Source organism: Xanthomonas sp. WHRI 1810A, from assembly GCF_040202885.1.
Lineage (GTDB): Bacteria > Pseudomonadota > Gammaproteobacteria > Pseudomonadales > Pseudomonadaceae > Aquipseudomonas.
In genome coordinates, this window is sequence record NZ_JBEGED010000013.1 from 1 (window position 1) to 115,343 (window position 115,343).

The 115,343-nt window shown below is 57.7% G+C and carries 95 protein-coding genes, 1 pseudogene and 1 riboswitch (1 of these 97 running past the window's edge); of the genes and pseudogenes, 53 read left to right on the forward strand and 43 right to left on the reverse strand.

What is annotated here, in order from left to right; all coding sequences use genetic code 11:
* Nucleotides 1-1,008 precede the first annotated feature (1,008 nt).
* Both ABQX22_RS18680 and ABQX22_RS18685 read left to right on the forward strand, forming a co-directional pair.
* Complete coding sequence (locus tag ABQX22_RS18680; RefSeq protein ID WP_349801354.1) at nt 1,009-2,100, forward strand: serine hydrolase domain-containing protein; 1,092 nt, start codon at nt 1,009-1,011, stop codon at nt 2,098-2,100.
* The gene (locus ABQX22_RS18685) at nt 2,097-2,435 is read left to right on the forward strand and encodes a hypothetical protein (protein ID WP_349801355.1); all 339 of its coding nucleotides are present in this window, start codon (nt 2,097-2,099) and stop codon (nt 2,433-2,435) included. The genes ABQX22_RS18680 and ABQX22_RS18685 overlap by 4 nt, the downstream gene beginning before the upstream one ends.
* A 43-nt stretch (nt 2,436-2,478) precedes the next feature.
* Here the strand turns inward: ABQX22_RS18685 and ABQX22_RS18690 are convergent, their stop codons facing one another.
* The gene (locus tag ABQX22_RS18690) at nt 2,479-5,226 is read right to left on the reverse strand and encodes an RHS repeat-associated core domain-containing protein (protein WP_349801356.1); all 2,748 of its coding nucleotides are present in this window, start codon (nt 5,224-5,226) and stop codon (nt 2,479-2,481) included.
* 295 nt (nt 5,227-5,521) lie between these two features.
* Between ABQX22_RS18690 and ABQX22_RS18695 the strand changes: the two genes are divergently transcribed.
* Nucleotides 5,522-6,679 (forward strand): phospholipase D-like domain-containing protein, encoded by a 1,158-nt coding sequence (locus ABQX22_RS18695; protein WP_349801357.1) that lies wholly within the window; start codon nt 5,522-5,524, stop codon nt 6,677-6,679.
* Between the two features lie 22 nt (nt 6,680-6,701).
* On the opposite strand, the gene ABQX22_RS18700 is transcribed toward ABQX22_RS18695, so the two are convergent.
* Together ABQX22_RS18700 and ABQX22_RS18705 are read right to left on the reverse strand one after the other, a co-directional pair.
* Nucleotides 6,702-9,641 (reverse strand): RHS repeat domain-containing protein, encoded by a 2,940-nt coding sequence (locus tag ABQX22_RS18700; protein ID WP_349801358.1) that lies wholly within the window; start codon nt 9,639-9,641, stop codon nt 6,702-6,704.
* Between the two features lie 105 nt (nt 9,642-9,746).
* Nucleotides 9,747-14,162 (reverse strand): SpvB/TcaC N-terminal domain-containing protein, encoded by a 4,416-nt coding sequence (locus tag ABQX22_RS18705; protein ID WP_349801359.1) that lies wholly within the window; start codon nt 14,160-14,162, stop codon nt 9,747-9,749.
* 777 nt (nt 14,163-14,939) lie between these two features.
* Between ABQX22_RS18705 and ABQX22_RS18710 the strand changes: the two genes are divergently transcribed.
* On the forward strand, nt 14,940-17,819 hold the full coding sequence (locus ABQX22_RS18710) for an RHS repeat domain-containing protein (protein WP_349801360.1): 2,880 nt from the start codon (nt 14,940-14,942) through the stop codon (nt 17,817-17,819).
* 71 nt (nt 17,820-17,890) lie between these two features.
* Here ABQX22_RS18710 and ABQX22_RS18715 read toward each other — a convergent pair whose 3' ends face one another.
* A complete protein-coding gene (locus tag ABQX22_RS18715) occupies nt 17,891-19,414 on the reverse strand; it encodes a fumarate hydratase (RefSeq protein WP_349801361.1) in 1,524 nt (507 codons plus the stop codon).
* A 409-nt stretch (nt 19,415-19,823) separates the two neighbouring features.
* Here ABQX22_RS18715 and ABQX22_RS18720 point away from each other — a divergent pair, with 409 nt between their 5' ends.
* Together ABQX22_RS18720 and ABQX22_RS18725 are read left to right on the forward strand one after the other, a co-directional pair.
* The gene (locus ABQX22_RS18720) at nt 19,824-20,945 is read left to right on the forward strand and encodes a GGDEF domain-containing protein (protein ID WP_349801362.1); all 1,122 of its coding nucleotides are present in this window, start codon (nt 19,824-19,826) and stop codon (nt 20,943-20,945) included.
* Nucleotides 20,938-21,876, forward strand: a complete 939-nt coding sequence (locus ABQX22_RS18725) for an iron-sulfur-binding ferredoxin reductase (protein ID WP_349801363.1) — start codon at nt 20,938-20,940, stop codon at nt 21,874-21,876. Before ABQX22_RS18720 ends, ABQX22_RS18725 begins: the two co-directional genes overlap by 8 nt.
* A 169-nt stretch (nt 21,877-22,045) precedes the next feature.
* Here the strand turns inward: ABQX22_RS18725 and pyk are convergent, their stop codons facing one another.
* Complete coding sequence (gene pyk / locus ABQX22_RS18730; protein WP_349801364.1) at nt 22,046-23,497, reverse strand: pyruvate kinase; 1,452 nt, start codon at nt 23,495-23,497, stop codon at nt 22,046-22,048.
* A 177-nt stretch (nt 23,498-23,674) separates the two neighbouring features.
* Here pyk and ABQX22_RS18735 point away from each other — a divergent pair, with 177 nt between their 5' ends.
* Both ABQX22_RS18735 and ABQX22_RS18740 read left to right on the forward strand, forming a co-directional pair.
* Nucleotides 23,675-24,049 (forward strand): tetratricopeptide repeat protein, encoded by a 375-nt coding sequence (locus tag ABQX22_RS18735; RefSeq protein WP_349801365.1) that lies wholly within the window; start codon nt 23,675-23,677, stop codon nt 24,047-24,049.
* Nucleotides 24,050-24,344: 295 nt separating this feature from the next.
* On the forward strand, nt 24,345-24,704 hold the full coding sequence (locus ABQX22_RS18740) for a PilZ domain-containing protein (protein ID WP_349801366.1): 360 nt from the start codon (nt 24,345-24,347) through the stop codon (nt 24,702-24,704).
* Nucleotides 24,705-24,716: 12 nt separating this feature from the next.
* On the opposite strand, the gene ABQX22_RS18745 is transcribed toward ABQX22_RS18740, so the two are convergent.
* The 5 genes from ABQX22_RS18745 to ABQX22_RS18765 all read right to left on the reverse strand — a co-directional run bounded on the left by ABQX22_RS18745 (nt 24,717) and on the right by ABQX22_RS18765 (nt 31,494).
* Entirely contained in the window at nt 24,717-26,072 is a 1,356-nt protein-coding gene (locus ABQX22_RS18745) for a DUF58 domain-containing protein (RefSeq protein WP_349801367.1), read from the reverse strand.
* Nucleotides 26,069-27,133 carry an AAA family ATPase gene (locus ABQX22_RS18750; protein ID WP_349801368.1) on the reverse strand — a complete coding sequence of 355 codons (1,065 nt, stop codon included), beginning with the start codon at nt 27,131-27,133 and terminating at the stop codon, nt 26,069-26,071. Before ABQX22_RS18750 ends, ABQX22_RS18745 begins: the two co-directional genes overlap by 4 nt.
* Nucleotides 27,134-27,382: 249 nt before the next feature.
* A complete protein-coding gene (locus ABQX22_RS18755) occupies nt 27,383-29,089 on the reverse strand; it encodes an ATP-binding protein (protein WP_349801369.1) in 1,707 nt (568 codons plus the stop codon).
* A gap of 2 nt (nt 29,090-29,091) precedes the next feature.
* A complete protein-coding gene (locus tag ABQX22_RS18760) occupies nt 29,092-30,246 on the reverse strand; it encodes an SIR2 family protein (protein WP_349801370.1) in 1,155 nt (384 codons plus the stop codon).
* A 753-nt stretch (nt 30,247-30,999) separates the two neighbouring features.
* Entirely contained in the window at nt 31,000-31,494 is a 495-nt protein-coding gene (locus tag ABQX22_RS18765) for a transcriptional regulator (RefSeq protein WP_349801371.1), read from the reverse strand.
* 205 nt (nt 31,495-31,699) lie between these two features.
* On the opposite strand from ABQX22_RS18765, the gene ABQX22_RS18770 reads away from it, so the two are divergent.
* The 4 genes from ABQX22_RS18770 to ABQX22_RS18785 all read left to right on the forward strand — a co-directional run bounded on the left by ABQX22_RS18770 (nt 31,700) and on the right by ABQX22_RS18785 (nt 34,131).
* On the forward strand, nt 31,700-32,431 hold the full coding sequence (locus tag ABQX22_RS18770) for a metallophosphoesterase (protein WP_349801372.1): 732 nt from the start codon (nt 31,700-31,702) through the stop codon (nt 32,429-32,431).
* Between the two features lie 14 nt (nt 32,432-32,445).
* The gene (locus ABQX22_RS18775; RefSeq protein WP_085741211.1) at nt 32,446-32,730 is read left to right on the forward strand and encodes a hypothetical protein; all 285 of its coding nucleotides are present in this window, start codon (nt 32,446-32,448) and stop codon (nt 32,728-32,730) included.
* Nucleotides 32,731-33,021: 291 nt separating this feature from the next.
* A complete protein-coding gene (locus ABQX22_RS18780) occupies nt 33,022-33,465 on the forward strand; it encodes a DUF6957 family protein (protein ID WP_349801373.1) in 444 nt (147 codons plus the stop codon).
* A gap of 33 nt (nt 33,466-33,498) precedes the next feature.
* Nucleotides 33,499-34,131: an HAD family hydrolase gene (locus tag ABQX22_RS18785; RefSeq protein ID WP_349801374.1), complete on the forward strand. Its 633-nt coding sequence runs from the start codon at nt 33,499-33,501 to the stop codon at nt 34,129-34,131.
* Nucleotides 34,132-34,626: 495 nt separating this feature from the next.
* Here ABQX22_RS18785 and ABQX22_RS18790 read toward each other — a convergent pair whose 3' ends face one another.
* Nucleotides 34,627-34,992, reverse strand: coding sequence for an aldo/keto reductase (locus ABQX22_RS18790; protein WP_349801375.1), 366 nt, complete (start codon nt 34,990-34,992; stop codon nt 34,627-34,629).
* A gap of 88 nt (nt 34,993-35,080) precedes the next feature.
* Between ABQX22_RS18790 and ABQX22_RS18795 the strand changes: the two genes are divergently transcribed.
* The 8 genes from ABQX22_RS18795 (at nt 35,081) to ppa (ending at nt 40,545) form a co-directional block, all read left to right on the forward strand.
* Nucleotides 35,081-35,404, forward strand: coding sequence for a DUF190 domain-containing protein (locus ABQX22_RS18795; RefSeq protein ID WP_012723172.1), 324 nt, complete (start codon nt 35,081-35,083; stop codon nt 35,402-35,404).
* A gap of 95 nt (nt 35,405-35,499) precedes the next feature.
* Nucleotides 35,500-35,572: riboswitch (Fluoride riboswitch) on the forward strand.
* Nucleotides 35,573-35,652: 80 nt separating this feature from the next.
* Entirely contained in the window at nt 35,653-36,999 is a 1,347-nt protein-coding gene (locus tag ABQX22_RS18800; protein ID WP_012723171.1) for a voltage-gated chloride channel family protein, read from the forward strand.
* Nucleotides 36,996-37,361 carry a hypothetical protein gene (locus tag ABQX22_RS18805; protein ID WP_012723170.1) on the forward strand — a complete coding sequence of 122 codons (366 nt, stop codon included), beginning with the start codon at nt 36,996-36,998 and terminating at the stop codon, nt 37,359-37,361. Before ABQX22_RS18800 ends, ABQX22_RS18805 begins: the two co-directional genes overlap by 4 nt.
* A gap of 83 nt (nt 37,362-37,444) precedes the next feature.
* The gene (locus tag ABQX22_RS18810) at nt 37,445-37,768 is read left to right on the forward strand and encodes a DUF190 domain-containing protein (RefSeq protein WP_012723169.1); all 324 of its coding nucleotides are present in this window, start codon (nt 37,445-37,447) and stop codon (nt 37,766-37,768) included.
* A gap of 42 nt (nt 37,769-37,810) precedes the next feature.
* Entirely contained in the window at nt 37,811-38,077 is a 267-nt protein-coding gene (locus ABQX22_RS18815) for a hypothetical protein (RefSeq protein ID WP_012723168.1), read from the forward strand.
* Between the two features lie 103 nt (nt 38,078-38,180).
* A complete protein-coding gene (locus tag ABQX22_RS18820) occupies nt 38,181-38,522 on the forward strand; it encodes a hypothetical protein (RefSeq protein WP_032657050.1) in 342 nt (113 codons plus the stop codon).
* 73 nt (nt 38,523-38,595) lie between these two features.
* Nucleotides 38,596-39,879, forward strand: coding sequence for a phosphopyruvate hydratase (eno, locus tag ABQX22_RS18825; protein ID WP_012723166.1), 1,284 nt, complete (start codon nt 38,596-38,598; stop codon nt 39,877-39,879).
* 114 nt (nt 39,880-39,993) lie between these two features.
* Nucleotides 39,994-40,545, forward strand: a complete 552-nt coding sequence (ppa, locus tag ABQX22_RS18830; protein WP_012723165.1) for an inorganic diphosphatase — start codon at nt 39,994-39,996, stop codon at nt 40,543-40,545.
* Nucleotides 40,546-40,676: 131 nt separating this feature from the next.
* On the opposite strand, the gene cydB is transcribed toward ppa, so the two are convergent.
* Together cydB and ABQX22_RS18840 are read right to left on the reverse strand one after the other, a co-directional pair.
* Entirely contained in the window at nt 40,677-41,684 is a 1,008-nt protein-coding gene (gene cydB, locus ABQX22_RS18835; RefSeq protein ID WP_012723164.1) for a cytochrome d ubiquinol oxidase subunit II, read from the reverse strand.
* 3 nt (nt 41,685-41,687) lie between these two features.
* Nucleotides 41,688-43,115, reverse strand: a complete 1,428-nt coding sequence (locus ABQX22_RS18840) for a cytochrome ubiquinol oxidase subunit I (RefSeq protein WP_012723163.1) — start codon at nt 43,113-43,115, stop codon at nt 41,688-41,690.
* A 51-nt stretch (nt 43,116-43,166) separates the two neighbouring features.
* Between ABQX22_RS18840 and ABQX22_RS18845 the strand changes: the two genes are divergently transcribed.
* Nucleotides 43,167-43,769 carry a uracil-DNA glycosylase gene (locus ABQX22_RS18845; protein WP_032657055.1) on the forward strand — a complete coding sequence of 201 codons (603 nt, stop codon included), beginning with the start codon at nt 43,167-43,169 and terminating at the stop codon, nt 43,767-43,769.
* Between the two features lie 8 nt (nt 43,770-43,777).
* Here the strand turns inward: ABQX22_RS18845 and ABQX22_RS18850 are convergent, their stop codons facing one another.
* On the reverse strand, nt 43,778-44,947 hold the full coding sequence (locus ABQX22_RS18850) for a TDT family transporter (protein WP_012723161.1): 1,170 nt from the start codon (nt 44,945-44,947) through the stop codon (nt 43,778-43,780).
* A gap of 115 nt (nt 44,948-45,062) precedes the next feature.
* Between ABQX22_RS18850 and ABQX22_RS18855 the strand changes: the two genes are divergently transcribed.
* The 10 genes from ABQX22_RS18855 (at nt 45,063) to ABQX22_RS26980 (ending at nt 52,974) form a co-directional block, all read left to right on the forward strand.
* Nucleotides 45,063-45,959, forward strand: a complete 897-nt coding sequence (locus ABQX22_RS18855) for a LysR family transcriptional regulator (RefSeq protein WP_012723160.1) — start codon at nt 45,063-45,065, stop codon at nt 45,957-45,959.
* A 158-nt stretch (nt 45,960-46,117) separates the two neighbouring features.
* On the forward strand, nt 46,118-47,110 hold the full coding sequence (locus ABQX22_RS18860; protein WP_012723159.1) for a YVTN family beta-propeller repeat protein: 993 nt from the start codon (nt 46,118-46,120) through the stop codon (nt 47,108-47,110).
* A gap of 59 nt (nt 47,111-47,169) precedes the next feature.
* Nucleotides 47,170-48,405, forward strand: a complete 1,236-nt coding sequence (locus tag ABQX22_RS18865) for a molybdopterin-dependent oxidoreductase (protein ID WP_103388956.1) — start codon at nt 47,170-47,172, stop codon at nt 48,403-48,405.
* Nucleotide 48,406: 1 nt separating this feature from the next.
* Nucleotides 48,407-48,769, forward strand: coding sequence for a hypothetical protein (locus ABQX22_RS18870; RefSeq protein ID WP_224265906.1), 363 nt, complete (start codon nt 48,407-48,409; stop codon nt 48,767-48,769).
* The gene (locus tag ABQX22_RS18875) at nt 48,766-49,272 is read left to right on the forward strand and encodes a c-type cytochrome (protein ID WP_012723156.1); all 507 of its coding nucleotides are present in this window, start codon (nt 48,766-48,768) and stop codon (nt 49,270-49,272) included. The genes ABQX22_RS18870 and ABQX22_RS18875 overlap by 4 nt, the downstream gene beginning before the upstream one ends.
* Nucleotides 49,265-50,722, forward strand: a complete 1,458-nt coding sequence (locus ABQX22_RS18880) for a cbb3-type cytochrome c oxidase subunit I (RefSeq protein ID WP_046722265.1) — start codon at nt 49,265-49,267, stop codon at nt 50,720-50,722. Before ABQX22_RS18875 ends, ABQX22_RS18880 begins: the two co-directional genes overlap by 8 nt.
* A 3-nt stretch (nt 50,723-50,725) precedes the next feature.
* Nucleotides 50,726-52,015, forward strand: coding sequence for a cbb3-type cytochrome c oxidase subunit II (locus ABQX22_RS18885; protein ID WP_012723154.1), 1,290 nt, complete (start codon nt 50,726-50,728; stop codon nt 52,013-52,015).
* Nucleotides 52,016-52,018: 3 nt separating this feature from the next.
* Nucleotides 52,019-52,213, forward strand: a complete 195-nt coding sequence (locus ABQX22_RS18890) for a hypothetical protein (protein ID WP_032657047.1) — start codon at nt 52,019-52,021, stop codon at nt 52,211-52,213.
* A gap of 121 nt (nt 52,214-52,334) precedes the next feature.
* Entirely contained in the window at nt 52,335-52,715 is a 381-nt protein-coding gene (locus ABQX22_RS18895; RefSeq protein WP_012723153.1) for a COG4315 family predicted lipoprotein, read from the forward strand.
* A gap of 169 nt (nt 52,716-52,884) precedes the next feature.
* Entirely contained in the window at nt 52,885-52,974 is a 90-nt protein-coding gene (locus tag ABQX22_RS26980) for a DUF4113 domain-containing protein (protein WP_311138688.1), read from the forward strand.
* A 204-nt stretch (nt 52,975-53,178) separates the two neighbouring features.
* Here the strand turns inward: ABQX22_RS26980 and istB are convergent, their stop codons facing one another.
* The 3 genes from istB to ABQX22_RS18910 form a co-directional block, all read right to left on the reverse strand.
* Nucleotides 53,179-53,928 (reverse strand): IS21-like element helper ATPase IstB, encoded by a 750-nt coding sequence (gene istB / locus ABQX22_RS18900; protein ID WP_012723152.1) that lies wholly within the window; start codon nt 53,926-53,928, stop codon nt 53,179-53,181.
* Nucleotides 53,925-55,475, reverse strand: coding sequence for an IS21 family transposase (gene istA / locus ABQX22_RS18905; protein WP_032657045.1), 1,551 nt, complete (start codon nt 55,473-55,475; stop codon nt 53,925-53,927). The genes istB and istA overlap by 4 nt, the downstream gene beginning before the upstream one ends.
* A gap of 239 nt (nt 55,476-55,714) precedes the next feature.
* Nucleotides 55,715-55,978: a hypothetical protein gene (locus tag ABQX22_RS18910; protein WP_012723150.1), complete on the reverse strand. Its 264-nt coding sequence runs from the start codon at nt 55,976-55,978 to the stop codon at nt 55,715-55,717.
* 112 nt (nt 55,979-56,090) lie between these two features.
* Here ABQX22_RS18910 and ABQX22_RS18915 point away from each other — a divergent pair, with 112 nt between their 5' ends.
* The gene (locus ABQX22_RS18915; RefSeq protein ID WP_012723149.1) at nt 56,091-57,131 is read left to right on the forward strand and encodes a hypothetical protein; all 1,041 of its coding nucleotides are present in this window, start codon (nt 56,091-56,093) and stop codon (nt 57,129-57,131) included.
* Between the two features lie 127 nt (nt 57,132-57,258).
* On the opposite strand, the pseudogene ABQX22_RS18920 reads toward ABQX22_RS18915, so the two are convergent.
* A pseudogene (locus ABQX22_RS18920) lies at nt 57,259-57,948 on the reverse strand (aldo/keto reductase); the annotation flags it as partial.
* A 136-nt stretch (nt 57,949-58,084) separates the two neighbouring features.
* On the opposite strand from ABQX22_RS18920, the gene ABQX22_RS18925 reads away from it, so the two are divergent.
* From ABQX22_RS18925 to ABQX22_RS18955, 7 genes are all read left to right on the forward strand, one after another.
* Nucleotides 58,085-58,990 carry a LysR family transcriptional regulator gene (locus tag ABQX22_RS18925; protein WP_349801376.1) on the forward strand — a complete coding sequence of 302 codons (906 nt, stop codon included), beginning with the start codon at nt 58,085-58,087 and terminating at the stop codon, nt 58,988-58,990.
* Nucleotides 58,991-59,146: 156 nt separating this feature from the next.
* Nucleotides 59,147-60,034, forward strand: a complete 888-nt coding sequence (locus ABQX22_RS18930; RefSeq protein ID WP_349801495.1) for a SphA family protein — start codon at nt 59,147-59,149, stop codon at nt 60,032-60,034.
* 162 nt (nt 60,035-60,196) lie between these two features.
* A complete protein-coding gene (locus ABQX22_RS18935) occupies nt 60,197-61,591 on the forward strand; it encodes a DUF1254 domain-containing protein (protein ID WP_349801377.1) in 1,395 nt (464 codons plus the stop codon).
* A gap of 45 nt (nt 61,592-61,636) precedes the next feature.
* On the forward strand, nt 61,637-62,680 hold the full coding sequence (locus ABQX22_RS18940) for a DUF1254 domain-containing protein (RefSeq protein ID WP_349801378.1): 1,044 nt from the start codon (nt 61,637-61,639) through the stop codon (nt 62,678-62,680).
* 108 nt (nt 62,681-62,788) lie between these two features.
* The gene (locus ABQX22_RS18945; protein WP_349801379.1) at nt 62,789-63,580 is read left to right on the forward strand and encodes a hypothetical protein; all 792 of its coding nucleotides are present in this window, start codon (nt 62,789-62,791) and stop codon (nt 63,578-63,580) included.
* Nucleotides 63,581-63,695: 115 nt separating this feature from the next.
* A complete protein-coding gene (locus ABQX22_RS18950) occupies nt 63,696-64,373 on the forward strand; it encodes a DUF3313 domain-containing protein (RefSeq protein WP_349801380.1) in 678 nt (225 codons plus the stop codon).
* Nucleotides 64,374-64,432: 59 nt separating this feature from the next.
* Complete coding sequence (locus tag ABQX22_RS18955; protein ID WP_349801381.1) at nt 64,433-65,218, forward strand: DUF2092 domain-containing protein; 786 nt, start codon at nt 64,433-64,435, stop codon at nt 65,216-65,218.
* Nucleotides 65,219-66,048: 830 nt separating this feature from the next.
* Here ABQX22_RS18955 and ABQX22_RS18960 read toward each other — a convergent pair.
* The 7 genes from ABQX22_RS18960 to ABQX22_RS18990 form a co-directional block, all read right to left on the reverse strand.
* Entirely contained in the window at nt 66,049-66,477 is a 429-nt protein-coding gene (locus ABQX22_RS18960; protein ID WP_349801382.1) for a hypothetical protein, read from the reverse strand.
* A complete protein-coding gene (locus tag ABQX22_RS18965; RefSeq protein WP_349801383.1) occupies nt 66,474-68,354 on the reverse strand; it encodes a hypothetical protein in 1,881 nt (626 codons plus the stop codon). The genes ABQX22_RS18960 and ABQX22_RS18965 overlap by 4 nt, the downstream gene beginning before the upstream one ends.
* Nucleotides 68,351-70,030, reverse strand: a complete 1,680-nt coding sequence (locus ABQX22_RS18970) for a hypothetical protein (protein ID WP_349801384.1) — start codon at nt 70,028-70,030, stop codon at nt 68,351-68,353. Before ABQX22_RS18970 ends, ABQX22_RS18965 begins: the two co-directional genes overlap by 4 nt.
* Nucleotides 70,030-71,175: a tyrosine-type recombinase/integrase gene (locus ABQX22_RS18975; RefSeq protein WP_349801385.1), complete on the reverse strand. Its 1,146-nt coding sequence runs from the start codon at nt 71,173-71,175 to the stop codon at nt 70,030-70,032. The genes ABQX22_RS18970 and ABQX22_RS18975 overlap by 1 nt, the downstream gene beginning before the upstream one ends.
* Nucleotides 71,176-71,315: 140 nt before the next feature.
* Nucleotides 71,316-72,533 carry a DUF4350 domain-containing protein gene (locus ABQX22_RS18980; protein ID WP_349801386.1) on the reverse strand — a complete coding sequence of 406 codons (1,218 nt, stop codon included), beginning with the start codon at nt 72,531-72,533 and terminating at the stop codon, nt 71,316-71,318.
* Nucleotides 72,530-74,128 (reverse strand): DUF4129 domain-containing protein, encoded by a 1,599-nt coding sequence (locus ABQX22_RS18985; RefSeq protein WP_349801387.1) that lies wholly within the window; start codon nt 74,126-74,128, stop codon nt 72,530-72,532. Before ABQX22_RS18985 ends, ABQX22_RS18980 begins: the two co-directional genes overlap by 4 nt.
* Nucleotides 74,115-75,812: a stage II sporulation protein M gene (locus tag ABQX22_RS18990; protein ID WP_349801388.1), complete on the reverse strand. Its 1,698-nt coding sequence runs from the start codon at nt 75,810-75,812 to the stop codon at nt 74,115-74,117. The genes ABQX22_RS18985 and ABQX22_RS18990 overlap by 14 nt, the downstream gene beginning before the upstream one ends.
* A 257-nt stretch (nt 75,813-76,069) precedes the next feature.
* Here ABQX22_RS18990 and sbcB point away from each other — a divergent pair, with 257 nt between their 5' ends.
* On the forward strand, nt 76,070-77,500 hold the full coding sequence (gene sbcB / locus ABQX22_RS18995; RefSeq protein ID WP_349801389.1) for an exodeoxyribonuclease I: 1,431 nt from the start codon (nt 76,070-76,072) through the stop codon (nt 77,498-77,500).
* 99 nt (nt 77,501-77,599) lie between these two features.
* Here the strand turns inward: sbcB and mvaT are convergent, their stop codons facing one another.
* Nucleotides 77,600-77,980 carry a histone-like nucleoid-structuring protein MvaT gene (mvaT, locus tag ABQX22_RS19000; protein WP_349801390.1) on the reverse strand — a complete coding sequence of 127 codons (381 nt, stop codon included), beginning with the start codon at nt 77,978-77,980 and terminating at the stop codon, nt 77,600-77,602.
* A 345-nt stretch (nt 77,981-78,325) separates the two neighbouring features.
* On the opposite strand from mvaT, the gene purU reads away from it, so the two are divergent.
* Both purU and ABQX22_RS19010 read left to right on the forward strand, forming a co-directional pair.
* The gene (purU, locus tag ABQX22_RS19005) at nt 78,326-79,177 is read left to right on the forward strand and encodes a formyltetrahydrofolate deformylase (RefSeq protein WP_349801391.1); all 852 of its coding nucleotides are present in this window, start codon (nt 78,326-78,328) and stop codon (nt 79,175-79,177) included.
* Nucleotides 79,178-79,208: 31 nt separating this feature from the next.
* Nucleotides 79,209-79,403 carry a hypothetical protein gene (locus tag ABQX22_RS19010; protein WP_349801392.1) on the forward strand — a complete coding sequence of 65 codons (195 nt, stop codon included), beginning with the start codon at nt 79,209-79,211 and terminating at the stop codon, nt 79,401-79,403.
* On the opposite strand, the gene ABQX22_RS19015 is transcribed toward ABQX22_RS19010, so the two are convergent.
* From ABQX22_RS19015 to ABQX22_RS19025, 3 genes are read right to left on the reverse strand one after another with little or no spacing between them, the layout of a single operon-like run.
* Nucleotides 79,404-80,399, reverse strand: a complete 996-nt coding sequence (locus tag ABQX22_RS19015; protein ID WP_349801393.1) for a lysylphosphatidylglycerol synthase transmembrane domain-containing protein — start codon at nt 80,397-80,399, stop codon at nt 79,404-79,406.
* On the reverse strand, nt 80,396-81,193 hold the full coding sequence (locus ABQX22_RS19020) for a polysaccharide deacetylase family protein (protein WP_349801394.1): 798 nt from the start codon (nt 81,191-81,193) through the stop codon (nt 80,396-80,398). The genes ABQX22_RS19015 and ABQX22_RS19020 overlap by 4 nt, the downstream gene beginning before the upstream one ends.
* Entirely contained in the window at nt 81,186-82,298 is a 1,113-nt protein-coding gene (locus ABQX22_RS19025; protein ID WP_349801395.1) for a glycosyltransferase family 4 protein, read from the reverse strand. The genes ABQX22_RS19020 and ABQX22_RS19025 overlap by 8 nt, the downstream gene beginning before the upstream one ends.
* 221 nt (nt 82,299-82,519) lie before the next feature.
* Here ABQX22_RS19025 and ABQX22_RS19030 point away from each other — a divergent pair, with 221 nt between their 5' ends.
* The gene (locus ABQX22_RS19030) at nt 82,520-84,004 is read left to right on the forward strand and encodes a helicase HerA-like domain-containing protein (protein ID WP_349801396.1); all 1,485 of its coding nucleotides are present in this window, start codon (nt 82,520-82,522) and stop codon (nt 84,002-84,004) included.
* A 116-nt stretch (nt 84,005-84,120) separates the two neighbouring features.
* Here ABQX22_RS19030 and ABQX22_RS19035 read toward each other — a convergent pair whose 3' ends face one another.
* Both ABQX22_RS19035 and ABQX22_RS19040 read right to left on the reverse strand, forming a co-directional pair.
* A complete protein-coding gene (locus ABQX22_RS19035) occupies nt 84,121-85,596 on the reverse strand; it encodes an inorganic phosphate transporter (protein WP_349801397.1) in 1,476 nt (491 codons plus the stop codon).
* Between the two features lie 249 nt (nt 85,597-85,845).
* Nucleotides 85,846-86,043, reverse strand: coding sequence for a hypothetical protein (locus ABQX22_RS19040; protein ID WP_349801398.1), 198 nt, complete (start codon nt 86,041-86,043; stop codon nt 85,846-85,848).
* Nucleotides 86,044-86,896: 853 nt separating this feature from the next.
* Here ABQX22_RS19040 and pcaR point away from each other — a divergent pair.
* From pcaR to pcaD, 6 genes are all read left to right on the forward strand, one after another.
* The gene (pcaR, locus tag ABQX22_RS19045) at nt 86,897-87,727 is read left to right on the forward strand and encodes a pca regulon transcriptional regulator PcaR (RefSeq protein ID WP_349801399.1); all 831 of its coding nucleotides are present in this window, start codon (nt 86,897-86,899) and stop codon (nt 87,725-87,727) included.
* Between the two features lie 252 nt (nt 87,728-87,979).
* Nucleotides 87,980-88,840, forward strand: a complete 861-nt coding sequence (locus ABQX22_RS19050) for a CoA transferase subunit A (RefSeq protein WP_349801400.1) — start codon at nt 87,980-87,982, stop codon at nt 88,838-88,840.
* Nucleotides 88,837-89,616 carry a CoA-transferase subunit beta gene (locus ABQX22_RS19055; RefSeq protein WP_349801401.1) on the forward strand — a complete coding sequence of 260 codons (780 nt, stop codon included), beginning with the start codon at nt 88,837-88,839 and terminating at the stop codon, nt 89,614-89,616. The genes ABQX22_RS19050 and ABQX22_RS19055 overlap by 4 nt, the downstream gene beginning before the upstream one ends.
* The gene (gene pcaF, locus ABQX22_RS19060) at nt 89,616-90,815 is read left to right on the forward strand and encodes a 3-oxoadipyl-CoA thiolase (protein ID WP_349801402.1); all 1,200 of its coding nucleotides are present in this window, start codon (nt 89,616-89,618) and stop codon (nt 90,813-90,815) included. The genes ABQX22_RS19055 and pcaF overlap by 1 nt, the downstream gene beginning before the upstream one ends.
* A 186-nt stretch (nt 90,816-91,001) precedes the next feature.
* On the forward strand, nt 91,002-92,291 hold the full coding sequence (locus ABQX22_RS19065; protein WP_349801403.1) for an MFS family transporter: 1,290 nt from the start codon (nt 91,002-91,004) through the stop codon (nt 92,289-92,291).
* Nucleotides 92,292-92,392: 101 nt separating this feature from the next.
* Entirely contained in the window at nt 92,393-93,181 is a 789-nt protein-coding gene (gene pcaD / locus ABQX22_RS19070) for a 3-oxoadipate enol-lactonase (protein WP_349801404.1), read from the forward strand.
* Nucleotides 93,182-93,386: 205 nt separating this feature from the next.
* Here the strand turns inward: pcaD and ABQX22_RS19075 are convergent, their stop codons facing one another.
* Genes ABQX22_RS19075 through ABQX22_RS19085 form a run of 3 tightly spaced genes read right to left on the reverse strand, consistent with a single transcriptional unit; the run spans nt 93,387 to nt 99,172 of the window.
* Nucleotides 93,387-94,853, reverse strand: coding sequence for an AdeC/AdeK/OprM family multidrug efflux complex outer membrane factor (locus ABQX22_RS19075; RefSeq protein WP_349801405.1), 1,467 nt, complete (start codon nt 94,851-94,853; stop codon nt 93,387-93,389).
* Nucleotides 94,850-98,002 (reverse strand): efflux RND transporter permease subunit, encoded by a 3,153-nt coding sequence (locus ABQX22_RS19080; protein ID WP_349801406.1) that lies wholly within the window; start codon nt 98,000-98,002, stop codon nt 94,850-94,852. Before ABQX22_RS19080 ends, ABQX22_RS19075 begins: the two co-directional genes overlap by 4 nt.
* A gap of 3 nt (nt 98,003-98,005) precedes the next feature.
* Nucleotides 98,006-99,172, reverse strand: coding sequence for an efflux RND transporter periplasmic adaptor subunit (locus ABQX22_RS19085; RefSeq protein WP_349801407.1), 1,167 nt, complete (start codon nt 99,170-99,172; stop codon nt 98,006-98,008).
* Between the two features lie 253 nt (nt 99,173-99,425).
* On the opposite strand from ABQX22_RS19085, the gene ABQX22_RS19090 reads away from it, so the two are divergent.
* Nucleotides 99,426-100,058: a TetR family transcriptional regulator gene (locus ABQX22_RS19090; RefSeq protein ID WP_349801408.1), complete on the forward strand. Its 633-nt coding sequence runs from the start codon at nt 99,426-99,428 to the stop codon at nt 100,056-100,058.
* Between the two features lie 257 nt (nt 100,059-100,315).
* Here the strand turns inward: ABQX22_RS19090 and ABQX22_RS19095 are convergent, their stop codons facing one another.
* Nucleotides 100,316-101,824, reverse strand: a complete 1,509-nt coding sequence (locus ABQX22_RS19095; RefSeq protein ID WP_349801409.1) for an MDR family MFS transporter — start codon at nt 101,822-101,824, stop codon at nt 100,316-100,318.
* Between the two features lie 494 nt (nt 101,825-102,318).
* Here ABQX22_RS19095 and ABQX22_RS19100 point away from each other — a divergent pair, with 494 nt between their 5' ends.
* Entirely contained in the window at nt 102,319-103,956 is a 1,638-nt protein-coding gene (locus ABQX22_RS19100) for a 5-guanidino-2-oxopentanoate decarboxylase (RefSeq protein WP_349801410.1), read from the forward strand.
* Between the two features lie 676 nt (nt 103,957-104,632).
* On the opposite strand, the gene ABQX22_RS19105 is transcribed toward ABQX22_RS19100, so the two are convergent.
* Nucleotides 104,633-105,586 carry an AraC family transcriptional regulator gene (locus ABQX22_RS19105; RefSeq protein ID WP_349801411.1) on the reverse strand — a complete coding sequence of 318 codons (954 nt, stop codon included), beginning with the start codon at nt 105,584-105,586 and terminating at the stop codon, nt 104,633-104,635.
* A gap of 329 nt (nt 105,587-105,915) precedes the next feature.
* Here ABQX22_RS19105 and ABQX22_RS26985 point away from each other — a divergent pair, with 329 nt between their 5' ends.
* Together ABQX22_RS26985 and ABQX22_RS19110 are read left to right on the forward strand one after the other, a co-directional pair.
* Nucleotides 105,916-106,266 carry an antibiotic biosynthesis monooxygenase family protein gene (locus ABQX22_RS26985; protein WP_441005311.1) on the forward strand — a complete coding sequence of 117 codons (351 nt, stop codon included), beginning with the start codon at nt 105,916-105,918 and terminating at the stop codon, nt 106,264-106,266.
* 32 nt (nt 106,267-106,298) lie between these two features.
* A complete protein-coding gene (locus ABQX22_RS19110) occupies nt 106,299-106,538 on the forward strand; it encodes a hypothetical protein (RefSeq protein ID WP_349801412.1) in 240 nt (79 codons plus the stop codon).
* Here ABQX22_RS19110 and ABQX22_RS19115 read toward each other — a convergent pair whose 3' ends face one another.
* The 7 genes from ABQX22_RS19115 to bglX form a co-directional block, all read right to left on the reverse strand.
* The gene (locus tag ABQX22_RS19115) at nt 106,539-107,162 is read right to left on the reverse strand and encodes a flavin reductase family protein (protein WP_349801413.1); all 624 of its coding nucleotides are present in this window, start codon (nt 107,160-107,162) and stop codon (nt 106,539-106,541) included. It lies immediately after the preceding gene.
* A 178-nt stretch (nt 107,163-107,340) separates the two neighbouring features.
* Nucleotides 107,341-107,742, reverse strand: coding sequence for a hypothetical protein (locus ABQX22_RS19120; protein WP_349801414.1), 402 nt, complete (start codon nt 107,740-107,742; stop codon nt 107,341-107,343).
* Between the two features lie 409 nt (nt 107,743-108,151).
* The gene (locus ABQX22_RS19125; protein ID WP_349801415.1) at nt 108,152-108,655 is read right to left on the reverse strand and encodes a hypothetical protein; all 504 of its coding nucleotides are present in this window, start codon (nt 108,653-108,655) and stop codon (nt 108,152-108,154) included.
* Nucleotides 108,656-108,879: 224 nt separating this feature from the next.
* Nucleotides 108,880-110,202, reverse strand: coding sequence for an MFS transporter (locus ABQX22_RS19130; RefSeq protein WP_349801416.1), 1,323 nt, complete (start codon nt 110,200-110,202; stop codon nt 108,880-108,882).
* 284 nt (nt 110,203-110,486) lie between these two features.
* On the reverse strand, nt 110,487-111,815 hold the full coding sequence (locus ABQX22_RS19135) for a sigma-54-dependent transcriptional regulator (RefSeq protein WP_349801417.1): 1,329 nt from the start codon (nt 111,813-111,815) through the stop codon (nt 110,487-110,489).
* Nucleotides 111,800-113,566: an ATP-binding protein gene (locus tag ABQX22_RS19140; RefSeq protein ID WP_349801418.1), complete on the reverse strand. Its 1,767-nt coding sequence runs from the start codon at nt 113,564-113,566 to the stop codon at nt 111,800-111,802. Before ABQX22_RS19140 ends, ABQX22_RS19135 begins: the two co-directional genes overlap by 16 nt.
* A 128-nt stretch (nt 113,567-113,694) precedes the next feature.
* Nucleotides 113,695-115,343: the 3' portion of a beta-glucosidase BglX gene (bglX, locus tag ABQX22_RS19145; protein ID WP_349801419.1), read on the reverse strand. 643 nt of this gene lie beyond the right edge of the window; the window shows 1,649 of its 2,292 coding nt (coding positions 644-2,292); its start codon lies beyond the right edge, outside the window — the gene reads right to left on this strand; its stop codon occupies nt 113,695-113,697.

Sequence of the window (115,343 nt, forward strand, 5' to 3'; positions counted from 1 at the left end):
GCGCCGCCGTACCGCTTCTGCCCGGAGGGCGTGGGAGTTGACTTGTCGACGATGGGTTGCGCAGCAGCCCCAAAGCCAAACGCCTCGGTGTGTCAGATGTACCGCATTCGCAGGATTGACTACCGCTGCGCGGCAGATCGTCGGCAAGCCAACTCCCACGGCCTTCGGCCAGAATCAAAAGCGCGATTCAGGACAACCCCGCCACCTGCCCCGAGCTCCAAACCTGCTGATGGCCGCAGGCAGTGTAGGAGCGCGCTTGCCCGTGAAAGCAGGTGTTCAGCCGACGGAAATGGCCTGAATGTACTGGCCTCTTCGCGGGCAAGCGCGCTCCTACAGATCGGGGGGCTCCGCCGTACCGCTTCTGCCCGGAGGGCGTGGGAGTTGACTTGTCGACGATGGGTTGCGCAGCAGCCCCAACACCAGGCGCCTCGGTGTGTCAGATATACCGCATCCGCAGGATTGACTACCGCTGCGCGGCAGATCGCAGGCAAGCCAACTCCCACGGCCTTCGGCCAGAATCAAAAGCGTGATTTCAGGACAACCCGCCGCCTGCGCCAGGCACACAACGTGCGGATGGCCGCAGGCAGTGTAGGAGCGCGCTTGCCCGCGAAAGCACAAGTTCAGCCAATCAAAACGGCCTGAATGTACTGGCCTCTTCGCGGGCAAGCGCGCTCCTACAGATCGGGGGGCGCCGCCGTACCGCTTCTGCCCGGAGGGCGTGGGAGTTGACTTGTCGACGATGGGTTGCGCAGCAGCCCCAAAGCCAAACGCCTCGGTGTGTCAGATGTACCGCATTCGCAGGATTGACTACCGCTGCGCGGCAGATCGCAGGCAAGCCAACTCCCACGGCCTTCGGCCAGAATCAAAAGCGCGATTCAGGACAACCCCGCCACCTGCCCCGAGCTCCAAACCTGCTGATGGCCGCAGGCAGTGACGGGGATGTCCTACAGAACAGATCCGTCATAAACCCCTGTTACGGTGCTCGCAGCCTTCGTTTGAGACACCTTCATGAGCTGCCGTCTGTTTTTGTTGCTTGCGCTTTTGTTGATCACCCGCGCCGCCAGCGCGGAACCCTGGCCGGGCGAGCAATGGGCCGTTGACCCTGCCGTGCAAACCCCTGCGCTGACGGACCTTGAACGCTACGCCTTCCCGGCGCGAGACGAGGCCACCCGCGCAGGCATCCGCACCGATGCGCTGCTGGTCATTCGCGACGGTGAAATCATCTACGAGCGCTACGCCAGCCCGACCACGGCAGACACGCCGCACCTCACCTGGTCGATCAGCAAAAGCGTGCTGGCGGCCGTGTTGGGCGTTGCGTACGGGGAAGGGCGGTTCGCACTGGAGGACCCGGTGGCGAAGTTTTATCCGCCGTTCAGCGCCCACCCCGCCATCACGATGCAGAACCTGCTGCACTGGGCGTCCGGGCTGGATTGGCAGGAAGAATACGAATTCGCGCCGCTCAACTCGTCGGTGGTGGCGATGCTGTACACCCGAGGCCGCAGCGACATGGCGCGGTTCACGGCTGAGCATGGCGTCGCCAGCGCCCCCGGCACGGTCTATCGTTATTCCAGCGGCGACAGCACGGTACTGGCGGCGGCGCTGCGAGGCATAGTGGGTGATCAGGCGTACGCCGATTATCCATGGACCGCGCTGTTCGACCCGCTGGGGATCAAAAGCGCGACGTGGGAAACCGACAGCACTGGCACCTTCGTAGGCTCGTCCTACGCCTACATGACGGCCCGCGATCTGGCGCGCCTCGGCCTGCTGATGCAGCGCGGCGGTTTATGGCGGGATCGTCAGTTGCTCCCTACCGATTGGGTCGATTTCAACCTCACGCCATTCAAGTCACAGACGCCAACCGATGAAGCGTCAGGTGGCCATTGGTGGCTGAACACGCGTACGGACGGGAAAGCGGGTCCTTGGCCGGATGCACCGCCAAATACGTTCGCTGCGCTGGGCCATTGGGGGCAGGCGTTGTACGTTCTTCCCGCCCAGAAGTTAGTGATTGTGCGCTACGCCGATGATCGCGATGGGACCTACGATCACAATCAGTTACTCAAGCTGGCGTTGGCCGCGTTCAGAAAAGAGGGCAAGCCATGAATGGGCGTTCAGGCTTTTTCCGGCGTCGGCCTTTCGGCAGCGTGCTGATCTTCATCGCTTTGGCATTCGCCGCGCTGTTCTGGCAATACCGCGTCCAGCTTCAGGCCTTCCCTGACATCATCAGCGCCTACACCGCCAAGGAGTATTGTTCGTGCCACTACGTAGCGAACAACCCGGCCAATTACTGCCGCGCCTATGTGAAACAGTGGCTGCCGAGCGAGATACAGGACGATGAGAGCAACAAAGCGGTGAGCGCCAGTGGGTTGGGCCGCAGCAATACAGCGGTCTGGATCGGGGCGAGGCAAGGCTGTCGGTTGATGTCGCCGGGGCCGTGAGAACCGATTGCCCCCTGCTCAACAGGTTTCCTCACGGCGTTGTTCATGGCAGCCGGGGCGGCACGGTCGTTAGCCGGGACAGCGGACCCTTTGACCTTTCGTTGATTACCGATGCGATCAGGGCCAGCGAGTCCGCGTTGTTCAACGTACGTTTGGCGCGGTTTATTGAGGTGTCCGGGACCTGAGAGGGTTGAAGTTCCGAAGCATCGGGCCCGTCCCAGATATGGTTGGCATACCGCCTGTCATCCTGTTGCAAATCAATGAAAGCTTCGACCCGACCTGCGTATGAAGCAAGGCCTGTCTCGCCGGGCGCAGTAGCGCTCGGTGTGTTGATGTACCAATAGTCCTTGGTGCCGTTGGCGGCATGAGATAGCTCATGAATGATATTCCAGGCAAGCCGGTGAGGACTTTCGTTTGTGATCGAGTCCCGTAGATAAAGATGATGTCGGGGATCGCCCGTTTCGATCCAGGCCGCAGTCTTGCTGTTGCGGTCCCCTCCCACGGCAACCAGCCTGTCTGAGTCGTAGTGGTTGGCGAAATCGGTCAGCGTCCCAAAGCTGTGAGAGAGCATTTTCAGAATTTCGGGATCTGCGGTCGTGGATGCTTGCGAAGACGGTCGCAGCAGGCGGAGCATGTCAGCGCGCTGTTGAGGGCTTGCGAACGGAGATTTCGCCAGGTTGATTTCTTTACGGGTGAAGTTCAGGCCTTGTTTGGCATAGTCGAACGCCAAAGCGATGGCGGCTCCGAAGACCGGGTTTTTTGCGGTTATTTGCTCAAGACCGCGACCTATTTCAGGGGCCTGGCTGGCATCGTCGTTTGCTGTGGGCGCTCGCCCATCCGGGTCGGTGAACACCAGGGGCGAGTTGCGATTGAAACGGTAGAGATTGAGGCCATCCGCTTTTCCTGATGGGTCAGCGCTTATCCATCGGCCGTACCACGGCGCGTAATAGCGCGAGCCGTAGTAATAAAGACCTGAGGCATCGCGCTCTTTGCCTGAGTAACGCACTGTCTTGTATCCGGCTTCGATTGATGAGCGCGCCGCCCACCAGGCCGTGCCACCGAACGGGTAATAACCTTCCTGACTGATCAGACGGCTTTGCTGGTCCAGTTCGAGCGTACTTGATCCAAGATGGTCAGTAAGACTGAACCGTATCTGATCGTTATCGATACCTGACGGCTTGTGCTCCTGCCAGTGCAAAATCCGGACGTCGCAACGTCCGACGCTGATCAACGCAACCTGCAGCCGCTCTCCGTTGGGCCGGATATGAAGTTCGAGGCCCGGCAGGTAGCGGGTTTCGCGGGTGAGCATTCGCTTGGCCGCGTGCGCGTAGCCGATCTTGCGGCATCGCTGCCCGTGACTGTCGTACACATAGCGTTCATGGTCATCGTTATCCTCCTCGCGCTTCACGGCAGTGACCCCTTGCAGCTGGTTACGAACGTCCCAGTGCAAGGTAGATCCGCGCCCCAGTTGCAGCAGATTGCCGTTGGCATCGAAGGCCTTTTCGATATCCGGGCCGGCTTCGTCCTGAGGCAGGCTGCGATTGCTGTTCCGTGCGATGCACATGTTGCGGGTAAACGACTGCGCCCCGATGTGTTGAATCTGTTGCAGGTTGCCGCCTGGGTCATAGGCGTAGTTTTGGATGTAGTTGGCCAACCGTTTCGGGTCGACCGGCGAATGCTGCATGTCCGGCAGGGCTGGCCCATGGCTGGCTCCGACCGAGACTTCCCGGCCACGCGCTTCAATCAGTTGATAGAGGCTGTCGTAGCGAAAGCGGGTGACAGGCTGGGTGATCCGATTGTCGTCATAACGATCAGGCTGCGTGGCGTCCTGTATGTCCAGGACGTTACCCACCGCATCGTATTGGTAGATCAGATCCTGAAGCGCTCGTCCATCGGCGCCGGTCGACAAAATCCGCGTCAGACGACCGGTTCGTAGCTCGTAGGTGTTTTCGATAAGTACATCATTGCCCAGGCGCTGACGTTCCACTTGGCCCTGGGCGCTGTAGCGCGTGTTGCTGACGGCGGTGCGGGTCTCTTGTCCGTCTGCCAGTGAAAAGCGAGTCTCTTTAAGGGTCCCGCCGAGGGTGTAGCCGTGCAGCGTCACATTGCCCGATGCGTCAATCCGCCTGGCAACTGCCCCAACTGCATCGAATCGAGTAGCGGTTGCATAGCCATCACCGGATTCCAGTAGTCTGTCACGTTGAGCGATGTCTTGCGGCCACTCGACCGCTTCGACACTGGTGAGAAAGCGCCGGTTTTCGGCCATCGTTTCGCCGTAGAGGGAATAGCCGACGATTGCCCGGGTGCCAGCGGGGTCGTCATGACGGATCAGTCGACCGCATCTGTTGTGCGGCGTGAGGTCATTACTGGCGTCGCCGTACAAGAACCGCTCGACGACGCTCATGGCAGATGGATTCATGCCTTCGGCGATCTGAGCAGGGCGCAGGAAAAAGTCGTAGTCGGTTCGGCTGCAACTGCCTCGGCCATCCCAGCGGGTCATCGACTGGTGGTCAGCGCCAGTCAGGCTCAATCGCCAGCCTGCGTCCGTTCCGCTTTCCAGCAAGGGTTTGCCGGAAAGTGAGTAAAGGGTTGTGGTGTTGGTCTCAAGACCGTTGGCCCACAGTCGAGGATCGCAATCGGCTACATCATGACCTGCCGCGTCCCACGCGTGACGGGTAATGCGCTCTTGCGCGGTCTGCTCTTCATTCGTTCGGCAGTACGCGATGTCGCGAACGAGTAAACCGCGCGGATCGAGGCCGCGCAGAAGCGGCGTGTGGTGGTGAACAGACATGATTCAACGTCCTTGTCGGGTCTTGTCTTTTGAGCATAGAAGGGCACGAGCGGCCTGAAGGACGCGTTATTACCGTGTAGACAGAGGGCGCTGACTGTTCAGTGCTTCGCACCTGTGTCACGAGCAGGGACGTTACTTAGAACGTCGGGGTTTACCTGCGGTCAGACAGCCGGATAAGGTTGCCCCAATCGCTCATCTGGAGTTTGCATGCCCACGTTCACCTGCCCACAGCCGCGATGCACGTTGTTTGCCGATTTCTATCCCGACTTTTTGACCACAGCAGCGGCGCGCTGACATGGGAGGTGCAGTTTTCCCTTGGCGTGAAGAGAATAAATTCGAGCTGCTGATTGATGGCCCGGCGTTTTTTCCGCGAATGATTTCGGCTATCGAACACGCTCAGCAACAGGTCGAGCTGGAGCTGTATCTGGTGGAGGCGGGGCAGTGCGCCGAGGCGGTGGTGCAGGCGCTGGCAGATGCCGCCAGACGCGGCGTGATCGTGCGTTGCCTGTTCGATGATTTCGGCTCGCTGGCATTTACTGCTGAACTGCGCAATCGCCTGACCGAAGCCGGGGTCATCCTGCGGTTCTACAACCAGGTCAATTGGCGGCGCGGCATTCGTAACTTCTACCGCGACCATCGCAAGCTCCTGCTGGTGGACAAGCAACTGGCGGTGGTCGGCGGCACGGGTGTGACGGACGAATTCTGGCGACCCAACCATGACACCAGCGAATGGCATGAAGTCATGGTCGAGATACGCGGACCGTTGGTGATCGACTGGCAGGCACTGTTTGATCGGCAGTTCCATGCCAACCAGCGGCGCACCGCCTGGCGCCCTGCGCAGAATTTTGGTTTGCCGCGTCTTCCCCCCGCGCCTGTGACCGGAGAGGGGCTAGGTCGCGTCGCCTATGCCGACTCCCGCCAGCACCGCGATATCCTGCAATCGCTGGTGCGGGCACTCAACAGCGGCAAAAAACGCATCTGGCTGGCGACGCCGTATTTCCTCCCGACCTGGAAAGTGCGTCGTGCTCTCAGGCGCGCGGCAAACCGGGGTGTCGACGTGCGCCTGCTGCTCACCGGTCCGCGCACCGATCACCCGTCCGTCCGTTACGCCGGCCACCGGTACTACCCGCGCCTGTTGCGCGCGGGGGTGAAAATCTTCGAATACCAGCCGTGTTTCCTGCACCTGAAGATGGTGCTGATCGACGACTGGGTGAGCCTCGGCTCCTGCAACTTCGATCACTGGAACCTACGCTTCAATCTGGAGGCCAACCTTGAAGCCCTGGACCCCGCGCTCACCTTGGCTGTCGCCAGCAGCTTTGAACAAGACTTCGCCGTCAGCAACCTGGTCAGCCTCGACGACTGGAAAGCCCGGCCGCTGTGGCGCCGCGTGCAACAGCGAGTTTGGGGCTGGGTAGATCGACTGGTCGTCAACGCGCTGGATCGGCGGGGCTAGAAAAATCCAGCCGCGCTTTCTGTTACCGATGGAATGTCAGGAAGTTTCCTATCGGTCTGGCGGATTTGACGCCGCTTCTGCCGTATTTCAGCGTGTGGACCTGCAACAGGTGCTTGCCGGCAGGGTCCAGCACGCCAAGCGTTGACGAATCGCCACCGTCGAGATTCCAGGATGAGGCGGCGGGTAGGCCTTCTTCATTTTTAGGGTTCAGGTTGTCCAGTCGAGCCATGACGGTCGCCCATTCAAGCATCGTGAAACCAGGCTCATCGGTTTTTCTACTAAAGGTGCCTCGGCCCTGGTTAAGCGCGATAGCCAGACGAGTTCGGGTGGTGTCGTTTTCTGCGAGGCTGATCGCTGAGCGCGCATTGGGGTCGCTGGCATGACCTAAAGCGCCCACGTGGCCCGTTTCTTCGCCATAGATGTGTTTTTCTTTAAGGCTGTCTCTGCGTGAAAACTGCATGACGCCTCTCGTTGTCAGTTTGGGGGCCACATGAATGAATGAACCGTCTCCTAGCTGCAGTTTTGAATAAGCTGAACTGTAGTCGTCAGGCGGGTCGATAAAAGGCTTTTGAAGGCTGTCGATAACGTTCTTTCCCACTGACGCGTATTCCAGGTTTGAAAGTTGGGGGGATGGCAATGGTAAAGGTCCTGACATGGGTTGCCTGGCTCCCATATTGAAATATCCACCGTTTACGTAGGCCGCTGGCATCGAACCGCTGGCGTCGGCGATTTGAGCACCTGCGGCTCTACTGAGCGGTATTGCCGCATCGCCGCCTGATACTTTTCCCCTAAGACTGCTACTCAGAGACAGGTAGGTGAATTCGCGTGGCGCTGCCGCTTCGCGATCAAGCTCAATGCCGACTTTTGCGAATACAGCGTTATTACCTTTTATCGATACGCTGATAACGCCTTCAGTAAGTGTTTTAACGCTAATGGGCGATATAAATCTCTTGATATGACTCTGCAACACGGTTGCGGCCCGATTCGCGTCCATACCCTCCAGCCCATCGGTATCGAACTTGCTCACAGGCGAGTTGCTGACGAAGCAGTAAACATTCAACCCATCGGCACTGCCTTGCGGATCGGGGTTTATCCATCGCTGTAACCACGGTGCGTAATAACGCATGCCGTAGTAATAGAGCCCTGTGGCATCGCGCTCTTTGCCGCTGTAGCGAACGGTTCGGTATTTGGCGTCAATGGCGCTACGCGCGGTCCACCAGGCGGTGCCGCCGAACGGGTAATAACCTTCCCGGGTAATGACGCCACCCTGGTCATCCAGCTCCAGCGTGCTGGAGCCCAGATGATCACTCAACTCATAACGCACCTGATTGTCATCGATCCCATCGGGCTTATTGGCCTTCCAGTGCAAAATTCGTACGCTGCTGCTTCCTGCCTGAACAGTTGCCACTTCCAGAATCTCTCCATCCGGCTGGTTGCGGATTTCAAGCCCATCGAGGTAGCGCACCTCGGACACCAGCGTTCGGCCACTCGCTTGCGCCTTCGTGATCTTGCGCGAGCGTTGGCCCCCGCTGTCATAAATATAGTGTTCGTCGTCGTTTGCTCCGTCCTCGCGGCGCACGGTCGTGACCAACCGTAGCTGGTTGCGCACGTCCCATTCCAGAGTCTGCCCGCGAACCAGTTCCTGCAGATTGCCATTTGTGTCGAATCCGGATGCAAAGTCCGCGTCGGTTTCATCGTGGGGCAGGCTGCGGTTGCTGTCGGGCGCCACGTCCATTTTGCGCGTGAAGGCTTGCCCACCGGCATGATGCATTTCCAGCAGGTTGCCCCCTGCGTCGTAGCGGTAAGTCTGGGAGTAATTGGCCAGGTTATTGGGGTCTGGAATCGGGATGATCGCGTCGGGCAATGCGGGGCCGTGACTGGCACCGGTCGAGACCTCACGCCCACTGGCTTCTATCAGTTGATAAAGAGTGTTGTAGCGGTAGTGACTGACGGGCTCAATCTTCTGGTTGTCAGCAAAACGGGTCTGCTGGCTGGCGTCATCAGCGTCAACGACATTGCCCGCTGGATCGTATTGATAGTTCAAGTCCGACAGCAGCGTGCCATTGGCTTTTTTAGCGGTCATTCGAGCGGTACGTCCACTTGCTGGCTCGTAGGTGATTTCGCGGATGACCCCGTTACCGAAAGTTTGCGCCAAGACCTGGCCGCTGGCGTTGTAAGCGATTGCGCTGACCAGGCGCTTAGGAGCCGGTGCCCCCGCCAGTTCTATCCCGGATTCCTGAAGCTGGCCGCTGACGCCATAGGATGATGTGCGCCGATTGCCCGCCGGGTCGGTCTGTTGGATGGCCTGCGCCAGTGCATTGACAACGGCCGAGCTGAAATACCCTTCGCCTGGTTCGAGCAGCAGATCGCGTTCAATGACGCTTTCTGGCCAGTCCGGTGATTGCAGGCTGAGCAGTAGTCGCCGATTTGTCAGCAGTAAGCTGCCCGTCAACCCGAATTCACACCCCAGCAGTGTGCCTGCCGGATCGTCATGACGTACCAGTTGACCGCATTGATTGTGGTGCGCCGATTCCGTCGAACTGTCGCCATAGGTGAAGCGCTCGACAATGGCAGGCTCGCCATCTGCCGGTTTTTCAGTGAATGACACGGGACGAAACACCGGGTCGTAATCGACGTGACCACTGCTGCCTCTGGCGTCCCAGCTGTCCAGTAACTGGCCGGCAGCTCCGCTCAGTGTCAGCTTCCAGCCCGCGTCGACGCTCTGCTGCACAAGTGCTACGCCCGATAGCGAGTGAATGGTCGTGGTATTGAACGGCGACCCCGTGCCCGCGAAGCGCGGATCCTGATCGGCAACGTGCCGACCCGCTGCATCCCAGATATGTCGCGTGATGCGTGGCTCGGCGACCTCGCCTTCGAAGGCTCGGCAATAGGCGATATGCCGCACCAACAAGCCACGCGGGTCGGCGACATGTAATTGTGGGGTATTACTGTGCAGGTTCACGGAGGCGACTTCCCTGTCGGTTACTTCTTTAAATAGAGTTGGCGCGGTGCGCAAGGCGGCGCCAAGGACTGCGCACATGACCAATGGTGGGTCCTTCCAGGCCTGCTAATACAGATCCGAAAATCCGATTTTGCTGACGTTTCGGGCTGCACGGATGGCGAGCATTTCCTCTTCTGTATCGTTCTCGTCCTCGCTGATGCTGTACCAGGTCAGATAAGTCTGGCGTCGCATGAAATCAGCCGCTGTGTAGGTCACGGTCGGGCGCCCAAGCGGGTCGTAATGTTGCTTGTCACAGTAGCCGTAGTCTCGGATGGACTGGTCGTTTACGTAGCGGTGCGTGTTGGCGAAGTAGGGTCTGTAAATCCGGATCGGCAGGCCCTTGTTGTTGTATTCCACCCGTTCGCTGACCCGCCAGCGAGGTGAGGCCGGCACGACAACGGGCCCAACTTTCCCCTCTTCCTCCTTTCCTGTAACGGGATCAACTGTGGGTCTGCTTTTCGCGACTTCCAGATTTCCAGTGCTGGGATCGACTTTATAAGCGTCACCGTCCTCTACCAGTTGGCGTGTCTGCAGAACGCGACCGAAGCCGTCGTAGGACACCAGAGATATACGAATCTGCCGTTCCGGGTCGTCCGGATATCGGTCAGCTACCAGTGTGGCGCTGTGCACAGGTTGATGCTGTAAAGACTGGTCCATCCAGCTGAAAGCGTCGTAGCAGTGATAAGTGGCGCGTCGGCCCAGGGTTAGAGGCGCCGAAGCGATAGCTTCGCCAGGTGTTACGAGATAAGACAGGGTTCCGATGGGGTCAAACCCCACCTCGACGCCCAGCTCGGTGCCATAAAAACTGGTGGCACGCACCTGACCAAAGGCGTCGTAGGCCGCCTCCTGAGTGTTTTGGTTCGGGTCAACGATGCGCACGGGCTGCAAGGTCCGATACTCATAGGTGGCTGTGGTTTTACAACCTGTCGGGTCCGTCATGCTCGTAACGAGCATCCAGTAGGCGTCGTACTCCACAGTGTTCCAGCCATGACTGCTCGTCGGCTTGAACTCTGTGACGTGGTAAAAAGCCGACGCTGGGGCGTAAGTATTGAAGCCGCGTCTGACCGACCACAGGTTCAGCCCGTCATCCGGTAGAAAACTCGGCATCTGTTCGTATTTGAGCGCAACCAGGCGCTCGATCAGTTCCTTGGGCGTCATCACGCGGTCGTAGGCGCTCAGTGCGTGATCATCCAGTTCGGCCAGCTCGACGGCATCGGGAAGGGCTACGAACGTCGCCTCTTTTCCCGCGCAGTCTACGTAGCGCTGCAAGGAGAGTGCAGTCAGCGTGCGCGGCAACCCGTTGAATTTGCCTGAGGGATCGATGAAGGTCTCGTAACTGATGTCCTCCACCGAGAACGCCGTGGCGGCGGCGAGCATGGCGTTGCTGCGCTGCCGGTAAGGCAGGCCCAGCCGCCAGCTTTGTGCTGCCTCAAGATGAATGGGCTCAACACGCTGCTCCTGAAAATAGAAGGTCTGTTGTGCATCATCATGGGAGGCCTGCCACCAGGTCTGCTGGTATTCGTCGTCGAAGGGAGGCTGGTCGCCGAATGTCTTGCGCCGGGCGCAGTTCACCGATGCGCCGTGTATCAGTGTGCCGAACTTGTCCCAAGCCAGGCTCACTGTTCGATCGCACTGCGGATCGTCCGCCTGGCGTTCGTAACGATAACTGATCGACTCAAGCGCCAGCGGCAGCATGCGCGCATACGGCTGGAACGAACCGAGCGGTGCCAGTTGCCTGACCAGATAGCGCGAGCTTTGAACGGAATACGGGACGGAGTGCGCGACGTTGCCTTCCAGCCCAAACACCTCGGCATGCAGTACGCTGCCGGCAAGCGCGCGCGCCATCTCGCGGGCTGTCGCTTCATCTGGCTCGGTGATGATCGAATCATTGGATCCGTCATATTGCGTCAGCAAGTGAGCACCGAGCACCTGGGCGTCTGGATCGCTTGTGTTGTAGTCGTCAGTTTCACGTTGCGGGTAGCGACCGGTATGGAACCAGGTTCTGGTCTGCACGGGCGCAGTAAAGCCTTCGGAGTTTTCGTTGTCTTCATCAGGCACTTCGGTGTCCGTCTGGATCAGCAGGCCAAAGCCGCGAAATTCCCGCTCGTGACCGTCGTAAAAACCTTGCCGGTACTGATAGCGCTGGGTTAGAAGATTTTCGGTGATTTCGTCCAGCTGGGTTTGCTTGACCACCACTTGGACGGGAAATGGCAGCTCGGGCACCGGTACTTTGCCGCGGGCGAGCAGCTCGTTCTTTTCGTCCAGCCACTCCTGCGCCGAACTGCGATAAAACACCTCGCCCACGGCACCCATGTTGTTAGTGCTGCTTTGCAGCAAATAGGGCTTGAGATAAGGCTTCAACGGCGCGTTGCGTTCCGAATAGTCGAAGCGCCAGTGGCGCGGCGTCATGTGCGGCGTTGTCAGTACCAGGCTAGAGCAGCCCAGACCCTGAAGATCCGTCATGCTGACCTGACAAAACCGGTCGTAGCGCACGCCGTCCGGCCAGTTTTGCACGTAGGCTTCATTCAGCCCGTTGCCCCCGCGGTTCATGAAAATGCTGAAATGATCGGGCTCCAGATACAACAGGTCGGCGGCGCCGGAGCCGTCCATGTCGGCCAGTCTGATTCTCCCCGAATCAAACCCTTCGTAGCTGAAAGGCAGAGCGGCGAATAGCTTGCCGCTGCCGAAACGCCCGGCGCCCAGATTGGGCCAGAACCAGATGCTGTCGTGCCTGATACGAACCAGATGCTGTTGCCCGGTGCCCAGAATGTCGGAGAACGCCACCAGCTCGTTAGGACTGTTGCTCAGCAGTGGGAGGCTGTCGTCATCGTGCGGGACATCGATTCCGGGGGCGAAACCGCCAGCCCGCTTGTTGGCGTACAGGCGTACGCTGCGTGGCCCGATCAATGCCAGATCGCTCAGGCCGCCGCCGATCAGGTCGGCCAGTTGGCCTTGTGGGTTGAAGAACTCCGGCGGGAAGGCACCGAATGTGGCGAATTCGGACCAGCTGCGATCATGGTTCAGGGTGAAGAACCCGGCCATGCCGGGCTGCGCGACGATCCAGTCCAGCTTGCCATCCCCGGTGAGATCCGACAGCGACTGGAGGACCGGGGTTCTGGAGTCGGCATTCGGAATGCTCGGCAACAAATGCCACGGCCCGTATTTGATAGCGTCAGGTTTGCCCGCTATTTCGTCTCGCAGCGGCTCGCGGTAATACCAGCCCTTGTCCTGCTGATACAGCACGCCCGGAAGGCCGTCGCCATACAAATCCACTAGCTGATAGCGCTGCCCGTCATTGAGGCCTGGCATTTCATCGAACTCATGGAAACCGCCCGTGTTCACGGCGAATTCGCCCGATTCGAATGCGACAGGCGGGCGAGGCTGCATCACGCTCATGGCAGGATTCAGAGGATCGGCGGCGAACGCCTGCAAGTGAGCCTCTTGCAGCACGGTGTAGCCAAGCCCCAGCGTCTGATATTTCAGCAGCAGGCGGGTGATCAGCCGTGGTTCCTCGCCGAGCCCCTCGTTGGGGAAGTGGTGAAACATCAATGCCTGCTGGCACAGACGCAGGTTGCCCAGCTCGAAACCGTACGCAAAGCTTGAGTGTGGGTCGGAGCGTGCTGGCCAGGCATGCTCATCGGCATATGTCGGGATTCCTGTCTCGTCAGTGTTGCGCTCGCCGTAGTCAAACAGCAAATGGCAGTGCCATTTCAGGTCGGCCAGTTGCTCCGGATGCCACAGATACAAATCCGGGCATTGCCTTTCATTGGCATAAAGCACGCGCCGCAGGTAGCGCCGGGCGCGGTAGTTGCGCGGTGAATCTGCGGGCAGACCTACATGGTCTTCGGGCTTGTACTCGTAAAGAATGTGCTCGCCCAGCGCATTCATCGTTTCTTCCAGCAACCACTCGGCAACGTGGTCGGGATTAGCCGGGTCGGTACTGCGCGATCCGGGGTTCTTGCCGTAAAAATCCAGGCTGCCATCGGCGCCGTGAATCAGCCAGAAACCTGGGTCGCCAAGATCAATGCGCCAGTGTTCGATACGATCGAACGCGCCTTCGACCCGGGCGAAATAGCGGATGACCTGATACGTCTCGTCCAGCTCCAGTTCGAGATACTTGCTGACTGTCTCGAACACCAGCGTGCCATCGTCGCTACGCTCAGGCAGCCAGACTTCGCCGCTCGGGCCAAGGATTACATCGTCATCGGTGTAAGTCGGGACGCCTTTGCTGGCGCGCCGGGCCACGCAGCCAACGTTAAGTCCCCAGCCCATGCCAAACAGACCATTGCCCGCGGTGCTCTGGTAACCCAAGGCTAATGCAGGCGCATAACCCCGGCCAGCTGTGATGGGCAATGCGATACCGAATGACGCCGAACCACTCACGCCCACCGCTCCCCAGCCCTTGCCGATGCTCTGAATCGCGCCGCCGCCCTTGGGCAAGGATGGCGCTGAAATGCCGGGTTGTTGTGCCTGGTTTTCCATGACAGTGATCTCCCTGATGACTGTGCTCGGTCAGATCGAAGGTAAGCGTGGCGCCGATCTGAACCGCGTTGTAGGTTTGCGTCAGGACCGCGCGGATGTCCTGATAAGGCCCGACGCCCACCGGCAGCGATTCGCAAAGCTCGGGCCGTTGTCAACCAGTGAACGCACGCCCGTACGAGCGGTGAGGGCGGGTTTACGACCGGTTAAGATCAGTTGGTTGCGATACAGCCGAACGATCTGCTTGGCATAACATCTGGCGTTGTCGTAGGCGAGTTCAGCATTGGTATCGGTCAGAGTTGCGTACGAAGCTTTTTTTCGACCCGCGCAAGATGTTGAAAGTGGAGCGGTAACCCAGTGTTTGCATCGCCGACACACAGTCAATGTTGTCGCGTGTGCGTTGTTGATCGAGTGCTGGCGTTTTCGCCAGAGCTATTAACGAAAAGAGTAGGTCGTCCATGACAATATATCTCCGTTAGACCAGCTTTCAGCTTTTCACTAACGCGGGATATTGTCCAATGTCCGGAGCGTCAAGAATGACGCAAGTTTGCATTTTTTTCAGGCGGGACAATACGTTGGATTGTTATCAGGGCTTCATACCGATTCGAAATAACTATTATTGCGGACAGAACTAATGACCAAACGCCAGCCTGGCGTTTTGAGGCTGCACTGAGCTAAAACTGGATTAAAAAAAGCATTTATCCTGTCGCGTAATAAAGTGTCGTCTACGCTTGCCGAAAGGGCTTTACTCCATCGAGTTGGTCATATGTTGGATAATTCATGCACGCCAATACACCGATTGTTCTAGCGCACGATCCAAGAATGTTGGGGGTCCGTACAACGGCCTATCTGCGTTCCGAAGAAGACGCGACCCCTGAGGCTTGCATTACTCAGCAGGTGTTCGATGTTGCCGCCCGGCCAATCCAGTGCCGGGATCCACGTTTGTTTGCTGCCGCGCAAACTGACGTCGCGACCCCTTTTAATCTCAGCCAGGTGCTTAGCTTATCGGGCGTGCCACTGTTATCGGAAAGTGTTGATGCGGGCTGGCAAGCGGCGTTACACGCAGAGGCCGGGCAGACCCTGGAGCAATGGGATGGACGTGATACCCATACGGCATTTGAGTACGACACTTTGCTGCGACTGGACTCTGTACGCGAGCAAATGGCCGGCGAGCTGGCTCACGTCACTGAGCGTTTTAGCTATGCAACCTGCGATGAAGACGCTGCGTTGCACAACAGGTCGGGACAAGTCCTGCGTCACGATGACCCGGCGGGTACGCGTTGGTATCACGAATTCAGTATCGCCGGGGGGGTGCGAATGGTTGAGCAGCGCTTCCTGCAATCCACCGATCCAGTGAATTGGCCGGAAGATGAAGCGTTGAGGGATTCTTTGCTGGAGTCAGCGCCCGGGGCCATCTCGACGGCGGTATTCGACGCTATGGGCGCGCCGTGCAGGCAGGATGATGCTCAGGGCAATGCTCGGGTTCAGACGCGTGGCGTCGATGGAGCCTTGAAGTCTGCCTCTCTGCAACTCGTTGACCAGCCCCGGCAAGTGCTGATCAGCGAAATCAGGTTCAACGCGTTTGGGCAAGTCGAGAGCGAACGCTTGGGCAATGGTGTGGTGATCACCAACCAATATCTGGACGAGACAGGTTGGCTTGGCCAGCGAATGGCCGTTGATGCCCAAGGCGGGGTCATTCAGGATTTGAATTATCAGCACGATCCTATGGGGCACGTTTTACGATTCACCGACGCGGCGCAGGCTGTTCGTTACTATGGTAATCAGCGCATCGAGCCAACCAGTACTTACGTTTACGACAGCCTTTATCAGCTCATCGCGGCTACCGGTCGAGAGTCTATAACAACCACGGATTCGCCTGACCTGCCGGAATTTGAATCACCCATCGACCCCAAAGCCCTGGCCACTTACAGCCAGACCTACCAATACGACAGTGCAGGCAATCTTCTGAAAATGGTGCACGTCGGGGCGCAAAATTATACCCGCGCCATGGAAGTCGCTCCCTTGAGCAATCGAAGCCTGCCGGTGAGCAAGAAAGCGCTCGATACACGATCTGTCGATGAGGGATTCGACGCCAATGGCAACTTGCTGCAACTGCACCGCGGTCAGCAGCTTCATTGGAATGCGCGTAATCAATTGCGCCGCGTGACCCTTATTCAACGTGAAGCCGGCGAAGAGGACTACGAGTTGTACAGGTACGACGCCAGCGGGATGCGTCAGCGCAAAGTGCGTGTTACCCAGGCGGCTGCGGTGACCCATCGTGCAGAAGTACGCTACTTGCCGGGTCTGGAAGTTCGAACCGATACGGCAACAGGCGAAACATTGCATATCCTTAGCCTTGAGGCCGGCAGTAGCACTGTCCGGGTTCTGCATTGGGTGGCCGGTCGTCCCGGTGACATCGCTAATGATCAAGTGCGCTATACCTTGTGCGACCTATTGGGCTCCGGAACACAGGAACTCGACTCTCAGGCAAACTTGATCAGTCAGGAAAGTTATTACCCGTTTGGCGGCACCTCATGGTGGGCCGGGCGCAATGCGCTCGAGGCGAAGTACAAGACCATTCGCTACTCAGGCAAGGAGCGTGATGCTTGCGGGCTGTATTACTACGGCCTTCGCTATTACGCGCCCTGGTTGTGCAGATGGATTAATCCGGACCCGGCGGGCGTTGCCTACGGTCTGAACGGTTATGCGATGGTGGGTAATCAGCCGATCAGCAGAGCAGATACATTGGGGCTGGCGCCAGTAGAGCTCAATGACACACTGAAACACTTGGCGAAGAAAACGGCTCTGAAGCTTTATTCAACCGAAGACTCTGTGAGTCCGTTTTGGCGACATGAGGTAGCCCTCTCCACTCAGAGCTGGATGCGAGATCAAATTCGCGCCATCAAGAGTGAGTCGACCGGGAAACCCCTGAGTGCGACAAAATATGGCGCTGCAGTGTGGGGATATGCGCAGGAACACTTTTTCCCGCTACAGAAGTCACTCGCTGAAGACCGAGCCGGAATGACGCCTTCCGAGAAAGAAGGTTTTCATCTTTTCTGGGCAACCAATGCCGGGGCTCGTTATATCAACGGAGTAGCACGTAGCGTTTTTGCCGATGACGCCGCTCCTTCTATGCCGCTTAAAACTGCTGTCAAAGACGCACTTGGAGAGTTGAGCAGTAACAATGGTGAGTACACGCTAAAACTTTCTCATCAAAGGCGTACTGGAAAATTTGATCCCGCGATGAATATGCTCAAGAAATACGAAAAGCATCCTGAGGAAATGCTCCGATTGTTTACTGCATCGCTGGGCGATTCCATGCAAGGGATGTTATACCGCGGTGCGCGAGTCAAAAGCGCTTATGACTTCAAGGTAGGCGACGTGGTACGCACCAGTGGATTCACCTCTTTTTCTCCTCACGAATCAACTGCGAGGAGATTCATGACCAACTTCCATGATGATGACTTCAGAGCAAGCACTGATCCTGTTCTTTTCAGTGTAGGAGGGGGAGCACGAAAAATAACGGCCCTCACGGAAGTGGAAGGTTTGGTTGCTCCTAACACAAACTTTTCCATTGTGAGTACCAAGTTAACGCGCGCTGGTCATTACGAAATGGCGTTAAGACGCGTCACTAACCAGCCAGCGCAACATTGGATATGACCCGCGTCATGCGGTGTAGGGCGAGAAATCCTCAGAACAACACTATGGATTTCCCGCCCGGATAACGCGATTTACTGCACTTCCACCGCCAGACTTTCACTGATCTTCTTCTGCCAGATGGCAGGACCGGTGATGTGGACCGACTCGCCTTTGCTGTCCACCGCGACGGTGACCGGCATGTCCCTGACCTCGAACTCGTAGATCGCTTCCATCCCCATTTCAGGGAAGGCCAGCACTTGCGACTTCTTGATCGCCTGGGCAACGAGGTAGGCAGCGCCGCCCACGGCCATCAGGTACACGGCTTTGTGGTCCTTGATCGCTTCGATGGCGGTCGGGCCGCGCTCGGATTTGCCGATCATGCCCAGCAGGCCGGTTTGCTCAAGGATCTGGCGGGTGAATTTGTCCATCCGCGTGGCCGTCGTGGGACCGGCCGGGCCCACCACTTCGTCGCCGACCGGATCGACCGGACCGACGTAGTAGATGAAGCGACCTTTCAGATCAACCGGCAGGGTCTCGCCACGGTTGAGCATCTCGACCATGCGCTTGTGCGCCGCGTCGCGGCCGGTGAGCATCTTGCCGTTGAGCAACACGGTTTCGCCCGGTTTCCAGCTTTGCACGTCTTCCGGGGTCAGGGTGTCGAGGTTGACGCGGCGAGCGGACGGGCCGGCTTCCCAGACGATTTCCGGGTAGGCATCCAGCGGCGGCGCTTCCAGCGAAGCCGGACCGGTGCCGTCGAGCACAAAGTGCGCGTGACGAGTCGCGGCGCAGTTGGGGATCATGCACACCGGCAGGGACGCGGCGTGGGTCGGGTAATCCATGATCTTGACGTCGAGCACGGTGGTCAGGCCGCCCAGGCCCTGCGCGCCGATGCCCAATTGGTTGACCTTCTCGAACAGCTCGATGCGCATTTCTTCGATGCGGCTGGTCGGGCCGCGCTTGATCAGCTCATGGATGTCGATGGATTCCATCAGCACTTGCTTGGCCATGACCGCGGCTTTTTCAGCCGTGCCACCAATGCCGATGCCGAGCATGCCCGGCGGGCACCAGCCAGCGCCCATGGTGGGCACGGTCTTCAGCACCCAGTCGACAATCGAATCGGACGGGTTGAGCATCGCCATCTTCGATTTGTTTTCCGAGCCGCCGCCTTTGGCCGCCACGTCCACTTCCACGGTATTGCCCGGGACGATGGAGTAGTGGATGACCGCCGGGGTGTTGTCCCTGGTATTTTTCCGAGCGCCTGCCGGATCGGCGAGGATCGAGGCACGCAGAACGTTTTCCGGCAGATTGTAGGCGCGACGCACGCCCTCGTTGATCATGTCGTCCAGGCCCATGGTGGCGCCATCCCAGCGTACGTCCATGCCAACACGCACAAAAACGGTGACGATCCCGGTGTCCTGGCAGATCGGACGATGACCGGTCGCACACATGCGCGAATTGATCAGGATCTGGGCCATGGAGTCCCGGGCAGCTGGGGATTCCTCGCGCAGATAGGCCTCGTGCATGGCCTGAATGAAGTCAACGGGATGGTAGTAGGAAATGAACTGCAGGGCGTCTGCGACGCTCTGGATCAGGTCATCTTGCTTGATCACGGTCATGGGGGGCGCGCTCCTCTGATTCGGCGGGAACATTCTATTTGCTGTTTTCGACAGTACCGCTAAGGTCTGACGAAAGCATCTTCAACCAGCGTTGGTCAGGCATGCCGGGTGTCGCGGCCTGGCGGTGAAGGCATAAAAAAGGCGCGGCAGTATAACCCGTGGTCGGGTCCGGCACATCGGCCTGCGGTTAATCGTTGGTCGAAGATCGCACACATAGTTTGTGCGCTATGCCGTCGTGAGCGGTCTGCAAGGTTGTGCCCGACACTGGAAATTGATTAGTGAATTCCCGGCGTTGGCACTACAGTGGCAGGCTGCCCGCATCGCCGATCCTTACCATGGAAATGGCCTCATCGCGCTTCCCGGCGATGTTGCGGGGCATCTTGCCAATATGGGATGGATCCTTTTACGCATGATGAGTCATCAAGTGACGGACAAAACCATACAACAACTGCTGCTCAGTCGATTTGCCCTCGCCGCCGGCACCTATCTGCTGTTCCTGGCGCTTGCCTGGGTGGCGATATTGACCGGGTGCTATCAGACGACGATGGGGGTCGCGTGGGCCGCCACCTCGCTGCTGCTGTTCATGCTGGTGGCGTTTGCCTGCGTTTTCATCTCCGGATTCAACCGCCGTTTCAAGGACCCCAGCCTGACGGAGTTTCAGGTGCTGCTGGGGCTCTGCTGGCAAACCTACCTGATCAGTCAGCTCGACGGTGCCCGGGGGACGTTCCTGCTGGTCTATGTGCTGATCATGCTGTTCGGCGTGTTCCATCTCCCGCCGAAAACCTTTGCCCGCGCAGCGTTGCTGGCGTTCCTGGGCTTTTGTGCCCTGAATATCTGGGAGGGCATGAATCATCGGCTGTACGACCCCGGCCTGGCGGCGCTGCAAACCTGCGTTCTGTTCTTTGCGTTGTCGTGGCTGTGTCTGTACGCGGTGCTGGTGCAGCGCTCGCGATTGCGCATGCACCAGCGGCGGGTGACCTTGCAGGCCCATCAGGACACGCTGCGCGGCATGATGTTTCAGCTCGAAGAGCTGGCGGCCACCGATGAACTGACTAATCTCTACAACCGCCGTCATTTCCTGCGCATCGCCATGCGCGAACTGGAAACCATGGACGGCAATTACACCCAGGGGCTGGCGTTGATCGACCTTGATCACTTCAAGCGCGTCAACGACATTCACGGTCATGCCGTGGGCGACCGGGTGCTGCAGGCCTTTGCCGGCAGCGCCATCAAATGCCTGCGTGAAGACGACATCCTGGCGCGCTACGGCGGTGAAGAATTTGTGTTGCTCATTCCACGCTGCACCCGTGCCCAATTGTTCGATTGCTGCGAACGGATCCGTCAGGCGTTCGAACACGTGGAAGTGGACGGCCTGACACCGCTGAGCCTGAGTCTGTCGGTGGGCATGACCCTGCTGGAAACCGGCGATGACATGGACAGGGCCCTGCAGCGGGCCGATCAGGCGCTCTATTGCGCCAAGCACAACGGCCGCAATCAATGCAGCGGCGCATGGGAACGTGCCGATGCCTGAATTGCGTGTGGGTGATCGGCAGTGGTCAGTCCCGGCGTCCAGCAACCTGCTCGATGCCCTGAACAGCGCAGGCCTGTCGGTGCCTTATAGCTGCCGCGCCGGCAGTTGCCATGCCTGTCTGGTGCGATGCGTATCCGGCGAGCCTCTGGATGCCTTGCCTGAGGCGCTGCACGCCGACAAACGTCAGCAGGGTTGGCGCCTGGCCTGCCAGTGCCGGGTGACCGAAGATTTGAGCGTGGAGATCTTCGATCCGCTGCGTCACGGCCTGCCCGCCACAGTGGCCGCTGTCGAGTGGCTCAGTCCCCATGTCCTGTGCCTGCGTCTTGAGCCGGAACGTCCTCTCAGATACCGGGCCGGTCAGCATCTGGTGCTGTGGACAGCGTCCGGCGTGGCGCGCCCATATTCGCTGGCGAGCCTGCCTGGCGAAGACGCGCACCTGGAGTTTCATCTCGATTGCCGTCGCTCAGGCGCCTTTGCCGATGCTGCCCGCCAGTTCAAGGTCGGTGATCCGGTCAGGCTGGGGGAATTGCGCGGCGGCGCGTTGCACTACGATGCCGATTGGCAAGCGCGCCCGCTGCTGTTACTGGCCGCCGGCACCGGGCTCGGTCCGCTGTGGGGGCTGTTGCGCGAGGCGCTGCGTCAGGAACATCATGGCTCGATCCGTTTGATCCACGTGGCAGTGGACGGCAGCGAACACTACCTGGCTGCTGCGCTGGGCGAGCTTGCGCGTGAGCATCCGCACGTGCAGGTCGAGCTGATCGAGGCGGCCGGTTTTGATGCGGCGCTGGCGGCCCTGCGAATCACCTCTCGCCAGACCGTCGCGTTGGTCTGCGGCTCGCCCGCCAGTGTGGAGCGTTACCGCAAGCGGCTGTACATCGCTGGCTTGCCGAGAGGGCAGGTGCTGGCGGATAGCTTTCTCGAGCGCGAGTAATTTCCCTGTAGGAGCTGCCGAGCCTATGGGAGGCTGCGATGCGGTGGTTCAGGTACACCGCATCGCAGCCTCGCGCGGGCTCGGCAGCTCCTACAAAAGCTGATAGCTCCACAAACAAAAAGCCCCGAACTCTCGCGAGCCGGGGCTTTTTAGTGTCGCTGCTGTCGCCTTAGACCATCGGGTCGCCGACGTGCAGGATCTTCATGCCGTTGGTGCCACCGATGGTGTGGTAGCTGTCGCCCTTGGTGAGGATGACCCAATCGCCTTGCTGCACCAGACCGCGCTTGAGCAGTTCGTCCACCGCTGCCTGACTGACTTGACCTGGCGGCAGGGCAGCCGGGTCGAATGGCACGGTGTACACGCCACGGAACATGGCCGCGCGCGCCTGGGTGCCGCGATGCGGAGAAAACGCATAGATTGGCACGGAGGAGCGGATGCGCGACATGATCAGCGGGGTGTAACCGCTTTCGGTCAGTGCGATGATCGCTTTGACGCCGGGGAAGTGGTTGGCCGTGTACATGGCCGCCAGCGCGATGCTTTCGTCACAGCGCGTGAACGAGTGACCGACGCGGTGGCTGGAGGTCTTGCCGGTTGGATGACGCTCGGCGCCGACGCAAATCCGCGCCATGGCTTCGACCGCTTCAACGGGATACGAACCGGCCGCACTTTCGGCCGAGAGCATGACGGCGTCGGTGTAGTCCAGCACGGCGTTGGCCACGTCGGAGACTTCGGCGCGGGTCGGCATCGGGCTGGAGATCATCGATTCCATCATCTGCGTGGCCACGATCACCGCTTTGTTGTGGCGACGTGCGTGCAGGATGATTTTCTTCTGGACGCCCACCAGTTCAGCGTCGCCGATTTCAACGCCCAGGTCGCCACGGGCAACCATCACCGCGTCGCTTGCCTGAATCAGCGCATTGAGGGTTTCGTCGTTGGCAACGGCTTCAGCGCGTTCGATCTTCGCCACCAGCCAGGCAGTGCCGCCGGATTCGTCGCGCAGCTTGCGGGCGTATTCCATGTCGGCGGCGTCGCGCGGGAAGGAAACGGCCAGGTAATCCAGGTCCATTTCTGCGGCGAGCTTGATGTCTTGCTTGTCTTTTTCGGTCAGCGCCGGGGCTGTCAGGCCACCGCCACGACGGTTGATGCCTTTGTGGTCAGACAGCGGGCCGCCGATGAGCACGGTGCAGTGCAGCGAATCAGCGGTTTGCGTGTCGACGCGCATGACCACGCGTCCGTCGTCCAGCAGCAGCTCGTCGCCTACGCCGCAATCCTTGACCAGATCGGGATAGTCGATGCCGACGATTTCCTGGGTGCCGTCGGTCAAGGGATGGCTGGTGGAAAAGGTGAATGTGTCACCGACCTTCAGCTCTATCTTCTTGTTGACGAATTTCGCGATGCGAATCTTCGGACCTTGCAGGTCACCCAGCAACGCAACGAAGCGGCCATTCTTGGCGGCGATGTCACGAATCAGCTTTGCCCGGGCTTTGTGCTCGTCGGGGGTGCCGTGGGAGAAGTTCAAACGGGCTACGTCCAGCCCCGCGAGAATCAGCTTTTCGATAATTTCTGGCGAATTACTGGCAGGGCCCAGTGTGGCTACGATTTTGGTGCGACGAACGGACATGCACAAACTCCTTAATTGAAGCGCTGCCAGAGGCTACTACTCTCCAGCGCTGTAGTCATTGTTCCTTTGCACTACCTTGCGGCCGGATCACTGGGCAAGCGGCAGATGACCGGCACACATCGACCCTTGAAGAATTGCCGCGACGGGCCGATACACTCCAGAGCAAAGGAGAGTCTCATGCGAATCGTGATGATTATAATCGTGCTGGCCGCACTCAGCGGTTGCACACGTTGGTCAATGAACAGCCATCTCAATAATGCCAACCGCGCCTACGCCCAGGGCGACTGCGATGCGGTGATGTACAACCTGTCGAAGGTCGACCGGGAAAGCCGTTCGCGCCGTTACGTCCAGCCAGAAGTCTCGATGCTGCGCGGTCAGTGTCTCGAGCGGCAAAAACTGTACCCCGACGCGGTCCAGACCTATCAGTTCATCATTACCAACTACCCGAACAGTGAGTATGCGTTCAGGGCCCAGGCGCGCATGGACACCTTGCAGCAGCTGGGGCATGTCCGTGGTGGACCGGTGGCCGTCAGCCGACCTGCTTCAAACTGATTACACTTGAACGGATAGACGGTACCCTTTTGGATGTCTTGCTAACGTTCTTCAGCTAGGCTGCGGATAAGCAAGGATGTAGAACACTGGTCCACGGAGCGGCGAAGGGCACCCTGGTCACGCGCGAAAGTGCGTGCCGGTATCTGTGACTTCGAGCTGTGCTGATGTGTCAGATGACATTCCTGTTGTATCGAACAGGTGGATTCTATCGTGACGTCGTCAAGTCTGCGGTTTACGATGAATCTCAATGCACTAGCGCGACCATGCTCAATGGTCATTCCAGGGCTAATGTCCAATGCCGAATGAAAGACGTATCGAGCGTCATCAGTTGCCGTATTACCTGCAGGTTTTCAATCGGTACACCGATAAACCAATGGGGTGTCTTGGTAACGTATCCGAACAGGGCCTGATGCTGATCAGCGACCTGCCGGTGCTTGTAGGGGCTGATTACCAGCTGCGGCTCAAAGTCCCTGACGCGAAAAACCAGCCTAATATGATCGATATCAATGCCAGCTGCCTGTGGTGTCAGGAAGACGAAACCCCCGGCGTCTGGGATTCCGGCTTCCGATTGCAGGCCGCGCCGATTGAATACCATCAGTTGATTGAGGCCTTGCAGCGCTATTTCAGCTTTTACCCGCTCGAAGCTTCAGCCTGACTGCGGCGCCTTTTATAAGGCGCCCGCTTTCTTCCAGCTCAAATAACGACTGACCAGCTCCGGCCCCAGATTGCCAGGCCGAACATCCAGTACCGGGACGCCGTGGGCGATCAAACGCTCATGCAGCGTCCCGCGTGCGTTGAGAAAATCCACGGCGCCGCAGTAGTCCAGCGCCTCCTGCCAGGTCTGGACCGGCGTATCGCGCAGTCCGTCGAGCACTTCCTCACGCAGGCTGGCGACCAGGACGCGGTGGTGCCGGCTCAGTTGCTTGACGGCGGTCAGCAGCGCGTCGTCGTCCTCGTCCCGCAGATTGGTCATCAACACCACCAGCGCCCGGCGTTTCTGACGCACCAGCAGCGTACGGACCGCCGCGCTGTAATCCGCCGGGCGTTGGGTGCTGTCCAGGTCGTACACCGTGTTGAGCAACAGGCTCAGTTGCGCCGCGCCTTTGACCGGTGGCAGGTAGCGATTGTGCTCGGCGGCAAAAGTCGACAACCCGACAGCGTCTCCCTGACGCAACGCCACATGACTGAGCAGCAGACAGGCATTGAGGGCGTGGTCGAAGTGGGTCAGGACGCCATCCTGGCTGCGCATCCGCCGACCACAGTCGAGCATGAAGATAATCTGCTGGTCGCGTTCGTCCTGATACTCCCGGGCAATCGGCGTGCGCTGACGCGCGGTGGCTTTCCAGTCGATCTGACGCAGGCTGTCCCCTTCGCGAAACTCCCGCAGCTGGTTGAATTCCAGCCCCATGCCCCGGCGCTGACGCTGGCGGACCCCGAGCTGGCTCAGCCAGTTGTCCACCGCCAGCAATTGACCGCCGTGCAGGCGCGCGAAATCAGGGTAGACCCGGGCTGAACCGGCGACTGCCACGTAGCGCCGGGAGGACCATAGCCTGAGGGGGCTGGGAAGGCTGATTTCGATCCGTTCGAAGGTGAACTGGCCACGGCTGGTAGGCCGCAACCGGTAGCCCAGTTGAGCGTCGCGGTTAGGGCGCAGCACGATGCGCTGCGGCAGGTTTTCCACCTCGAAGCGGTTGTCTTGCCCGGCAGGGCCGTGGTCGAACACATCCACAGGCAGGGTGCGGGGGTAATCGTGTTCGATATCGATCCGCACCTCGCTCCAGCGCCCTAGCGCCAGGCTGCCGGACAGCTGACGTTGCAGGCGCGGCGAAGGCAGCCGCACGATCCACAGGGCATCCAGCGCGCTGACCACGGCCAGCATGCACAGCACAGCCCAGAACACGCTCGCCAGTTTTGCCGTGGGGCCTAGATCCAGTGATCCCAGAATCCCGAGCAGCACGGCGACACCCAGCAACAGGGCCAGGCTACGCAGCAAGCGCGAGGACGGCTTGAGCAGTTGTTTCATTGACGGGGCGCCGGGACCTGATCAAGCAGTTGTCTGAGCACCTGATCCACTGAAAGCCCCTCGATGTCGAGCTCGGGTGACAACCGGACCCGATGTCTCAAGACGGCGAGCGCACAGCCTTTGATGTCGTCGGGTATCACGAAGTCGCCGCCCCGCAACAGCGCGCGTGCGCGGGCGCCTCGCACCAACGCGATCGACGCGCGGGGCCCGGCGCCCAGCGTCAAACCGGGCCATGTGCGAGTGGCCCGTGCCAGGCGCACGGCGTAATCCAGCACATGCTCATCCACCGGCAGGTCACCGGCGATGCGTTGCAATGCCAGCACATCCTTGGCTTGCAGCAGCGTGCGCAGCGGCTGCACGTCCAGCATGTCGGAGCGGGTAGATTTGCTCACCTGACGCACCATCTCCAGTTCCTGCGCAGCGTCCGGGTAATCCATCCGCACCTTGAGCATGAACCGGTCCAGTTCGGCTTCCGGCAGCGGGTAGGTGCCTTCCTGTTCGATGGGGTTCTGAGTCGCCAACACCATGAACGGTTGCGGCACCGGCAGGGCCCGTCCTTCCAGGGTGACCTGTCGTTCCTGCATCGCCTCCAGCAGTGCGGCCTGGGTTTTGGCTGGCGCGCGGTTGATCTCGTCAGCCAGCAGCATGTGAGTGAACAGCGGCCCCTTGCGCAGTTTGAATTGCTCGGTGTGCAGGTCATACACCGCGTGCCCCGTGACATCGCTGGGCATCAGGTCCGGCGTGAACTGGATGCGCGCGAACTCTCCGCCAAAGCACCGGGCGAACGCCCTGACCAGCAAGGTCTTGCCCAGCCCCGGCACACCTTCCAGCAGCACATGGCCGCCGCCGATCAGCGCCGTGAGCACATCGTCGATCACGGCATCCTGCCCGATCACGGCCTTTTGCAATTCATGCCGAATGGCCTGAGCCAGGTGGATGGCGCGTTGACGCTGTTGCGCGGGATTGGAGGCCGGGGCAGACGCTTCGGTTACCGTGGGCTGGGCTGCTGCATCCGGGACAGCGTCTTGGTTGTCCGCCGGGTTGGTGGGGAGATCGCTCATTCTTTCCGGAGCCTCGCTAACTGTTAAAACTGATTTTTCTTCCATAAATCAACCATTTACTCTATGTAACCTTTTTTAAGGTTTTTTGAGGGCATGAATTGCGCTACCAGTAGGGTTTTCTGCCACGGATGACCTCGCATGTTCATTGGCGATGCCATGGCCAAAACTTGGATGAGGCGACGCCGGGTCATGTCTAAATCCTTGAGCACCTGATAAACCCTCAGACGCGATGCGACAGGGATCACGATTTCACCATAGCTCTTGGAAGCTCGGCCCGTCCGACTTCGGAGGTTGGGTGGGACGTCCGATCTGAATGGTCACAGGGATTGGGAAATCTACACCTACCAATGCCACCTCACCTTGCTTCAGATTGGGCAAGAAAGCGGCAGCTGAACGATCCAGCTCTCCACAGGCACGTTCGACCACATCTCGGTCACGGTCATTGGTCAGCCGATGCACCAGCAGTGTCCCCATCTGACTCAGCACTCCTTCTGTGATGTCTCGCGGTCGCTGGGTCACTAAGCAAATGTTGAGACCGTACTTTCGTCCTTCTTTCGCGATGAGTTCGAACGCGTCCAGGTTCTGAACGTCATCTTCAGCCCCTAAGGTTTTTCCTAGAAAATTGTGAGCCTCGTCCAAGATGACGATCAACGGGCGCTGCCTGAAAGACTCATTACGTGCTCGGAGCAATAACAGTCTGCCTATGGCGTTGGCGATTACTTCTCTCGCGTTGAACTCATAGCCGACTGAACTGAGGCATATTCGGAATAACCGCTTTTCACCCGCAATAAACTCATCGAGATGTTCAACTAAACTCGGTAGGCCTTGAGCTGGGCGAAATACGCTGCTCAACGAAGGAGAGTCCATTACGCTCATGATTCGTGTCATGAGAGAGGAGCAGTACGACAGCTCGTTGCTCGCAGCACCCCACCTAGTCATGTCGTTGTTATATCCCGTCGGCATGCAGCATTCCTCGACAATTTGCCGAACCAACATACCCATATCGAAGGGGAGGTTCGGATCACCTACCCGGTTAGCGTTGTCATCCTTATTCATCGCTCGACGGAAATCAGCTTTGAGTTGACCTACTTTCGGGACGTACCCTTCTGTGAAGATATCTGGGGCTAAGGCCGCAAGCCTCAGGCTCCTTATGGCTTCTCTGAGTTTCGGGCCCTGGGTTTTACCTGATGGCTGGAAGAGTGCGATGAAATCAGTCTCATTGAAGCATTTTGGTGGAATACCTACCTCAATTGAGCCAGACGTTCGATGTAAAGGGTTTCCAAGATGCTGATGTGTTGAGTCCTCTCCCTCAAGCGACCGATATTCCCCGGTAGCGTCCACAAGCACGATTTTGCAGGCATATCGACGACACTCTTCAATAAGCTTTGCAGTCGTCCAGCTTTTGCCACCGCCTGTTGAGCCCAAGATCGCGCAATGCCGACCAAAGAGTTTTTCTGGCGTTACAGCAATCGCGAAGCCGCCGTCCCCAGAGACGTGTCCGAGATTAAGCGTTACGCGGGGGGACTCTCCATTTATTCCGCTCGAAATCAATGTTGGAATTTTGGAGATAAACGAGCCCGGTGCTGAGTAAACCCGGTCTCCTAATCGTGGATAGGAGCTAACGCCTGCGGTGACTTTTAAGGTGTGAGGGTGAACTGACCCCAGCAGGCGGATAAGGCCGATCGCGTCAATAGCATGCGTGCCTGCAAAGTCTTGGGAAATCTCGGTACGCTCGCGATCAGGTAGGTTCACCTCGGTGATGCGTCCCAAGAGCACCGCCTGCTGACCCTCGATCAGCACCAGTTCCCCCACCTCACCCTTGCCGTAGCGATTTTGACCTAGATATCGACCGCTGTTCTCTCCAGCATGTGCCAAGTTGATTTTGATCAATTGCGCAGCCACGCTGGTGACCACTCCGATTTTCAGCGTGCTGAGGAGTATTCCTTCTGGGGACATGATTACCTACCGATCCGTTTGACTGCGTTCGCCAAATTCTCAGCTGGCGAAGCGGTGCGCAGGTGTGGGATATGAGCCGCCAAATCGCCAAATGAGCCGCTGACAAAATGGACGTCGAAACCGCGCTGAGCGAGATCGCGGAATTTTCCCCAGTAGGAACTAGACCCGTTGAAACCCCGGTTGTGGACATGGTTGATGCACTGAAAGTCGCAAAGAATCAGCTTCAGGCTGGGGTTGGATTGCAAGGCAGAATAGATCGGCTCTGAAAGATGGTCATCATTAAACCCGAAACCGGACACAACCAGGCAGCTGTTGGGTTGACGCAAAAACTCCAGAAATCTTGAAAGCAGCTCCAGATGGGGTTGAAGAAACGCTTGCTGGTATTTTCCTTTTGCGGGATATATCAGGCAGGCATTTTCCGGCGTCGGTCGGCTGTCTTCATAGACTTCATGACCCTCTCTGCTCCAGCTGACTGATCCATGTAGCTTCAGCAATTGGAAAATGCCTTCGGCAAACTCGTGGCTGTCTGCCTCTCGGCGTACGATGTCGTATGTGAAATGTTTGCCATCAAATCGGCGTCTGCGGGTGTATGAAAATCCGTCAATAATGACCATGCCCAGTTCCGACACTGCCGTTTCAAAGCACATGTCATAGTTTGTCGTAAACACTTTCAGTCGCGGATCACGTACTCGCCTTCTGGCCAGCTTCTGAAGGAGCTCACGATAGGCAGATATGTCCGACGTGGGCAGGTTGATGAACGTTGAGCAAGCATGCAGGATCTGCTCTTTAACGCGTGCGACGAACTCTTCAACCTCTGGGTCGTCAGTGAAAGCTATATACGCATCACACTGTGACAAAAAATGCTCAATGTTTGGGTTCTCGCGCTCGGCGTAACGGACACGCTCAGTAACTTTCTGACTAGCATCTGTCAGCGCATGGGTTTGCGGGTCGCACATCGAGTCTTGCCATAGCTTCCACATACTAGGCCCACCTGGGTTACCTAGGGATGTGCCGCTCCCCGCAAAAAAACTTAGGTTAGGCACCTGAAGAGCGGACGAGAACATCTCGCTGAGCGTGTTTCTATTGGAATTAATCACATGCACATCATCAGGCTCGGCGCCTTTCAGCACTCGATATGCGTCAGCTGTCAGTGGCATCCACTCATCTGCACCTGGGGGTAGATATGCCTGCTGACCTTGATGTTGAGGCGACAGAGGGATTACAGGCAGGGGTGGTAGGGGAACAAGTGGCGGGGCATCGACTGGCATAGAACACGATCCTGTGTTGTGAAATGAAAGCGATACAGCCCTGGTCTTATCAGATGTTCAAGCTGCGATTGTGGTGACCTGCTTGGGATCATATCGCAAGCGGACACATACCAGCTCTGCCGTCATATATAGGCTTGATCAATGACCATAACTACGGGCAAGGCTTTGCTTTCCACCTTTCTTAATCGAGCTGGTCTGTGTGCGGAGAGGTGAGTGTGCCAGACGGTTATGTGAGTTCCCGTAGAAGTAAAGAGGACATCAGAGGGTGGAAACGCATGAAACGGCCTGAGAAAATGACCGCTGTGCAAAGGGCTAATCTGCAATTGAAAGGGCTCAGGAAAGCGCATAGATAGTTACTTGCGCTCGATGGCCGCTGTGGGTCGTTTTCCGCCGATCATGTCCACCAATCTTGATCGTAAAATCCAGGCAAATGTTCGGGTCGTATGCAAGCGGATGGGCAGATCTACCTGGCACCACCGAGCCACCAGTATTCCACGTCGTGCCTTTTTCCAAGCTTGTGGCCTATCTCCGGATATATTCCCATGTGGGTGGGCCGATTTTTGGCTTACGTACCTGCCTCCATTTCCCATCTTCAGCAGTAACCAGAGATGCCGTACAGATCCTCAACCCAAGTAGATTGTCTCACCTCTTTGGGAGATGAGCGTGTGGCTCAGAGTGCCAATAACGTTGGACGGTAGAGTGGGACAAGCCCAGTTCACGCGTGGCCTCGGCTTGGGTTTTACCTTGAGCCTTTAGAGCCTGAACGGCCTGCAGGTTTTGAATCCGCAATGGCTGGCCAGGAGATCTCTTGGTCAGGTTTTTACCGTCCATTTGCTGATGGAGTAATTCAACGCCGCCTGTTGCAGCGAATCGCTGAAGCTCATCTTGGGCTGACGCAAGTGTATTTTCGAAACTCTCGCCGCGTTGCAAGGCCACGCACAGGGTTATGAACGCAACCGGGTCAAATTTCAGGCCTTCAGCAAGCTCTGTTAGCTTGGCGATGCTCACTCCGGATTTGCCCCTTTCCAGCAAGCTGAGCGTAGTACGAAAGGCCGCATCGCCCAAATTGTCGTAGCTGAGCTCGCGCTGCTGCCGAATAGCCCTCAGCGTCGCAGCTATCTCTGTTTTCAGGGGCATAAGCGTCCAAAAAACAAGGATAGAGCCACAGGGCGGCCGGCCCGATAAACAGCATATATTGTGTGTAGTGGGTGGTTGTGAGTATCATGCCACGCCAGAGCCGCTGTCTTGGTTACGAGCTGATCACACTGTTGATGCATGGCTCGGATCTCACCGTGACTGGGTGAGTTATCAATTTACGCCTAAACCGACTAAGGAGGCGTCTGTGAAGGTTTACGTCCTGTCCGACCTGCACGCCGAGTTTGAGCCATTTGTGCCGCCGTCGTTGGAGGTCGACCTGATAGTGCTCGCTGGAGACATCAACAAGAAAACGCGGGGGATCGAGTGGGCTAGCGACACCTTTAGCTGTGAGGTTGTATATGTCTTGGGAAATCATGAGTACTACACGGGCCATTTTGACCGAACGCTCGACAAGGCACGCAAGGCCGCCGCTAGTCATGTGCATGTGTTAGAGAACGAGACGTTCGTCTGGAGGAATACCCGCTTCCTGGGTTGCACGGCGTGGACGGATTTCTCCAGCACCGGTGATGTAAGCGCCGCGATGTCAGTGGCGCGAGAGACGATGACGGACTTCCGGGCGATCAGAGCGGATACCAACTTTCGACGTTTGCGGCCTGATGATGTTGCTGCGCGCAATCGCCAAGCCAAAGCATGGCTGACGGCAGAGCTGCACAGACCATTTGATGGTCGGTCGATCGTAGTCACCCATCATGCGCCCGTTCCAGAGGTCGCAGGCGATGAGCATGGAGGACATCTGAGCGCCGCTTACTGCAACGCATGGCACTCTTTGCTCCTGCAAGCGGACGGGTGGATTTTCGGTCACACGCATCGCGCTGTAGATACCGTTCTGGGAGGTTGCCGCACCGTGAGCAACCCCAGAGGTTATCCAGGCGAAGAAACCGGCTTCAACCCCAGCAAGGTCATAGAATTTCATTAACTGTGGAGACATTCGTGAGCTTTGGTAACGCTTCAGAAATCCCCGATGGGGTTGAGAAAGCCAAGGGAATCGACTGGGGAGTGCCCATCGATGCATACCTCATGAACGCTGCGCAGGTCGGCAATCGATTCGCTGCCTCCGTGTATTGCGACCTGTCGGGAGCATCTGCCGACGGGATGACCATCTTGACGCCGCCTGTTCGGCAGTTAGCAGCGGTAGGAAAGTTTGAGATGCTTCAAAGCTTGAACGGCAATGACCATTACGTCGTTGTGACGCGATTCAGTAGCGAGGAAACATGAGTGCTCGCGAGCCATTACCAGGAGCTGTCCTTGAGGCTGGGACGATTAGCTTCGAGCTAGGAATTACCGCGTACCTTTTTGAGCCACAGCTTGTTGGTTTCTGCTTGGAGGGAACCATCTATCTGGATCGAAAAGATAGATTCCAGTCCGGTCGACTTATACGTACTTCAGCGGTAATGGAGTTTGAAACGTGCGGCGGCTACGTGGTTGCTGTGACATGGAGTGGGAGCCGCTATGTCCTTGTGGCAGCGGATGGGCCTTGGGTGCTGACGTTGCCGGACAGGAGATTGGATGAGCCTGCCCCGTATAGCTGAGATGCTTTGCCTAGAGGGCGAGCGGGTGAGCGGTGCGTCGATGGCCAGTAAAGCGACTATCGAACAGAAGCGCAGCCTAATGAGCAAACCCCATTGTGTTGTGTCCGCATGGATACTCATTGATGTCGCAGGTGTTGACCCTGTAATCACTCACGGCGCCCATCTGATGCCTACCGTCCTGTACGTATATCACGTGCTCTCACACAGTAGCGGTCAGTTGTCTGGAGGTGATTCGGTGATGACTGGATATGCGGTTTATATGGATCCGGCAGGTATTTTTGAAACAGTCGATACGGTCTACCTCCTGTTGTCGCACGGCTTTCGCAAGTCAGCGGATATCGAAACCGTGCGCGCTGCTCAAGCCCAAGCCAACAGGATGGCAAGCGTGTCGTTTTCACCTAACGGCCCTCTTAATAAGTAGGCTCCAGACCCGACGTCCTTGCCAGGGAATCTGATGAAAATCACGGCAGTAATCTTCGATGCGTTCGGCACCCTTGCCCGGATAACACGGCCAACACACCCCTATGGTCAGCTGCTGCGCGAAGGAAAGCGGCAAGGCCGCAGTTTTAGGCCAGACGACATGCAGACCCTGATGACCCACAGACTGTGCATTTCAGAGGCGGCTGCACGTTTTGGTATTCATCTGTCGCCTGACCGGCTCGGTCTCCTGGAGCAAGCTCTCAAAGCCGAGCTTGCGAGCATTGAGCCGTTCCCAGATGCCTTAGAAGCCATAGCGATGCTACGGGCTGCGGGCATGCCAACAGCCATATGCTCCAATCTGGCCATGCCATATGGCCCAGCGATTCAACAGATCTTTCCGAACCTAGGTGGCTACGGTTTCAGCTACCACGTTGGCGCCATGAAGCCTTCCCCGATCATCTATCGAAATACCTGTGACTTACTGGGTGTCAGGCCTGGTGATGACTTCGGCAGTCATGGACGAGTCGTGATGATTGGCGACTCGGCGCGATGCGACAGGGACGGGCCTCGCCAATGTGGTATCAGCGGCTTTCGCTTACGCAGGGGGGAGGCAGAGGGATTTTCGAGCCTCACTGACTTCGCAAAGGTTGTGCTCACCGACGCGTAGTAGTGCAAGTTGAGTCGGGCTGATGCTTACAAACCACTACATTTTGCGCCAAATCAACGCAGGGATTATTCGGATGTAAATAAGCTCGCTGACCAACTCAATCAACGTTTGGGTGATGACTGCTGCCGCAGCGAGCCCTCTGATGTCCTCGGGTCAAGCCAGTGCCAATGGTAGAACTACCAACGAGTTACGTGTGGAGCTACTAAAGGCTACTGATCTCGCCGTGCTGGCCGGCAATTTGAATGCCCGAGCCACGAGTGCACCTGCCAGGGGCGCCAAGAGTATAAAACCGATATAGACAGGGATGACAGGCAGCAACTTGTCCATGTCTCTGACCACTGCAGCAATTGCGAGCCGATGACCACGACCAATACAGCCGCCATAGCCGGTAGCTTCTTCTGACTCCATAGTGATCGGTCGCTCGTGCAGATGGATAGTGGGAAACGAGGGTGTGACGGTGCCCCCGAAGAAACACCGTCAGGCGCTGAAGACCGATTAACGGTTGATGGTTTTCATCATCTGCGCGGTGTAGCGCTCACCTTGTACAGGCACCTTGGCCAGAACCTCACCAAGTTCGCGAAGGTCTTCTACGGTCAATTCCACGGTTGCTCCGCCTACGTTTTCTTCAAGGCGATGCAGCTTGGTTGTACCTGGGATAGGCGCGATCCACGGCTTTTGTGCCAGCAGCCAGGCCAGTGCAATCTGGGCGGGGGTGGCTTGCTTGCGTTGGGCGATTTCATCGATCAGTGTGACGAGATGGTGGTTGGCCTCGCGGGCACCGTCTGGGCAATTGCATGAACTTGACCAGCCATTTGCATTCGACTTGACCAGTCGTTTGCATCCGACTTGACCAGTGCGCATGATGCCAGTGTGAATCCTGCCCGGGTGGCAATGACGGCTGCCGGGCTTCTGTCCTATCAAATAATCAGCACGCGCTTAGGAGAGGAACATGAAAGGTTTTCTGGTCACTTTCTTTACTCAACAGAATCGTCGCTATCAGGGAAAGATGCTCGGCGACTGGATCGTTGATTTGGCGAAAGAAATGGGACTGCGGGGTGCGACTCTGTCCACAGGTATCGAAGGCTTTGGGCATACCGGCCGGCTGCATTCCTCGCATTTTTTTGAACTAGCGGATCAGCCTACCGAAATTCGTATGGCCATTACCGAGGACGAATCTGTGCAGTTATTCAAGCGATTGGAGCTTGAAGATATCTCGTTATTTTACATAAAAACCCCAGTTGAGATGGGCTTCGCCGGAACAGAAGTCACCTAGTCTGGCCTGCTTTCATAAGCGGTGACTCGAAGACGCCTACGCTTGCCTCGTGCTCCGAAACACGATTTTACATTTTGGACAGAGCTCGCTAAGATCGGCTCATTGGAGATGGCATTCCTCCATTAACCAACCGCTGTGCCCGTAGCAGCTGATGATGCCTACAGAAACCTGATCAACCAGGTCTGTAGGCGTTCGCGCCCAGAATCCCCTTTTTGGTCAGGCCCACTTACATTTTTGTGGCTGGCCAAATGTCTAAATTTCGACGACCTGAACAACTCGACTTACTGCCCTATATTGCGAAATGGCTTGCGCTTGCTGGTCTTGTAGCTCTTTTGGCAGGCTCTGCCTCTGCGTTATTCCTCCTTTCTTTGGATCATGCCACCCAGTGGCGAGAAGCCCATCCCTGGGTGCTCTGGCTCCTGCCAGTTGCTGGCTTTGCCGTGGGACTTGCGTATCACCTGATAGGCAAACCAGTTGATGCCGGAAACAACCTGATCATCGATGAGATCCACGATCCTAAAAAGACTATTCCCTTGCGCATGGTGCCGATGGTGCTAATCGGAACCGTGGTTTCCCACCTCTTCGGTGCATCTGTGGGACGTGAGGGAACGGCGGTGCAGATGGGCGGCGCTCTTGCGGATCAATTGACGCATGTCTTTCGGCTACGCCGCGAAGATCGCCGGGTGATTCTCATGGCCGGTATCAGTGCTGGCTTTGCGTCCGTCTTCGGCACCCCTCTTGCCGGGGCTTTGTTCGGACTTGAAGTGTTGGCCATCGGACGCATGCGTTACGACGCGCTTTTCCCTTGCGTGGTTGCGGCAATCGTTGCTGACCAGGTGGGGAAAGCCTGGGGAGTGGTTCATACGCATTACGTCATTGGCGAAGTGGTTCCCGTGCAGCTCTGGAGCGTCATGGCTGTGGTCGCCGCTGGGATTATCTTCGGCCTCACTGGCCTGCTATTCGCGACGACCACCCATAAGCTAGGGGCTTTCGTTAAACGACTTATCTCCTATTCGCCATTACGACCATTCGCCGGCGGCCTTCTGATCGCAGTGGCAGTGTGGGCGCTTGGTAGCAACCATTACACCGATGTCGATAAGTACATCGGACTGGGGATTCCGAGCATCGTCCAATCCTTTCAAATGCCAATGGCTCCTTGGGACTGGCTTGGAAAGATGTTGTTCACCGTTGTCTCCCTGGGGACTGGATTCAAGGGCGGCGAAGTCACTCCGCTGTTTTACATTGGAGCCACCTTGGGGAACGCGCTAGCGCCCCTCTTACATCTTCCCTTCGGCATGCTGGCTGGTATCGGTTTTGTCGCTGTCTTCGCTGGTGCAGCTAATACGCCACTGGCAACCATTGTCATGGCCATGGAGCTCTTCGGGCCTGAAATTGCTCCGCTTGCAGCCATTGCCTGTATCGCAAGTTACCTCGTATCCGGGCATACCGGGATCTATCACGCCCAGCGCGTCGGTCACAGCAAGCATCACCGTCCTCTGCCGAAGGAAATCCGGCTCTCCGATATCAAGCAATTTCATGCTCAAAGTGAATCCGCCAGCGAGCGCAAAGTGACTTTTATTGGGGAAGAGAAATGACCGAACATCGCCAAGATCGCCTGACAGCTTTGCAGCTCTATTTCCCTGGCGCTAGTCGGGCTCGAGTTACAAATTTCTGGCATCACCTGAGTGCGCCCGCACTTGCCCAACACCTTCTTAAAGTCGCGCAGAAAGCCAAGATTGATCAGGTCATGCTCAAACCGATTTCTGCGGGCTATTTGACGGGCCATCGCATTTCCCATCATCACCCGGAGCTTGGTGATATGCGTCATCCGCAGTGTCTGGAATTGCTGGATACAGAGGTCAAGCTGCGCACCTTCCTGCGCGACCACGCTGACGAGTTGCGCAAGGTGCGAGCAGTTCTTCTCTTATGCGAGTTACCGCTCAGTGAAGCCTTGTAATTCAGTTCGAAGAAACAGTTCGCAAATGAAGAGGCATAGCCGACTAACCGTTGGTCGCTCTCGCCACATTAGAGGATGTTGCCATGAATGGCTTTCAACTGACGTTTTTCACTGAACAGAGTACCAACTACCAGCATCTTCCACTCGGGGAGTGGCTGGTTGAGTTCGCCAAACGAGAGGGCATGTTGGGAGCGACGCTGGTGAGCGGTACGGAAGGCCTGGATCATTTAGGACATTTGCATACCGCGCATTTCCTCAGCGGTGCTGATCATCCGGTCACAGTGACGATATCCACTGATGAGCCCGGGTGCGAGAAGTTGCTGGAAGCATTGGCCAAGGAGGCGTTTTCGCTGAGCTTTATCAAATTGCCCATCGAGTACGGTCGAGTGGGCCAGGCGAAAAGCTGAAAACCACGGTTTGTTGGACAACCAGTAAAAAGGATAAACGCCATGTACCGAATTTATAACCTGCGTCCACAGCCAGCCCCCGTCAACTGGGCTCGTGACAACAGGCCGCTCCTCGTAGGACTGGTTTTTTGGGCGCTTTTTTTGGCGGGCATTGCAGGCAGCCAAAAGGTATCGAGCGAGGGTTGGTACATCGTCACCTCGCTCGAAGGCGCCTTGGTCACGATGCGCATGCCCAGTGAGAAATCCTGCAAGGCAGACGTGACCATCACCTGCGTACCTGGCTACGAGCTGAGAGCACAGCAACGTTGAACGTTACGAGCGCGATGGTGGTGGGCAATCCAAAGATGAGATTGCGAAATGGAACTCACCGACGTCGGCTCATCAAAACCACTTTAGAGAAATGGGATACCACATGAGCGCAGTGATGCTGAGCATCGTATTCGGGCTTGTGATGGGCAGGCTTTTTACAGGATCCGTCTATGAATTCGTCGCGCTTTTCATCGTAAGCATTGGAGTGTCGTTGCTGACGTTTCATCTGCTAGATCAAAGGCGGGCCATGCTACAAGCCCAGACTGCGTACTGCTGTTCTGTGATGGTTGCGTCAAACCAAATGCTGGAGCTTTTCCAGATGGCAAAGGGAGGGCAATTCATGCCCTTGGTGGGAGAGATTCCTGAGCTAATTATTGGAGGCTTCTTGGTTCCCGCAATTGCGGTGTCGGCAGTGCAGCTGTTCAGAATACTCATGGAGAGCTGACTTCCGAAATCGAGGCCTCTCGACTTATTCACATGGTTAATGACGTTCCCGAATCGTCCCTTGGAGAAAATCAATGAAAACGCAAATCCAGGCTATTCATGCACGTGAAATTCTCGATTCACGCGGTAACCCTACCGTTGAAGTCGACGTCACCTTGGAGTGCGGAACACTGGGCCGGGCTTCAGTCCCGTCCGGTGCCTCTACAGGCGCTCACGAAGCTGTTGAGTTGCGTGACCATGATCCAAAGAGGTATTCCGGCAGAGGAGTGTTAAAGGCCGTTAGCAATGTGAATACCGAAATACTTGAGTCTCTGAGAGGCCAGGATGCAGTTGACCAGGAACAGATTGATCATCTGATGATTAAGCTGGATGGAACACCTGATAAGTCTAGGCTTGGAGGAAACGCCATCTTGGGCGTCAGCCTCGCCGTAGCCAGAGCGTCGGCTTCTGCGATGAAAGTGCCCTTGTTCCAATATCTGGGCGGCGAGCAAGCAGCAAGAATGCCCGTCCCAATGTTCAATATTCTCAATGGCGGTGTTCACGCAAACTGGCAAGGCCCTGACTTCCAAGAATTTATGATTGCACCTACAGGGGCTGGCAGTTTCAAGGAAGCCTTGCGTTGGGGCGCTGAGGTGTACCACGAGCTGAAAGCGGTGCTTAAGGACGCCGGCTACTCAACAGCGGTCGGAGATGAAGGCGGCTTTGCGCCGACGCTCAAGAAAAACTCAGATGCCATTGAGCTGATCATTAAGGCAATTGAAAGGGCCGGTTATACCCCTGGATCTCAGATCGAGATCGCTATCGACCCAGCATCCAGCGGTTTCTATGAGAACGGTCTTTACCATCTGCGCTCTGAAGGTCGTAAGGTCGATGCTCAAGAGCTGATTAGTCTCTATTCCTCCTGGGTCGACAAGTACCCGATTGCGGTACTGGAAGATGGCCTCGCGGAAGACGATTGGTCGGGCTGGAAGCAATTGAATGCTGCGCTGGGTAACCGGATCGAGTTGGTTGGAGATGACCTGTTTGTCACCAACGTCGAACGGATTCAACGAGGCATCAAAGAAAACGTCGCCAATGCTGTACTGATTAAACCCAATCAAATCGGAACCCTGACTGAGACCAAAGCCGCCATCGTAATGGCTTACGGGGCAAATTGGGGAGCTATGGTTTCTCATCGTAGCGGGGAGACTGTAGACAGCTTCATCGCAGATCTGACTGTTGCCATGGGTACTGGCCATCTCAAGACGGGCGCTCCATGTCGAGGGGAGCGGGTCGAGAAATACAATCAGTTTCTGAGAATAGAAGAGCATCTTGGCAGCCATGCGTTTTATGCAGGACATGATGCATTCGTGCGCTGACGGCCTATAGCCGGTAAACCTGTTGTACTGGTTACCGTAAAAAACGAACCACATATCGCTGTTGGCAAAAACGTCAGTGGCATTGGCCTTTCCTAGACGCTTGGAGATATGAGCATGAGCTACACGGATATTCCAGCTGGTAACGCGATCCCCGATGACTTCTTCACCGTTATCGAGATTCCTGCAAACCACTCGCCGATCAAGTACGAGGTGGACAAGCCGAGTGGACAAATTTTCGTAGACCGCTTCCTCAGCACGCCCATGTTCTATCCGGCCAACTACGGGTTCATTCCAAATACGTTGAGCGATGACGGAGACCCGTTGGACGTCTTGGTGATTTGCCCTTACCCGGTATCGCCTGGCGTTGTCATTCGTAGTCGCCCGGTTGGCGTGATGTACATGACGGACGAAGCTGGAGCGGATGCCAAGGTGATCGCGGTGCCTCATGAAAAACTAAGCTCTGTGTACAGCAACATAAAGGAATTCTCTGACCTCCCTGCATTACTCCTCGCACAGATCCAGCACTTCTTCGAAAGCTACAAGGCATTGGAGCCGGGTAAGTGGGTAAAGATGGGCCGTTGGGGGAGCGCAGATGAGGCCCGAGAAGAGATTCGCAAATCGGTAGCTACGTATAAACCAAAAAAGGGGGACCACTCGCCACATTAAAGGATGTGGCCACCTGTGTACCGAGCTACGCTCCAAGCACTGCAATAATGTCACTGATGGCGAAGTAACCCAAGGACTGCATTCCTGAACGGACTAGAGATTCCCGAGGCATTTAAAGGGTGTCAGTTCACTCAATGATAGCCTGCCTGATCGTTAACCTTTCCTCGGAACACGGAGTAGCTCCAAATGGTGTAGCCCAGAATGATCGGGATAATGAGCAGAGCACCTACAAGCATAAAACCTTGGCTTTGCGGGGGGGCTGCGGCATCCCAGATCGACGTCAACGGTGGGACGATGTTCGGCCACAGGCTGATGCCGAGGCCGCTGTAACCCAGAAAGATCAATACCAGGGTCAAGATAAAAGGCGCGTAGTGAGCACTGCTCGCCACGGCCCTGAACAACCCCCACATAGTCACCAACACTAGGACTGGCACCGGCAGGAACCAGAACAGGTTCGGTAGGCAGAACCAGCGTGCAGCGATATCGCCATGGGCGAGCGGCGTCCATAAGCTGACCACGGCGATCACAGCCAGCAGTGCCAACGTCAAAGGACGGGCCAGGTTATGCATGGCTTTTTGCAGCACGCCTTCAGTTTTCATGATCAGCCAGGTGCAGCCAAGCAAGGCATACGCAACTATCAGCGCAGCGCCGCAGAACAGACTGAACGGCGTCAGCCAGTCTAGGCCGCCCCCGGCGTACTGGCGATCGACCACCGGGAGGCCGTCGATGTAGGCGCCCAACGCCACGCCCTGGAAGAAGGTCGCCACCAGGGAGCCGCCGATAAAGGCCTTGTCCCAGATGTGGCGCTTCTCGTCAGTGGCCTTGAAACGGAACTCGAAGGCCACGCCGCGGAAAATCAGCCCGAACAGCATGAAAATCAGCGGCAGGTACAGGGCCGACAGGACCACCGAATAGGCCAGCGGGAAGGCGCCGAACAACGCCGCGCCGCCAAGCACGAGCCAGGTTTCGTTGCCGTCCCAGACAGGCGCGACCGTGTTCATCATTACGTCGCGATCGCCCGAGCCCTTCATGAAAGGAAAAAGAATGCCAATCCCTAGGTCAAAGCCGTCCATAATTACGTACATCATGATGCCGAAGATGATGATCACGGCCCAAATCAGCGGAAGATCAATGCCCATGAGTCAATGCCCCTTGTGATGGCTATCAGCATCGCCACCGTGGGCGGCAGATAGAGGACGGGCAGGTGTTCGCAGATGGCCAGGCCCACCGTGGCTAAGCGCGTCGCCTTCGTGATTTTGGGGTCCTTTACGTACCAGGCGCATCATGTAGCCCAAGCCGGTTCCGAAAAGCGCGAAATAAACCAGGACAAACAGCACTAAGGTAATGCTCATCTGCGCCACGCTATGGTTCGACGAAGCATCGGCAGTGCGCAGCAGTCCATACACTACCCAAGGCTGACGACCGATTTCAGTGGTAAACCAGCCGGCCAATAGGGCGATCAGCCCTGACGGCCCCATAAGCATCAGGAAGTATAAGAACGAGCGGCACCGGTAGAGCGTGCCGCGCTTTCGCAACCATAGACTCCACAGTCCAGTGAAAATCATCAGCATTCCCAAGCCAACCATGATACGGAACGACCAGAACACGATAGTCGAGTTGGGGCGATCCTCCGGCGCAAAGGATGCCAAGGCAGGAATCTGACGATCCAGGCTGTGGGTAAGGATCAAACTGCCCAAGTAGGGAATCTCGACGGAAAACCGGGTCTTCTCAGCCTTCATATCGGGCCAGCCAAACAGGATCAACGGCGTCGGCTCATTGCCCACGTTTTCCCAGTGGCCCTCTATTGCCGCAATTTTTGCCGGCTGATGCTCCAAAGTGTTCAACCCGTGAGCATCGCCCACCACGGCTTGTATCGGCGCCACAATCAACGCCATCCACATCGCCATTGATAACATTCGACGGACGGCCGGGTTATCGCGACCTCCCAACAGGTGCCAGGCTGCTGAAGCGCCGACAAAGAACGCCGTTGCCACGAAGGCAGCAATCGACATGTGCACCAGGCGGTAAGGAAAAGACGGATTGAAGATAATCTTCAGCCAGTCCATCGGAATCACTTGACCATGATCAATTTTGAAGCCCTGTGGGGTTTGCATCCAGCTATTAGAGGCGAGAATCCAGAACGAGGAAACCAAGGTGCCAACGGCCACCATCACGGTAGAAAAGAAATGTAGGCCACGGCCGACTCTACTCCAACCAAAAAGCATCACACCCAAGAATCCAGCTTCAAGAAAGAAAGCCGTCAGTACCTCGTAGGTCAGTAGGGTCCCCGTTATAGGGCCGGCGAAATACGAAAATCTGCTCCAATTGGTACCGAACTCATACGCCATGACCAATCCTGACACCACACCCATACCGAAGTTGACTGCGAAGATTTTGATCCAAAAGTGGTATAAGGTCCGATAGGTATTGTCATGCGTCCTCAACCAAAGACCTTCCAACACTGCTAGATAAGCAGCCAGCCCGACGGTAACTGCCGGGAACAGGATGTGGAATGAAACGGTGAAAGCGAACTGCATTCGCGCGAGGTCAAGAGCTTGAAGATCGAACATATCGTGGCCTCCTAATGGCAATTTCGTATCAATAGAGGAAGCGTCTTGTCAGTGTCGACTCACCAAGGCACCGCCCCCCTCGGGATTTCGCTTGAAGCGCGAGAAATTTTTCTGCTGATGCCGAACGTTGCGCAACTGACGCGCTGGGTGATTTCCCAGTCCACGGGCGACAAAACCTTGCCGTATTTCGATCCGTTGGATGGCGGCGTCTACGCCAAAATATTGATATTGCTAGAGTCACCCGCGCGAACGGTCAGTCGTGCACGGTATGTCTCACGAGACAATCCGGGGCCTGCACAACGCAACCTCAAAAGTTTCATGGAACAGGTTGGGTTGGAACGCCGAGAGACCGTTATCTGGAATCTATATCCTTGGCTGCCCGATCTTGAAAAGCCCAAGGCGTCGCTCCGCAGGGCGCAAATTGAGGAGGGAATTGAGAAGCTAATCACGCTGCTTCCGCATTTTCCTGATCTCGCGACTGTCGTATTTGCCGGACGTGTCGCTCAGCAGGCGATGCTGCGGGTTCGACACGCCTTTCCCGATATCTCATTGCTCGAGATGCCACACCCCAGCCCGCTTTCTGTTTGCACTCACCCGAGTGTTCGGCAACGCATCCTATCCACGCTGCGTGACGCCAAACAGTCGATTGAGTAGCCAAAGGTTCAGGGTTTGCTCATCTTGTTCAGCGAGGCGATGCAGGGCGAGATGAACAAGTTGCCGCGATACGCGCCTACCAAAGTTTTGGCCGCGACGATGATCCACATGATCGCAAGCAGCAATACCAGTACCACGCCCACAAAATTGAAGAACGCGAGGTGCAACATGGAGCCCAATTTAAGGGTAGTCACCGCATACACGCCTAGCGGAAAGGTGAAACCCCACCAGCCGAGGTTGAAAGGAATACCCTCCCTGAAGTAGCGACCGGTAATCAGCAGCGCCAAAACCATCCACCACAATCCAAGCCCCCAAAACAGCACACCACCGATCAAGCCAATGCCCTCGGCAACGCCTCCGATGCCGGCCATTCCATGAGCGGCGAAGATCGCCGGAGCGTCGCTGCCGAGTACCAGCATCCCCAACGCACCAGTACCAATGGGCCCTAATGAAAGCCAGCTCGATGCCGCCATGCTCTCATGAGGCAATTTATGCAATGCCATGCGCAGCAGCAGAATCACCAGAATACTCAAGGCAACGGGCACTGAGTATGCCCATAGCACGTAGCTGGTGATCAACAGGGTGAACTGTGCACTCGCATCAGCAAGGTGCGGCGCCAGTAGCCCACCACTGGCGGCGGCTACCTCGGCCGCAACCACAGGTAGCAGCCATACTGCTGTCATCTGGTCGATACTGTGCTGCTGGCGGGTAAACATCATGAACGGGATCAGAACCCCGCACGCCAACGCCATGGCGACATCGATCCACCACAGGACTTCAGCTAAAGCGACAACCCCATCCCCCCAGCGTGGCAAGCCATAAAGGAGAAATCCGTTGATGATTGTCGCCAGCCCCATGGGGATGGTTCCAAAAAACATCGACACGGTGGAGTGACCGAAGATCTGTTTGGCTTCATTAAAGAACAGGGCCCAGCGGCTTGCGTACAACACCGTAAAGAGGCAAAACAACGCGATATTGAAAAACCACAAGGCTTCACCTAACACTTTGGGCCACTGCGCGGCAAATGGCAGTTGGCCCAAAGCCAGAGCCAGAATCCCGGTGCCCATCGTGGCGGCGAACCAGTTAGGTGTGAACTGCCGGATCGCTTCTCGTGGATTGGACAATGCTGCCAGTGGATGGCTGCCGCCCATAATCGCTGCGAGTCGTGTATCACTCATTTTCGCGCTCCCGCTTCAGTGTTCATTCAATGTGACTTGCCTGAAGTATAGCTTGATGAGGTTAGCGGCTAAACGGATAGTATAGGTTTACGTTACCTGTTAAAGAGGTAGAAAATTGAAGTTAAGCCTACGTCAATTGCAAATCTTCTGCGCCATTGCGCAACAGGGCAGCACCACCAGCGCGGCCATCGCTGTGTCACTTTCGCAATCGGCCACCAGCGCCGCACTCAACGAGTTGGAAAGCGCCTTGGATACCCGGCTTTTCGATCGCGTAGGCAAACGCTTGGTGTTAAACAATAACGGCCAAGCATTACTGCCCCAGGCCAGAAGCATGCTTGAGAACGCGTTGCAGATAGAAAACAGCTTCCTTCCAGGGCATGCAGAGCTGAAGACTCGCTTGCGGGTAGGCTGTAGTACCACTATAGGCAACTATGTTTTGCCATTGATACTTGGCGAGTTACGCCAATCGGCTCCGCACCTGCGGGTCGATGTTGATATGGCCAACAGCATGGCTATCGCCCGGAAGGTCGCAGATTTCGAGATTGATATGGGACTGATTGAGGGACCGTGCCACTTGCCCGAACTGAGTGCCGAACCTTGGCTTGTAGATGAACTGCTCATTGTAGCGGGCCAACGTCACCCTTTAGCACTCAAGTCGCAGGTCACCCTTGATGACCTGCGTACTGCTGAGTGGCTTCTCCGCGAACCTGGCTCGGGCACTCGGGAGGAAGTCGAACAGTTGCTGTTGCGTCACCTGCACGACCTCGCTGAAACCCGCCAGATCGGCAGCTCAGAAGCCATCAAACACGTCCTTGCACAAGGCATCGGCATCAGTTGCCTGTCGAGCAGGGTCGTTCGGGATCTGCTGACTTCTCAAGACCTGATTGAACTGCCGCATGCGTTGCCTGGGCTGAGCCGGCGCTTTTTTCTGATCCGCCACCGGGAAAAATTCATCTCGTCCGGACTTGAACGGTTCTGGCAAAGTTGCACTCAGTTTGCGAGCCAAAGCTAACGAAATCTATTTGAAAAGTAGGTAACTACTACCACAACAACTTGTTTTCGGAATTTATCCCAAGCGCTTAAGGTCAACTCATTGTCTAGCAGCAATCAGCGAGCTGCATTTGCCAAGGCGCAATCTCACGCCTGGCTGCCCCTTGTGAGGAACCTCTGATGAATGTGATCAAGAAAACAGTGACTGCACTGGCGTTGGGTATCGCGCTCGCCGCATCAATGAGTGCGTCGGCAGCGGAAGATCGCTGGACCTTCGATGGTGATATTCATAACAACTCACTGGCTGTCAGCCCTGACGAATCGACAGCCGTAGTCTCCTACAGTCAGCGTCCTGACGTGGTGGTCTACGACTTGAAAACCGGCAAGGTTCGTCAGGTTCTCACCGGCTATATCACGCCACGCAACATTGTCTTTTCTCCAAACGGCGATGTGTTCTACCTTTCCGACAGCAGCTTAGGGGTCGTTCGTAAGATCGACACCAAAACATTAAAAGTCATCGCAGATCTTCCGTTAGGTGCAGGTGCTTTTGGTACCACGCTCAGCAAGGATGGGAGCCTGCTCTACGTCAACAACGAGGCCGCCAGCACCTTGTCGGTTATTGACCTTGATCACCAACGACCAGTAGCTGTGGTACCTGGCTTCTCCCAACCGCGCCAAGGCATCCGAGTAAGCCCTGACGGCAAAACCGTCTATGTCACCAACTTTCTTGGCGACAAAATCACCCTGGTCGACAGCAAGACCAATAAGATCGAAGGTGAGATCACTGGCTTCAACAAGTTGCGCGCCATCTCCATATCGGCCGACGGCAATACGCTGTACGCGGCTAACAGCGGCAGTAACAGCATCGCAGTTGTCGACACTCAAAAACGCGCTATCACAACCACCGTTATGGTGGGCAAAGACCCCTACGGTGCAGCCCTGACTCCAGACGGACTGCACGTCTACTCGGGTAACCTGGGTGACAACACCCTGTCAGTGATAGACACCAAAACGCTGAAAGTGACGACCACTGTGACCGGTTTGAAGGCACCCCGCCAGGCCATTGTCTTCACCAAAGACAAGTCGAAGGCTTATGTCCTCAACGAGGACCTGAGCATCTCCACCGTCGATCTCGCCAGCAACAAGGTGGTATCGACGCTCAAGGCTGACTGATCGAAACAACGCAGGCCTTCTCGAGGGCCTGCTGATACTCCACGACCTGGTGAATAATAATGAATGGAAGTGATGAGTTCTGGATGATGAATCGCCGTCGTTTACTCGGGTTGGCCACTAGCGCTGGTCTCGCTAGCCTGCTTCCGCGCCAAGCCCTTTCTGGAACGGACTTGGCGCAACTAGATAGGATCGAATCCGCAGAGTCCGAACGACGCCTTGTACGTTTTCCAGAGAAAACGGGACTGATTCTGATTACTGATCGTCCGCCGCAGTTGGAAACGCCGCTGCATTATTTTCGCCAGGACCTGACGCCTAACGAAGCCTATTTTGTTCGGTGGCATCTGTCGGGGTATCCAACTCAGGTCGATACGCGAACCTTTCGACTGCGTCTCGATGGCCAGGTTGCCAATCCTCAGTCTTTTTCTCTTGATGCCTTGGTCAACGAGTTCGAGCCCGTGACACTGGTGGCCATGAACCAATGTTCAGGCAATGCCAGAAGCTTGTTTGGTCCTAAACCTCCTGGTGGGCAATGGCAATTTGGCGCGATGGGAAATGCACAGTGGACAGGCGTTCGCCTCAAGGACCTCCTTGATCGTGCAGGTGTTAAAGCAGGAGCAGTCGAGGTGGCAATTTCTGGGCTGGATGAGTCGCCAATGCCAGGCTTGCCAAAGATCGTGAAGTCATTGAAGTTTGACCATGCCAATGATGGTGATGTGATGGTTGCATACGCAATGAATGGCGCACCACTGCCGATGCTCAATGGCTTTCCATTGCGCTTAGTGGTACCCGGTTGGTACGCGACTTACTGGATTAAATCATTGGCTCACATTGAGGTGCTAGATAAACCTTTAAGCAATATTTGGATGAACCAAGCCTACCGAATTCCTGATAATCCAGAGATCAACGAGGAGCCAGGAAACCTCTCCAAGAAAACGGTACCCATCAACCGCTTTGTCACTCACTCCGTATTCGTACGTCCAGAACCCGAAGAACTATTGCTTGTAAATCATCCATACATGCTAGAGGGCTTAGCCAATGATGGCGGCGATGGTATCGCTCGGGTTGAGGTTTCAGTTGACGGCGGGCGTACTTGGGCAGATGCGACGCTCGACCCCGAGATCGGCCGGTTCTCTTGGCGTCGGTGGCGCTTCGTATGGACCCCCCTTGACAAAGGCCGATACACGTTCAAGGTCCGCGCCACCAACCGCGCCGGGCAAGGTCAACTGACCACCCAGTGGAATCGGGGAGGCTATGCGCGCCGGGTTATCGAACAAACCACTGGAATGGTGGTGTGAGATGACGACATTTCTCCAGCCTAGAATGCTCTTTTTTGCCTTGATGTGTAGCCTACCTATTTGGATACCAAGCGCCTTTGCGGCCGAGGAACCGAAGGTCGATTTTGGTGCTCCCGTGCACTCAATCACTGTTCCCCACGACGAGCCCTACTTGCCGGACGGTCCGGGGCGCAGCGAATTTCTGGCACAATGCGTGATCTGCCATTCTCCTCGTTACGTTACCAACCAACCTGCATTTCCGCGTAAAACCTGGGCGGCTGAGGTCGCCAAAATGCGCGACGAATATGGAGCGCCCATCCCCGACGAAGCCGTACAACCAATCATCGATTATCTGATGTTCTTCAATGGCAAGGAGACACCATGAGTGATCCTGTTCGCGACACATCGGCCCATGGGATTTCCCGAACTGCATTGGCTATGTTGATTGGTGTATTGGCGCTCGGCACGTTGATATCTTGGAAGGTCATCGGCACCCACGGCGCCTCGGATATCACCCGACGAGGAGATGCTCTCCCGTCGCGAGTGGACTCAACAGATAAGGTCGAGTTGACCACTGCATTGGTCGGCGCAGGCGCAATTGTGGTCCAACAGCGTTGCGCAGGGTGTCATGACGCGACTCAACGTTCGGTAGGTCCTAGCTGGAATGCAGTCCTTGCACGATATAAATCTGTAATTGGGACGAAGCCGCTTAATCACGAAGCATTGGCTGTCATGGTCGCTGCCATTTCCCATCCCCAACCAGGATGGGATGGTTATTCTGCAGGGCCTACGGACATAACACTGACGCCGGAGGAGCGATCAGGAACGGCAGCATGGATTCTAAGCCGCTCCAAAACCGTTTCGTTGAAGGAGCTAAGCCATGAGTAGACTGATAGCTGGAACAGAGCATGCTCTAGACGCGAATCAACCCTCGGATATTTTGCCGCGCATTGATTACGATCTTATCAAAGCCCACGGTTATGCAGCAGTGATCACACTGTTTCTATCAGCTCTTGCGGGCCTGCTTGTTGCTCTGAAGCTGACAATGCCCGATCTGCTGAGTAGCCACGCAGCGCTGACCTGGGGTCGCCTGAGGTTCGATCACACACAAGGTATTTTTTTTGGTTGGCTTGCCAATGCTTTCTTTGCGTTCTGTTACCACATGGTCCCGCGCCTGGCTGATCGCCCGGTGTTCAGTCGCAGATTGGGCTGGGTCATTTTCTATATTTGGAATCTTGGTGTCCTTTTGCCCGGATGGTTACTTATTTCCCTCGGGCTCGATAGCCCATGGTTCGCAATACAGTCTTTAGAATGGGCGGAGTTCCCAATGATCGTGGACCTAGTGGTAGTACTCGGTCTGATTTTGGTATGTGCCCAATTCGCGGGGCCTTTCTTGCTTAAGCGGCAACGAGGAGGCTTGTATATTTCGGCTTGGTACCTGATCGGCGGAGCCGTATTTACGCTGCTTGCATATCCAGTAGGAAATTTCGCGCCTGCATTTATCCCCGGCGCGCAAGGTGCTGCATTCAGCGGGCTTTGGATTCACGACGCAGTGGGTTTGTTCGTTACGCCATTTGTACTTGCGATCTCTTACTACATTATTCCGGCCGCCACCAATCGACCTATCTATAGCCACTTTTTGTCAATGATCGGTTTCTGGTTTCTATTCTTTTTTTATCCGCTCAATGGCACTCACCATTACGTCTATTCGGCTATCCCCATGGACGCGCAGAAGGCGGCCATTATCGCCTCCGTGTATTTGGGCATGGACGTGATACTAGTTGTATTCAACCAACTGATGTCACTGCGAGGCCAAGCTTCGACAGTCGCAAGCGATGTCCCTCTGAGGTTTGTCTGGACGGGCACGGTGTTCTATTTAATCGTCAGTTTGCAGGGCGCGTTCCAGGCTCTGATGCCGGTCAACCGATTGACTCACTTTTCCGATTGGGTAATTGGCCATTCGCATCTCGCGATGCTGGGTTTTGCAACCTTCGTTGCCGCTGGCGGGATTGCCCATGCCTGGCAGCGTATACCAAACAACCGCTACAGCGCAGCGGCGATGAATTGGGCTTACTGGCTGATAACTATCGGCCTACTGGCCATGTTCACCACACTAACGGCCGGCGGTTTGGTACAGGCACAAATATGGGAAACCACCGCGCCGTGGATGGACTCTGTACGCGCATCTCTGGCGTACTGGTGGATCAGAGACCTAAGCGGATTGCCGATTCTGGCAGGCTTCATCGCGTTTTTCCTGGGCCTAACTACAGGAGCCCGAAACAACGGTGCTGCCGTAAGTACCTCTCCCGTCATTCACCCTACGTTAGCGGGAGTTTAAGGTATGCAAACGGTTACCAAGCATCGCCTGTTCAATAGCGCCTATCTGATCATATTTGTAGCCGGTATCGGCTTCTTTATCTTGTCGTTTATGCTGCTCGGGATATTGCCTGGGAAGCAACTGCAAAAGGAAATCGAGGCCCGTGCACCTGCCAACATGCAACAGTATTCCGCGAAAGAAGAACGAGGGCGCATTGTATATGCCCGCGAAGGGTGCGGTTATTGTCATACTCAACAAGTACGATTCGTAGCTCAGGACGTCAGTCGCTGGGGGGCGCCCACTGAAGCATGGGAAACGAAATACGACTACCCACAACTCTGGGGGACTCGCCGCATTGGTCCTGATTTAGCTCGGGAAACCGAGGTACGAAGTAATGATTGGCATCTGACCCACCTATTCAATCCTCGATATGTCGTTCGTGACTCTGTAATGCCTGGCTATCCCTGGTTGTTTAAAGGTGATGCCAACAAACCGACATCGGATGGAATTGACCTCGTTGCCTACTTACAGACGCTTGGTAGAGCTAGAAAAGTTTCGGGTTATGACGATCCGCTTCAGGCGCAGGTTGACGCTCAACAATCAACCCAGAAGAGCAGTAACGCGATGTCGCACGACAGCATGGCAGATGAAGAAATGTCGGCGTCACTCAATGTAAGCCAAGATGCAATCGCCGCGCGACCTCGCTTGGATGGGCCAGTGCCTGGCTTTGTGATACCTACTAACGCAAATGACCGCTCGATCGCATTACGTCTGGGACAAGCGGCTTTCGCGGAGAACTGCGCCGGGTGCCATGGTCCGAGTGGAACAGGTGATGGCTTAGCGGCGCCGACGTTGCTGCCACGTCCGGCTAACCTGCGCGATGCACAATTTACAACCCGGCATTTAGCCGATGTTTTGTGGAACGGCAGGCCCGGGACAGCAATGCCCGCTTGGAGAGACCTTGATAACTCAACGCTGGTGGCACTCACGCTTTATGTGCAAAGCCTGCATACAGCGGACGAGCGCGCCTTGCCGTCTAGCGACGTAGCGCTTGGGCAGTCTCTATTTTCCACCAATTGTGCTAGCTGCCACGGTGCCAGTGGCCAGGGCAATGGGCCTGCATCTCGCGGGCTCTCCCCACGCCCCGCGAACTTCTGGGAGAAGAAAGGCAACACGGCGTATCTGGAGAACGTCTTGCGTGAAGGCATACCAGGTACGGCAATGCCTCCCTGGAAAGCAGTGCTCTCGGACGAACAACGAACTGCTGTAGTTACCTATTTGCGTACGCTATACCAACCTACCGAGCAGGAGTGAATCATGTTTGCTTCAATGGTAATTGTGATGACCCTGATCGTTTCTGCATTCGTTGTAGCTTGGTGGGTCAGCCCTGAACTTCGGCTGTGGAGTGAGGCGCCCAAGCTCGTGATGCTTGAGCGTGAACGTCGTTTTGCTCAAATAAGAACGCCATTGGATCAACAGGGGGGGAAAGATCAGGGTTCCGGTAAAACATAATATTGGGAAGTTTTTTACGGAACTGGAATAGAACTGTCTGGCGTTCGTCTACTGTCTGGTCGCGTACTATTTCAAATAGCAGGCGAGCCTACAAAAATTCACAAAAACCAAAGGAATACGTATGTTCAAAAAAATGATCCTCACCGCTGCTGTTGCCGTCTGCTGCATATCTGGTTTTGCGTTCGCCGACGCGCCAGTCAAGGTTGCTGAAACAGACAAGGGAAAAGTACTCGTAGACGCGAAAGGAATGACTCTGTACACGTTCGGTAAGGACACCTCGGGCAAGTCGGTCTGCACTGGGCCATGCGCTGCAAACTGGCCACCTCTGGCAGTGTCGGCAAACGCCAAAGCGGATCATGATTATTCTGTCGTCACTCGAGACGATGGCACAAAACAATGGGCTTACAAAGGCATGCCACTTTACAGCTGGGTCAAAGATACCAAGCCAGGGGATACAACCGGCGACGGTGTCAACCAAGTCTGGCACGTTGCTAAACCGTAACCTCATTAATTAACAGGCTAGCATGCGCCCTGGCTTTGTCAGTGGCGCAAACTAGAAGTTTAACTACCTGATAGTTCCGCCAACGTGCGGCCGCTGCGCCTCACAAAGCATGATGGATCAGATCAACGTAAAATGGGGCCGAGGCACCGTACGCTCTTGAGATGTTCCCATAACGCCATACTGGGGTATGAAGCGCCAGATGCTAAGCCCCATTTGCACAACCCAGCTGGATCACCTCTGGACTGTTAAATTTAAATAGGGCTAGCACTGGGGCTGGGACTTACTAAAGGTTTCAACCCTCAGATCTGATTAAGGTAGGATGATTCAAAGAGCATAGCAAAAATCTTAATCCCGCCAATTATACATTATTGAAAAAACAGGTGATTGCGTTGCATTTGACCAACTGCTTGCATTCAATTTGACCAATTGCATTCGTATTGCCCACCTGGATAAACACCGGATCCTATTGCAACCGTTTGCGACTTTTGATCCTTCGCATTGATTCGCCTTTCAGTTCTATAACGTGGGACTTGTGAACGATACGGTCAAGAATTGCATCGGCAATCGTGGGGTCGGAGAACAGGTCATACCATTTTTCTTTAGGGTACTGACTTGTAATCAACAATGAGCCGTTCTGTGACTGCTCGTCGATAACGTCCAGGAGGAACGGGCCCAACTGGGCGTCAATGCCACCGATGCCCAAATCATCTATGACTAATAATTCTGCGCGGATCAAATGCCGACGTAGTTTAGGCGTGGTGTGGTCAGCGTAAGAAAGTGAGATTTCTTCAAAAAGCTTCGTGGCAGTGCGATACAGCGTCGCTCGCCCAAGGCGGCAGGCTTGGTTTCCGAGTGCGCAAGCGAGCCAGGTTTTGCCAGTGCCCGTAGCGCCCGTGATGATCACATTCTGACGTCGCGCTAACCACTCGCACTCACCAAGGGACATGACCGTATTGCGGTCTATGCCTCGAGACGCCTTGAATTCAATGCTGTCTATTGTGGCTTCATTCTCACGAAGCCTTGCGTTCTTTAGCAAACGTCCAACCTTTCTGCTCTCACGCTCGCTATTTTCGGCATCCATCATTAAACCAAGCCTTGTTTCGAATGGTTCTTTCAGCAGCGCCGGTGTTTCAAGCTGACGCTCGTAGGCTGCTGCCATCCCGTGCAGACCAAGAGACATAAGGTTTTGGGCAGTATCGAGGATTGACTTCATAGCGGCTCATCTCCCTGTGAGGCGTAGTATTCAGCACCACGTATGTTGGCGTGTTCGACCAAGGGGGCGGATCTTCGGTAGTTGGGGCGCAGGTCAGATTCGTTCCGAAGGATCGAACGCAGCCGCTCAGAACTTAGGATGTTCAAGCTATTCGCATAGCCGCACGCGGACTCAAGGCGTGACGGTGTGATTGCCCCTTTGCGAACGTCACGTTTCAGGCCAACAACGACCTTCAAACCGGTCGAGAAATCTTTCCGCAGGTTGAGGTTGTCCTTCACGAAACGGAGCGTTTCCGGCCCAATAGTCTCAGCCCAGACAATCAGAGCTTCCGGCTGGGAGTCCTGGAAATATCTGTGATTCGGGGCCAAGTGCTCTTTGAGAGTGCTAGTGCCCCGCTGACGATTGAGCTTGTGCGAGCCGATGAGACGGCGCTGATGAATGATTTCGAGCCAATCGTCTCGCACGCGCAAATCGACAAGAAGATTCGCGAAGTGGTAAGGAACCGAGTAGCTGTGCTCTTCAAATTGTACGTGGTAGTCGCTGCCTACCCTAACCTGATACACCCACTTGCTGTAGCTGTACTTATGTTCTGGGAGCGGCTTGAGGGCTGGATAGTCAAGCTCAAGGAAGCGGCTGGTTCGGCTCTTAGGGTACGTTCGAGTGATTCGACTGTTTAGCTCATCAACCCAGTAGCTGATTTTCTCGTTGAGCTCTTCTAAGGAAAAAAAGGTGCTCGCTCTCAGCCTTGCGAGAACGAATCTTTGTACCAGTTGAACAGCAATCTCACCTAGCGACTTGTCTTGCGGTTTACGCGGTCTGGCGGGGTAAATTTGAAATCCGTAGTGCTCAGAAAACTCGGCGTAGGCACGATTTAGGGTCACCACATCTCTCGTGTTTTTCGTCACTGCTGACTTCAAATTATCAGGCACAACGAACCGTGGAACCCCGTCGAAGAACTCCAGGGCCAGAATGTTGCATCTGAGCCAGTCTGGGATCGTTTGACTTCTCACGGCGGTGGCAAAAATGTATCCCGAGGCACCTAGCGTTGCCACGAACACCTGAGCTTGGCTGATTGCTCCAGTATCCGGGTTGGTCACAGGCATTGTCCTGCCACAAAAGTCCACGAAGCACTTGTCTCCGGGGAGGTGAGTCTGTCGCATGCTCAGCTTTTGCCTATTGACCCATTCACGATAAATCCGTGTGAACTGAGCATAAGACACGCCTTCTGGCTCGCTTGTACGAAACTCTTGCCATAGGAGTTCCAAGGTGATGTCAGGAAGTTTTAGCTGTTCATGGATGGCAGGCCATGACGGGTAAGCCTTCCTTTGAGATGAGACTTTTGGCTGGGTATGCAGACGCTCCGCCAGCGCTTTGTCGTCAAGGTGCTTCAGTTCTTCCCAGCTTTGTCCACACTGTGCCAACTGATCCCGAATGGTGCGAACAGTGTTATGGGACACTTTGGCTAATAGGCCAATAGCCCTATTCGACAGCTTGGGGTCGCTCGTAAGGCGTAGCACCTCGCGCTGCGTACTTATTGGCAGCCTCATATGTTCTCCTCGCGACAGGTGTGTGAACACCTCACAGGTCGCGCCGTGTGAAAATTGCAGACAAACGGAATGTGATCGACTTGACGCCGAACGCGAGGGAACACAGAATGACGGCGCGTAGGGCTGAAACCTAACACCATCAAAAAAGCCTAGGGCTCCACCCCTGGGCTTTTTTGTGCTCCAAATCCACCGGCTAGCTCCTATCCTGATCTCATTGTGATACTCCTCATATGCTTAGTTCATACGGCCTGCTGCCGTGCGCAGCGCTGCGTAGCAATCCACCAAGCGACCTCTTTGGACAGAGCAAAGAACCCCCGACGATTAGGCACTTCAAATAGCGGCACCTCAATTGTCCCTCGCTGTTTAGCTTTACGAAACGCGTCGTACGATGTGTAACCCAACTCTCTCCACAGCGCGCTGCCACCCACCATCAGGCCATATCGCTGTTTGAGGTCGAGCTCTAATTCGAATGACAGAAATTGGATTTCAAGGGGCTCGCGCATCGCACTTAATGTCCGGTTTGGTCACAGTTGATAGTAATAAACCGCCCCCTTGCGCTCCAGCCGTAAGACTTCTACATTTTTTACGGTACAAAGATCGTTCGGGGATTTTTAAGTGTCTGATTTTAAGAGAATTGCAAACATTTATTCGGAGTTCGCAGGCAGCTTGCGCGAACAAATTCCGGAAAATAGCCGCCCCCGAAGCAACACAGTGGAAATGCTCGCAGTGGGCTACTGGTTCGAAGGACTGAGGCAGCGGACAGGCCTCAAAACTGCCTATGCCCTTGAGCTGTATTTCGAAAAAGAGTCATTTCGAAGAAATACGAATGGCACGATCCGGCATTACCGAAGCAAGTGGTCTAGGTACGAACAGAAAATGATCTCCCCCAAGGCCAAGACCTTGAGTAGGGTGGAACTGCTAGCACCTGGATCGTCCCGCGACCTGAATCATCCCATATGGACTTTGATGAAGCTGATCTCCCGGCAACAGAAAATCAGCTTCGACAGCTACTTCCGTGCGTTAAATACCGATGTCCAACTGGTGCTTTATCGCAGCACCAGCAACATGATTTGGGACAGTGTTCAGCGCGAACCAATCACTCAAGTTCTACTCGAAAAACTCGAACGCAGGGCAAGCTTGGATGCCCTCGCTGCGTTGATCGCGATAGTGGTCGAAGCAGATCTCCTAGGTCGAAAAACCGTTGCTATCAAGGCAGCAGGCACCTTGCACAAAGTACTTCTGATGCTGGCAATGGAGCTTCAAGCGCGCGGTGTTGCCGTTGGCCTAATCGATTGGCTCGTGTTCAACGTCCTACCCCTTGGAGTGCCTGCCCATCTGCATATCTGGATGAGCAGCGCTGACTACATCCACGCGTCGGCGCATTTGAACACCATGGTTTACCAGCATCCGGAAAGGCGCGGAAAAGCCCTACCTTGGAAGCTTCGTAATAAGCTGATGTGCAAGCTGCTTGCCGGGGACATGGGAATTGACGTTTTGCACGCAATGCGCCCTCAGTTCGAGTTGCGGACGGACATAGGGGAAATTGCGGCCGAGCTGGTCGAGGAGTTTAAGAAGACGTCGGCACTGAGAACTTGGGGATGGATGTGCATCATCGATGGCGCGCCACAGACAGTGCCACCAGTACCGCTGCTTTAGCCTTTCAAATGACTCGCTAGGCGAGTGGTCAAGTCCAATGCAAATGCCTGGTCACTTCCGATGCAAACGACTGGTCAAGTCGAATGCAAATGGCTGGTCAAATGGGTTGCAATTTCCCACCGTCAGCAAAACGAGGCAGATTGTTCCGGACATCACCGTTGGAGAAGGTCGTGCCGGCATTAATTTTCCCGGTCAAAAAACCTTTGCCCAATGGACTGAAGGGAATGAAGCCAATCCCGAGCGCTTCGAGGGTTGGCATAATTACCTGTTCAGGCTCACGGGTGAACATCGAATACTCACTTTGAAGTGCCGACAGCGGCTGCACCGCATGGGCACGACGGATAGCGTCTACGCCCGCTTCACACATGCCAAAGTATTTGACCTTGCCTTCGGTGATGAGGTCGCGCACGGCCCCGGCAACATCTTCCATAGGAACATTGGGATCAACGCGATGTTGGTAAAACAGGTCAATGCAGTCAGTCTTCAGGCGCTTGAGTGATTCTTCCGCCACCTGGCGGATGCGCTCAGGTCGACTGTCCAGCCCTGCGGCGGGACTGCCGTCCTTAAAACCGAATTTTGTCGCGATGACGATTTTCTCGCGAAATGGTTGAACGGCTTCGCCCACCATTTCTTCGTTGGCTTGCCCATAGGCTTCTGCCGAATCAAAGTGGGTGACGCCACGCTCAAAGGCCGCCCGGATGAGTTTGATTGCATCCGCTTTGTCAGTGGCCGCGCCATAGCCGAATGTCAGGCCCATGCAGCCCAGGCCAATGGCTGAAACTTCGAGGCCGTTGCTGCCGATTTTGCGCTTATGCATCATCCATCTCCTTTGTGTGTGGGTATTGGATACCAACCCACAAACTGTTTGGTTATTGGGGATGCAGTTACTTTAGAAACATATGGCCCATTCAAGAAGTGGCATACTGTGATAACCGGTATGAGGTTAATTCATAATGGCACAGAGCGATTTCAACAGCCTTGCGGTGTTCATCACCGTTGCGCGCGAGCGCAGCTTTACCAGAGCTGCGGCACATTTGGGTGTGTCCCAATCCGCTATTAGCCATAGCATCCGCAGTCTTGAAGAACGTCTTGGTATTCGCTTGCTGACCCGCACCACACGTGGCGCGTCGCCGACCGAAGCCGGCGAGCGATTGCTTGTCAGCCTTGTGCCTTACTACGAGGGGATAGAAGCCGAAATTGCCGCGTTAGGAGAGCTGCGTGACAAGCCAGCCGGAACTATTCGGATCACCTCGCCCGACCATGCGGCATCTACCATTCTCTGGCCGAAACTCTCTAGGTTGCTGCCGGAATACCCCGATCTGACTCTAGAGATCAACATCGGCTACAGGTTAATCGATATCGTCGCTGAGCGCTTCGACGCCGGAGTCCGTATAGGCGATCAAGTGGCAAAGGACATGATCGCAGTCAGGATTTCCCCTGACTTGCGAATGGCTGTGGTGGGGGCGCCGAGTTACTTTGCTCATCGTGCAAAACCACAGATTCCCCAAGATCTGACAACCCATAATTGCGCGAACCTGCGTTTGCCCACCCATGGTGGTTTGTATGCCTGGGAGTTTTCCAAGGCCGGCAAGGCGCTAAATGTTCAGGTGCCTGGCCAGATGATCTTTAGCAACTCACCCCAAATAATGGCCGCCGCTCTGCAAGGATACGGGTTGGCATATGCACCGGAGGATCTTGTCCAGGGATATGTCGAGGATGGTCGGTTAATTCGTGTTCTTGAAGACTGGTCGCCAACTTTTCCCGGATATCACCTTTACTACCCGAGCCGGAGGCAGTCCTTGCCAGCCTTTGCACTGATAGTCAATGCGCTCCGCTGCACCGAATCGTGTCACATCTGAACATAGATGGTTTTAGAAAAAACGCCGTGCGGATACCGTTTTGAAGACCAGCAGCTATAGTTGCCTGAAAGCGAATGGAGCGACTTGGTGATGCGTGGACGCAATACATCTCTCCCCATAATCCTATTGGCGAGCAGCTTGATCAGTGCATCAGTTATGGCAGTCGAAGGCGGAGTGGGCCGACCCATTACCGGGCAGCAGGTGTTCTCAAACGCTGGGATCATCCCTCCTGAGCCCGGCACAATAGTGTCCATTACTAGCATCTACTACGATGGCAAGCTCAAAGGCAGTCGCCCCGTCCCCATTAATGGAGAGATTAGCGCTGGCTTGGACATGAAGATCTCCTACACCTTGGCGAACTTCACCCATGTCTGGGATACCGGTAAAGGGCGCTGGAATTTTGCCTCCGCTGTCGGTGTTCCCATCCAGTACACCGATATCGATGCGAGCCTGACCGGGCCACGTGGAAGAACGCTTGGCCAATCGGACTCAGCGACGCAGTTCGCAGATCTGTTGGTCACCCCCCTTGCTGCTGGGTATCACTTTAGCGCAACCGATCACATTTCCTTTTCGCTTCCCATCTACCTGCCCACCGGGGCATACGACCAGGATCGACTGGCGAACGCTGGCCAAAACACTTACACCTTCGTGCCTACAGTGGCGTTCACGCATTTAGACGGTAAAGGCGGCGAATTCAGTCTGATGAGTGCGGTTGAGTTGTACACCCGCAACGACGATACCGATTATCGCAATGGCTCTGTATTCACGCTCGATGGCCTATGGACGTTCGGCTTAGGGCAAGGATGGAGTGCAGGCGTAGTCGGTGGCGTAGTGAAGCAGATAACCGATGATAAGGGCTCAACCGCCGATGCCTTGAACGGGTTCCGGGGGCACTCCGTCGGCGCTGGCCCAATCGTCGGATGGAGCGGCAAGTTTTCTGATGTTCAGGCGAGCGTCAACCTACGCTGGGTACCTGAGTTTCATTCCGAAAAACGACCCGAAGGTGATGCTGTCAGCATGAATTTCACACTGCTTTTTTTGTGACCGTCAATCTGACTTCTACCGCAAAGGTGGCGGAGCAGAGGAACTGACCTACGCTCAGGCCAAGCGTGACTGCTGTCGGTAAGTAGCTCGCAACCAGCCTGGGTATGAGGCAACAAACCAAAAAAGCCGCAGCGATTTTGTCAGCACAATGAGGTGAAAGGCATGGGTATAAAGGAAGTGATGCTGATCGCAGGTCTATCGGTGTGTCTCTCGGGCGGTGCGTTGGCAGAAACCAGCATGAGCTCTCAAGCTGCCCGGACTACGGCCAAGGAAGTGTATCTCTACGGTTACCCAGCGGTTGAGATGTATAAGACCCTCTATGCACAGGCGGTCGACAAAGGCGGGCCAAATTACAAAGCGCCGTTCAATACTATCGGTAACACCGCGAGTGTCTTCACCCCTAAAGACACCGCCATCATTACCCCAAATTCCGACACTCCCTACTCATTCGCTTGGTTGGATTTGCGTGCTGAACCCATCGTCTTGACCCTGCCAGCAATCGAAGACAATCGCTATTACTCAGTCCAGTTGATCGACCTCTACACCCACAATCTGGGGTACCTGGGCACCCGGACGACCGGGAACAAGGGTGGCAAGTTTCTAATCGCAGGGCCTGGCTGGAAAGGCGATAAACCTGAAGGCGTTGACCGGGTCATTCGTACCGAAACAAATATTGTCTATGCGCTGTACCGCACTCAGTTGTTTGATGAGCAGGATTTGAAACGGGTGAAGGACATTCAGGCGGGCTATGCCGTCCAAGCTTTAAACGCTTTCGCTGGCCGGCCCGCAACCCCAACCAAAGCTGTAGATTGGCCTAAACCGATAGAGGGAATGTCAGACAGCCCCGAATTGATCCGCTACCTGAATTTCTTGCTGACGTTTGCGCCAACCGATCCAAGCGAGACCACACTCATGAACCGCTTCGCGCAGATCGGAGTCGGCCCAGGCTTGCCGTTCGACGAGGCGAAGCTGAGCAAGGCGCAGGCAACGATCATCAATGAAGGGTTTGCAGACGGCAAAGCTGAATTTGCGACCTTCAAGAAAACCAAAGTTGATACTCACCAGATCGACAGTGGTAGTTTTTTCGGTACTCGTGAGCACCTAAAGAATAACTACTTGTACCGCTACGCGGGCGCCAACATGGGGATCTTCGGCAACTCGGCGGACGAAGCGATGTACATGGGGTACTTCGTTGATGCCGCAGGCAAGCCCGCCGATGCGTCCATTAACAAGTACACCCTGCATTTCACCAAGGGTGGCTTACCGCCAGCCGGTGCATTCTGGTCACTGACCATGTACGACGCAAAGAGCAAACTGCTGATCGATAATCCCCTCAATCGATACCTGATCAACTCCCAGATGCTCAGCACCCTCAAGCCAGATAAGGACGGCGGGATCACCCTGTATGTCCAGCATGACAGCCCTGGCAAAGACCTTGAAAGCAACTGGCTCCCCGCGCCGAACGGCCCCTTCTTCGGAGTGCTCAGAATCTACATGCCTAAGCCCGAAGTTTTGAATGGGGAGTGGAAACTCCCGCCGCTGACGTCTACCCGATAGCACCGAACCTTGTCCTGGATCGCTGACTCCGATAGAGATTTGATCATGAAAAATCCGGTATTCATCGCCCGCTTGCTGGGGGCTGCTGCCTTGACGGTATTAACTGCCGCGTATGCCCAAGACCTGCCTGCCCCAGAAGCATCCGTCCCGGTTACTGTCGATAATTTCATTCGCGCTGAAAGCGACCAATACATCAGCGCCTTAGTGAAGGACGGTGGGCTTGGTAAGCTCCACCATCGCCGCGAACCTGCCTCTATTGAGCATCAGACGGTTATCCGGTTGAACCGAGACACGCTGTATTCATCGGGCGTGTTTGACCTTGATGCAGGCCCTGTGACGATCACCATGCCGGATCCCGGAAAACGCTTCATGGCCTTGCAGGTCATCAACGAAGACCACTACACGCAGAATGTTTTCTACGGCGCGGGCGCTCATGTCCTGACCCGCGAAAATGTAGGCACGCGCTACGTTGCCACGGCTATCAGGACTTTGGTCGATCCAAACGATGCGGTAGACCTTAAGCAGGTTCATGCCTTGCAGGATGCAATTCAGGTTAGCCAGGCCAACATCGGTAGTCTGGAGCTTCCGCAATGGGATGCTGCAAGCCAAAAGAAAGTCCGTGACGCCCTTCTGGTTCTGTCATCCACCGTCCCGGACTTCAAGAACGCGTTCGGCACAAAGGAAGCGGTAGATCCACTTCGCCATCTGCTGGGCACCGCCGCCGGCTGGGGTGGAAACCCCGACAGGGACGCGACCTATCTCAACGTAACGCCGACAGATAACGATGGCAAAAAAGTGTATCGGCTGACCGTGAAAGACGTTCCTGTCGATGGCTTCTGGTCAGTTAGCGTCTATAGCGCACAAGGCTACTTCGAGCAAAACAAGGACGGCGCCTACACGCTAAATAATCTGACGGCGAAAAAAAGCGCTGACGGTTCGATTCAAGTCCAGTTCGGCGCCTGTGGAGCGGGTATCGATAACTGCCTGCCTACGGTTGCAGGCTGGAATTACACCGTCCGCTTATACCGGCCTCGCGCAGAAATCCTCAATGGCGCCTGGGTTTTTCCTGAACCGAAGCCTGTGGAGTAGTCGCGGGCAAATGCATGCTTCTGAGCGGTGATCACTTCGTTGCCTGGTGCAACAACTCTGCTTTGGAGTTTTCTGTAAGTGCCTTTGAGCTGACATGGATGAAAAGCGATGCGTTCACGAAGCCTGTTCAAATCCTTGTGTGTGCCGTTTGTGATAATGGCTCCAATGTTGGCTCAAGCGGACAATGCCGACACGGCCAACAAAAGTAATAACCCGCTGAACCTGGCACCGGGTCTGAATTTTCAGGACTACTACACACCGGATATCGCCAATACCAATGCGCACACGAACGATGCACTCATACGTGGAGCGTTACCCATGGCGCCAAATGGCTTCATTGGCGTTCCCCAGCTGCTCCGCGCAACCGTGCCAATCAGCACAAGGCCAGACCCTCATGGCGGCTACAGCACGGGGGTGGGTGACCTCAATCTTTTTGACATCTTTCTGCTGAAGACAGACGGCGTACAGCTCGGTATCGGGCCGCAAATCACCGCTCCCACGGCTGAGCATGATGAGTTGGGCACAGGTAAATGGCAGGCAGGATTAGCCGCCGTAGCCATTGATTCGTCTCCTCGTGGGTTGCTGGGGGCCTTGGTTCAATACCAGAGTTCCTTTGCCGGTGACGAAGACCGCCAGCATGTCGAATCCGCAACGTTTCAACCATTCCTGATCCACAACCTGGAGAAGGGTTGGTATCTGCGTTCCACCGCTACCTGGACATTCGACCTGAAAAACGACACCCACTACATCCCTCTCGGGATCGGTGCGGGTAAGGCATGGAAGGTCGGCAGCAACATCTTCAACGCCTTCGTTGAACCGCAGTGGACAGTCGATCACAAGGGGGACGGTTTACCCCGATTCACCCTATTAGCCGGACTCAACATTACGTTTGGAAAATAAGGTGAGGTTTTGGCAATGACCGTTTTCGATAGCGACCGGCGAACGGTCGCCCCCGGATCGCGCCTCACATATCGCTGAGTTCTTGCAGCCACACAAAACTGAAGGGAATCCAGAAATGAAAATGCCAACACTCAATACGTTAATTTGCTGTGCTGTTCTCGGATTGACTGGCTGCGCCAGCTCGCAGGTTGATCCGAGTCATTACTCTGGGTTTCTCAAGGATTACAGCCGTCTTGAACCCGCCGAAAGCCCTAGCGGTGCACCTGTCATGCGGTGGCTCGACAAGGACGTAGCGCTTGGGAATTACACCCATATCTACATTGAGCCGAGCCAGTTCTATCCTAAACCACAGCCTACGGCGGCGATTTCCGCGCAAACGTTGCAGTCAATCACTCACTATTTCGATGCAGCGCTGAAACGGGAGATGGGTAAGGAACTGACCTTGGCCGACGCTCCTGGCCCGCACACCCTTATTGTTCGACCGGCAATCACTGCGGTATCGACCCATGCCGAGGGACTTAAGCCCTATGAGGTGATCCCTATTGCCCTGGTAGCGGCAGCCGTCAATACGGCTTCGGGTGGCCGTGATCAGGACGTCGAAATCGCTACAGAGGCTGCATTCCTGGATGCCGATACCAATAAATTGTTGGCGCAGGTGGTGCGCAAAGGAAGTGGTAAACCGTTGGAAAACGATAAAACCCAGCTCACTCTCAATGACGTAAAGCCTGTGCTGGATGGATGGGCATCCGACATGCGCTTAACCTTTGAACGGCTCAAGGCTGGCAAGAAGTAGTCGCAGAACGCGCGTCAATGCAGGCGTCTTCTGATGTCTCATCGTTGGAGTGACTGGGTATGAGTGAGCGACGTGTGTCAAAGGTCATGAGTTTTGTCGCAGTGACTCTGGCAATGATATGTCTGAGCAGCCAGGCCGCATTAGCCGTAGAGCCCGACGCAGAAAAAGATCCACGCGCACTGGCAGCTCTTGAACGCTTGGGGGGGTACCTGCGCTCGCTAAAGCACCTTCGACTGGAGGCCGATACGGAGTCAGACCAGACCCTGACAAACGGTCAAGTCGTGCAGTTTGAGTTCAAGACAGAGCTGCTCGCCACACTGCCTGACAAGCTACGGGCGACTGTCATTGATGGCCCTCATCGCAAAACGCTTTTTTATAACGGCCAAAAATTTGTCTTGTTTGATGCAGATCAGCGCTATTACGCAACAGGAGTAGCGCCTGCAACGATTGACGGCCTTCTTGCCGAGATGAGTGATCGTTACGGCTTAGTCCTCCCACTGGCAGATCTTTTCCGGTGGAGCGCTACGACAGCAAAAGACGTAGCGATCAGCAGTGCGCTTTACGTAAATGATCAGGAAATTGATGGGCGCTTGTGCGCTCACTACGCCTATCGTCAGCCAGGTGTCGACTGGCAGCTGTGGGTGCATCTCGGCGCTGAGCCACTGCCGTGTCAGTTGGTCATCGTGCGCCAGGATGTTGAAAGCCTGCCGCGACATCGAGTGCGGTATCGCTGGATAAATGAAAAACTGGGGCCAGCGGATGCTTATGAGTTTGTACCGCCCGAGGGTGTTCACTCAGTACCGCTGCGTGAGCTTGTGCCGCCTTTTGAGGGGTCTAAGCAATGAAACGAGACAGAACGAATTTCTGGCGGGGCGCCATAGGCGCTTTGGTGGTGATTGCGTTTACCTATCCGCTCACCGCACAGGCCTGGTATGTTAGAGCAGGAGGAGGAGCACGGACGTTTGTGGTTCCTGCGCACCCTGGGGGCGGGGCCGCACCGCATCACTTTGCTGGTGCGCCGCCGCCTCACCCAGCGCCGTCGCCGCATCCTTCCGGGCAAGGGCCAGCTCAGCCGCATCCTCCGGGGCCAGGGCCGCAGCCGGGCCCACCTCCACCCCATCCTACTGGGCCGCCGCCACCTCCACCTCATCCTCCGGCCCCGCCACCGCCACCTCATTCAGATGACTGGTATCACCCTTGGGCGACAGCAGCAGTGATAGGTGCAACTACCGCAACCGCTGTGGCTATCGGTACTGCAGTGGCGTCAGTGCCCAAATCGTGCGTCCCGGTTTTGGTCAACGGTATCAGCTATCAACAGTGCGGAAGCAGCTGGTACCAACCCCAGTACGTAGGCACTACGTTGCAGTACGTAGTCGTTGTACCACCACGATAACCGAAGCTAGCCACAGCACTGCCGGGTTAACCTAATTAGGTAGTGGCCGCCCCCGCAGGCTTTGGTTATCAAGATGTGTTGGCCAAACGCTTACAGATCAATAAGGTGGACACCATCGTCTTTTAGCGTCTGGTCACGAAGTTGAGCTGCCCGGACAAGCATTGAAAGATGCCTGTACAGAGTTTTATTCCTTCCCACGCCAATCAGAAGTCGCAGGGTGTAAACCTTTTCAGCATGTAAATCGACGAGGTTTACACGATAATTTTTTAGGCTTACAGCTACTTACCTGCGAGGGTGTGATGTAACCAACTCCACTACGCTTCTATCTTTCAGCTTAGCCTTGAGCATCTGATTTTCGTCCAGCAGCACCTCATTGATGGATGCGATACTGGCGACCTTGGCCCGCAACTCCTCAATCTCATGGCGGTAGCTCACGGACTTTTGTCGTTCTGCGATCAGGTCTTGGTGTTTGACATCCCGCATGGCTCGACTTGATCGCCCCTGCTTCTCCCGTATAGCCTCCGCAATCTTAGGATAGTAATTGTGGATCAACGCCGTCGATACGCCAGCCTCACGGGCGACGCTAGCGATGGTCATTTTGGCTGCCTTGGTATGGGCGCGCCCGTTTTCGATACGGTAGATGGCCAGCTTGAGATCCTTTTCTCGATCTACCGCAGGCTTGTAGTTCGCTATATTGTTCTTGCTCTTCATTTCGTCAGCGCCTCAGGAGGCATGCCCAGCTGCACTAGTACGTCCCGGCAGCGGTTCAGGTCGCGCTCAACGCGTTGGCGGCCTCCTTCACCGATGTCTTTGCAGTGCCGCAGCCCATTCAATTCCTCGTAGAGCCGCTGGTAGATAGGCACGTGGGTAATCCCGATTACGGACTGGTCGCAACCACTACAGCGGGTTCGTTCAAGGGTATTGCCAACGCAGCCGTTGTTGTCTGCCGTACACCAAGCGTGGCCATTGCTGCGGATAGCTGTGCTCTCTGAGATGGACTTCAACATAGAGGCATGATCCTTGAAGATGAGCAAGTTCTGTGGCTCCCGTTGCCATTGCTTGATTCCATGTCCATAACCTCCTGCCAAGACTTCATCGCCGATCCAGTTGTCGACGACGCCAAACTTGATATCTTCCAGCTCTCCCTGAATTTCGTTGTACAACTCAAGATCCAGGTGCTGTCCCCAGCTATCATCCATGGCGTAGCCGAGGGTCATGTCTAGCGACCAGTGGGCATAATGCTCCTTCAGATAGCGCAGGTCACCGAAGCGACTGTGCGCGGCATAGTTAGCAAATTTTCGCCGGAATTGGTGGCTGGCGAGGCTCCAACTCAACCCGCTTGCCTTAGCGAATGCTTTTAATAGGCCATCCCAACTGACGTTGCTAACTGTGCGGACTTGATTGTTCCCAACTGAGTTGACACCCAGGAAAAGAGAATTACGATGTTTGTAAGCCTCAGCAATCTCCGGATCCTGCGGGTTAATGCGACGTCGTTGGATAATTTCGCTGGCGATCATCGACTGGTAAGGCACAGCCCAGCGCTCCATGATGCGGATGGCGCGCACCCCCACCTCTGGGATCATCCAGTCATGAATTCCTGCATCGGTTTTTTCTGAAATAGAACGCATCCAGTGATAAATCGTCCCCTCATCGTCCTCAGTGCGGCGGTGCGCCCCCGACTGCACGTTGGTTAGCTCCTGATTTCGGCAGCCTGAGGTGCTCGCAAGGACGATATAGCATGATGTGCGCAGTTCTAGGACTGACTTACTGAAGGTTTTTACCCCGCCTGTCCAGCCCATAGAATGCAAATACCTATTTTTTGCGTCGTACACAGCCCTACTTTTTAGGTCTTTGCGCTCTGCTGCAACTGCGTCAAGACCATCTCGCAGGTCGAGCATTAGCTTGCCGCGCTCGACTTGTTGATGAGCCCGTTCGAACACCCTGCAGAAAACGTCATCGGGGATTAGTGGCGTTTTTCCACCACAGGATATTCCGATAGCACCGGCCATAGCTCTTGCGGAGGTTTCTGGCCATGGATGGTGAGGCATCTTGTCGTCCGTGTACTGGCTAAGCTCATAAATCGCCTCTACGGTCGTGTAACGCGCTACAAGTGTTTCTGGCAGGAGCGGCTTATTAGATTTGGCGATCCTGTGAGCCTTGCAGGCCGCGACATACGCTGCTGCAATCAAAGCCGTTACCGCCCCTAAACGATCAATTCCAAGCCTATCTAGATACCTCAGGAAAGGGATTGCATTATCGAAGTATCGACGAATTGTCGCGCCTTTAGGCCGATCACCATCAAGGCGACCTCGTTTCATGTAGCGATAGATTATCGCTTTCATCGAAGCCCTAAATGGCGGAGGCACCATTGTGAAATTTAGCTGCCTCTTGCTTGCCACGACGTTGCTGGGCAAGCCGTGAAGCTGCCAGATGTCGTCGATGTAGCGGCTGAGGATGATCCATTGCCCATCGATCTGCGTTACGGTGATGATCAGCTTATCGCGCTCTGATTCGGGGAGCCCACGTACATCTCCCGGCTGAGCGGTGATGGCTGGGAGATGTAGCTCCTCCGACATGTTGTGACTCATGAAAAGATCTCCAAGCTTGCAATCAGGTCAACCGACCAGAACGGGTGGGGCTGTGTACGGGCGCGCTCGCGAGCGGCGTCAACGGCTGCAGCCTTGAACGCGCCACGGCGTAGCCCTTCCGCAACGATGTAATGGTCAATCAAACGCGGGATGTGGGCGTACTCACGCGCCCAACGACGTTTGTCCATTCGTGACCTTTCGGCCAGTACTCGGAAGTAAAAGCTGAAGAGCTTGTACAGATCTTCGCCGGTCACCGCGTAGTCCTTACAGCGCAGACAATTTATGAAGTTCATGCACGTTGCCCCCTCGCGTTTTGGGGCGAACTGACCGTGGACTGGATCTCCACAACGACCAAGTGGGATATTCTTGTAGCTCGCGCCTATAGTCGTCGTCAGCAGTTCTTGCACCAATACTTCCCCCATGAACCGCCAGTTTCGGCGGGCATCTTCGCTTGGTGCTAGATAGCTTTGATCGGCTACTCGGGGGGTATTACCAAGCGCAGAAGCAGTGGCGGCGAGATCGCCATCCGTCAGGTCAAAGATTCGGTTGGCGAAGGTTTTACGCAGTCGGGAAAGGTTGATTCGAAGTGGCTTTCCATCACTATCCTTTAGGCCATATTCATCCACAAGCCTGCTTATGCTTCTGTCCATTGACATTGAAGTCACCGTCGCGACTTTGCCTACTGCATTCCTAGCCTGACTTCGGTACAGCCATACCCGTCCTTTGAGATCGTCCGGAGCTTCTGAGTCCAAAGGCTCGGTCAGCACCATTACTCGGCGGATAAGGCGCTCCACGTTGGTTCTGACGCTGGGCATTGCTTCCAAAACGCGCTCAGCTTTAGACTCAGCCCGCAGAGCTACCTTGCTAACGTTATAGCCACGGCGTTTCCATAGCACTAGGAAGACCGTGTCGTCTTTGGGATGGGGGCGCAAGCAGTCACGACCCATTTCCAGCAGTGGAGTGCCATTTCGTCCGGTATGCAATGCCACGACCAGCAACGCATAGACTAGTAGGTCGCTTGTCAGGGTTATGCCATCACACCATATGGGCTTTGTAGCCTGCCGCAACGCCGCCGCGAATTCTTTCCGCTCTCGTTTTGATAAAGCTGTCTCGCTTTTGACTTTACGGTTGGAGTTTGGAAAAGGGTTGCGCGGGAAGGTGGCCTCGTCGCCAGAGGCAACCACGGATATGATGCCTCGTTGCGCGAGGGCCATGAGCACCGCTTTGGTTTTTGAGTAATAGTTTTTTTGGGCGGTAGTTGCAGCACTCCGGCCATAAAGGTGGGCGAGAAAACCGTCTATTAAAGGTCTGCGTACATCATTTACCGTTAAGTTACGCTCGAAAGCCAACGCCTGAAGCAGGCAGTAGTCGAGGAAATTTGCTAACCCAGTACCGCAATAACTCGCCACGGTAGCAACTGAGGGGGCGCCATCCTGCCCTGCCAGGAAACGCTCTATTTGACGTTGACAGGCATAGGTGATGGCATCGATGCCAGCACCGTACCATCGAGCAAAATTGAAACGCCGAGTGTTGGAGGCGTTCCGAGCGAAAGCAACTACCGTGTTCGTCGGAGGGATAACCTCGGGCAGAATGATTACGTTGCCCTCTGTGTCGATCTTGTGCTCGACTTGGGGGATGCTTAAGTCTGTCTTGATGAATAACTTGCGCTTCCCCATTAGCCTGCCTCCGCCATATCGTTCAGCTCGTCGTCATACGCCAAGACTGCGTTGTCGGCTATTTCATCGATCAGATGCAAATACACCATGGTGGTCTGAATTGAACTGTGGCCAAGTTGACGCTGCAGATATACGAGGGGATCAAGGCCGTTCCGAGGATTTCGTTGAAGGTTGACCAAAGTGTGGGTTGCGTAGGTGTGACGAAGCATGTGCGCATGGACTTCGATGCCAGCCCGCTTTCCGGCCTCTTTAATGATCCGATTGAGGCTTTTACCGGCACTGCCATACGGCTCTCCGAGGTGGTTGAGGAGCATTGCGTTTTGGTCTTGACCCAGCGATGACCGCTCACCACGCACCTTGGACACGTAGCGATAGAGTTTGGACATGAACTTGCGGGTGACCCAGATATATCGCTCCTTGCTCCCCTTTGTCTCCATCCCGTTACCATCTTGCGGATTAAGCTGGATCCGAAAATTGCGCTCGGTTCCCCCAATTTTGTCAGGGTCAAAAACCGATGCCACGGGGAATGTAGCAAGTTCGTTACGTCGCAGACCGGTGTGCAACGCCAGCTGAACCATGATCCGGTGATGCGGATTCTCAATTGCTTCCAGAAGCGACTTGACTTGAGCCATGCTCAAAAACTTGGGTAGTGCCTTGTAACGGCGCGGCATCACGTCGTTCACAAGAGCTTTGCCTCCGCTTGCATCGATATGTTCGAGAAAGGTTGATCCACGCTGCACGGTGCGCTCTTCATGACCGAACGGTAGACGCTTCACCCAGCTTTTCCCCAGTGCGAACTCGTAGAACTTGCATATGTACGTCAGCCGTTGGCGGGTAGTGTTTCGGGCTAGTTGGCACGTCACTAGGCAGTAATCTCTGTAGGCGGCTACAAGGCTCTTGGCCTCACCGCGATCTACATCCCGCCAGTCAAGATCATGGGCCTGCAGGAAGCTGAAGTAGTCGTACAGCGCTCGTCCGGTACTTGGCCATGACTCTTTGGAGCCGATGTCTCCGCGAAGGAGGTAGTAGCGGAAGAACTGATTGGCTTGGGTGCAGCTCTCCATCGAATCCCACAGCAGAATCGGAAAGCCTTGGTACGGTTGCCCTGAAATCACAAAGTCCTTGGTGCCCCACACAAGCTCCATGAATCACCTTGTCGTCGACTAATCACTCGGTTACTTGTCTGCATGAATGGGATGAAGGCTACTCGTGCGGCCCCTCACACCCAGCCAGACAGGTCTCTGACTTTATTAGCACATCAATCTAACGGACACAACGCGCCAGATCATAAGGCATTCCTGAGAGTTTGCAGGTAGGCAACCTGACGGGTGAATTCGGTTCGGGACAGGCGTTGGTCCTGACGTGGGCGCAAGGCCTGGCCGACGGCGCTGGTGGGTTGGCGGGTCAGCTGTGCAAGCGCTTGCCATTGTTGTGCGACGGCCAGGCCCTCGAAGCCGGGATGGCGTTGGCGGGCTCGACGCAGAATGTCCGATTGCAGGGCTCGCAGCAGGGCTTGCTGCCCTTTGCGCCTGAGCAGGAAGTCCGCACTGGCGCGCAGGTGTTCGGTCAGTTGTCGGCGCGCACGTTCGGGCGTTGGCTGCAGGGGGCCCTGGCGCATGCCGGCTCGCCATAGCGCCAACAGCGTCAGCAAGGCCAGTGCGGTCAGCGCCAGGGGAAAGTGCTTCGTTATAAGGCTGAACAGGTCAGCGTGCTCGGTGTGCAGCAATTGGGTGACGGCGCTGTCCTGGGTCAGGTACCACAGCAGCCAGGCGTTGTCGTATTTGCCGATGGCTCGAGTTTTCCACAGGTCGGCATCGGTTATGACGGTAATCAGTCCTCGGCCGTAGACCATTTGCAGCATGTGGGTGGCGTCGGCGCTGTTGGCCCAGGACTGCGCCTGATCCTCGGGGTCATCCAGATGAAACGCCGGGTCAAAACCCAAATAGGCGGGATCGGTTTCGTTTTCCACGTACAGGCGCGTCAACTCCGGCCATGGCGTCTCGGCGGGGGCAGGAACGGCGGGGCTCAGGGGAATCACCGGCTTGTTCATGTCCATTTCTCGGCGACGATCCTGCTCGCGCAGGTCCCGGGTCAGGAACTGGCGAATGTTTATCTGATCGAGCAACAGGTCACCGCTGCGGCCTTTGTTCTCATCCCACAGTTGCTCGGCAACGAACAGCAGGCGCCCGCCGGCGCGGGTCCAGGCCAGTACGCGCTCGACCTCCGCCGGCGTCATGTGCTCGCGGCTGTCCAGAAGCATCAGGGTCTGTGCCTGCTGCCGGGTGTCAGGAAGCACGTGCAGGGTCTCGATCACTTTCACCGGGACCGAGCGTTGACGCAGGAACGTGTCGGCGGCCAGATAGGGATTGGCCCGCGCCTCGGGGGACGGTCCCTGATTGACGACCTCCTGATAGTGTTCCAGTCGCTGAAACAGCAGGACGCCAGCGGCGGCAATCACGATCAGCACCAACAGACCGACCCACTTCTGCACGCGGCGGCTCATGCGGAAGGCCTGCTGGCGAACAAACGGCGCCAGTCATCGCAGAGGGCTTGCTGCGCCTCGGCCGGTGGAAGGCGATGGCCGTAGGCGAGGTTCTGCCAGTGGCCGGTCAGCGCCTCGCTGAACTGCTGGAGCGACGGCTGACCGAGGGTGGCGATTCGCGCCAGCACCTGGCCCTCGGTGTCGGCGTTCTTGAGCGGCAGTTGGTAATCGGTGATCAGCCGGCTGAGCAGCGCGCGGTAGAGCAGGCTCAGTGCCTCACGGGGTTGCTGTGGCCAGAGCTTCTCAACGCTGGCCGCGATGTCGGCAGGCAGGCTTTGCGCCCCCACCTGCAGGCCGAACAGCTGCTGTGGTGTCGACGGGCGGGGCGCTTTCCTGACCTCACGGCGACTGACAAACGCACTGACCCAGCTTCGGTATCGCCACGCGACCCAGATCAACAACACCGCGATGACGGTCCAGAGCAACACCTCCATGGCGTTGGCAAACAACGTCCCGATGGCTAACAGGCTGCGAACCAGATTGACCAGCCATGTGGGGGTGTCGCCGGTTTTCACGGCCGCGTTGTGGTCAGGGTGCTGCGCAAGGCGCCAGCCGGAAACGGTCGTGGGGTTTTTGAACGGCGGGTTGTCCAGCACCGCTTTGATGGCGGCTTCTGACGCCTTGCTGGTGAGGGGCTGGCTGAGCAGGCGAGGGCTGGAGGGCGGCGCGACCGCGTCGTCGGGCTGTGGTTGATCCAGTGGCGGAAGCGGGCAACTGAACGGCGGCGGCACCCCGTCATCCGCCATGGCCGGTGTGGCGTGGAAGGTCAGTGAAAATGCGCATCCCAGGAGCAACGCGTAGGCGCCACCCATCACGCGTTGGCGCAGGCGGCGAAACACCAGTTCAACGTCCCAGGCTTCCAGCTCCGTTCGACGATTAAGGTAGAGCGTGAACCCGCAGGCCACATAGATGGGGCCCCACACGATAAGTATCAGCGCATAGAAGGCATTGGTCAGGTGTTCGAGCCAGGTCCATTCGCCTTCCACGTTCAGCAGGCTTTGCCACGACCAGTCGATGTCGACCTGCTGTGGCAGCAGGGCGTAGAACAGCACCATCAGTCCGGCCCAGAAACTCATTTCCAATGTGCTCCCCACCGAGGTGAGGCAACGCGCCGCGCGCAGTCGGTTCTGGCTGAGCAGGGCGATGCGTTGCGCCCGCTCCGGCCCGCAGAGCCCTTCGAGTTGCTGGACCGGCAACTTGAAGCTGCGACTCATGCTCAAGCGGCGCCAGGTCAGGCTCGCCAGCAGTTGCGGTTTCAGCGCCCGGGGCCAGGCCATCAGCGCTTGTTTGAGTGTAGGGGTGGCACCGAACAGCGCCTGCGACAGGATCAGCAACGACAGGCGTTCATACAGCGGTTTCAACCACCAGAAGAGGAATATCGCCAGCGACGGGTAATCCCAGAACGCAAGCGTGAGCAACGCAAACACCGGCAGGGTGACGATGGCCCAACTGGTCATCAGCAGACGGCGATGTTGCTGCGCCAGCAGGATCCCCAGGTCCATGGCTTCCCAGGGCGTGCGCGGACGAATGGCGACGCTGGCATCAGTCAGGCGCATGGGCATTCCGTCCGGCAAACAGCAGATAAGCAGCCACCGCAGCCCAGAGCGCGGCACCCACCAGGTATTTGGTCAAGGGTGTTGGCCAGCTCATGGATGACCAATAGGCTTCAATAAATGCGGCGATCAGCAAAAACAGAGTCACACCGGCGATCAGGCGAACGCTGGTCCTGGCCGCTACGCGTAGCGCATCGCTGCGTGACAGCGATCCCGGCGCCAGCAGTGCCCACCCCAACTTCAGACCGGCTGCGCCCGATAACGCGATGGCCGTGAGTTCGAACGCGCCATGACCCACGACGAACGACCAGAAGGTCTGGCCGTAACCGACCCCGGTCAGATGCCCGGCCACGGCGCCAATCATCAGGCCGTTGAAGAACAGGAAGAACAGGCTCCCCAGACCAAAGAGCAAGCCACTGGCGAAGGTCTGAAAGCCGATGCCGATGTTATGCATGATGTAGTAACCGAACATCATCCAGTCTTCGCTCGATCCGCGATCGGCTGCCTGACCGATGCGCCGCGCGGCCGGGTCGTACATGGCTTCCATGTCGCCCACCTGAGCCGTACTCACGACGCTGTAGACGAGGTCGGGAAAGCCATACACCAGCGCGCCCATCAGGATGAGACTGCCGAAAAACAACAGACCGGCGATTACCACCAGCCGCCATTCGGCACGCACCAGTCTCGGGAATCCGGCCAGGACGAAACCGAGCAACTGCGCACCCAGCTGGCTGCGGTGGCGATACAACTGCCGGTGACCGCGCATGGCCAGTTGGTGCAACGGGTCCACCAGATGACTGCTGTATCCCCGCTCCTGGGCCAGCGCCAGCTGTTGGCAAATGCGCCGGTAGTCGGCGGCGAAGCTTTCGCTGGCCTCGACAGTACGGCGGCTGCGCTCCAGCGCGTCGAGACGCTGCGCGAAGGCCTGCCAGTCTGGCTGATGGCGTGTTTCAAACTGGCTTTGCCGGATGCCTGGCGTGCTGTCGTGACCCAGCAGGCCCCGTGCAATGCGGTTCAACCCCGGGACCGCCTGTTCCGGTACCAGATGCAGCGGCTGGGCGAGGATGGTCGCCAGTTCCTGGGTTCTGGCGGGGGACAAGGCCGTTTGACGCTCAGCGAACGACAGGATCGCGCGCTGCTCGTCCAGCGTCATGGCCACCGGCGCAGCCATGGGTTCGGCATCGGGCAGGTCGGGCCGTTTGATCGGGACATCGCCATGGATCACCAGCGTGCCCGCCGCCAGGTCGCCGAGCCGTTTGAACAGGGGGTGTTGCAGGCAGGCGAAGGCACCGATGCTGTAACCCAATGGCAGCATGTCGACGAAGCGCAGCAGGTTGCGCAGCAGCGACGCAGACCAGCCTATGGGTGTGCCGTCGTCGTGGATGACCCGCAGCCCCATGATGGCTTTGCCGGGGGAGCGTCCCTGATTCAGCACCTCGAACAGCACCATGTACCACCAGGTGACCAGAAATAACGCCAGAGCTCCCAGGCCCATGCCGAACTTTTCGAAGGGCCGCAGCAGCGTAAACAGCAGGGCAAGTATCACGACGCGGATCAGCAGATCGATGCTGAACGCCACGGCTCTGGGGACGAGACCGGCCGGACGCAGCAGCAGGTCGATGCCTTCGGGGGTTTCCATGCGGATGCGGGTATCCAGCGGCGCAGGCTGCGCAGCGTGCGTGGGCACAGCACGGGTCGAGGACATTGTCAGAGAGGTACGCCAGAGGGTGGGGAAGTTGATGCTAGCCACCGCGGGTCAGCTAAGCAACCGGACGCTGCGCACGGTGGATGTAAGAAAATGCTTCTGTACACGGCGGTGGGTGCCTACAGCAAAGTCCGCCGCCCACAGACACTGTTTTCGTCAGCCGACTGGGGTGGCCTTCCTACAGAGTCCCGTTCGAGTCATCTGATAGACTTTGCCCGACTTCTGTTCAGGATCAGCCCGTGACCTCAAGCATCTTCTGGTACGACTACGAAACCACCGGGATCAATCCGCGCAATGACCGACCGCTGCAGGTCGCAGGTATTCGCACGGACGATCAGCTCAACGAGATCGCTGACCCTATCAATCTTTATTGCCAGCCCAGTGACGACATACTCCCGCATCCGGCGGCATGCCTGGTCACCGGCATCACGCCGGAACGCCTTGCCGAGAAAGGGCTGTGCGAAGCTGATTTCATGACCCGGGTACACGGCGAACTGTCGGCCCCCGGGACCTGTGGTGCCGGGTACAACAGCCTGCGTTTCGATGACGAAATGACGCGCTACAGCCTCTACCGCAACTTCTTCGACCCCTATGGCCGGGAATGGCAGGGGGGCAACAGCCGCTGGGACTTGATCGACGTGGTGCGTACCGCCTACGCCTTGCGCCCGGAAGGCATTGTCTGGCCCGAAGAAGACGGCCGGGTGACACTCAAGCTGGAACGGCTCACGGCGGCCAACGGGATTGATCATGGTCATGCGCACGATGCACTGTCCGACGTGCGAGCCACGATCGCGCTTGCCCGCTTGATCCGGGATAAACAGCCCAGGCTTTACGATTACCTTTTTCAGCTGCGAAGTAAGCACAAGGTGCAGGAGCAAATCCGCCTGATGCAACCGCTGGTCCATATATCAGGACGTTTTTCCGCAGCACGAAGTTATTTAGGCGTGGTATTGCCGCTGGCCTGGCACCCGACCAACAAGAACGCGTTGATCGTGTGTGACCTTCATCTTGATCACGCACCGCTGTTAGATGAGGCACACGAAACGCTGCGCCGCCGCTTATATACCCGACGTGATGAGCTGGCCGATGATGAATTACCGGTCCCGCTCAAGTTGCTGCATATAAACAAATGCCCGGTTGTTGCGCCTTTAAGCGTGCTGCGCGAAGAGGATCGTCAGCGTTTGCAACTGGACATGGACGTCTATAAGGAACGTGTACAACGTCTCAATGAAGGGCAAGCGTTGTGGCAGGACAAGTTGAAATCCGTTTATGCCCCTGACGACTTTTCTTCCAGTGAAGACCCTGAGCAGCAGTTATATGACGGCTTTATCAACGACCGCGACCGTGGACTTTGTGAAAAAGTGCGGACGGCGGAGCCTCAGCAATTAGCCAGCGATCCATGGCCTTTCGATGATGAGCGCTTGCCCGAGTTGTTATTTCGTTATCGCGCCCGCAACTTCGCCGAAACCCTGAACGATGCCGAACAGGTTCGCTGGCTGAACTTTTGTCGGACGCGTCTGACCGACCCGTTGGCCGGTGCCCCCAATACGATCAAGGACTTTACCAAGGCCCTGATTGCGGCGTCGCTGACCGCCACGCCCGCTCAGCTCAAGGTGCTGGGGCAGTGGCAGGATTACGTCGAGCAGTTACGCGCACGTCTTGGCCTGTAAGGGGCGACAGGCAAGTTCGGGACGAAAAAAACGCCAGCAGGCTGGCGTTTTTCTTGAGTCGTACGTTTCTGCACAACCGAGGGCCCTGATAGTTGGGTATCAACCCAGCAACGTTGCCCAGCCTTCCACTTCGTCACCGCCCCATTTGGCTTTCCACTCTTTCAACGTCTTGTGGTTGCCGCCTTTGGTTTCGATGATTTCGCCGTTGTGCGGGTTTTTGTACTGCTTTACTTTGCGAGCACGTTTGGTGCCGGTAGTTTTTACCGGCGCGCCACGCGGTGCTTTGTTAACTTTGGACTCTGGGTCCAGCAACGCGATGATATCGCGCAGGGACTTCTGATATTCACCCATCAGGGTGCGCAATTTGCCCTCGAACTCGAGTTCATTCTGCAGCTTGTCGTCTTGTTGAAGATTTTGCAGACGGGCTTGCAGTTCTTTGATGGCTTCTTCTGTTGCGCGGTATTCGTTGATCAGGGACATGAGGATGACCTTATGTTGTGATGTGCAGGGTGCATGGGCGCAATAATAGTCACAGAGTTTGTGCAAGTAAACGTTTAAGGAATCTTTATTTGCCGTCTATTCGAAATAGTCATCCGGGCAATACTCCTAACACTAAATACAACCGTGCATTCACAGATTTTTTTCATGAATATTAATGGGTGTTGTCGCGTTTTTTATGGCGCCATCAATCGGGCGCAGGCTTTACCGCATGCACGGCTGGATGATCGCGCGTTGCGCGGGTTCCCGGTCAATGCATTCGAATACTGCACAGCCAGCAGGTAATCGCTAGAATAGCCGCCCTTGCGAAGTTCTGGAGTTACCCCAATGCGCACTTTTCGTCTGGTGATTGCCTGCCCGGACCGTGTCGGTATCGTTGCCAAAGTCAGTAACTTTCTGGCGGCCTACAACGGTTGGATCACCGAAGCGAGCCATCACTCGGACAACCTCAGCGGCTGGTTCTTCATGCGCCACGAGATTCGGGCCGATACCTTACCGCTTGATCTGGACGCCCTGCGCGAGGCATTCAGGCCGATCGCTGAAGAGTTTTCGATGGACTGGCGCATCACTGACTCGGACCAGAAGAAGCGGGTAGTGCTGATGGCCAGTCGCGAATCTCACTGCCTGGCTGACTTGCTGCACCGCTGGCACAGCGATGAACTTGATTGTGAAATCGCCTGCGTTATCTCCAACCATGAAGACCTGCGCAGCATGGTGGAATGGCACAACATTGCCTATCACTATGTCCCGGTGAACCCGGCTGACAAAGAACCGGCATTTGCCGAAGTGTCACGCCTGGTCAAGCAGCATGAGGCGGACGTGGTTGTACTGGCGCGTTACATGCAGATTCTGCCGCCGGCGTTGTGCCGTGAGTACGCGCACCAGGTCATCAACATCCACCACAGTTTCCTGCCGTCCTTTGTCGGTGCCAAGCCGTACCATCAGGCATCGCTGCGCGGCGTGAAGCTGATCGGCGCGACCTGTCATTACGTGACCGAAGAGCTGGACGCCGGCCCGATCATCGAGCAGGACGTGGTGCGCGTCAGCCATCGCGACAGCATCGAAAACATGGTCCGGTTTGGTCGTGATGTAGAGAAAATGGTGTTGGCCCGTGGCCTGCGTGCGCATCTGGAAGATCGCGTGCTGGTGCACGACAACAAGACGGTTGTGTTCGACTAAGCTTCAGGCGCTTGAAAGGGGAGACTTGCTCATGACTGACCCGCTCGACAAGGCCGTTTCCAATGCCCCGCCTACCGTGGGCGAAGGTTGCCTGAGCCGTTATGACGTTGACGCGTTGACCCCTGAAGACGGCGCCGAGTTCGAAGGCGCTGCCGAGCTATGGGAGCAACTGCAGCAGCCTTCGAGCATCAAGCCGGACCCGGCGCACGACAAGCAGGACGATTGATCAGGCCTGTTTCATGCGCATCAGCTTGTTAAGCAGCGGGCGGCCGACCATCAGGAAAAAGACCGGCCCACCGGCCACCAGATAGAAGTAATACGTCACCGCCCGCCAGATCAAAATGGCGGCCGCTGCAGTAGATTTCCCTACCATGGGCGCCAACAGCGCGGCGGACGTGAGTTCTGCAGTGCCCGCGCCGCCCGGCGACAGGCTGAATTGGCCCGCGCTCAGCGACAGCATCTGCACCAGGAACGTCCAAGCCCACTGAATATCCGCACCCAGCCCTTGCAGCGTCAGGTACAGCACGCTGTAACGAAGCCCCCAATGTGCACACGTCAGGACGAACACCTTGAACAACGTGCGATGGGGCATTTTCCAGGTATCAGCCAGCGCATCGCGAAAGTGCAGCAGCTTGCGCGCCCAACGCGTACGCGTCATGGCCTTGGTGTTGAAGCGCTTGAGCACCATGCCGTTGAACAGGATGATCCGTCGGTGATAACGGGCAAAGCCGGCGCACACCACCAGTCCTGCCCCGATCAGTAATGCACTGAGGATCAGCATCCATTCAAGCCGTTCGCTGAGGTTGTGGAACAGCGCGTAGATCAGAATGCCGATCAGGGCCAACAGGAAAAACACCAGGTCCATGAGCTGATCGGTGGCGAAAGCGGCAGTACTTTTTGCAGGGCCGATGCCACTGCGCGACAACAACGCCACCAGCGTCAACGGCGCACCGCTGCCCCCGGGCGTCGCGCTGTAGGCAAATTCGGTGGCCATCACCACGGCAAGGCTTCTGGGCACACTCACGTTCTGGGCGCTGTCCCCCAGCAGCAGGCGCAGACGGGCGGTGTTGCAACACCAGCCCACCAATACCATGCCAAACATGATCAACAGCAAATCGGCGGGGAAGGCGCGCAGACGCTGGAACATGTCCGTGCCACCCATGAACATCGGAATCAACAACGCCATCAGCAACGCAGCGACAAGCCATGCAAGTCGCTTCACGCGGCGGACCTCACGCTGGACGCCCGGGCGCTAAGCCAGGCAAATTTGGTCACGGGGGTGCGGCCTTGTTCAATCAATCGCTGCAAAATATTCAACCAGTAAGTGCGGGAAAATTCGTGGCGCATGTCCACGGGGTGTAAGCCCAGGCGCAGTGTAGCGGCGTGTTCGAGCCGTGCTTCGCGATGATCACTGATCAACTTCGAAAGCCCTCGACGCCAGGCGCTGCCTGCGCTCCAGACGATGCCCGGTGCCGGGTACGCGGTGAAATCCGGCAGGGTAAAAAGGTGCCCCGGGTCGCTGGTGTAGTCCAGCGGCAAGCTGCGCAACGCCTCGCGCGTCCCACGGCTCATCAACCAGGCTGGTGCAACGAAACCGTGCAGAGGCCAGTCATGGTGTCTGAAGACCTCGATGCCCGCCTCCAGTTTTTGCAAGGCCTGCTGCTGGTCGAGGCCGTAGAACTCGCCTTCCCAGGTATAGATACGGCGCATGAAGTACTCGTGTGGATTGCCCGGTCTGGGTCCGTCGTCGCAGTGATGATAACCGTGCAGCGCCAGTTCATCACCCCGTTCGAGGCGGCGATGCATATGGCGCTGGAAATTCGTGTCGGCCGAGACCGCGCTGCGCTTGTGGAAATCAGGCACCACCAGCCAGGTAATGGGGATGTGTCCCATGGCGTCGACGGCCTGAACGAAGGCATGGTAATCGTCCCACGTTTCCGGCGCGACATCGTGCAGCACCAGCATCACGCTGGGCGGCTGATTCGCGGTGGATCCCGATTGTGTGGCTTCAGCCATGGGCGCGCACCGTTGCTGATCCGCCGAGCACGGCCCGATAGTGTCCAAGCAAACCGGAAACGACTGTGTCCCACGCGTAGTTATGCTCCACATGGCTACGTGCCGCGCGGCCTTTTCCCACAACATCGCCGCTGAACAGCTCACGTACTGCCGCGGCCATGGCGCGTGCGTCGTTGGGCTGGCATAACAGCCCGCACGGGGCCGGGACGATTTCCGTGAACGCTCCGGCCGCGACCGCCACCACCGGGAGTCCACTGGCCATGGCCTCCAGAATCACCAGCCCGAAGGTTTCCTGATCCCCCGCATGCACCAGGGCATCAGCGCTTGCCAGCAGACGTGCGACTTCGTGAACGGGACGGAAATGATCGATGACCGACACATTACCGGGTACGGCGGCAGGCATGTGGGAGCCAACCAGCAATAAATGATAGCGGTGGCCTAAGCTCTTCATGCACTCCAGCAACACCGGGAGATTTTTTTCGCGGGAACCGCGCCCGGCGAAGATCAACAGTCGAGTGTCCTCGCTGACCCCAAGCCGGGCCTTCAATCCCGGATCGCGTCTGGCGGGATTGAACGTCGCCAGATCCACACCCAGCGGCTGCACATAGACGTTATCGACGCCTAGTCGCACGAGCTTTTCGGCCATCACGGTGCTGGGTGCGAGGACGCGGTCGAAGTGACGATAGAGTTTGGCGACGTAGCCTTCGACGTTTGTTCCCAGCCAGGTCCCGATGCGGTTACTCACCAGCAACGGCAGGTCGGAGTGGTAGAAGCCGATGACCGGGACATCCAGTTGGCGACGTGCGTCGATCGCGGCCCACGCGGTCAGGTACGGATCGCCCACCTCGATCAGGTCCGGTTGCAGGTCTTTGATCACGTTGCGCCAGGGTGCCAGGCGCAGGGGGAAGCGGTAGCCATTGCCGAACGGCACGGCGGGGGCCGGGACTTTATAGACGCCATCGACATTGCTCAGACTGGCGCCGGGAATCAACAGGCTGTGTCGAACGCCGGGGTGGCGACCCAGCCGACAATGCTTGGCATCCAGATAGGTGCGCACGCCGCCACTGGCCGGGGCGTAAAACATGGTCATGTCAGCGATGTGCACGATGAGCATCCCTCCGGTTTTGTGGTCCTTTGGTTGACCACTCACAAGAATAGTTGTTCGTTACCACGGCACGGGCGGTGGCTGCATTTCGCGGCCTGCAGAGGCGTCGGCTAGAGTGAAGAGGCGTCCTGGCTTCGCACGTCGTGGGTGAGGCAGGACAGTGTTGCGCTCATGCACGCAGCCACGGGCTGTGAGCGATCCATCAATCAACGGGGGATGACATGCCGGATTCACAACAGATTGTTCTTGGCGCCAGTCTCGATGGCCTACCGGTGGGGCAAGCGTTGCGACTGTCGAACCGCCACGGGCTGATCGCCGGGGCCACGGGCACGGGGAAAACAGTGACCCTTCAGCGTCTGGCCGAGGCGTTCAGCGATGCCGGGGTCGCCGTGTTCGCCGCTGACATCAAGGGCGACCTGTGCGGGCTCGGCGCACCCGGTAACCCCCAAGGCAAGATTGCCGAGCGGATTGCCGGCATGCCGTGGCTCAATCACAGACCCCAGGCCTATCCCGTGACCTTGTGGGATGTGCATGGCAAGTCCGGACATCCTTTGCGCACCACGCTGTCGGAAATGGGCCCGTTGCTGCTCGGCAGTTTGCTCGAATTGACCGACAGCCAGCAGTCGACGTTGTACGCCGCGTTCAAGGTGGCAGACCGGGAAGGTCTGCTGTTGCTGGATATCAAGGATCTCAAGGCGCTGCTCAATCATTTGCGTGATCACCCGGAGCTGTTGGGCGAAGACAGCGCCTTGATGACCACCGGTTCCAGCCAGGCGTTGCTTCGGCGCATGGCGGTGCTTGAGCAGCAAGGCGCCGAAGCGCTGTTCGGCGAGCCGGCATTGCAGCTTGAAGATATTCTGCGGCCGGCCTGTGATGGGCGAGGGCGGATTCATTTGCTCGACGCCAGCCGTCTGGTGCATGAGGCGCCCAAGGTCTACGCGACCTTTCTCCTGTGGCTGCTGGCTGAACTGTTCGAGCAATTGCCGGAGCGTGGCGATGCCGACAAGCCGTTGCTGGCGCTGTTTTTTGATGAAGCGCATTTGCTGTTTGCTGACACCCCGAAGGCGTTGCAGGAGCGCCTTGAACAGGTGGTGCGCTTGATCCGCTCCAAAGGCGTTGGCGTGTATTTCGTCACCCAGTCGCCGAGCGATTTGCCGGATGACATCCTCGCGCAGTTGGGCTTGCGCATACAACACGGCTTGCGTGCCTTCACCAGCAAAGAGCAGAAGTCACTGCGCGCCGTGGCAGACGGCTTTCGTCCCAACCCTGATTTTGACGCCCTGAGCGTGCTGACTGAACTGGGCGCCGGTGAGGCGCTGGTCGGGACACTGCAGGACAAAGGCACACCGGAGATCGTCAGGCGAGTGTTGATCGCACCGCCTCAATCGCGGATCGGGCCGTTGACCGACGCTGAGCGCGCGGGTCTGATCGCTCAGTCACCGCTGGCGGGTCGCTATGACAAGCCTGTGGATCGCGAGTCTGCGTATGAAATGTTGCTGGCGCGCAAGGTGGCCCCTGAACCTGGCGATTTACCAAAAAAAGAAGCGCCGGGTGGCGGTTTCGCGGACATGGCAGGAGGATTTTTGGGCGGACTTGCCGGGCAGGCCATGAAGAGCGCCATGCGCACAGCGGCCAATCAGATCGGCCGGGATTTGGTGCGCGGCTTGATGGGGTCGTTGTTGGGGACGGGCAAGAAGCGTAAGTAAAGCTTTTGCATCAGTCTTGTTGGAGCGAGGCTTGCCCGCGAATTTCTGTGAATCAGCTTCAACAGCAATGTGCTGATCCAGTTCGCGGGCAAGCCTCGCTCCAACAGGTCAGGCCGTTACGCCAGCACGATAGACGCCAGCCAGAACAGCCCGGCAGACAGCGCAACCGTGGCTGGCAGCGTCAGCACCCATGCCAGGAGAATGTTGCGAACGGTGCCACCTTGAAGGCCGCTTTTGTTGGCGACCATGGTTCCTGCGACACCCGAAGACAAAATGTGCGTCGTCGAGACCGGCAGGGCGAACACGTTGGCTGCCGCAATGGCGCACGCAGTGGTGATCTGTGCCGACATGCCCTGAGCGTAGGTCATGCCTTGCTTGCCGATCTTCTCGCCAATGGTCAACACAACGCGTTTCCAGCCGACCATGGTGCCAATGCCCAGCGCCAGGGCCACCGCGAAGATCACCCAGAACGGCGCGTACTCGGTGGTGGTGGTCAGGTCCTTGCGCAGCTTCTCCAAGTCAGATTTCTCGCGAGCGTCCAGGCTCGGCAGCTTGCCGACCTTGCGCGCCGTGTCGTCCAGGCACAGCAGGTAGCGGCGCACTTCGATGCGGTGATCCGGCGAAATCGCACGGTAGTCCGACACGCCTTTCAGGTTGGTCAGCAGCGCGTCGATGGTGGGTTCGGTCTGTTCAGGGTTGCAGCTGAAGCGTGCCGGCAGGTCGCCGGTCTGAGCCTTGCCCAGCGCCAGGTATTCGCCCAGCGTGGCGTTGTTGCGCTGGTAGAACTGGCTCAGGTGCAGCGTGGCATCGCGGGTGCGTTCGATCTGGTAAGTCGTGCTGCCCAGGTCGAGCACGAACTGCGCAGGGACAATACCGATCAGGACCAGCATGATCAGGCCAATGCCTTTCTGACCGTCGTTGGAACCGTGAACGAAGCTGACGGCCATGGCAGAAATGACCAGCACCAGGCGATTCCAGAAGGGTGGGTGCTTCTTTTTGTCGTTGCTCTTGCGACGCTGATCGGGCGTCTTGTGCATGTTCGACAGGGGGCGCCAGGCCTTCAGGGCCAGCAAACCCAGTGCGGCGACAATAAAGCCTGCCAGGGGCGAGAACACCAGCGACGCGCCGATATCGATTGCCTTTTGCCAGTTCACACCGTCAGCCAGTGGAATATCGTTGATCAGCGCATTCGCCAGGCCAACGCCCAGGATCGAGCCAATCAAGGTATGGGAGCTGGAAGCGGGGATGCCGAAGTACCAGGTGCCGAGGTTCCAGGTAATGGCGGCCGCCAGCAAAGAGAACACCATCGCCAATCCGTGACCGGTGTTGACGTTGATCAGCAGCTCGACCGGCAGCAGGTGAACGATGGCGTACGCGACACCTACACCGCCAAGCAACACCCCGAGGAAGTTGAACACGCCGGAAAAGAACACGGCCAGATGCGGCGGCATGGCTTTGGTGTAGATGACTGTCGCCACCGCGTTTGCGGTGTCATGAAAGCCGTTGATGAACTCGAAGGTGAGCACGAACGCCAGGGCGAGCACCAGGCTCACAATTACCCAAGCATCCAGGCCGCTGAATAAATCGATCATGGAAGGTTTTCTGACCCGGTATTAGAGGGGGCGGGATTATGACAGAAAAAAAACATATCGATAGGCACGCTGCTAATTGGTAGCAACCTGCAACGAATTTTCAGGCCCACACACCTGTTGACTTCCTGTCAGGGAGCCAATTGCGAGCGCCTTCGAATCAACAATAGCTGAAACGGGAGCTTTGGCTGAACCGGGTAAAAAGTGCTACTGATCGTTAAACGCGGCATTCATGGACGGCTCGAGAAGGCTTCACGGCTCTTCTTTGAGCTCTTTTTCCATCTTTTGCAGCTCTTGCTGAAACGCTTGATCCAGCAGGCTTGCTCTTTTGCGCCAGGGTTTGCGCTCCGGCTCTGGTTGCGCGGCGTAGGTGGTGATTTCCCCGCCGTATACATCCTTGTAACGTTGTTCCTGGCGCTCTAATTCCTCGCGCAGTTCGTCTTTTGTCACGGTATGACCTTATTTAATTTGAATGGATTCCGGTGACGACGCAGCGGTGAGAAGTGTGGGTCGTTGTTGGCAACAGGGCTGTTGGACAACTGCGCATGAAGCGCTTACTACCTGGGAATTAATCACTTCTGCCACTGCGGCTACGAGCACCAGAAAAACATATCTGTCGTAGCGGCATTCTTTTTTTCGGGTTGCCAGTCTACTGGCAGATTGACCAGGCTTCTGGCCTGTCTATCGCTGCGCGATGCTCGTTAAGGGTGCGGGCGAGGCGTAACCGGATCCGCCCTTGATGGGGTGACCGGATCAAGTCGCAGCGTTATAGCGCGTCAATTGATCGCTACTATCTCCAAGACCATTGAAAGTGTCAACTGCCCATGTTCGTGCCATTCAATATGTTCGGAAGGGAAGTGTTTTCTTGTACGAATATTCCGAAGTTAAGGAGGGCAAAAATTTGGCAGAACTTGTTAATAAAACCACAGACGGCCGCAGACAGATTTCTGACGACATATTTTCATCTGAAATCGGGCGTTGAAAATATTTTGATAATTGTGTCGGTTTCTATACATCGCGAAGTTTGCGATGCCTTGAAATGACAAGGGCGGAAGAAAAAACGGCCTCGCGGTTAGCAAGGCCGTGCCTTGGACTTCTCAGTGGGTACCTGACCAGTATTTCCAAGAAGCCACATCTGGCGTGTGAAAGGTATAAGCATCGTCGCGACGGGTCAACGGCGATTATCGCCCAGTCGTTCGATAATCGCCCAAAACGCCCTTGCCACTCTCGCCAATCAGGGTGAGAGTGGCTACCTGTAAGGCTGTGCAAGCCGCGACGAACGGTAATAATGATGAATGACCAATTGCGTAATTCTTTCGCGTCGCTGGCGCCGCCCATTGTCGCGTCCCCGGCCAAGCGGATTCAGGCGCTGACCGGCGACCCCGATTTCATGACATCGCTGGCCCGAGGGCTGGCGGTGATACACGCGTTCCAGGAGCGCAAACGGCATTTGACCATCGCGCAGATCAGCCACCGCACCGAGATCCCTCGCGCGGCGGTACGCCGTTGTCTGCACACGCTGATCAAGCTGGGCTATGCCACCACCGACGGCCGCACGTATTCATTGCTGCCCAAAGTCCTGACCCTCGGCCACGCGTATCTGTCGTCGACGCCGTTGGCGGTGTCCTCGCAACCTTATCTGGACCGCATGAGCGATCAGTTGCATGAGGCCTGCAACATGGCGACGCTGGAGGGAGACGACATTCTCTACATCGCTCGTTCGGCCACCACCCAGCGCCTGATCTCGGTGGACCTTGCCGTCGGCGGGCGCCTGCCGGCGTATTGCACGTCCATGGGCCGGATTCTGCTGGCGGCGCTGGATGATGTGTCCCTGCAGGAATATCTGGATCATGTCGACCTGCAGCCCAAGACCAGCCGAACGCTGTGCACCCCGGAGACATTGCTCGAATGCCTGCAGCAGGTGCGTCAGCAAGGCTGGTGCATTGTCGATCAGGAATTGGAACAAGGCCTGCGGTCCATTGCCGTGCCGGTGTACGACGCATCGGGACAGGTGTTGGCGGCGTTGAATGTCAGCACCAGCGCCGGTCGCGTGACCCGCAACGAACTGGAGCAGAAATTTCTGCCGATCATGCTCGATGCCAGTCGGGATTTGAGTACGCAGTTGTTTACGTGACGGCGGACCCTGTTGGAGCGAGGCTTGCCCGCGAAGATTCTTTCAACCGATAACGATGCATCGGTTGGACCCATTCGCGGGCAAGCCTCGCTCCAACAAAAAGCAGCTTTTGGACTGACATATCCTGTTCGATCACCGAACACTTAGTCGATTATCGGATTGTTCCGCTTTGTCCCCAGGCATAACCTCGATGCCATACCCGCGCAGCCCTGCGCGCTGTTCATCATAGAGCGTTTGAACCTGGAGCCACTCATGGCCGACATCATTTCTCTGCACGATGCGGTGAAGCAATTCGTCAACGACGGCGACACCGTTGCACTGGAAGGCTTTACCCATCTGATTCCTACCGCCGCAGGTCATGAAATCATTCGTCAGAAAAAGAAAGACCTGACTCTGGTGCGGATGACCCCTGATCTTATCTACGACCAATTGATCGGCGCCGGTTGTGCGAAAAAACTGATTTTCTCGTGGGGTGGGAACCCTGGCGTCGGTTCACTGCATCGCTTGCGTGACGCGGTCGAAAAACAATGGCCCCAGCCACTGGAAATCGAAGAGCACAGTCACGCTGACCTGGCTAACGCCTACGTCGCCGGCGCATCGGGGCTGCCGTTTGCGGTACTGCGTGCGTATGCCGGCTCCGACCTGCCGAAGGTCAACCCGCTGATCAAGACAGTGACCTGCCCATTCACCGGCGAGGTGCTCGCCGCCGTGCCCGCCGTGCGCCCGGATGTCACTGTCATCCACGCGCAAAAGGCCGACCGCAAGGGCAACGTCCTGTTGTGGGGCATCCTCGGTGTGCAGAAGGAAGCCGCGCTGGCAGCCAAGCGCTGCATCGTGACGGTGGAAGAAATCGTCGATGACCTCAAGGCACCGATGAATGCCTGCGTCTTGCCGACCTGGGCGTTGAGCGCAGTCTGCGTCGTACCCAATGGCGCGCATCCTTCCTACGCCCACGGTTACTACGAACGCGATAACCGCTTCTATCAGGCATGGGACCCCATCGCCCGTGACCGTCAGACGTTTACCGCGTGGGTCGCCGAATACATCCACGGCACCGCCGATTTCACGGAATTTCAGCGCAAATTGGCCAGCGCTTCGGAGGCACAGCAATGAATTACTCAACCAATGAAATGATGACCGTTGCCGCCGCGCGTCGGCTGAAAAACGGTTCTGTGTGCTTCGTCGGCATCGGCCTGCCGTCGAAGGCAGCCAATCTGGCGCGCCTGACCTCGTCGCCCGACGTGGTGCTGATCTACGAATCAGGCCCGATTGGCGCCAAGCCCAACGTGCTGCCGCTGTCCATCGGTGACGGCGAACTGGCTGAAACTGCCGATACCGTGGTGTCCACCAGTGAGATTTTTCGCTATTGGCTGCAGGGCGGTCGTGTCGATGTCGGCTTTCTGGGCGCGGCGCAAGTCGATCGCTTCGGCAACATCAACACCACCGTCGTCGGCGATTACCACCACCCGAAAGTCCGTCTGCCGGGCGCGGGCGGGGCACCGGAAATTGCAGGTTCAGCCAAACAGGTGCTGATCATTCTCAAGCAATCGGCCCGCGCGTTCGTTAACAAGCTGGATTTCATGACGTCAGTGGGGCACGGCGAAGGCGGCGATTCGCGCAAGCGTCTCGGACTGCCCGGGGCCGGACCGGTCGGCATCATCACTGACCTGTGCATCATGGAGCCGGAGGAGGGCAGCAACGAGTTCGTGGTCACGACCCTGCATCCGGGCGTCACCCGCGAGCAAGTGATTGCTGCCACCGGTTGGGCCGTGCGCTTCGCCGAAAACGTGGAGGTTTGCGCAGAGCCGAGCGACTACGAACTGACTGCCCTGCGTGATCTGGAAGCGCGAACCGCTGCAGCCCACGGCCAGGCACCGGGAGAAGCATGATGCGTGACGTTTTTATCTGTGATGCGATTCGAACCCCCATCGGCCGTTTCGGTGGGGCGCTGGCCACCGTGCGCGCGGACGACCTGGCGGCGCTGCCCATCAAGGCGCTGATGGCGCGTAATCCTTCGGTGAACTGGAGCGAAGTCGATGAGGTGTTCCTCGGCTGCGCCAACCAGGCCGGCGAGGACAACCGCAACGTGGCGCGGATGGCGTTGCTGCTGGCCGGCTTGCCGGTCACCGTGCCGGGCGTGACCCTCAACCGTTTGTGCGCGTCGGGTCTGGACGCCGTGGGTACTGCGTTTCGGGCGATCGCCTGTGGTGAAATGGAACTGGCGATTGCCGGGGGCGTGGAGTCGATGTCCCGCGCGCCGTTCGTCATGGGCAAGGCCGAGACGGCGTTTGGCCGTGGCCAGAAACTTGAAGACACGACACTGGGCTGGCGCTTCGTCAATCCACAGATCAAGGACCAGTACGGCGTCGAAACCATGCCGCAAACCGGTGACAACGTCGCCGAGGATTTCAAGGTCTCCCGTGAGGATCAGGACGCGTTCGCCCTGCGCAGCCAGCAGCGCGCGGCCGCTGCCAAGGCGTCCGGTTTCTTCGCCGAAGAGATCGTGCCGGTGCGGATCGCCCACAAGAAAGGCGAGACCGTGGTCGACACCGATGAACACCCCCGTGCGGACACCAGCCTGGAGGGGTTGAGCAAACTCAAACCGGTGAACGGCGCTGGCAACACCGTGACGGCGGGCAATGCCGCCGGGCTCAACGATGGCGCCGTGGCGCTGATTATGGCGTCTGCCGAAGCGGTGGAGAAACACGGGCTCACGCCCCGCGCCCGGATTCTGGGCATGGCCAGCGCAGGCGTCGAGCCTCGGATCATGGGCATCGGCCCGGTCCCGGCCGTGCGCAAACTGGTTGAGCGGCTGGGCCTGGCCGTTTCGGATTTCGACGTCATCGAGCTCAACGAAGCATTCGCCAGCCAGGGCCTGGCGGTGATGCGCGAACTCGGGATCGCGGACGATTCTCCCAACGTGAATCCCAACGGCGGGGCAATTGCCTTGGGTCACCCGCTGGGCATGAGTGGCGCGCGGCTGGTGATGACCGCGTTGCACCATCTGGAAAAAACCGGCGGCCGCAAAGGCCTGGCGACGTTGTGCGTGGGCGTGGGGCAGGGGATGGCGCTGGCGATTGAGCGATAAAACGTTGCTGAAAAGTCAGTCGCCCAGGTCCGCAACTGCCTCCACGAACAGGCAAAACGCGGGCCTGGGTGATTGTTCTTGTGATGAAGGACACTTGCTGGTTAAGTCTTAGTGTTACTGGTTATGTCTTGGACTGGCATGTATGGCCGGCACTACTGGTCGTTTTGAAAAACTGGGGAAAAAATAATGACAACGACTCACTACACCGGGGAAGAGCGGCGCAAACGGATTTTCGCGATCGTGGGGGCTTCTTCCGGCAACCTCGTCGAATGGTTCGACTTCTATGTCTATGCCTTCTGCGCCATCTACTTTGCGCCGGCGTTCTTTCCGTCCGACGATCCTACCGTTCAATTGCTCAACACCGCTGGCGTGTTCGCGGCCGGCTTCCTGATGCGTCCCATTGGCGGCTGGTTGTTTGGCCGCGTAGCCGACAAGCACGGCCGCAAAAACTCGATGATGATTTCAGTCCTGATGATGTGCGCAGGTTCGCTGGTCATCGCGTGCCTGCCCACGTACGCACAAATCGGCGCCTGGGCACCCGCGTTGCTGTTGGCGGCGCGCCTGTTCCAGGGCCTGTCGGTGGGTGGCGAATACGGCACCACCGCGACCTACATGAGTGAAGTGGCACTGCGCGGCCAGCGAGGCTTCTTCGCCTCGTTCCAGTACGTGACCCTGATTGGCGGGCAACTGCTGGCGGTGCTCACCGTGGTCATTCTTCAGCAGTTCCTCAGCTCCGATGAGCTGAAAGCCTATGGCTGGCGGATCCCGTTCGTGGTCGGCGCCATTGCTGCGGTGATCTCGCTGCTGCTGCGTCGCACGCTCAAGGAAACCACCACCGCCGAAGCGCGTCAGGACAAGGACGCCGGCAGCATTGCCGCGTTGTTCAAGCATCACAAGACGGCGTTCATCACGGTGTTGGGGTATACCGCTGGCGGCTCGCTGATTTTCTACACGTTCACCACGTACATGCAGAAGTACCTGGTGAACACCGTGCACATGGACCCGAAAGTCGCCAGCTACATCATGACCGGCGCGCTGTTCCTGTACATGTGCATGCAGCCGGCGTTCGGCGCGCTGGCGGACAAGATCGGCCGCCGCAACTCGATGCTGTGGTTCGGTGGTCTGGGCACGCTGTGCACTGTGCCGCTGCTGATGACGCTGAAAACCACGACAAGTCCGGTGCTGGCCTTCGTGCTGATCACCCTGGCGCTGGCCATCGTCAGCTTCTATACCTCCATCAGCGGTCTGGTGAAAGCCGAGATGTTCCCGGTGCAAGTGCGAGCGCTGGGTGTGGGCCTGGCGTACGCAGTGGCCAACGCCATCTTCGGCGGCTCGGCCGAGTTCGTGGCCTTGAGCTTCAAGAACGCAGGGATTGAAAACACCTTCTACTGGTACGTCACGGTGATGATGGCCGTCGCATTCCTGTTCAGCCTGCGGTTGCCGAAGCAACCGGCTTACCTGCACGAAGATCATTGATTGATCTGCGCGCGCCTGCGTCCGGGCGCGCGTCATCCGCATCTTCCATAATCAATCATTACGTCACGATCACCTGAGTGCTCAAACAAAGAGGGGCTGCCATGGCATTCGTACAACTTGAAGACGGTGAACTGCATTACGAGATCGAGGGCCCGCCAGGGGCGCCGGTGCTGGTGCTGTCCAATTCACTCGGCACCGATCTGCACATGTGGGACGCGCAGGTTGCCGCGTTCAGTCAATCGTTTCGCGTGCTGCGCTACGACACGCGCGGGCACGGTCAGTCGCTGGTCAGCCAGGGGCCTTACACCATCGAGCAATTGGGTCGGGACGTGCTGGCGCTGCTGGACGCGTTGAAGATCCAGAAGGCGCATTTTTGCGGGCTGTCCATGGGCGGTTTGATCGGGCAGTGGCTGGGGATTCACGCCAATGAGCGTCTGCTCAAACTGGTGATCAGCAACAGCGCGGCGAAGATCGGCACGCCCGAAATCTGGAATCAGCGCATCGCGTTGCTGGAAAGCGACGCCGATCAAGGCATGGCGACGTTGGCGCAGACGGCATCGCAACGCTGGTTCACGCCGGAGTTTGCCGCCACCCATCCCGGCCAGGTGAAAGCGGTCATCGACGTGCTGGCCAACACCTCCCCTCAAGGCTACGCCGCCTGTTGCGTTGCGGTGCGCGATGCGGACTTTCTCAAGCAGGTCGGGTCGATCACGGTGGACACGCTGATCATCTGCGGCAGCCATGATGGGGTCACCACGGTCGCCGATGGGCATTATCTGCAAAACCATATTCACGGCTCGCAACTGTCCGATTACTACGCGGCGCACTTGTCGAGTGTCGAGTTGGGGCAGGTGTTTACGTTGCGGGTGACGGAGTTTTTGTTGAGTTGAGCCTTTGAGCATGTAATCAGAACTGTAGGAGCGCGCTTGCCCGCGAAAGCGTCAATCTGGCTGATACCGTCCTCACAAAAAGATCGCAATCGCGGGCAAGCGCGCTCCTACAGGTTTTTCGTCTCCCCCAAATCAGTGATGTACCCAGGCGTTAGCAGCAAAAAAAAACCCACCAATCGGTGGGTTTTTTTATGGCTGCGTTACATCAGAACATCCGCGTTTTCGGCACATCGCCTGCTGTTGGTTGTTTCTGACCGGTCGGAGTCTGCTCGTACCAGCCGCCACCCAGGGCGCGGTACAAATTGACTTCGCTGTTGAGCTGCGACAAGCGATCGCTGATCAACGACTGCTGCGCGCTGAACAACGAGCGCTGGGCGTCGAGGAAGGTCAGGTTGCTGTCGATCCCGATGCGGTAACGACGCTCGGCCAGACGGTAGTAGTCCTGGTTGGCCTGCACGAAATCGCTTTGCGCCTGAAGTTGGTCCTTGAAGGTCTTGCGTGAAGCTAGACCGTCGGACACTTCCTGGAAGGCTGTCTGAATCGCCTTCTCGTAGTTGGCGACGCTGATGTCCTTCTGGATCTTCGAGTAATCGAGGCTCGCACGCAGGCTGCCGGCGTTGAAGATCGGCAGGTTGATCTGCGGCTGGAACAGCCACGTACCCGAACCACCCTTGAACAGGCCGCTCAAGTCACCGCTTGCGGTACCGGCACTGGCCGTCAGGCTGATGCTCGGGAAGAACGCTGCACGGGCGGCGCCGATATTGGCGTTGGCTGCCTTGAGGTTGTATTCGGCTTGCAGGATGTCAGGACGACGCTGCAACAGGTCCGAAGGCAAGCCAGGCGGCAACTCGGTGAGCAAGTCGTTGCTCAGCGGCTTGGAGGCCGGCAGGTTCTCCGGCAGGGCCGTGCCAATCAACAGGGTCAGGTTGTTCTCGTCCTGAGCCACCAGACGCTGATAGCGCGAAAGGCTGACGCGGGCGCTTTCCACCGAAGTGCGCGACTGCGCAAGATCAAGCGCAGAGGCAACACCGACTTCGCTGCTGCGCGAGGTCAGGCGGAAGCTTTCTTCAAACGCGCCCAGTGTGTCTTGCGTCAGTTTGAGCAGCTCTTTGTCCGCCTGCCAGGTCAGGTAGGCGTTGGCGACGTTGGCCACCAGGCTGATCTGCGTGCTGCGACGGGCTTCTTCCGTGGCGAAGTATTGCTGCAGCGCCTGTTCGCTGAGGCTGCGGATACGGCCGAACAGGTCCAGCTCGTAGGCGCTGATGCCCAGGCCCACCGAATACTGGCTGGTGATCCCGGACTGACCGGTCTGCGACAGGTCGCCAGGCACCCGTTGACGAATACCGCTGCCCTCGGCGTTGACCGCCGGGAACAGGTCGGCACGCTGGATGCGGTACTGAGCGCGGTAGGCATCGATGTTCAGCGCCGCGACGCGCAGGTCGCGGTTATTGACCAGCGAGGTCTGAATCAGCTGTTGCAGCGCCGGGTCATGAAAGAACTGACGCCAGCCTTGCTCGGACGCTGCCACGTTGGCCGCCTGGGCCGGCGAATACGCCGGACCTTGCGGATACTGCGCGGCGACCGGCGCGGCAGGCTGGTTGTAATCGGGGATCAACGAGCAGCCGCCGAGAATGAACGCGGTGACTGCCAGCGAGATCAGGGACTTGCTCATTGGCCAGCCTCGTCGTTTGGTGTGGTGCCTTGTGGGGTGGTATGTCGCTGTTTGCTCTTGAACAACCCGGAGATCGTGACGAAGAACAGTGGTACCCAGAAGATCGCCAGGACCACGGCCGTGATCATACCGCCGATTACGCCCGTACCGATCGAATGCTGACCGCCCGAACCGGCGCCAGTGGAGATCGCCAGCGGCACAACACCGAGGATGAACGCCATCGAGGTCATGATGATCGGTCGCAGACGCATCCGGCAGGCTTCAATCGCCGCATCCACCAGGCTCTTGCCTTGTTCATGCAGCTCTTTGGCGAACTCGACGATCAGGATGGCGTTCTTCGCCGCCAGACCCACCGTCACCAAGAGGCCCACCTGGAAGAACACGTCGTTGGACAGACCGCGCAGGCTGGTGGCAATCAGTGCCCCGATGACGCCGAGGGGGATAACCAGCAGGACCGCGATCGGAATCGACCAGCTTTCGTACAAGGCCGCGAGACAGAGGAACACCACCAGAATCGAAATGGCGTACAGCGTAGGCGCCTGCGATCCCGAGAGCCGTTCTTCATACGACAGGCCTGTCCAGGAATAACCGATACCGGCTGGCAGTTTCTTGACCAGCGCTTCGACCTCGTCCATCGCCTGGCCCGAGCTGTAGCCCGGCGCCGGAGTACCGAGCACTTCTTCGGCCGGCACGCCGTTGTAACGCGACAGCTTGGGTGATCCGAAGACCCACTCGCCACTGGCGAACGAGGAAAACGGCACCATCTCGCCGGCGCTGTTGCGCACATACCATTTTTCAAGGTCTTCAGGCTTCATCCGAGCGTTCGGCTGACCCTGCACGTACACCTTCTTCACCCGACCGCGGTCGATGAAGTCGTTGATGTAGCTACCACCGAAGGCGACGGACAACGTGGTGTTGATGTCGGTCAGGGTGATACCCAATGCGCTGGCGCGCTCATCGTCGATGATCAGTTGGTACTGCGGTTCATCGTTCAGACCGTTGGGGCGAACGCCCGCCAGGATCTTGCTTTGAGCCGCCATGCCGAGGAACTGGTTACGCGCTTCCATCAGCTTGGCGTGACCCACGCCGCCCTGATCCTGCAGGTAGAAGTCGAAACCGGTGGCGTTACCCAATTCCAGTACCGAGGGTGGAACCACGGCGAAGGAGAGGGCGTCGCGGAACGTGAAGAAGTGGTTCTGAGCGCGTTTGGCCAGGGCGAAGACGCTGTTGTCCTCGTCGCGATCAGCCCACGGTTTGAGCAGGATGAACGCCAACGCAGAACTCTGCCCACGACCGGCGAAGTTAAAGCCGTTTACCGTAAAGACCGACTGAACGGCGGCACTTTCCTTATCGAGCAGGTAAGTACGTGCTTCGTCCAGAACCGCCTGGGTCCTGGCCGCCGACGATCCGGCCGGGGTCTGAACCTGGGCGAAGATAACGCCCTGGTCTTCTTCCGGGAGGAACGTGGAGGGGATGCGGGTGAACATCCAGATCATGCCGGCGAAGATCAGCAGGTAAACCAGGTACGCCGGAATCTTGTGGCGCAGCATGTTACCCACGCCGCGCTCGTAGCTGAGTACGCTGCGATCGAAGGTGCGGTTGAACCAGCCGAAGAAGCCACGACGCGGCTGACCGTGCTTTTCATGGTCGATCGGCTTGAGCAAGGTGGCGCACAAGGCCGGGGTGAAGATCAACGCAACGATGACCGACAGGGCCATCGCCGACACGATGGTGATCGAGAATTGCTTGTAGATCACACCGGTGGAGCCGCCGAAGAACGCCATCGGCAACAGCACCGCCGAAAGCACCATGGCAATACCGACCAGCGCGCCCTGGATCTGCTCCATGGACTTGATCGTGGCATCTCGAGGCGACAGTTTCTCCTCTGCCATGACCCGCTCGACGTTCTCCACCACGACAATGGCATCGTCCACCAGCAAGCCGATGGCCAGGATCATGCCGAACATGGTCAGGGTGTTGATGGAGAAGCCGAAGGCCGCGAGGATGCCGAACGTGCCGAGCAATACCACCGGGACCGTCATCGTGGTGATGATGGTGGCGCGGAAGTTCTGCAGGAACAGGTACATCACCAGGAACACCAGCACGACCGCTTCACCCAGGGTATGAATCACCCCGTTGATCGATTCGCTGGTTACCGGCGTGGTGTCATACGGGTAAACGGCCTTCATGCCAGGCGGGAAGAACGGCTCGAGCTGGGCAACGGTGGCCCGGATGGCCTTGGCCGTGTCCAGGGCGTTGGCGCCGGTGGCGAGTTTGATCGCCAGGCCAGACGCGGGCTTGCCGTTGATCTGTGCGTCGATGCTGTAGTTCTCGGCACCAAGGCCGACAGTGCCGACATCACGGATACGCACCTGCGATCCGTCCTGGTTGACCTTGAGCAGAATGTTGCCGAACTGCTCGGCCGTCTGCAGGCGGGTCTTGCCGATGATGGTGGCGTTGAGCTGCTGATCCTTGACCGCTGGCAGACCGCCCAGTTGACCGGAAGACACCTGAACGTTCTGACCGGAAACGGCCGTTCGCACGTCCACCGGAGTCAGCTGGAAGTTATTCAGCTTGGCAGGGTCGAGCCAGATACGCATGGCGTACTGCGCACCGAACACCTGGAAGTCACCCACACCGGAGGTCCGCGAGATCGGGTCCTGCATGTTCGAAACGATGTAGTTGGCCAAGTCTTCCTTGCCCATGCTGCCATTTTCCGAGATCAGGCCGATCACCATCAGGAAGTTCTTCACCGCCTTGGTCACGCGGATACCCTGTTGCTGCACTTCTTGCGGCAGCAGCGGGGTCGCCAGGTTCAGCTTGTTCTGCACCTGAACCTGCGCCGTATCGGGGTTGGTGCCCTGATTGAACGTCGCGGTAATGGTCATGCTGCCGTCGGAGTTACTTTCCGAGGCGACATACCGCAGGTTGTCGATGCCGTTGAGCTGTTGCTCAATGACCTGAACCACGGTGTCCTGCACGGTTTGTGCGGACGCGCCTGGGTAGGTCACCTGAATGGCGATGGCCGGTGGTGCGATGGCCGGGTATTGGTTGATCGGCAACTTGAGGATCGATAGAGCCCCAACCAGCATGATCACGAGGGCAATTACCCACGCGAAAATGGGTCGGTCGATGAAAAATTTCGACATGAATTACTCCCCTTTACTGCCTGCGGCTTTCTCGGTTGCCGGAGCAGCGGCCGGGGCGGAATCTGCAGTTTTTACGTTCTTGGCATCAGCCACGGTGACGGTGCCACCCGGCTTGACGAATTGCAGGCCTTCGGTGATCACGCGGTCGCCGGCGCCCAGGCCTTTCTCTACGACCCAGTAAGCGCCATCGGTGCGACTGGCGGTCAGCGTGCGCTGCTCGACCTTGTTGTCGGCAGTCACGATCAAGGCAGTCGGCGTGCCTTTCAGGTCACGGGTAACGGCTTGCTGCGGTACCAGGATTGCCTTGTCATTGACGCCAGCCTGCAGCTGGGCGTGGACAAAGCTGCCGGGCAACAGACGGTGCTCAGGGTTCGGGAACACGGCACGCAAGGTCACCGAGCCGGTGGTCTGGTCGACCGACACTTCGGAGAACTCAAGCTTGCCTTCCTGGGCGTAGTGGCTGCCGTCTTCCAGGGTCAGTCTGACCTTGGCGGCGTTGTCGCCTACTTTCTGCAACTTGCCGCTGTCCAGTTCGCTGCGCAGACGCAGCATGTCGACCGACGACTGAACGACGTCGACGTAGATCGGATCCAGCTGCTGGATCACGGCCATGGCGTCGGCCTGACCGCTGCTGACCAGTGCGCCTTCGGTCACGGAGGAACGACCGATGCGGCCGGAGATCGGTGCATACACCTTGGTGTAGCGCAGGTTGATCTCGGCAGTTTGTACAGCAGCCTGGGCTTCACGAGCGGAACCGACGGCGGTGTCGTATTCCTGACGGCTGACAGCCTTCTCGTCGATCAGCTGCTTATAACGGCCGGCCAGGGAGTTGTTCGCCTGGAAGGTCGCCTTGGCGCTGTCGTAGTTGGCTTGATAGACCGCAGGGTCGATCTGATACAGCTGCTGACCGGCCTTGACGTCGGCGCCTTCAGTGAACAGGCGCTTGAGGATGATGCCATTGACCTGCGGGCGCACTTCGGCGACGCGGAACGCAGTGGTCCGGCCCGGCAATTCGCGGGTCAGGGTATAGGCTTGAGTTTGCAGGGTAACTACGCCGACCTGAGGGGGCGGTGGTGCAGCGGCCGCTTCTTCCTTTTTGCTGCATCCGCTGAGCAGCGATGCCAGGGCGACGGCAGTGACCAGTACGGTAACAGCTGGCTTGAATTGCATGAAGATCCTCGGGTCAGGAGCTAGCGCTCATGAAAGGTGGGAATGGGCGAAAGACGTTTTCCGGCTGGATAAGTAGCAAGCTAACGAATATACTTACGTTCACGGCTGTTTGTAAATACCCCGGCCTGCGACAATCAGGCGCAGCGAGCCAACTTTTGCACACTCGGGACAAGGCAATACAAGGGCCGCCCGCGACGCTGCTCCAGCTGAAAAGCCGGACAGTCTGAAGGAATTTTATTGAGGTAGTACTGCCATGGTCCGACGGACTAAAGAAGAAGCCCAGGAAACCCGCAAACAGATCATGGAAGCGGCGGAGCGGGCTTTTTACGAGCGAGGCGTGGCCAGGACCACCCTGGCAGACATTGCCGCGCTGGCGGGCGTCACCCGTGGCGCGATCTACTGGCACTTCAGCAATAAGTCGGACCTGGTGCAGGCGATGCTCGACAGCCTGCACGAGCCGCTGGAGGAAATGGCCAGAAACAGCGAAAGTGAGGACGAAGTCGACCCACTGGGCTGGATGCGAAAACTGCTGATTCATTTGTTTCAACAAGTTGCAATGGACCCCAAAACCCGTCGCATCAATGAAATCCTCTTCCACAAGATCGAATTCACCGATGAGATGTGTGACATGCGTCGCCAGCGGCAGATTATCTCCCTGGACTGCAATGAACGCATTGCGCTGACGCTTGGTAATGCCGTACGTCAGGGGCAGTTACCCGCTGATCTTAATCCGATTCGTGGAGCCATCTGTCTGCATGCGTATATCGACGGCGTGATGGGTCAGTGGCTCCTGGTCCCCGACAGCTTTTCGTTATACGAAGAAGCGGAACGTCTGGTAGACACCGTGCTGGACATGTTGCGTTTGAGCCCCGCGCTGCGCGGATAGGCCCTGGCAAGCAGATCCACTTTTACTGACCGGCCTGCTTCCCGGCTGTAGGACAATCCAGCCGGTCGACTATAACTGCATGGCGGTTAGCCTGCATCTATACCTTTGCCTCCAACGCTTGAACAGTCGGTTTACCTACCCTTTACGTTTCCAAAGGCCTGTCCGGGGTATCGGCACGGATTCAGCCAGCGTGAGCGGCGGTCGGCCCGGACCGCCGCATCGATGGGCAGAGCAGGGACCGACCGTCACCCGATCCGTCAGCGATCCTTGTCGTCGCGGCCTCGCAACAGATGGTTGGGCATCGCCGCTGCAGCAGCGAGCCCCAGCAACGACACCGCCGCACTGGCCAGCAACAGATGCTGAAAGGTCGTTGCCAACTGCCCACGCAGCAGTTCAAGCGCCGGGCCGCTGGCGGCGTGCAGGCTGTCCATCAGCACGTTGCCGGAAGCGCCTTCGCCCACTATCGGGCCGCTGACGGCATCGCCCACCCCGGAATCCGCCAGCATCGCCAGCAGCAGCGCGGACATCGACGCCACGCCCACTGCGCCACCCAGTGAACGAAACAGGTTGGTGGTGCTGGTGGCCACGCCCATGTCTTTGGCATCCACCGAGTTTTGTGTGCCCACCAGTGAGGTGGGGAACTGCATCCCGCTGGCGATCCCGGTGAGCACCATGAACACGCCCGTCAACCACGCCGAGTCCGGGGGCGTGAAGGCAATGCCGGCGATGGCCAGCGGCATCAGCAGGGCGCCGGTAAAAATGATGGGTTTGTAGCGACCGGTCAATGAGGTGCGACGACCACCGAAGTAAGCGCCCATGGGCATGCCAATCGCCAGCGGCATCAGGTGCAGGGCGGCGCTGTCGGCACCGCCGCCGGTAATGGTCTGGTAGCGCAGCGGCAGCAGCACGATCAGCGAAATGGCCTGAAAGCTGGTGAAGAAGATCGTGCACCAGCACAGCACCGCGCTGCGATTGGCGAACAGGTGCATGGGCAGCAGCGGCTCGCGGGTGCGACGTTCGTAGATCACGAACAGCACCAGCGCCAGCAGGGCAACGCCCAATTGAGCGAGCACGCTCTCGTCCCGCCAGTGATGACCCTGTCCGATTTCGGTGATGCCCAGCAGCAAGGCGGTCAGCCCAATGATCATCAACACCGTGCCGAGGTAGTCGATAACCGGCTTGCGCTGCGGGATCGGAAGACCCACCAGCGTCTTGCGCGCCACGCACCAGGCGGCAAGCCCCAGCGGCAGGTTGATGAAAAACACCCAGCGCCACGACACGTACTCGGTCATGAAGCCGCCGAGCACCGGCCCGGCGACGCTGGCCGCCGCGTACATCCCGCTGAAATAACCTTGATACCGCCCGCGTTCCCGGGGCGGGACGATGTCGCCGATGATGGCCTGGCTGACCGACACCATGCCCCCTGCGCCAATCCCCTGAAGCACCCGCGCCAGCACCAGTTGCTCCATGCTCTGCGCCATGCCGCAGAACAGCGACGCCACGGTGAATGTGCCCAGGCCGAACAGCATCAGCCGGCGGCGCCCGTACAGGTCACCGAGCTTGCCGTAGATGGGGACAGCCACGGTCAACGCCACCATATACGCCGAAATCACCCAGGCGAGCAGGTCGAAATCATTGAATTGAGCGGAGATGGCGGGGATGGAGACCGCAACGATGGTCTGATCCAGGGCACTGAGAAAGACGGCCATCATCAGCGCGAACAAGACGCTGCGGATGTCCGGTCTGGTTTGATTGAGACTGGTCAAGGCTGGGACCCAACTGGCAGGTTGGCCCACCGAACACGTCAGCGGGCAGGTCCCTCAGTCTATTCCGTTAGCTTGCTAATCGATAGCCGCCTTCCGCACTCGGTCGACAGGCGAAGCTCACCTCATCGCAAGGCGCTGAAGCTGGCCGCCGTTGGCAGACAGTGACCAAACGAGCAGGCTATGACGTGGGGCGTTTGCCGCATCTGTTCAATCCGATAGGCGCCAGCGCCATACAACGACAGTACAAATGCGACAGCCAGTACATAAACGCATTGTCTTTTTATTGTGGTTTTCATGCTGTGTACCTCGATCCGACTCAAAAATGTTTCAGACGGGACAAGGTGAGTGTAGGTCGGTATTGAGATGCTGCTGGGCCGATGGCAGATTGAATGTTTATATCAGCGCGTGGTTTCCAGAACGAAACGCTTCTGTGCGCGGGAATTCACTGGCGCCTGCAGAGGCGCAACGACACACGAGAACAAGGATTCAGAAACATGGCAACCTGCGGCGAAGTGTTGGTGAAGTTACTCGAAGGCTACGGCGTCGAGCAGGTGTTCGGGATTCCCGGCGTGCACACCGTGGAGTTGTACCGCGGGCTGGCCGGTTCGACCATCAACCACGTGACCCCTCGTCACGAGCAGGGCGCAGGCTTCATGGCCGACGGTTACGCCCGCACCCGCGGCAAGCCGGGGGTGTGTTTCATCATTACCGGGCCCGGGATGACCAACATCACCACCGCCATGGGCCAGGCGTACGCCGATTCGATCCCCATGCTGGTGATTTCCAGCGTCCAGTCGCGCAGCCAGTTGGGTGGCGGGCGAGGAAAGTTGCACGAACTGCCGGCGCAGGGCGCACTGGTGGCCGGGGTCGCGGCGTTTTCCCACACGTTAATGTCGGCCAAAGAGCTGCCGTCGGTGTTGGCCCGCGCTTTTGCGCTGTTTCAGGCCGGTCGTCCGCGCCCGGTCCACATCGAGATCCCGCTGGACGTGCTGGTTGAAGATGCCGACGAGTTGCTCGACAGCGCGCCTGTCATAGTGACCCGCGCCGGCCCGTCGCCCGCCGCGATCAAGCAGATGAGCACTTTGCTGGCCAATGCCAGACGACCACTGATTCTTGTGGGCGGCGGTGCCATCGATGCTGCGGCGGCGTTGACCGGGCTGGCCGAACGACTGGACGCCCCGGTCGCCCTGACGATCAACGCCAAAGGCATGTTGGCGTCCCATCACCCGTTGCTGATCGGTTCGACCCAGTCGTTGGACCCGACCCGCGAACTGATCGAGGCCGCCGACGTGGTGCTGGCCATTGGCACTGAACTGGCCGAAACCGACTACGACATCACCTTCCAGGGGCACTTCAAGATCCCCGGCACATTGCTGCGGATCGATATCGACCCCGACCAGACCGTGCGCAACTTTATGCCGAAGGTGGCGTTGGTCTCCGACGCTCAGACCGCAGCCGAGGCGCTGCTAGCGGCAGTGAACGACGAGCAGTTGCCGGCACGCGTCGAAGACTGGGGCCGTCAGCGCGTGTCGGCGCTGCGCACCACCCTCGATGCTGGTTGGGATGAGGCGACTCTCGGCCAGACCCTGTTCCTCAACACCGTCCTTGAAGTGCTGCCGAACGTGGTGCTGGTGGGCGATTCGACCCAGCCGGTTTACACCGGCAACCTCACGCTGGACCTCGATCACCCGCGTCGCTGGTTCAACTCCTCTACCGGTTACGGAACGCTGGGTTACGGGTTGCCCGCTGCCGTCGGCGCCTGGCTCGGCAGCCAGGACAAGGGCGAGCGCAACCCGGTGGCCTGTCTGATTGGCGATGGCGGGCTGCAATTCACCCTGTCGGAACTGGCCAGTGCGGTAGAGGCGCGCGCGCCGATCATCGTCCTGCTGTGGAATAACCAGGGCTACGAAGAGATCAAGAAATACATGGTCAACCGCAATATCGAGCCGGTGGGCGTGGACATCTATACCCCTGACTTCATCGGCGTGGCCAAGGCGCTGGGCTGCGCGGCCGAAGCCATCAGCACCGTCGAGCAATTAAAAGCGGCGCTGACGGCGGCCAATGATCGGCCGGGGCCGACGCTGATTGAGATCGACCAGCGCCAGTGGATGCAGGGATTGCAGGCGTCATAACCTACCGAGCTTTTTCGACATCTGTCAGTCCGTCATCGCGAGCAAGCTCACTCCTACAGGGAACTGGCAGCACGGTAGGAGATCCCCCGTCGTCCAGACGCCGCGCAGTCGCGCAGCAAACTGGGAGGCCTACGGTGCTTTTGATTCTGGCCGCAGGCCGTGGGAGCTGGCTTGTCCTGCGATCTGCCGGGAACCGGCAGTGAAACCTGTGCACACGGCGCGTCCGACAGGCCGAGGACTTAGGTTTGGGGCCGCTGCGCAGCCCATCGTCGGCAAGCCGGACTCCCACGCCCTCCGGGCAGAAGCAAGGTTGTTGAGCCTTCAAAATCAACAACAAATCCCTTGTTTGATGAGGAGATCCCCCGTCGTCCAGGCGCCGCGCTGTCGCGCAGCAAACTGGGAGGCCTACGGTGCTTTGAATCTGGCCGCAGGCCGTGGCAGCTGGCTTGTCCTGCGATCTGCCGGGAACCGGCAGTGAAACCTGTGCACGCGGCGCGTCTGACAGGCCGAGATCTCAGGTTTGGGGCCGCTGCGCAGCCCATCGTCGGCAAGCCGGACTCCCACGCCCTCCGGGCAGAAGCAAGGTTGTTGAACCTTCAAAATCAACAACAAATCCCTTGTTTGATGAGAGTGAGCTTGCTCGCGATAGCGCCGTTAAAGGCCAGCCCCGGCCCGGTCAGACGCTCTTGCGCAGGCGCGCCAGGTCCCGAAGCGGCGGGGCGCCGAACAGCCGGCTGTATTCGCGGCTGAATTGCGACGGGCTTTCGTAGCCCACTTTGTAGCCGGCGGCGCAGGCTTCGAGCCCATCGTTGAGCATTAGCCGGCGGGCTTCCTGCAGACGCAGCTGTTTCTGGTATTGCAGCGGGCTCATGGACGTGACCGCCTTGAACCGATGGTGCAGCGTCGAGACGCTGAGGTTCACTTCCCTAGCCAGTTCATCAATGCGCAACGGCTGCTGAAAGTGCTCGTTGAGCCACTTGATCGCCTGGGTTACCCGATGGGTCTGGCAGCTGGTAATGGCGATTTCGTACAAGCGATGCCCCTGCTGCCCACGCAACAGGCGATACAGAATTTCGCGGTTGATCAACGGCGCCAGCATGGGGATATCTTTCGGGCTGTCCAACAAACGAATCAGGCGGATGACCGCGTCGAGCAGGGTGGTGTCGATGCGCTCGACGTACAGCCCACGGCCGCTGGGCCGCGCCGGGACGCTCATGGGGCCGGCCTCGGCAATCAGCGCGTTGATTTCCACGGGGTCGATGTCGATCCGCATGGCCAGGTGCGGCTCATCCTGGGAGGCGTGCACGATCTTGCCGCTGATGGGCATTGCGACTGACACCACCAGGTAATGCAGCGGATCGTAGGTGAAGTAACTGTCGCCCAGTTTCACGTCCTTGCTGCCCTGGGCCATGATGCACAGCGCAGGCTGGACCACGGTCGGAATGGACTGGGTCGGGTAGTCGTGACGCACCATGAACAGCGATTTGATAGCCGTGGCCTGGCTGCCTTCACCCTTGGCGAAACGCTGAATCAGCTCGGCCAGTTCCGCACGCTGTTGCTGCAACTGCGCGCTCAGTTCAGGCGGAACCGGTTCTTCCAATGAAACGCTGGGGCTGGCTGGTTGCGCCATGAGTGATCTCCGACAGGCCTATGAGGTGACATAGCTTATTTTTGTGCAAGGGGCGGCGTTAAGCGAATCCTGCCGGATGATTGCCTGATTCTGTCGCGGTCCGCGGCGCGGCGCAATGATGGGCCTTTGAGGCCTGCGGTACTTGCTTAAAAGTCCCTGGTGCCTTGGCCGGCTGTCAATGCACTTGCACATTCGGACACCTATGACGGCGCAGGATCAGGCAATAACCGGGCAGTAATCGGCTACCGAGGTTTGCCTGTGTCTCGTTAATCTTCTGTTCTGCCGCAACCGCGACCTGCCGGGATGCGGCTGAACAAAGGAGAGCAGACATGTCCAGATCTTCCGTTGTGAGCCACCACATCACCGCCCGAGCGAGCGCAGGACGCAGTGAGCACCTGGGTGCGGTACTCAGCACATTGATAGCCTCAGCCTCAGTCGCCCAGGGGTGTCTGCATTTTGCCTTGCAACGGTCCATGACCGATGGCGATCTTTGGGTGCTCAGCGGGACATGGGCTGGCGAGCAGGCGATGAGGGATTGGTTTTGCTCGCCTGACCTGACCGTTTTTTCTGAGCTGGTGGCCGGCCACGTCGTCAATAGCTTCGATTTTCAGACGTTTGTCTGCGTTAGCCCTTCAACGGCCTCGCGATCTAGCTCGCGCCTTCAGACTGAGCCAGTCTAGATCCCCGCCTTTAGCTCAAGCAGGGTCCCCTCATGGCACGCAAAGAATTTCAGCACTTCGAAGCCGTTTCCGCGGCGTCTCCCCGCGAGGGTCGCTACAACGCCGCCATCGCGGTGAAAGGCATCGGCGCGGGCGGCGCACCGACGTTTCACCACGTGCTGAAGGACCAGACCTTCGCCACTGCGCTGGAGGCCGATCAAGCCGCGGTCCAGGAGCTGGAGCGTCTGATCGACGTGACGCCAGAAGGCGAGCTGTTGTTCGCCCTGGACTGATCAGGCTGTTGGCCGGTACATCTTGAACAGCGCTTCGGGGCCCAGCTGGAAGTAATCGGCCGGGCCGCCGCCGCGCAAGATGGGCTCGCCGGCGGCCGTGTCGTAAATCCCGTCCTTGAGCAAGCGCTTGGCGATATGCACCGCCACCACCTCGCCCAGGATCAGCCACGACGGCACTAGCGCTTTGTCGGCGCGTTGCAGCTGAATGATCTGCGTCACTTTGCATTCAAAGGCTACCGGCGTTTCCTTGACCCGTGGTACCGACACGATGCGTGACGGTTCTGCGGTCAGGCCGGTCAATTCAAATTCGTTCACGTCCGGGCCGACCGGTGCGCAGCTCAGGTTCATCTGTTCGGCCAGCGGGCGCGTGGCCAGGTTCCAGACGAATTCGCCGGTTTGCTCGATGTTGTTCAGGCTGTCCTTGCGACCGACGCTGCAAAAACCAATGATCGGCGGGATGTAGTTGAAGGCGTTGAAGAAGCTGTACGGGGCAAGGTTGAGTTTGCCCTCGGCGTCGTGGGACGAGATCCAGCCAATCGGGCGCGGCCCGACGATCGCGTTGAACGGGTCGTGTGGCAGCCCGTGGCCGTTGGCGGGTTCGTAAAAGTGGATATCGTCTGACATGGCGCGTTCCTGAAGAAGCTGCTGACAAAGGTGTGGTCGTCATAGTGCAAGGCATTGACGATGGATTCCACCGCTCTGACCCGCCCGATCGGCATTTAGCTGCACAAAAAGCCAGGCCCCGAAAATGATCAAGCCCGGCATAAGCCGGGCTAGTGGGGACACGTGAATCAGAACGCTATTAGCTGACGCGATTGTTGCCAACACGATCGGCACCGTCAGCAGCCAGGCGGTTGGCACCGACGTGATCGGAACCATCAGCGGCTTGACGATTGTTGCCGACGCGATCAGCACCGTCAGCAGCGAGGCGGTTGGCACCAACGTGATCAGAACCATCAGCGGCTTGACGATTGTTGCCGACGCGATCAGCACCGTCAGCAGCCAGGCGGTTGGCACCAACGTGATCAGAACCGTCAGCAGCCTGGCGATACGAACCGGTGTGCGAGGCGTTGGTGTGTGACGAACCACCTTCAGCAACAACAGTTGCGTTCAATACAGAGTGAGTATCAGTGACCGGCAGAGCAAAGGCGCTCGATGCCAGGATTGAAAGAGTAAGGCCAAAAATCAGTTTGTTGGTTTTCATGATTAGTTGCTCCAGAAAGTTAAATAATTGGGTAACTCGGTATGGAGGCAAGTCTACGCGCGCAGGGATTAAGGAGAAGTTAACAAGATTACTAGCGAACATCGCCAAAAATGATAGTTGGCTGCAGCGCCCGGTTTTAAAGCGTTTCAGCCGAATCTGTTCCGCATTGGGGCGTTTTCTTGCTGATAAGGCAAATTCGCCTCTTGACTGTAGGATGTATTTTGTGGTTTAGAATTTTGAAATGAGCGAAGGGACGCTGACATAGCGCAGGTGCCGCTGGCGCGATTTACGCAGCGTGACTGACCGCCGAAATCGAAGGAAGCCGTGTGAGCCGTGGCATGTGGCTGGATTATCGTTGGGCAAAATTAAGCCCGGCATAAGCCGGGCTGGGGGTAAAGCACATCGCTGATCAGCTCAGGCGATTTGCACCAACATGGTCGGAGCCGTCAGCTGCGACACGATTTGCACCAACATGGTCCGAACCATCAGCAGCGACACGGTTTGCACCAACATGGTCGGAACCGTCAGCAGCAACGCGGTTTGCACCTACATGGTCGGAACCGTCAGCAGCCACGCGGTTTGCACCTACGCGGTCAGCACCATCAGCAGCAACGCGGTTGGCACCTACGCGGTCAGCACCGTCAGCAGCAACGCGGTTTGCACCTACGCGGTCAGCACCATCAGCAGCAACGCGGTTGGCACCTACGCGGTCAGCACCATCAGCAGCCACACGATTAGCACCTACACGATCGGAACCGTCAGCGGCAACACGGCCGATGTTAGTGTGCGAAGAACCGTTTTCAGCAACGATGGGTGCGTTGTTGTAGTGAGTGCCATCAACACTTGGAAGTGCGAAAGCGCTGCTGGCCAGAATCGAGAACGCCAGGCCGAAGATCAGTTTGTTAGTTTTCATGGTAGTTGCTCCAGATCGATTAGTTAGTGTGTAACTCGGTATGGAGTTAACTTTACTCGGCTCTGGATTATTAAGAACTCAATCCTGTTGTTAGCGATCATCGCTCAAATTGATACTAGGAAAACTGCATTCCTTTTCAGCGGGTTAGCTGCCCTGGCAGTGAAAAAAGGGCAGCTCACTTGCGTGGCTGCCCCGTGTTTTTCGGCTGAAACAGGCGATCTGACTCAGTCGGTTTCGATGCGCGAGTGCTTGCGGGTGTCCTTCATGAACACATAGACCAGCAGGGAACAGGCGATGCAGGCGGTGACGTACCAGTAGTAGCCGGTCTCCATCCCGATGCTTTTGAACCACAGCGCGATGTATTCAGCGGTGCCGCCGAAAATCGACACGGTCAAGGCATACGGCAGGCCGACGCCCAGCGCGCGGATCTCGGTGGGGAACAGCTCGGCCTTTACCACCGCGTTGATCGAGGTGTAGCCGCTGACGATGATCAACGCCGCCATGATCAGGAAGAACGCACCCCACCAGCTCTGCACCGTGTGCAGCGTGGTCAGGATCGGCACCGTGCACAGCGTGCCCAGTACGCCGAACGCAATCAGAATCGGGCGGCGCCCGACCTTGTCAGACAGCGCGCCCACCACCGGTTGCAGCAACATGAACAGGAACAGCGTCGCCGCCGAAATACTGGTGGAGTCGGTGATGCTCATGCCGACGGTGTTCACCAGGTATTTCTGCATGTAGGTGGTGTAGGTATAGAACGCCAGGGTGCCGCCCATGGTCAGGCCGACGACCGTCATCAACTCCTTGGGATGACGCATCAGCGTGCGCATCAGGCTTTCCTTGGGTTTGTCCTTCTTGCGCGTGAACGACTCGGTTTCTTCCATGCCACGGCGCAGGAACAGCGCGACCACCGCACACAGTGCGCCGATGGCGAACGGGATACGCCAGCCCCACGCGGTCAGTTGTTCGGTGGTCAGGGTTTGCTGGAGGACGATCAGTACAGCCAGCGCGATGAGTTGTCCGGAGATCAGTGTCACGTACTGGAAGCTGGAGAAAAAGCCGCGCCGTTCCTTGGTGGCCATTTCGGACAGATAGGTCGCCGAGGTGCCGTATTCGCCGCCCACCGACAGGCCTTGCAGCAAGCGGGCGAAGACCAGCAGGATCGGTGCGCCGACGCCAATGGTCTCGTAACCGGGGGTGAGGGCGATGATCAGTGAGCCGAAGCACATCAGCAGCACCGAGGCCATCAGCGCCGCCTTGCGCCCCTTGCGGTCGGCGTACAGCCCCATCAGCCAGCCGCCGATGGGTCGCATCAGAAAGCCTACGGCGAAAATGGCAGCGGTGTTGAGGAGTTGTGCGGTGGTGTCGCCTTTGGGGAAGAACACCTTGGCGAAGTACAGCGAGAAGGCGGCGTATACGTACCAGTCGTACCACTCGACCATGTTGCCCACCGAACCGCTGAAAATAGACTTCAGACGACTTTTGGTGGTTTTTTCAGCAACCGGGGTGGCCGCTGACCCTTTTGACAGAGAGTTGGGGATGTCCATGGGGGTGCCTGCTAGTCATTGTTTTTAGAGAGAACGCACACGCGATCTGGCAGGAGTGATAGCAGGAGCTGTGCCAGCGCAGAGAAGGCCGGTTTAGAGGGGTTTAAGGAAGTTTATGAGCGGGAATCCGCTTATCGGGTGCATGGGCGTAAGCGGAGATCTGCCGACGCCACCGTTTTCTGTAGGAGCGCGCTTGCCCGCGATGGCGGTGTGTCAGTCGATGAAAGCGGTGCAGCAAAATTGCAATCGCGGGCAAGCGCGCTCCTACAGAGAGGGCCACATGCTCAATCCAGAAACATCTCGCGCAACAACCCATGCCGCTGCATCTTTTCATTCAGCGTGCGGCGGGGCAGTTGCAGTTCATGGAGCACCGCCTTGATGTCGCCCTTGTGCCGGGTCAAGGCCGAGCGCAGGCAATGGGCTTCGAAGGCTTCCTGCTGCGCGGCGAGGGACTGACCGGCTGGGACTTCGACCGAGGCGGGATTGTCCAGCCCCAGCACCTGGCGTTCCGCCGCGTTCGCCAGTTCCCGCACATTGCCCGGCCAGTCGTGGCTGAGCAGATGGCTCAGTTGCGCGCCGCTCAGCACCGGTGCACTGCGGCCCAGGCGTTGCGCGGCGGCGTGGGCAAAGTGGCTGAACAGCGAGGGGATGTCTTCGCGCCGCTCGCGTAATGACGGCAGGCGCAATTCCGCCACATTCAAGCGATACGCCAAGTCTTCGCGGAACCGCCCGGAACGCGATTCTTCCAGCAGGTCCGGCTTGGTCGCCGCGATGATCCTCAGGTCCACGGCGATGCTGTGGTTGGAACCCAGCCGCTCGAACTGCCGGTCCTGAATCACCCGTAACAGCTTGACCTGTTGCGCCAGCGGCATGCTTTCGATCTCGTCGAGAAACAAGGTGCCGCCATGAGCGTATTCCAGTTTGCCGATGCGCTTGCCCTGAGCGCCGGTGAACGCGCCACTCTCGTGGCCGAACAGCTCGGCTTCGAACAACTGCTCGGGAATCGCCGCGCAATTGAGCGCCACAAACGGCTTGCTCGCCCGTGGACCGAAGTCGTGCAGGCAACGGGCGACCAGTTCCTTGCCGCTGCCAGTCTCGCCGCGAATCACCACATTGACCGGGAGCGGGGCGAGATCCAGCACCTGCCGGCGCAAGGTCTGCATGCCGGGCGACAACCCGATCAAGGTGCTATCCAGTCGGGTTCTGGCATCGGCGTGCTCGGTGAGCCGTCGGTTTTCAAGGACCAGCGAGCGTTTTTCCAGCGCACGGCGCAGGCTGCTCATCAAGGTTTGCGGGGTGAACGGTTTCTCCAGAAAGTCGTAGGCACCGTCGCGCATGGCATCCACCGCCATGGGGACGTCGCCATGGCCGGTCAGCAGAATGACCGGCAGGTCGGCATCGCGTGACTGCAACTGCGCCAACAAGGCCAGTCCGCTCATGCCCGGCATGCGCACGTCGCTGAGCACCACGCCCGGAAAGTGATCCGGCAGATGGGTCAGGCAATCTTCGGCACGGCTATACAGCTGCACATTGAACCCGGACAGCGTCAGCCATTGCTCCACGGCTTCGCGGATGGGCGCTTCGTCATCGACCACAATCACCGAATTGAACATGCAGGCTCAGTCTCCGAAGCGTTGGGCAAGCAAAAGGAAAACAGCGCGCCGGCCTCCAGATTACCGGCTGTCAGACGGCCCCCGAGTTCATGGACGATGGCGTAGGACACCGCCAGCCCCAGGCCGAGTCCGTCGCCAACCGGCTTGGTGGTGAAGAACGGGTCGAAAATATTGGCCAGATGCGCCTCGGCAATTCCGCCGCCACTGTCGGCAACGCTCAGGCGCCAGGTGTCGCCGTGTGGGTCGATGGAGATTTCCAGGCGCTTGAGCGGTTTGTCGCTCATGGCATCCAGGGCGTTGCGCAGCAGGTTGATCAGCACTTGCTCCAGGCGAATCGCATCGCCGCGCACCCAGGCCGGACGGGTCAGATTCAGCACACAGCTGACGCGTTCCTCACGCAGCCGGGCATCGAGCAGCAGCAAGGACTGATCGACGACAGCCGCAAGGTCCAGCCGCTCACGCAGGCCGCTTGGGCTTTTGCGGGCGAAGGTCTTCAGGTGGCCGGTGAGCGCGGCCATGCGCGTCAATTGTTGATCGAGCAGGGTCAAGGCGTTGCGGGCATCGTCGACGCGGCCGTGCTCCAGCAGCAATCGCACGGTTTCCAGCTGCATGCGCTGGGCCGTCAGGGGCTGATTGATTTCGTGGGCGAGGGCGGCGGACATCTGCCCCAGTGCCGCCAGTTTGGTGGATTGCACGAGACCGTCCTGGGCGGTCTGCAGGTCGCGTGTGCGCTCTTCCACCAGACGCTCCAGTTCCTCGCGGCTGCGCTGACGCAACCGCGCCAAGCGCCAACGCTGATACAGAAACAGCCCGAGGAACACCAGCGTCAGCCACGCGCCTGCCGCCGCCAGCGCGGCGTTGCGCGTATCTTCAGCGGCCGGCTGCGGCTTGCGCAACAGGTGCAGCGTCCAGCCTTCGGGCACTAACGGCAACGCTTGCCAGAGGTAATCCGCAGGACCGGTCGGCGCCTGCACGCGACTGAAATGGCTGTTGTCGTCGAAGGTCTGCAGGGGCTGTTGCTCAAGGGGCGTGATCACTTGCTTGTCGTACTGCCGCGTCGCCTTCAACTGCGCGTGATCCTGTTCGGACAGCGGTCGCAAGGCCCGGTATCGCCAGCCGGGCTGGTTGGCGATGAACACGATGCCTTTGGCGTCACTGACCAGCAACAGATCGTCGCCTTGCGCCCAGGCGTGCTCCAGATCCGGGAATTCGAGCTTGACCACGATGGCCCCCAGGAAGCGGCCCTCTGCGTCGCGAACGGCGTTGGACAGGAAGTAACCGGGAATGCCGCTGGTAACGCCCACGGCATAAAAACGCCCGGTGCCCTGGGCCTGGGTTTGCTGGAAGTAGGGCCGAAAGCCGTAGTTGTGACCGACGTAGCTGCTGGGCAGACGCCAGTTGCTGGCGCCGACGGCGAGGCCGGTGTGGTCGAGCAGTTCGAGGGTCGAGGACTGGGCCGCGCCGTTGATTTGTTCGAGCTTGAGGTTCAGCGCCTGGGTGGTGTCGGGGCTGACCGGTTGGCTCAGCGCTGCGCGCAGTTCCGGGTCCAGTGCCAGTACGGCGGGCAGGGCACGGTAGCGTTCAATCAGGGTCTGGAGTGTGTTGGCGTACAGCGACAGCTGATCGTGAGCCCGCTTGGCGTCATCTTCCAGCGCATGCCGCCGCGCCTGATGCATCGCCAGCGTCGCCGCCAGCACGGCGCCGGCGAGGATCAATGCTGCATACAGGAAGAGGCGGGTGTTGCGCGGCATAAATGACCTTTTGAAGTCCCGTCTGTAGGAGCGCGCTTGCCCGCGATGACGTCGGTGAATCCCATACAATTGCGTCGGTCAACCAAGCGCATCGCGGGCAAGCGCGCTCCTACAAAAGCGCAGAGTCGTTACAACAGCTTGAGCCCCGCCTCTTTCACGTCCACCGAATCCAGCCCGATCATCACTTTGAAATCCCCCGCTTCAGCGGCGTACTTCAGCGACGGGTTGACGAACTTCAGGTCCTCTTCGGTCAGGGTGAAGGTCACGACCTTCTCTTCGCCTGGCTGGAGCATGACTTTCTCGAAGTTTTTCAGCTCTTTGACCGGACGGCTGATGGAGGCCGCCAGATCGCGCAGGTAAAGCTGAACCACGGTGGCGCCGGCGACCTTGCCGGTGTTCTTGACAGTCACGCTGGCGGTCAGTTTGTCCTTGCGGGTCATCTGGCCGGCAGACAGTTTCACGTCCGAGACGCTGAACTGGGTGTAGCTCAAACCGTAACCGAAGGCGAACAGCGGGCCGGTCGGTTCCTCGAAGTAGTTCGAGGTGTAGTTCGAATCATTCACTCGGTAAGGGCGGCCGGTGTTCAGGTGGTTGTAGTAGGACGGCACCTGACCGACCGAGCGCGGGAAGGTCATGGCCAGCTTGCCCGACGGGTTGTAGTCGCCGAACAGCACGTCGGCCAGCGCGTTACCGCCTTCAGTGCCGAGGAACCAGCTCTCGACCATTGCATCCGCCATCTCGTTTTCCGGACCAAGCGCCAAGGGGCGGCCGTTCATCAGGACCAGCACCAACGGTTTGCCAGTGGCTTTGAGCGCCTTGATCAGATCACGCTGACGACCCGGAATCACGATGTCCACACGGCTTGCCGCTTCATGGGACATGTTGCGGGATTCACCCACCACCGCGACGATCACGTCGGACTGCTGCGCCACTTTGACCGCTTCGTCGATCATCTCCTGAGCCGGACGCGGATCGACGCCGATCTTGTCGTCCATGTTGTTCAGGTAGTTGATGGCTTCCTGGTTGTCGGTGACGTTGGCGCCCACTGCGAACACCAGTTTGGCCTTGTCGCCCACGGCGTTGGCCAGGCCGTCATACGCGCTGACGGTTTGACGCGCCAGACCCGCTGCCGACCAGCTGCCCATCATGTCCAGCGAGCTTTTGGCCAGCGGACCGATGACAGCGATGGTGCCTTGCTTCTTGAGCGGCAGTGTTTCGTTGGCGTTTTTCAGCAGCACGATGCTCTTGCGCGCAACGTCGCGCGCGGCGTCACGGTGCAGGCGGCTTTCCGCATTGCGATCGATCGGGTCGTTGGCGGCATCGCCGATGCGCAGGAACGGGCTGGCAAACAGGCCCATTTCCCACTTCGCGCCCAGCACTTCGCGCACCGCGTTATCGACGTCCTTGATCGACACTTCGCCGGTCTTCACCAGGTCAGGCAGCTCTTCGCCATACGCCTTGTCGTTCATGCTCAGGTCGACGCCGGCCTTGATCGCCAGTTTCGCGGCTTCGCGGAAGTCCTTGGCGATACCGTGGTCGATCAGTTCCTTGATGGCGCCGTGGTCGCTGACCGTGACGCCTTTGAAACCCCATTCCTTGCGCAGCACATCCTGCAGCAGCCAGGCGTTGGCCGTGGCCGGCACGCCGTTGATCGAGTTCAGCGCAACCATGACGCCGCCCGCACCGGCATCGATGGCGGCGCGGTAGGGCGGCAGATAATCCTGGCGCATGCGCGTCGGGCTCATGTCCACGGTGTTGTAGTCGCGACCGCCTTCGA

Bases quoted from the DNA above. Each gene is read 5' to 3' on its own strand.
- ABQX22_RS18680 (WP_349801354.1), top strand. From the start codon at position 1,009: ATGAGCTGCCGTCTGTTTTTGTTGCTTGCGCTTTTGTTGATCACCCGC.
- ABQX22_RS18685 (WP_349801355.1), top strand. From the start codon at position 2,097: ATGAATGGGCGTTCAGGCTTTTTCCGGCGTCGGCCTTTCGGCAGCGTG.
- ABQX22_RS18690 (WP_349801356.1), bottom strand. From the start codon at position 5,226: ATGTCTGTTCACCACCACACGCCGCTTCTGCGCGGCCTCGATCCGCGC.
- ABQX22_RS18695 (WP_349801357.1), top strand. From the start codon at position 5,522: ATGGGAGGTGCAGTTTTCCCTTGGCGTGAAGAGAATAAATTCGAGCTG.
- ABQX22_RS18705 (WP_349801359.1), bottom strand. From the start codon at position 14,162: ATGGAAAACCAGGCACAACAACCCGGCATTTCAGCGCCATCCTTGCCC.
- ABQX22_RS18710 (WP_349801360.1), top strand. From the start codon at position 14,940: ATGCACGCCAATACACCGATTGTTCTAGCGCACGATCCAAGAATGTTG.
- ABQX22_RS18715 (WP_349801361.1), bottom strand. From the start codon at position 19,414: ATGACCGTGATCAAGCAAGATGACCTGATCCAGAGCGTCGCAGACGCC.
- ABQX22_RS18720 (WP_349801362.1), top strand. From the start codon at position 19,824: ATGATGAGTCATCAAGTGACGGACAAAACCATACAACAACTGCTGCTC.
- ABQX22_RS18725 (WP_349801363.1), top strand. From the start codon at position 20,938: ATGCCTGAATTGCGTGTGGGTGATCGGCAGTGGTCAGTCCCGGCGTCC.
- pyk (WP_349801364.1), bottom strand. From the start codon at position 23,497: ATGTCCGTTCGTCGCACCAAAATCGTAGCCACACTGGGCCCTGCCAGT.
- ABQX22_RS18735 (WP_349801365.1), top strand. From the start codon at position 23,675: ATGCGAATCGTGATGATTATAATCGTGCTGGCCGCACTCAGCGGTTGC.
- ABQX22_RS18740 (WP_349801366.1), top strand. From the start codon at position 24,345: ATGCCGAATGAAAGACGTATCGAGCGTCATCAGTTGCCGTATTACCTG.
- ABQX22_RS18745 (WP_349801367.1), bottom strand. From the start codon at position 26,072: ATGAAACAACTGCTCAAGCCGTCCTCGCGCTTGCTGCGTAGCCTGGCC.
- ABQX22_RS18750 (WP_349801368.1), bottom strand. From the start codon at position 27,133: ATGAGCGATCTCCCCACCAACCCGGCGGACAACCAAGACGCTGTCCCG.
- ABQX22_RS18755 (WP_349801369.1), bottom strand. From the start codon at position 29,089: ATGTCCCCAGAAGGAATACTCCTCAGCACGCTGAAAATCGGAGTGGTC.
- ABQX22_RS18760 (WP_349801370.1), bottom strand. From the start codon at position 30,246: ATGCCACTGACAGCTGACGCATATCGAGTGCTGAAAGGCGCCGAGCCT.
- ABQX22_RS18765 (WP_349801371.1), bottom strand. From the start codon at position 31,494: ATGCCCCTGAAAACAGAGATAGCTGCGACGCTGAGGGCTATTCGGCAG.
- ABQX22_RS18780 (WP_349801373.1), top strand. From the start codon at position 33,022: ATGAGCCTGCCCCGTATAGCTGAGATGCTTTGCCTAGAGGGCGAGCGG.
- ABQX22_RS18785 (WP_349801374.1), top strand. From the start codon at position 33,499: ATGAAAATCACGGCAGTAATCTTCGATGCGTTCGGCACCCTTGCCCGG.
- ABQX22_RS18790 (WP_349801375.1), bottom strand. From the start codon at position 34,992: ATGCGCACTGGTCAAGTCGGATGCAAACGACTGGTCAAGTCGAATGCA.
- ABQX22_RS18795 (WP_012723172.1), top strand. From the start codon at position 35,081: ATGAAAGGTTTTCTGGTCACTTTCTTTACTCAACAGAATCGTCGCTAT.
- ABQX22_RS18800 (WP_012723171.1), top strand. From the start codon at position 35,653: ATGTCTAAATTTCGACGACCTGAACAACTCGACTTACTGCCCTATATT.
- ABQX22_RS18805 (WP_012723170.1), top strand. From the start codon at position 36,996: ATGACCGAACATCGCCAAGATCGCCTGACAGCTTTGCAGCTCTATTTC.
- ABQX22_RS18810 (WP_012723169.1), top strand. From the start codon at position 37,445: ATGAATGGCTTTCAACTGACGTTTTTCACTGAACAGAGTACCAACTAC.
- ABQX22_RS18815 (WP_012723168.1), top strand. From the start codon at position 37,811: ATGTACCGAATTTATAACCTGCGTCCACAGCCAGCCCCCGTCAACTGG.
- ABQX22_RS18820 (WP_032657050.1), top strand. From the start codon at position 38,181: ATGAGCGCAGTGATGCTGAGCATCGTATTCGGGCTTGTGATGGGCAGG.
- eno (WP_012723166.1), top strand. From the start codon at position 38,596: ATGAAAACGCAAATCCAGGCTATTCATGCACGTGAAATTCTCGATTCA.
- ppa (WP_012723165.1), top strand. From the start codon at position 39,994: ATGAGCTACACGGATATTCCAGCTGGTAACGCGATCCCCGATGACTTC.
- cydB (WP_012723164.1), bottom strand. From the start codon at position 41,684: ATGGGCATTGATCTTCCGCTGATTTGGGCCGTGATCATCATCTTCGGC.
- ABQX22_RS18840 (WP_012723163.1), bottom strand. From the start codon at position 43,115: ATGTTCGATCTTCAAGCTCTTGACCTCGCGCGAATGCAGTTCGCTTTC.
- ABQX22_RS18850 (WP_012723161.1), bottom strand. From the start codon at position 44,947: ATGAGTGATACACGACTCGCAGCGATTATGGGCGGCAGCCATCCACTG.
- ABQX22_RS18860 (WP_012723159.1), top strand. From the start codon at position 46,118: ATGAATGTGATCAAGAAAACAGTGACTGCACTGGCGTTGGGTATCGCG.
- ABQX22_RS18865 (WP_103388956.1), top strand. From the start codon at position 47,170: ATGAATGGAAGTGATGAGTTCTGGATGATGAATCGCCGTCGTTTACTC.
- ABQX22_RS18870 (WP_224265906.1), top strand. From the start codon at position 48,407: ATGACGACATTTCTCCAGCCTAGAATGCTCTTTTTTGCCTTGATGTGT.
- ABQX22_RS18875 (WP_012723156.1), top strand. From the start codon at position 48,766: ATGAGTGATCCTGTTCGCGACACATCGGCCCATGGGATTTCCCGAACT.
- ABQX22_RS18880 (WP_046722265.1), top strand. From the start codon at position 49,265: ATGAGTAGACTGATAGCTGGAACAGAGCATGCTCTAGACGCGAATCAA.
- ABQX22_RS18885 (WP_012723154.1), top strand. From the start codon at position 50,726: ATGCAAACGGTTACCAAGCATCGCCTGTTCAATAGCGCCTATCTGATC.
- ABQX22_RS18890 (WP_032657047.1), top strand. From the start codon at position 52,019: ATGTTTGCTTCAATGGTAATTGTGATGACCCTGATCGTTTCTGCATTC.
- ABQX22_RS18895 (WP_012723153.1), top strand. From the start codon at position 52,335: ATGTTCAAAAAAATGATCCTCACCGCTGCTGTTGCCGTCTGCTGCATA.
- istB (WP_012723152.1), bottom strand. From the start codon at position 53,928: ATGAAGTCAATCCTCGATACTGCCCAAAACCTTATGTCTCTTGGTCTG.
- istA (WP_032657045.1), bottom strand. From the start codon at position 55,475: ATGAGGCTGCCAATAAGTACGCAGCGCGAGGTGCTACGCCTTACGAGC.
- ABQX22_RS18910 (WP_012723150.1), bottom strand. From the start codon at position 55,978: ATGCGCGAGCCCCTTGAAATCCAATTTCTGTCATTCGAATTAGAGCTC.
- ABQX22_RS18925 (WP_349801376.1), top strand. From the start codon at position 58,085: ATGGCACAGAGCGATTTCAACAGCCTTGCGGTGTTCATCACCGTTGCG.
- ABQX22_RS18930 (WP_349801495.1), top strand. From the start codon at position 59,147: ATGGCAGTCGAAGGCGGAGTGGGCCGACCCATTACCGGGCAGCAGGTG.
- ABQX22_RS18935 (WP_349801377.1), top strand. From the start codon at position 60,197: ATGGGTATAAAGGAAGTGATGCTGATCGCAGGTCTATCGGTGTGTCTC.
- ABQX22_RS18940 (WP_349801378.1), top strand. From the start codon at position 61,637: ATGAAAAATCCGGTATTCATCGCCCGCTTGCTGGGGGCTGCTGCCTTG.
- ABQX22_RS18945 (WP_349801379.1), top strand. From the start codon at position 62,789: ATGCGTTCACGAAGCCTGTTCAAATCCTTGTGTGTGCCGTTTGTGATA.
- ABQX22_RS18950 (WP_349801380.1), top strand. From the start codon at position 63,696: ATGAAAATGCCAACACTCAATACGTTAATTTGCTGTGCTGTTCTCGGA.
- ABQX22_RS18955 (WP_349801381.1), top strand. From the start codon at position 64,433: ATGAGTGAGCGACGTGTGTCAAAGGTCATGAGTTTTGTCGCAGTGACT.
- ABQX22_RS18960 (WP_349801382.1), bottom strand. From the start codon at position 66,477: ATGAAGAGCAAGAACAATATAGCGAACTACAAGCCTGCGGTAGATCGA.
- ABQX22_RS18965 (WP_349801383.1), bottom strand. From the start codon at position 68,354: ATGAGTCACAACATGTCGGAGGAGCTACATCTCCCAGCCATCACCGCT.
- ABQX22_RS18970 (WP_349801384.1), bottom strand. From the start codon at position 70,030: ATGGGGAAGCGCAAGTTATTCATCAAGACAGACTTAAGCATCCCCCAA.
- ABQX22_RS18975 (WP_349801385.1), bottom strand. From the start codon at position 71,175: ATGGAGCTTGTGTGGGGCACCAAGGACTTTGTGATTTCAGGGCAACCG.
- ABQX22_RS18980 (WP_349801386.1), bottom strand. From the start codon at position 72,533: ATGAGCCGCCGCGTGCAGAAGTGGGTCGGTCTGTTGGTGCTGATCGTG.
- ABQX22_RS18985 (WP_349801387.1), bottom strand. From the start codon at position 74,128: ATGCGCCTGACTGATGCCAGCGTCGCCATTCGTCCGCGCACGCCCTGG.
- mvaT (WP_349801390.1), bottom strand. From the start codon at position 77,980: ATGTCCCTGATCAACGAATACCGCGCAACAGAAGAAGCCATCAAAGAA.
- purU (WP_349801391.1), top strand. From the start codon at position 78,326: ATGCGCACTTTTCGTCTGGTGATTGCCTGCCCGGACCGTGTCGGTATC.
- ABQX22_RS19010 (WP_349801392.1), top strand. From the start codon at position 79,209: ATGACTGACCCGCTCGACAAGGCCGTTTCCAATGCCCCGCCTACCGTG.
- ABQX22_RS19020 (WP_349801394.1), bottom strand. From the start codon at position 81,193: ATGGCTGAAGCCACACAATCGGGATCCACCGCGAATCAGCCGCCCAGC.
- ABQX22_RS19030 (WP_349801396.1), top strand. From the start codon at position 82,520: ATGCCGGATTCACAACAGATTGTTCTTGGCGCCAGTCTCGATGGCCTA.
- ABQX22_RS19035 (WP_349801397.1), bottom strand. From the start codon at position 85,596: ATGATCGATTTATTCAGCGGCCTGGATGCTTGGGTAATTGTGAGCCTG.
- ABQX22_RS19050 (WP_349801400.1), top strand. From the start codon at position 87,980: ATGGCCGACATCATTTCTCTGCACGATGCGGTGAAGCAATTCGTCAAC.
- ABQX22_RS19055 (WP_349801401.1), top strand. From the start codon at position 88,837: ATGAATTACTCAACCAATGAAATGATGACCGTTGCCGCCGCGCGTCGG.
- pcaF (WP_349801402.1), top strand. From the start codon at position 89,616: ATGCGTGACGTTTTTATCTGTGATGCGATTCGAACCCCCATCGGCCGT.
- ABQX22_RS19065 (WP_349801403.1), top strand. From the start codon at position 91,002: ATGACAACGACTCACTACACCGGGGAAGAGCGGCGCAAACGGATTTTC.
- pcaD (WP_349801404.1), top strand. From the start codon at position 92,393: ATGGCATTCGTACAACTTGAAGACGGTGAACTGCATTACGAGATCGAG.
- ABQX22_RS19075 (WP_349801405.1), bottom strand. From the start codon at position 94,853: ATGAGCAAGTCCCTGATCTCGCTGGCAGTCACCGCGTTCATTCTCGGC.
- ABQX22_RS19080 (WP_349801406.1), bottom strand. From the start codon at position 98,002: ATGTCGAAATTTTTCATCGACCGACCCATTTTCGCGTGGGTAATTGCC.
- ABQX22_RS19085 (WP_349801407.1), bottom strand. From the start codon at position 99,172: ATGCAATTCAAGCCAGCTGTTACCGTACTGGTCACTGCCGTCGCCCTG.
- ABQX22_RS19090 (WP_349801408.1), top strand. From the start codon at position 99,426: ATGGTCCGACGGACTAAAGAAGAAGCCCAGGAAACCCGCAAACAGATC.
- ABQX22_RS19100 (WP_349801410.1), top strand. From the start codon at position 102,319: ATGGCAACCTGCGGCGAAGTGTTGGTGAAGTTACTCGAAGGCTACGGC.
- ABQX22_RS19105 (WP_349801411.1), bottom strand. From the start codon at position 105,586: ATGGCGCAACCAGCCAGCCCCAGCGTTTCATTGGAAGAACCGGTTCCG.
- ABQX22_RS26985 (WP_441005311.1), top strand. From the start codon at position 105,916: ATGTCCAGATCTTCCGTTGTGAGCCACCACATCACCGCCCGAGCGAGC.
- ABQX22_RS19110 (WP_349801412.1), top strand. From the start codon at position 106,299: ATGGCACGCAAAGAATTTCAGCACTTCGAAGCCGTTTCCGCGGCGTCT.
- ABQX22_RS19115 (WP_349801413.1), bottom strand. From the start codon at position 107,162: ATGTCAGACGATATCCACTTTTACGAACCCGCCAACGGCCACGGGCTG.
- ABQX22_RS19120 (WP_349801414.1), bottom strand. From the start codon at position 107,742: ATGAAAACCAACAAACTGATTTTTGGCCTTACTCTTTCAATCCTGGCA.
- ABQX22_RS19125 (WP_349801415.1), bottom strand. From the start codon at position 108,655: ATGAAAACTAACAAACTGATCTTCGGCCTGGCGTTCTCGATTCTGGCC.
- ABQX22_RS19130 (WP_349801416.1), bottom strand. From the start codon at position 110,202: ATGGACATCCCCAACTCTCTGTCAAAAGGGTCAGCGGCCACCCCGGTT.
- ABQX22_RS19135 (WP_349801417.1), bottom strand. From the start codon at position 111,815: ATGTTCAATTCGGTGATTGTGGTCGATGACGAAGCGCCCATCCGCGAA.
- ABQX22_RS19140 (WP_349801418.1), bottom strand. From the start codon at position 113,566: ATGCCGCGCAACACCCGCCTCTTCCTGTATGCAGCATTGATCCTCGCC.